The organism is Rhizobacter sp. Root1238 (assembly GCF_001425825.1).
GTDB lineage: Bacteria > Pseudomonadota > Gammaproteobacteria > Burkholderiales > Burkholderiaceae_C > Rhizobacter.
The window spans coordinates 1-111,423 of the sequence record NZ_LMDM01000008.1 but is presented as its reverse complement, the minus strand read 5'-3'; the positions used below and the strand labels follow the sequence as shown (position 1 = coordinate 111,423).

108 protein-coding genes, 3 tRNA genes, 1 pseudogene and 1 riboswitch (1 of these 113 only partly in view) are annotated in these 111,423 nt (G+C 69.1%); of the genes and pseudogenes, 52 read left to right on the top strand and 60 right to left on the bottom strand.

Features of this window, described 5'->3' with window-relative positions; genetic code table 11:
• Positions 1 to 1,215, top strand: partial view of an MFS transporter gene (locus tag ASC98_RS08375; protein ID WP_056806940.1) — the 3' portion only. Its footprint begins 84 nt before the window's first position; the window shows 1,215 of its 1,299 coding nt (coding positions 85-1,299); its start codon lies off the left edge, out of view; its stop codon occupies positions 1,213 to 1,215.
• Positions 1,216 to 1,220: 5 nt separating this feature from the next.
• On the top strand, positions 1,221 to 2,165 hold the full coding sequence (locus ASC98_RS08370) for a glycoside hydrolase family 16 protein (protein ID WP_056806937.1): 945 nt from the start codon (positions 1,221 to 1,223) through the stop codon (positions 2,163 to 2,165).
• Positions 2,166 to 2,288: 123 nt separating this feature from the next.
• Here ASC98_RS08370 and ASC98_RS08365 read toward each other — a convergent pair whose 3' ends face one another.
• Positions 2,289 to 3,029 (bottom strand): GntR family transcriptional regulator, encoded by a 741-nt coding sequence (locus ASC98_RS08365; RefSeq protein ID WP_047585611.1) that lies wholly within the window; start codon positions 3,027 to 3,029, stop codon positions 2,289 to 2,291.
• Between the two features lie 382 nt (positions 3,030 to 3,411).
• On the opposite strand from ASC98_RS08365, the gene ASC98_RS08360 reads away from it, so the two are divergent.
• From ASC98_RS08360 to ASC98_RS08335, 7 genes are all read left to right on the top strand, one after another.
• Positions 3,412 to 6,219, top strand: a complete 2,808-nt coding sequence (locus tag ASC98_RS08360) for a TonB-dependent receptor (protein WP_056806933.1) — start codon at positions 3,412 to 3,414, stop codon at positions 6,217 to 6,219.
• Positions 6,220 to 6,539: 320 nt separating this feature from the next.
• Complete coding sequence (locus ASC98_RS08355) at positions 6,540 to 6,902, top strand: hypothetical protein (protein ID WP_157597894.1); 363 nt, start codon at positions 6,540 to 6,542, stop codon at positions 6,900 to 6,902.
• 183 nt (positions 6,903 to 7,085) lie between these two features.
• Entirely contained in the window at positions 7,086 to 10,373 is a 3,288-nt protein-coding gene (locus ASC98_RS08350; RefSeq protein WP_056806927.1) for an FG-GAP-like repeat-containing protein, read from the top strand.
• Positions 10,374 to 10,464: 91 nt separating this feature from the next.
• Positions 10,465 to 14,460, top strand: a complete 3,996-nt coding sequence (locus ASC98_RS08345; protein WP_056806924.1) for an RHS repeat-associated core domain-containing protein — start codon at positions 10,465 to 10,467, stop codon at positions 14,458 to 14,460.
• On the top strand, positions 14,448 to 14,768 hold the full coding sequence (locus ASC98_RS30210) for a hypothetical protein (RefSeq protein ID WP_157597896.1): 321 nt from the start codon (positions 14,448 to 14,450) through the stop codon (positions 14,766 to 14,768). The genes ASC98_RS08345 and ASC98_RS30210 overlap by 13 nt, the downstream gene beginning before the upstream one ends.
• Before the next feature lie 341 nt (positions 14,769 to 15,109).
• Positions 15,110 to 17,425, top strand: a complete 2,316-nt coding sequence (locus ASC98_RS08340; protein ID WP_056807007.1) for a peptidase inhibitor family I36 protein — start codon at positions 15,110 to 15,112, stop codon at positions 17,423 to 17,425.
• Between the two features lie 191 nt (positions 17,426 to 17,616).
• Positions 17,617 to 19,992: an alkaline phosphatase family protein gene (locus ASC98_RS08335; protein WP_056806920.1), complete on the top strand. Its 2,376-nt coding sequence runs from the start codon at positions 17,617 to 17,619 to the stop codon at positions 19,990 to 19,992.
• A 25-nt stretch (positions 19,993 to 20,017) separates the two neighbouring features.
• Here ASC98_RS08335 and ASC98_RS08330 read toward each other — a convergent pair whose 3' ends face one another.
• On the bottom strand, positions 20,018 to 21,007 hold the full coding sequence (locus tag ASC98_RS08330) for a LysR family transcriptional regulator (RefSeq protein WP_056819852.1): 990 nt from the start codon (positions 21,005 to 21,007) through the stop codon (positions 20,018 to 20,020).
• A gap of 113 nt (positions 21,008 to 21,120) precedes the next feature.
• Between ASC98_RS08330 and ASC98_RS08325 the strand changes: the two genes are divergently transcribed.
• From ASC98_RS08325 to ASC98_RS08270, 12 genes are all read left to right on the top strand, one after another.
• Complete coding sequence (locus ASC98_RS08325; RefSeq protein ID WP_056806913.1) at positions 21,121 to 22,587, top strand: form I ribulose bisphosphate carboxylase large subunit; 1,467 nt, start codon at positions 21,121 to 21,123, stop codon at positions 22,585 to 22,587.
• A 115-nt stretch (positions 22,588 to 22,702) separates the two neighbouring features.
• Positions 22,703 to 23,137 (top strand): ribulose bisphosphate carboxylase small subunit, encoded by a 435-nt coding sequence (locus tag ASC98_RS08320; protein ID WP_056806911.1) that lies wholly within the window; start codon positions 22,703 to 22,705, stop codon positions 23,135 to 23,137.
• 49 nt (positions 23,138 to 23,186) lie between these two features.
• Positions 23,187 to 24,065 carry a CbbX protein gene (cbbX, locus tag ASC98_RS08315; RefSeq protein WP_235581210.1) on the top strand — a complete coding sequence of 293 codons (879 nt, stop codon included), beginning with the start codon at positions 23,187 to 23,189 and terminating at the stop codon, positions 24,063 to 24,065.
• A 246-nt stretch (positions 24,066 to 24,311) separates the two neighbouring features.
• A complete protein-coding gene (locus ASC98_RS08310) occupies positions 24,312 to 25,064 on the top strand; it encodes an HAD-IA family hydrolase (RefSeq protein ID WP_056806905.1) in 753 nt (250 codons plus the stop codon).
• Entirely contained in the window at positions 25,061 to 25,762 is a 702-nt protein-coding gene (gene rpe, locus ASC98_RS08305; RefSeq protein ID WP_056806902.1) for a ribulose-phosphate 3-epimerase, read from the top strand. The genes ASC98_RS08310 and rpe overlap by 4 nt, the downstream gene beginning before the upstream one ends.
• A complete protein-coding gene (locus tag ASC98_RS08300; RefSeq protein ID WP_056806899.1) occupies positions 25,762 to 26,433 on the top strand; it encodes an HAD family hydrolase in 672 nt (223 codons plus the stop codon). The genes rpe and ASC98_RS08300 overlap by 1 nt, the downstream gene beginning before the upstream one ends.
• A 14-nt stretch (positions 26,434 to 26,447) precedes the next feature.
• Positions 26,448 to 27,521 (top strand): class 1 fructose-bisphosphatase, encoded by a 1,074-nt coding sequence (locus tag ASC98_RS08295; protein WP_056806896.1) that lies wholly within the window; start codon positions 26,448 to 26,450, stop codon positions 27,519 to 27,521.
• 10 nt (positions 27,522 to 27,531) lie between these two features.
• Positions 27,532 to 28,410 carry a phosphoribulokinase gene (locus ASC98_RS08290; RefSeq protein WP_056806895.1) on the top strand — a complete coding sequence of 293 codons (879 nt, stop codon included), beginning with the start codon at positions 27,532 to 27,534 and terminating at the stop codon, positions 28,408 to 28,410.
• Positions 28,411 to 28,512: 102 nt separating this feature from the next.
• Entirely contained in the window at positions 28,513 to 29,439 is a 927-nt protein-coding gene (locus ASC98_RS08285) for an alpha/beta fold hydrolase (protein ID WP_056806892.1), read from the top strand.
• Positions 29,436 to 30,806, top strand: coding sequence for a HAMP domain-containing protein (locus tag ASC98_RS08280; protein WP_056806889.1), 1,371 nt, complete (start codon positions 29,436 to 29,438; stop codon positions 30,804 to 30,806). The genes ASC98_RS08285 and ASC98_RS08280 overlap by 4 nt, the downstream gene beginning before the upstream one ends.
• Positions 30,803 to 31,432 carry a response regulator transcription factor gene (locus tag ASC98_RS08275; protein WP_056806886.1) on the top strand — a complete coding sequence of 210 codons (630 nt, stop codon included), beginning with the start codon at positions 30,803 to 30,805 and terminating at the stop codon, positions 31,430 to 31,432. Before ASC98_RS08280 ends, ASC98_RS08275 begins: the two co-directional genes overlap by 4 nt.
• Positions 31,433 to 31,586: 154 nt before the next feature.
• Complete coding sequence (locus ASC98_RS08270) at positions 31,587 to 32,204, top strand: M48 family metalloprotease (RefSeq protein WP_082541860.1); 618 nt, start codon at positions 31,587 to 31,589, stop codon at positions 32,202 to 32,204.
• Between the two features lie 18 nt (positions 32,205 to 32,222).
• Here ASC98_RS08270 and ASC98_RS08265 read toward each other — a convergent pair whose 3' ends face one another.
• The 9 genes and pseudogenes from ASC98_RS08265 to ASC98_RS08225 all read right to left on the bottom strand — a co-directional run bounded on the left by ASC98_RS08265 (position 32,223) and on the right by ASC98_RS08225 (position 41,414).
• The gene (locus tag ASC98_RS08265) at positions 32,223 to 33,350 is read right to left on the bottom strand and encodes a methyl-accepting chemotaxis protein (RefSeq protein WP_056807005.1); all 1,128 of its coding nucleotides are present in this window, start codon (positions 33,348 to 33,350) and stop codon (positions 32,223 to 32,225) included.
• 35 nt (positions 33,351 to 33,385) lie between these two features.
• The gene (locus tag ASC98_RS08260; RefSeq protein WP_056806881.1) at positions 33,386 to 34,042 is read right to left on the bottom strand and encodes an HAD family phosphatase; all 657 of its coding nucleotides are present in this window, start codon (positions 34,040 to 34,042) and stop codon (positions 33,386 to 33,388) included.
• Between the two features lie 35 nt (positions 34,043 to 34,077).
• Positions 34,078 to 35,271, bottom strand: a pseudogene (pabB, locus tag ASC98_RS08255) (aminodeoxychorismate synthase component I); the annotation flags it as partial.
• A 4-nt stretch (positions 35,272 to 35,275) separates the two neighbouring features.
• A complete protein-coding gene (fae, locus tag ASC98_RS08250) occupies positions 35,276 to 35,809 on the bottom strand; it encodes a formaldehyde-activating enzyme (protein WP_056806877.1) in 534 nt (177 codons plus the stop codon).
• An 8-nt stretch (positions 35,810 to 35,817) separates the two neighbouring features.
• Positions 35,818 to 36,630: a formylmethanofuran dehydrogenase subunit C gene (locus tag ASC98_RS08245; RefSeq protein ID WP_056806875.1), complete on the bottom strand. Its 813-nt coding sequence runs from the start codon at positions 36,628 to 36,630 to the stop codon at positions 35,818 to 35,820.
• Positions 36,627 to 37,541: a formylmethanofuran--tetrahydromethanopterin N-formyltransferase gene (gene fhcD / locus ASC98_RS08240; protein WP_056806871.1), complete on the bottom strand. Its 915-nt coding sequence runs from the start codon at positions 37,539 to 37,541 to the stop codon at positions 36,627 to 36,629. The genes ASC98_RS08245 and fhcD overlap by 4 nt, the downstream gene beginning before the upstream one ends.
• The gene (locus tag ASC98_RS08235) at positions 37,538 to 39,220 is read right to left on the bottom strand and encodes a formylmethanofuran dehydrogenase subunit A (RefSeq protein WP_056806868.1); all 1,683 of its coding nucleotides are present in this window, start codon (positions 39,218 to 39,220) and stop codon (positions 37,538 to 37,540) included. The genes fhcD and ASC98_RS08235 overlap by 4 nt, the downstream gene beginning before the upstream one ends.
• Positions 39,217 to 40,482: a hypothetical protein gene (locus tag ASC98_RS08230; RefSeq protein ID WP_056806865.1), complete on the bottom strand. Its 1,266-nt coding sequence runs from the start codon at positions 40,480 to 40,482 to the stop codon at positions 39,217 to 39,219. The genes ASC98_RS08235 and ASC98_RS08230 overlap by 4 nt, the downstream gene beginning before the upstream one ends.
• Positions 40,483 to 40,712: 230 nt before the next feature.
• Positions 40,713 to 41,414: a HisA/HisF-related TIM barrel protein gene (locus ASC98_RS08225; protein WP_056807002.1), complete on the bottom strand. Its 702-nt coding sequence runs from the start codon at positions 41,412 to 41,414 to the stop codon at positions 40,713 to 40,715.
• Between the two features lie 22 nt (positions 41,415 to 41,436).
• On the opposite strand from ASC98_RS08225, the gene ASC98_RS08220 reads away from it, so the two are divergent.
• The 3 genes from ASC98_RS08220 to ASC98_RS08210 are packed head-to-tail and all read left to right on the top strand — an operon-like array spanning position 41,437 to position 44,100.
• Positions 41,437 to 42,426 (top strand): ATP-grasp domain-containing protein, encoded by a 990-nt coding sequence (locus ASC98_RS08220; protein ID WP_056806862.1) that lies wholly within the window; start codon positions 41,437 to 41,439, stop codon positions 42,424 to 42,426.
• Positions 42,419 to 43,492: a hydantoinase/oxoprolinase family protein gene (locus ASC98_RS08215; RefSeq protein WP_056806861.1), complete on the top strand. Its 1,074-nt coding sequence runs from the start codon at positions 42,419 to 42,421 to the stop codon at positions 43,490 to 43,492. The genes ASC98_RS08220 and ASC98_RS08215 overlap by 8 nt, the downstream gene beginning before the upstream one ends.
• Positions 43,492 to 44,100, top strand: coding sequence for an aspartate kinase (locus ASC98_RS08210; RefSeq protein WP_056806858.1), 609 nt, complete (start codon positions 43,492 to 43,494; stop codon positions 44,098 to 44,100). The genes ASC98_RS08215 and ASC98_RS08210 overlap by 1 nt, the downstream gene beginning before the upstream one ends.
• A 438-nt stretch (positions 44,101 to 44,538) precedes the next feature.
• On the opposite strand, the gene ASC98_RS30205 is transcribed toward ASC98_RS08210, so the two are convergent.
• The 7 genes from ASC98_RS30205 to ASC98_RS08175 all read right to left on the bottom strand — a co-directional run bounded on the left by ASC98_RS30205 (position 44,539) and on the right by ASC98_RS08175 (position 52,225).
• Entirely contained in the window at positions 44,539 to 44,907 is a 369-nt protein-coding gene (locus ASC98_RS30205; protein ID WP_157604878.1) for a hypothetical protein, read from the bottom strand.
• A 542-nt stretch (positions 44,908 to 45,449) separates the two neighbouring features.
• On the bottom strand, positions 45,450 to 46,685 hold the full coding sequence (locus tag ASC98_RS08200; RefSeq protein ID WP_157597898.1) for a hypothetical protein: 1,236 nt from the start codon (positions 46,683 to 46,685) through the stop codon (positions 45,450 to 45,452).
• A 199-nt stretch (positions 46,686 to 46,884) separates the two neighbouring features.
• Positions 46,885 to 47,577 (bottom strand): (5-formylfuran-3-yl)methyl phosphate synthase, encoded by a 693-nt coding sequence (locus ASC98_RS08195; RefSeq protein ID WP_056806849.1) that lies wholly within the window; start codon positions 47,575 to 47,577, stop codon positions 46,885 to 46,887.
• Entirely contained in the window at positions 47,577 to 48,155 is a 579-nt protein-coding gene (locus ASC98_RS08190) for a DUF447 domain-containing protein (protein WP_056819849.1), read from the bottom strand. Before ASC98_RS08190 ends, ASC98_RS08195 begins: the two co-directional genes overlap by 1 nt.
• Entirely contained in the window at positions 48,152 to 49,570 is a 1,419-nt protein-coding gene (locus ASC98_RS08185) for a DUF6513 domain-containing protein (RefSeq protein ID WP_056806843.1), read from the bottom strand. The genes ASC98_RS08190 and ASC98_RS08185 overlap by 4 nt, the downstream gene beginning before the upstream one ends.
• Positions 49,555 to 50,220 carry a flavoprotein gene (locus ASC98_RS08180; protein WP_082541863.1) on the bottom strand — a complete coding sequence of 222 codons (666 nt, stop codon included), beginning with the start codon at positions 50,218 to 50,220 and terminating at the stop codon, positions 49,555 to 49,557. Before ASC98_RS08180 ends, ASC98_RS08185 begins: the two co-directional genes overlap by 16 nt.
• Positions 50,153 to 52,225, bottom strand: a complete 2,073-nt coding sequence (locus tag ASC98_RS08175) for a sigma-54-dependent Fis family transcriptional regulator (protein WP_056819846.1) — start codon at positions 52,223 to 52,225, stop codon at positions 50,153 to 50,155. The genes ASC98_RS08180 and ASC98_RS08175 overlap by 68 nt, the downstream gene beginning before the upstream one ends.
• 163 nt (positions 52,226 to 52,388) lie before the next feature.
• On the opposite strand from ASC98_RS08175, the gene ASC98_RS08170 reads away from it, so the two are divergent.
• Complete coding sequence (locus ASC98_RS08170) at positions 52,389 to 52,871, top strand: dihydroneopterin aldolase (protein WP_056806837.1); 483 nt, start codon at positions 52,389 to 52,391, stop codon at positions 52,869 to 52,871.
• A 120-nt stretch (positions 52,872 to 52,991) separates the two neighbouring features.
• Here the strand turns inward: ASC98_RS08170 and fae (ASC98_RS08165) are convergent, their stop codons facing one another.
• The 8 genes from fae (ASC98_RS08165) to ASC98_RS08130 all read right to left on the bottom strand — a co-directional run bounded on the left by fae (ASC98_RS08165) (position 52,992) and on the right by ASC98_RS08130 (position 59,979).
• Positions 52,992 to 53,501, bottom strand: coding sequence for a formaldehyde-activating enzyme (gene fae, locus ASC98_RS08165; protein ID WP_056806833.1), 510 nt, complete (start codon positions 53,499 to 53,501; stop codon positions 52,992 to 52,994).
• 76 nt (positions 53,502 to 53,577) lie between these two features.
• The gene (locus tag ASC98_RS08160) at positions 53,578 to 54,468 is read right to left on the bottom strand and encodes a triphosphoribosyl-dephospho-CoA synthase (protein ID WP_056806830.1); all 891 of its coding nucleotides are present in this window, start codon (positions 54,466 to 54,468) and stop codon (positions 53,578 to 53,580) included.
• Positions 54,465 to 55,388 (bottom strand): RimK family alpha-L-glutamate ligase, encoded by a 924-nt coding sequence (locus ASC98_RS08155; RefSeq protein ID WP_056806827.1) that lies wholly within the window; start codon positions 55,386 to 55,388, stop codon positions 54,465 to 54,467. The genes ASC98_RS08160 and ASC98_RS08155 overlap by 4 nt, the downstream gene beginning before the upstream one ends.
• Entirely contained in the window at positions 55,388 to 56,365 is a 978-nt protein-coding gene (gene mch, locus ASC98_RS08150) for a methenyltetrahydromethanopterin cyclohydrolase (protein ID WP_056806824.1), read from the bottom strand. Before mch ends, ASC98_RS08155 begins: the two co-directional genes overlap by 1 nt.
• Positions 56,362 to 57,519: an ATP-grasp domain-containing protein gene (locus tag ASC98_RS08145; RefSeq protein WP_235581206.1), complete on the bottom strand. Its 1,158-nt coding sequence runs from the start codon at positions 57,517 to 57,519 to the stop codon at positions 56,362 to 56,364. The genes mch and ASC98_RS08145 overlap by 4 nt, the downstream gene beginning before the upstream one ends.
• Complete coding sequence (locus ASC98_RS08140; protein WP_056806822.1) at positions 57,516 to 58,439, bottom strand: NAD(P)-dependent methylenetetrahydromethanopterin dehydrogenase; 924 nt, start codon at positions 58,437 to 58,439, stop codon at positions 57,516 to 57,518. Before ASC98_RS08140 ends, ASC98_RS08145 begins: the two co-directional genes overlap by 4 nt.
• A gap of 30 nt (positions 58,440 to 58,469) precedes the next feature.
• Positions 58,470 to 59,465, bottom strand: a complete 996-nt coding sequence (locus tag ASC98_RS08135) for a beta-ribofuranosylaminobenzene 5'-phosphate synthase family protein (RefSeq protein WP_056806819.1) — start codon at positions 59,463 to 59,465, stop codon at positions 58,470 to 58,472.
• Between the two features lie 124 nt (positions 59,466 to 59,589).
• A complete protein-coding gene (locus ASC98_RS08130; protein ID WP_056806993.1) occupies positions 59,590 to 59,979 on the bottom strand; it encodes a 4a-hydroxytetrahydrobiopterin dehydratase in 390 nt (129 codons plus the stop codon).
• Between the two features lie 81 nt (positions 59,980 to 60,060).
• Between ASC98_RS08130 and ASC98_RS08125 the strand changes: the two genes are divergently transcribed.
• Entirely contained in the window at positions 60,061 to 60,801 is a 741-nt protein-coding gene (locus ASC98_RS08125; RefSeq protein ID WP_056806816.1) for a pentapeptide repeat-containing protein, read from the top strand.
• A 41-nt stretch (positions 60,802 to 60,842) separates the two neighbouring features.
• Here the strand turns inward: ASC98_RS08125 and ASC98_RS08120 are convergent, their stop codons facing one another.
• Positions 60,843 to 61,148: a hypothetical protein gene (locus ASC98_RS08120; protein WP_157597899.1), complete on the bottom strand. Its 306-nt coding sequence runs from the start codon at positions 61,146 to 61,148 to the stop codon at positions 60,843 to 60,845.
• Between the two features lie 107 nt (positions 61,149 to 61,255).
• Here ASC98_RS08120 and ASC98_RS08115 point away from each other — a divergent pair, with 107 nt between their 5' ends.
• Complete coding sequence (locus ASC98_RS08115) at positions 61,256 to 61,807, top strand: flavodoxin family protein (RefSeq protein ID WP_056806810.1); 552 nt, start codon at positions 61,256 to 61,258, stop codon at positions 61,805 to 61,807.
• Here the strand turns inward: ASC98_RS08115 and ASC98_RS08110 are convergent.
• From ASC98_RS08110 to ASC98_RS08085, 6 genes are read right to left on the bottom strand one after another with little or no spacing between them, the layout of a single operon-like run.
• Positions 61,753 to 62,799, bottom strand: a complete 1,047-nt coding sequence (locus ASC98_RS08110) for a VWA domain-containing protein (protein WP_056806808.1) — start codon at positions 62,797 to 62,799, stop codon at positions 61,753 to 61,755. The genes ASC98_RS08115 and ASC98_RS08110 overlap by 55 nt on opposite strands.
• Positions 62,796 to 63,338 (bottom strand): hypothetical protein, encoded by a 543-nt coding sequence (locus ASC98_RS08105; protein ID WP_056806805.1) that lies wholly within the window; start codon positions 63,336 to 63,338, stop codon positions 62,796 to 62,798. The genes ASC98_RS08110 and ASC98_RS08105 overlap by 4 nt, the downstream gene beginning before the upstream one ends.
• Positions 63,329 to 64,381 (bottom strand): vWA domain-containing protein, encoded by a 1,053-nt coding sequence (locus ASC98_RS08100; RefSeq protein ID WP_056806802.1) that lies wholly within the window; start codon positions 64,379 to 64,381, stop codon positions 63,329 to 63,331. The genes ASC98_RS08105 and ASC98_RS08100 overlap by 10 nt, the downstream gene beginning before the upstream one ends.
• On the bottom strand, positions 64,378 to 65,277 hold the full coding sequence (locus ASC98_RS08095) for a hypothetical protein (protein WP_056806799.1): 900 nt from the start codon (positions 65,275 to 65,277) through the stop codon (positions 64,378 to 64,380). Before ASC98_RS08095 ends, ASC98_RS08100 begins: the two co-directional genes overlap by 4 nt.
• Positions 65,270 to 66,118: a DUF58 domain-containing protein gene (locus ASC98_RS08090; RefSeq protein WP_056806796.1), complete on the bottom strand. Its 849-nt coding sequence runs from the start codon at positions 66,116 to 66,118 to the stop codon at positions 65,270 to 65,272. Before ASC98_RS08090 ends, ASC98_RS08095 begins: the two co-directional genes overlap by 8 nt.
• Before the next feature lie 4 nt (positions 66,119 to 66,122).
• Entirely contained in the window at positions 66,123 to 67,145 is a 1,023-nt protein-coding gene (locus ASC98_RS08085; RefSeq protein ID WP_056806793.1) for a MoxR family ATPase, read from the bottom strand.
• Positions 67,146 to 67,420: 275 nt separating this feature from the next.
• Between ASC98_RS08085 and pqqA the strand changes: the two genes are divergently transcribed.
• The 5 genes from pqqA (at position 67,421) to pqqE (ending at position 70,662) form a co-directional block, all read left to right on the top strand.
• Positions 67,421 to 67,495: a pyrroloquinoline quinone precursor peptide PqqA gene (gene pqqA / locus ASC98_RS29375; protein WP_073467587.1), complete on the top strand. Its 75-nt coding sequence runs from the start codon at positions 67,421 to 67,423 to the stop codon at positions 67,493 to 67,495.
• Between the two features lie 64 nt (positions 67,496 to 67,559).
• Complete coding sequence (gene pqqB / locus ASC98_RS08080) at positions 67,560 to 68,492, top strand: pyrroloquinoline quinone biosynthesis protein PqqB (protein WP_056806790.1); 933 nt, start codon at positions 67,560 to 67,562, stop codon at positions 68,490 to 68,492.
• 20 nt (positions 68,493 to 68,512) lie between these two features.
• Positions 68,513 to 69,253: a pyrroloquinoline-quinone synthase PqqC gene (pqqC, locus tag ASC98_RS08075; RefSeq protein WP_056806990.1), complete on the top strand. Its 741-nt coding sequence runs from the start codon at positions 68,513 to 68,515 to the stop codon at positions 69,251 to 69,253.
• The gene (gene pqqD / locus ASC98_RS08070) at positions 69,250 to 69,525 is read left to right on the top strand and encodes a pyrroloquinoline quinone biosynthesis peptide chaperone PqqD (protein WP_056806787.1); all 276 of its coding nucleotides are present in this window, start codon (positions 69,250 to 69,252) and stop codon (positions 69,523 to 69,525) included. The genes pqqC and pqqD overlap by 4 nt, the downstream gene beginning before the upstream one ends.
• A gap of 3 nt (positions 69,526 to 69,528) precedes the next feature.
• A complete protein-coding gene (pqqE, locus tag ASC98_RS08065; RefSeq protein ID WP_056806784.1) occupies positions 69,529 to 70,662 on the top strand; it encodes a pyrroloquinoline quinone biosynthesis protein PqqE in 1,134 nt (377 codons plus the stop codon).
• 9 nt (positions 70,663 to 70,671) lie between these two features.
• Here pqqE and ASC98_RS08060 read toward each other — a convergent pair whose 3' ends face one another.
• The 7 genes from ASC98_RS08060 to ASC98_RS08030 all read right to left on the bottom strand — a co-directional run bounded on the left by ASC98_RS08060 (position 70,672) and on the right by ASC98_RS08030 (position 76,432).
• Positions 70,672 to 71,214, bottom strand: coding sequence for an SRPBCC family protein (locus tag ASC98_RS08060; protein ID WP_056806781.1), 543 nt, complete (start codon positions 71,212 to 71,214; stop codon positions 70,672 to 70,674).
• A gap of 24 nt (positions 71,215 to 71,238) precedes the next feature.
• Positions 71,239 to 72,246: a YncE family protein gene (locus ASC98_RS08055; RefSeq protein ID WP_235581205.1), complete on the bottom strand. Its 1,008-nt coding sequence runs from the start codon at positions 72,244 to 72,246 to the stop codon at positions 71,239 to 71,241.
• Positions 72,222 to 72,584, bottom strand: a complete 363-nt coding sequence (locus ASC98_RS08050) for a hypothetical protein (protein ID WP_056806779.1) — start codon at positions 72,582 to 72,584, stop codon at positions 72,222 to 72,224. Before ASC98_RS08050 ends, ASC98_RS08055 begins: the two co-directional genes overlap by 25 nt.
• Complete coding sequence (locus ASC98_RS08045; protein WP_235581204.1) at positions 72,581 to 73,309, bottom strand: hypothetical protein; 729 nt, start codon at positions 73,307 to 73,309, stop codon at positions 72,581 to 72,583. Before ASC98_RS08045 ends, ASC98_RS08050 begins: the two co-directional genes overlap by 4 nt.
• Positions 73,306 to 74,199 carry a substrate-binding domain-containing protein gene (locus tag ASC98_RS08040; RefSeq protein ID WP_056806774.1) on the bottom strand — a complete coding sequence of 298 codons (894 nt, stop codon included), beginning with the start codon at positions 74,197 to 74,199 and terminating at the stop codon, positions 73,306 to 73,308. The genes ASC98_RS08045 and ASC98_RS08040 overlap by 4 nt, the downstream gene beginning before the upstream one ends.
• On the bottom strand, positions 74,196 to 74,579 hold the full coding sequence (locus ASC98_RS08035; RefSeq protein ID WP_056806770.1) for a cytochrome c: 384 nt from the start codon (positions 74,577 to 74,579) through the stop codon (positions 74,196 to 74,198). Before ASC98_RS08035 ends, ASC98_RS08040 begins: the two co-directional genes overlap by 4 nt.
• A 110-nt stretch (positions 74,580 to 74,689) precedes the next feature.
• A complete protein-coding gene (locus ASC98_RS08030; protein WP_369820441.1) occupies positions 74,690 to 76,432 on the bottom strand; it encodes a methanol/ethanol family PQQ-dependent dehydrogenase in 1,743 nt (580 codons plus the stop codon).
• Positions 76,433 to 76,925: 493 nt separating this feature from the next.
• On the opposite strand from ASC98_RS08030, the gene ASC98_RS08025 reads away from it, so the two are divergent.
• The 7 genes from ASC98_RS08025 (at position 76,926) to ASC98_RS07995 (ending at position 83,431) form a co-directional block, all read left to right on the top strand.
• The gene (locus ASC98_RS08025; RefSeq protein WP_056806763.1) at positions 76,926 to 77,639 is read left to right on the top strand and encodes an ABC transporter ATP-binding protein; all 714 of its coding nucleotides are present in this window, start codon (positions 76,926 to 76,928) and stop codon (positions 77,637 to 77,639) included.
• A 119-nt stretch (positions 77,640 to 77,758) separates the two neighbouring features.
• Positions 77,759 to 78,691, top strand: a complete 933-nt coding sequence (locus tag ASC98_RS08020; RefSeq protein ID WP_056806984.1) for a PQQ-dependent catabolism-associated beta-propeller protein — start codon at positions 77,759 to 77,761, stop codon at positions 78,689 to 78,691.
• Between the two features lie 38 nt (positions 78,692 to 78,729).
• Positions 78,730 to 79,869, top strand: coding sequence for an ABC transporter substrate-binding protein (locus ASC98_RS08015; RefSeq protein WP_056806979.1), 1,140 nt, complete (start codon positions 78,730 to 78,732; stop codon positions 79,867 to 79,869).
• Positions 79,870 to 79,982: 113 nt separating this feature from the next.
• Complete coding sequence (locus ASC98_RS08010; RefSeq protein ID WP_369820814.1) at positions 79,983 to 80,780, top strand: ABC transporter permease; 798 nt, start codon at positions 79,983 to 79,985, stop codon at positions 80,778 to 80,780.
• Positions 80,781 to 80,959: 179 nt separating this feature from the next.
• Positions 80,960 to 81,832 (top strand): tripartite tricarboxylate transporter substrate binding protein, encoded by an 873-nt coding sequence (locus tag ASC98_RS08005; RefSeq protein ID WP_369821159.1) that lies wholly within the window; start codon positions 80,960 to 80,962, stop codon positions 81,830 to 81,832.
• Positions 81,819 to 82,793, top strand: coding sequence for a sensor histidine kinase (locus tag ASC98_RS08000; protein ID WP_056806760.1), 975 nt, complete (start codon positions 81,819 to 81,821; stop codon positions 82,791 to 82,793). The genes ASC98_RS08005 and ASC98_RS08000 overlap by 14 nt, the downstream gene beginning before the upstream one ends.
• Entirely contained in the window at positions 82,790 to 83,431 is a 642-nt protein-coding gene (locus ASC98_RS07995; protein WP_056806757.1) for a response regulator transcription factor, read from the top strand. The genes ASC98_RS08000 and ASC98_RS07995 overlap by 4 nt, the downstream gene beginning before the upstream one ends.
• A gap of 10 nt (positions 83,432 to 83,441) precedes the next feature.
• Here ASC98_RS07995 and ASC98_RS30200 read toward each other — a convergent pair whose 3' ends face one another.
• The 4 genes from ASC98_RS30200 to ASC98_RS07985 form a co-directional block, all read right to left on the bottom strand.
• The gene (locus tag ASC98_RS30200) at positions 83,442 to 83,972 is read right to left on the bottom strand and encodes a hypothetical protein (RefSeq protein WP_157597900.1); all 531 of its coding nucleotides are present in this window, start codon (positions 83,970 to 83,972) and stop codon (positions 83,442 to 83,444) included.
• Positions 83,973 to 84,082: 110 nt separating this feature from the next.
• Positions 84,083 to 84,403, bottom strand: a complete 321-nt coding sequence (locus ASC98_RS07990; RefSeq protein ID WP_157597901.1) for a hypothetical protein — start codon at positions 84,401 to 84,403, stop codon at positions 84,083 to 84,085.
• The gene (locus tag ASC98_RS29370; RefSeq protein WP_082541871.1) at positions 84,400 to 85,017 is read right to left on the bottom strand and encodes a hypothetical protein; all 618 of its coding nucleotides are present in this window, start codon (positions 85,015 to 85,017) and stop codon (positions 84,400 to 84,402) included. Before ASC98_RS29370 ends, ASC98_RS07990 begins: the two co-directional genes overlap by 4 nt.
• Before the next feature lie 25 nt (positions 85,018 to 85,042).
• On the bottom strand, positions 85,043 to 86,056 hold the full coding sequence (locus tag ASC98_RS07985) for a transglutaminase family protein (protein ID WP_056806752.1): 1,014 nt from the start codon (positions 86,054 to 86,056) through the stop codon (positions 85,043 to 85,045).
• Between the two features lie 389 nt (positions 86,057 to 86,445).
• On the opposite strand from ASC98_RS07985, the gene ASC98_RS07980 reads away from it, so the two are divergent.
• Genes ASC98_RS07980 through gph form a run of 3 tightly spaced genes read left to right on the top strand, consistent with a single transcriptional unit; the run spans position 86,446 to position 89,963 of the window.
• Positions 86,446 to 88,776: a TonB-dependent receptor gene (locus ASC98_RS07980; protein ID WP_056806749.1), complete on the top strand. Its 2,331-nt coding sequence runs from the start codon at positions 86,446 to 86,448 to the stop codon at positions 88,774 to 88,776.
• A 46-nt stretch (positions 88,777 to 88,822) separates the two neighbouring features.
• Complete coding sequence (locus tag ASC98_RS29365; RefSeq protein ID WP_082541873.1) at positions 88,823 to 89,281, top strand: nuclear transport factor 2 family protein; 459 nt, start codon at positions 88,823 to 88,825, stop codon at positions 89,279 to 89,281.
• 7 nt (positions 89,282 to 89,288) lie between these two features.
• Positions 89,289 to 89,963, top strand: coding sequence for a phosphoglycolate phosphatase (gene gph / locus ASC98_RS07965; protein WP_056806745.1), 675 nt, complete (start codon positions 89,289 to 89,291; stop codon positions 89,961 to 89,963).
• A gap of 75 nt (positions 89,964 to 90,038) precedes the next feature.
• Here gph and ASC98_RS07960 read toward each other — a convergent pair whose 3' ends face one another.
• Complete coding sequence (locus ASC98_RS07960; RefSeq protein ID WP_235581202.1) at positions 90,039 to 90,671, bottom strand: chalcone isomerase family protein; 633 nt, start codon at positions 90,669 to 90,671, stop codon at positions 90,039 to 90,041.
• Positions 90,672 to 91,068: 397 nt separating this feature from the next.
• Between ASC98_RS07960 and trpE the strand changes: the two genes are divergently transcribed.
• On the top strand, positions 91,069 to 92,553 hold the full coding sequence (gene trpE, locus ASC98_RS07955; RefSeq protein ID WP_056806740.1) for an anthranilate synthase component I: 1,485 nt from the start codon (positions 91,069 to 91,071) through the stop codon (positions 92,551 to 92,553).
• A 1-nt stretch (position 92,554) separates the two neighbouring features.
• Here the strand turns inward: trpE and ASC98_RS07950 are convergent, their stop codons facing one another.
• The 14 genes from ASC98_RS07950 to ASC98_RS07885 form a co-directional block, all read right to left on the bottom strand.
• On the bottom strand, positions 92,555 to 92,896 hold the full coding sequence (locus ASC98_RS07950) for a ferredoxin (RefSeq protein WP_056806737.1): 342 nt from the start codon (positions 92,894 to 92,896) through the stop codon (positions 92,555 to 92,557).
• 262 nt (positions 92,897 to 93,158) lie between these two features.
• Positions 93,159 to 95,258 carry a TonB-dependent receptor gene (locus tag ASC98_RS07945; protein WP_082541874.1) on the bottom strand — a complete coding sequence of 700 codons (2,100 nt, stop codon included), beginning with the start codon at positions 95,256 to 95,258 and terminating at the stop codon, positions 93,159 to 93,161.
• 52 nt (positions 95,259 to 95,310) lie between these two features.
• Entirely contained in the window at positions 95,311 to 96,291 is a 981-nt protein-coding gene (gene cobJ / locus ASC98_RS07940) for a precorrin-3B C(17)-methyltransferase (protein WP_082541875.1), read from the bottom strand.
• Positions 96,288 to 97,088 (bottom strand): CbtA family protein, encoded by an 801-nt coding sequence (locus ASC98_RS07935; protein ID WP_056806962.1) that lies wholly within the window; start codon positions 97,086 to 97,088, stop codon positions 96,288 to 96,290. The genes cobJ and ASC98_RS07935 overlap by 4 nt, the downstream gene beginning before the upstream one ends.
• A 13-nt stretch (positions 97,089 to 97,101) precedes the next feature.
• Positions 97,102 to 97,290, bottom strand: coding sequence for a CbtB domain-containing protein (locus ASC98_RS07930; protein WP_056806734.1), 189 nt, complete (start codon positions 97,288 to 97,290; stop codon positions 97,102 to 97,104).
• Positions 97,291 to 97,330: 40 nt separating this feature from the next.
• The gene (locus ASC98_RS07925; protein WP_056806730.1) at positions 97,331 to 97,726 is read right to left on the bottom strand and encodes a cobalamin biosynthesis protein; all 396 of its coding nucleotides are present in this window, start codon (positions 97,724 to 97,726) and stop codon (positions 97,331 to 97,333) included.
• On the bottom strand, positions 97,723 to 98,469 hold the full coding sequence (locus ASC98_RS07920; protein ID WP_056806727.1) for a cobalamin biosynthesis central domain-containing protein: 747 nt from the start codon (positions 98,467 to 98,469) through the stop codon (positions 97,723 to 97,725). The genes ASC98_RS07925 and ASC98_RS07920 overlap by 4 nt, the downstream gene beginning before the upstream one ends.
• A gap of 14 nt (positions 98,470 to 98,483) precedes the next feature.
• Positions 98,484 to 99,302 (bottom strand): precorrin-2 C(20)-methyltransferase, encoded by an 819-nt coding sequence (cobI, locus tag ASC98_RS07915; protein ID WP_056806723.1) that lies wholly within the window; start codon positions 99,300 to 99,302, stop codon positions 98,484 to 98,486.
• Entirely contained in the window at positions 99,299 to 100,612 is a 1,314-nt protein-coding gene (locus ASC98_RS07910) for a bifunctional cobalt-precorrin-7 (C(5))-methyltransferase/cobalt-precorrin-6B (C(15))-methyltransferase (RefSeq protein ID WP_056806720.1), read from the bottom strand. The genes cobI and ASC98_RS07910 overlap by 4 nt, the downstream gene beginning before the upstream one ends.
• Positions 100,605 to 101,711 carry a cobalt-precorrin-5B (C(1))-methyltransferase gene (locus ASC98_RS07905; RefSeq protein ID WP_056806718.1) on the bottom strand — a complete coding sequence of 369 codons (1,107 nt, stop codon included), beginning with the start codon at positions 101,709 to 101,711 and terminating at the stop codon, positions 100,605 to 100,607. The genes ASC98_RS07910 and ASC98_RS07905 overlap by 8 nt, the downstream gene beginning before the upstream one ends.
• Positions 101,708 to 102,376, bottom strand: a complete 669-nt coding sequence (locus ASC98_RS07900) for a precorrin-8X methylmutase (protein WP_056806714.1) — start codon at positions 102,374 to 102,376, stop codon at positions 101,708 to 101,710. The genes ASC98_RS07905 and ASC98_RS07900 overlap by 4 nt, the downstream gene beginning before the upstream one ends.
• Positions 102,351 to 103,259, bottom strand: coding sequence for a sirohydrochlorin chelatase (locus ASC98_RS07895; protein WP_056806711.1), 909 nt, complete (start codon positions 103,257 to 103,259; stop codon positions 102,351 to 102,353). The genes ASC98_RS07900 and ASC98_RS07895 overlap by 26 nt, the downstream gene beginning before the upstream one ends.
• Positions 103,256 to 104,050 (bottom strand): precorrin-4 C(11)-methyltransferase, encoded by a 795-nt coding sequence (gene cobM / locus ASC98_RS07890; RefSeq protein WP_082541876.1) that lies wholly within the window; start codon positions 104,048 to 104,050, stop codon positions 103,256 to 103,258. The genes ASC98_RS07895 and cobM overlap by 4 nt, the downstream gene beginning before the upstream one ends.
• A gap of 5 nt (positions 104,051 to 104,055) precedes the next feature.
• The gene (locus ASC98_RS07885; RefSeq protein WP_056806705.1) at positions 104,056 to 105,360 is read right to left on the bottom strand and encodes a cobyrinate a,c-diamide synthase; all 1,305 of its coding nucleotides are present in this window, start codon (positions 105,358 to 105,360) and stop codon (positions 104,056 to 104,058) included.
• Between the two features lie 83 nt (positions 105,361 to 105,443).
• Positions 105,444 to 105,682: riboswitch (cobalamin riboswitch) on the bottom strand.
• Between the two features lie 238 nt (positions 105,683 to 105,920).
• Between ASC98_RS07885 and ASC98_RS07880 the strand changes: the two genes are divergently transcribed.
• The 5 genes from ASC98_RS07880 to ASC98_RS07860 are packed head-to-tail and all read left to right on the top strand — an operon-like array spanning position 105,921 to position 110,061.
• Positions 105,921 to 106,505 (top strand): aminodeoxychorismate/anthranilate synthase component II, encoded by a 585-nt coding sequence (locus tag ASC98_RS07880; protein WP_056806702.1) that lies wholly within the window; start codon positions 105,921 to 105,923, stop codon positions 106,503 to 106,505.
• Complete coding sequence (gene ltaE, locus ASC98_RS07875; RefSeq protein WP_056806699.1) at positions 106,502 to 107,512, top strand: low-specificity L-threonine aldolase; 1,011 nt, start codon at positions 106,502 to 106,504, stop codon at positions 107,510 to 107,512. The genes ASC98_RS07880 and ltaE overlap by 4 nt, the downstream gene beginning before the upstream one ends.
• Before the next feature lie 19 nt (positions 107,513 to 107,531).
• A complete protein-coding gene (gene trpD, locus ASC98_RS07870; protein ID WP_056806697.1) occupies positions 107,532 to 108,566 on the top strand; it encodes an anthranilate phosphoribosyltransferase in 1,035 nt (344 codons plus the stop codon).
• Positions 108,563 to 109,351: an indole-3-glycerol phosphate synthase TrpC gene (gene trpC, locus ASC98_RS07865; protein WP_056806693.1), complete on the top strand. Its 789-nt coding sequence runs from the start codon at positions 108,563 to 108,565 to the stop codon at positions 109,349 to 109,351. Before trpD ends, trpC begins: the two co-directional genes overlap by 4 nt.
• A complete protein-coding gene (locus ASC98_RS07860) occupies positions 109,348 to 110,061 on the top strand; it encodes a uracil-DNA glycosylase (protein ID WP_056806691.1) in 714 nt (237 codons plus the stop codon). Before trpC ends, ASC98_RS07860 begins: the two co-directional genes overlap by 4 nt.
• Before the next feature lie 18 nt (positions 110,062 to 110,079).
• Here the strand turns inward: ASC98_RS07860 and ASC98_RS07855 are convergent, their stop codons facing one another.
• Complete coding sequence (locus ASC98_RS07855; protein ID WP_056806688.1) at positions 110,080 to 110,691, bottom strand: outer membrane beta-barrel protein; 612 nt, start codon at positions 110,689 to 110,691, stop codon at positions 110,080 to 110,082.
• A 140-nt stretch (positions 110,692 to 110,831) separates the two neighbouring features.
• Between ASC98_RS07855 and ASC98_RS07850 the strand changes: the two genes are divergently transcribed.
• The 4 genes from ASC98_RS07850 to ASC98_RS07835 all read left to right on the top strand — a co-directional run.
• Positions 110,832 to 110,917: transfer RNA gene (locus tag ASC98_RS07850), tRNA-Tyr, on the top strand.
• A gap of 94 nt (positions 110,918 to 111,011) precedes the next feature.
• A tRNA-Gly gene (locus ASC98_RS07845) sits at positions 111,012 to 111,085 on the top strand.
• A gap of 82 nt (positions 111,086 to 111,167) precedes the next feature.
• Positions 111,168 to 111,242, top strand: a tRNA-Thr gene (locus ASC98_RS07840).
• Positions 111,243 to 111,297: 55 nt separating this feature from the next.
• Positions 111,298 to 111,423 (top strand): GTP-binding protein (locus ASC98_RS07835; RefSeq protein ID WP_235581207.1); only part of this gene is annotated, 126 nt, incomplete at its 3' end.

Genomic DNA, 111,423 nt, shown 5'->3' with positions numbered 1-111,423 from the left:
AATCTGATTGCCCAGCAGATGCTCATCAGCATGGAGGTGCCGAACGCGTTGATGACGCGTTGCCTCGGCGTGTTGAGCATTGCATGGGGCATCAAATGGTTGTGGAGTCCGTTCCTGGAGTTGGCGCCGAGCAAGAAGTCCATCGTCGTGACGTTCCAGCTGATCGGCTGCGGTGGGCTGGCGCTGGTGGCATTCGCTTTGCACCTTCCGATTTTCCTCGTGGTGTGCATCGCTGCACTTGGATTGGTGTCGCTTGCGTCTGCGACGCACGACATCGCGTCGGACGGCCTGTACATCGCGAGCCTGGACAAGAAACAGCAGGCCGCATACGCCGGCTGGCAGGGGGCCTTCTTCAACGTAGCCCGCTACATCTCTGCAGGCGGGCTGATGGTGCTTGCTGACGCGATGGAGAAATCGCAAGGCGTCGTGAGCGCGTGGAGCACCATCTTCGCGGTGCTGTCCGGTGCGATGCTCGTCATCGGCCTCTACAACGCGTGGGCGCTTCCCGGTACACGCAATGTCGTGTCCAGCGACAAGTCGACCGCCGACGTCGGGCGCACGCTGTGGCACGTGATCCAGGAGTTTTTGCGCAAACCCGGCGTCTGGCTGGCGATAGCGTTCATCATTCTGTTCAGGGCGAGCGAGGGTCAGGTGCAGACCATTGGTCCGATCTTCCTTCGTGCCGCGCGCGACGTAGGTGGTTTGGGCTTGTCGACAGGTGAGGTCGGCTGGGCCTACGGCACCGCCGGCACCATCGCGTTCATCGCCGGCAGCATCGTCGGCGGCTACTTCGCCGCGTGGCTGGGGCTGAAGCGCGCGATGGTGTGGCTGATCCTCGCGATGAACCTGCCGAGCGTCGCGTTCGTGTTCCTCAGCACCGCGATGCCGACCCACTTCGCCGTGATCGCCGCCGCGCTGAGCCTGGAGATGTTCGGCTACGGCTTTGGCTTCGTCGGTGTGATCCTGTACCTGATGCAGGTGGTGTCGGTGGGCCGCTACCAGACGGCGCACTACGCGATCGGCTCGGGCGTGATGGGGCTGGGCATGAGCCTGTTCCGCACCATCAGCGGCGACATCCAGGTGGCCCTCGGCTACCAGAACTTCTTCCTGTGGGGCCTCGCGTGCGCGGTGCCGGTGCTGATCCTCGCGCGCTTCGTGCCGTTGGAATCGAAGCCGGTCGAACCCGCGGCCCCGGCGCAGGTGGCCGAGGCCTGAATGCGATGACGACGCGCCGCCTGTCACTTGCATGCGTCATCGCCGGCTCGTTGCTGGCGCTGGCGGGCTGTGCCGTCGCGCCGGCTCCGGCATCGGACGCCGGCGTGTTCTTCGACGATTTCAGCCAGCCGAGCGTGGCCGCGCTCGCCGCCGGCGGCTGGACGGTGCGCGACCAGCGCGGCCACCCCGGCATCGAGGGTGCGGGCTGGGGCGCCGGTGCGTTGTCATTGGTCGACGACCCGGCGCAGCGCGGCAACCGCCTGCTGCGGCTGACCGCACGCACCGACGGCACACCGGCCGGCACGACGCAGGCCCAGCTGTGCCATGCGCGGAAATATCTCGAAGGCACCTACGCCGCGCGCATCCGCTTCAGCGACGCACCGGTGCGCGGGCCCGATGGCGACGTGCTGGTGCAGACCTTCTACACCGTGAGCCCGCTGCGTTTCGCCTACGACCCCCAGTACAGCGAGATCGACTGGGAGTACCTGCCGAACGGCGGCTGGGGCGATGCGCGCACGCGGCTCTATGGCGTGACCTGGCAGACGGTGCGCCTCGACCCATGGGATGCGTACAACCAGCCGCTGCAGCACGTCGACGCGCTCGGCGCGGCCGGTGGCGGCTGGCACGTGCTGATGATGCAGGTGGCCGGCGGCAAGAGCCGCTTCTTCCTCGATGGCCGCCAGCTCGACGAGCACGGCGGGCGCAACCACCCGGTGGTGCCGATGGCGATCGCCTTCAGCCAGTGGTTCGTGCCGGCGGGCCAGCTGGCCGGTGTCTCGGCACCGCGTGCGTATGAAGAGGACGTCGACTGGGTCTACCACGCCCGCAACCGCGTGATGACGCCCGCCGAGGTGGAGCAGGCGGTGCAGGCGTTGCGCCGCAGCGGGCAGACCGCCATCGACACCGTGCCGGCGGCCGAGCCGCCGCTCACCTCCACCTGCGACTTCTGAGGTCACGCCGTGCAGTACGCGCCCATTCACATGACCGCTTGCAGCACGAACCCTCGTAGCCCGGATGCCAATCCGGGTCGGTGCCGCCGAAACGCGACCCGGATTGGCATCCGGGCTACGTGCTCAGCCGGCGTTCAGCTCGGCGACGAAGTCGTACATGTCGCCGCGGTAGAAGCTCTGCGAGAGCTCGATCGCCCGGCCGTCGCGCAGGTAGCCGAGTCGCTCGACCAGCAAGCCCGCATCGCCGACGTTCGCCTCCAGCAGCCGCGCCTGTTCGGCATTCAGCAGCAGCGCCCGCAGCCGCTGCAGCGCGCGCACCGGGCGGTTGCCCTGCTGCTCGAGCGCCGCGTACAGCGAATCGCCGACCGCCTCGAGCGAGGGCAGGCAGCTCGCCACCACGGTCGCGATCTCGATCGCCATCGGCGCGTCGTCGGCATAGCGCAGCCGGTTGAAGCGGTAGACCTGCGCGCCGGGGCTCAGCGCGAGCTTCAACGCCTCTTCGGGGGTCACCGTGCCCTGCGAGCGCTTCAGCCACACGCTGTGCGGGCGGCTGCCGCGGGCGCGCATGTCCTCGGAGAACGAGGTCAGCTTCGCGAAGTTCTTCTCGACGCGCGACGACACGAAGTTGCCCGACCCCTGCCGGCGCACCAGCCAGCCTTCTTCGGCCAGCCCCTCGATCGCTCGGCGCACCGTGATGCGCGAGACCGCGAAATCCTCGGCGAGCTGGCGCTCGGAGGGCAGCGCGTCGTCGGGCCCCAGCACGCGGCGCTCGATGGCTTCGCGAACTGCACGCTGCAGCTGTTGGTACAGCGGCAGGCTGTGATTCGGGTCCAGCGGCTTCAGCACCTGGGCCAATGTGGTCATGCAAACCCCTTTTGTTTTGTCCGGCCGACAGGCCGGGTTGCGGCGATCTCTCAAGGGTAGATGTGGATCGACCATACCAATTCAATACAAGAGGTCCGAAAGGACCGCACGAATGACAGTTTGGGTGGCCGCCAGACCGCACTTTACATCAGTGGTTACCCCGCTGTTGCAGGCCTCGGACGCTATTGCAATCGTGTGAAATTGGTAGCATAGTGGCCTCTAGTGGTAGCTTACTGGTACTAGAACTGGCATCAAAAGCGTCACGGTTCTCGGGGGAAGGAGCTGCAGTCCACTTCCCAGGTGGTCTGCAGATGAGGTCCCAGGTTTCCTAACAGGCCGAATCAGTTTCGGCGGCCCATTAACCCAGGCAACAGAGGCAGACATGAAAGCTAAAAGGACTCCCATCGCATCGGCGGTCGCGCTTGCATTGATGAGCGCGATGACCGCGGCCCATGCACAGGACGCCGCGCCGGCCGCGGCCGCGGCCGCGTCGGCACCGCAGGCTGCCGAGGCCGCTTCGGCGCCCGCGGCGACCGAGAAGCCGGTCGAAGCGGCAGCCCCGGCAAAGGGAGCCCAGAACCTGGAGGCCGTGATCGTCACCGGCATCCGGGGCTCTCTGCAGCAATCGCTGAACAAGAAACGCAATGCCGATTCGGTGGTTGAAGTCATCACGGCAGAAGACATCGGCAAGATGCCCGACAAGAACGTCGCCGATTCGCTGCAGCGCATCCCGGGCGTCAACATCAGCTCGGCCGGTGCCGGCGAAGGTGGGTTCGACGAAGCCGACCGCGTGAGCCTGCGGGGCACCAACCCCAGCCTGACGCAGACGATGATCAATGGCCACATGGTCGGCTCCGGCGATTGGTTCGTGCTGAACCAGGTCGGCACGGTGGGTCGCAGCGTCAGCTATTCGCTGCTGCCGTCCGAACTGGTCGGTGCCGTCGTCGTGAACAAGAGCTCGCGCGCCGACCTGGTCGAAGGCGGCGTCGCCGGCACGGTCGACATCCAGACCCGCAAGCCGCTGGACTTCAAGAAGCAGCTGACGCTGGAAGCGACGGCTGGTGCGGTGTATGCCGACCTGCCGGAGAAGACCGATCCGCAGTTCAACGCGCTGTTCAACTGGAAGAACGAGGCCAACAACTTCGGCGTGCTCGTCCAGGGCTTCTCGGAGAAGCGCCACCTGCGTCGCGACGGGCAGGAAATGCTGGGCTACACCGCCATCGCACCGGGAAGCAAGATCGCGCTGTCGAATCCCGATCTTGCGGGTGTCCTGTACCCGAACGGCATCGGCTCGGCCCTGTTCGAGCAGGAGCGCAAGCGCGAAGGCGCGTTCATCGACCTGCAGATCAAGCCGACCAACGACCTGACGCTGGACCTGAGCGGCTTCCGTTCGAAGATGGAAGCCACCAACTACAACCGCAACTACCTGATCTTCCCGTCGAAGATCCTGGACGGCGGCAATGGCCAGGCGCCGGATCCCGGCTACGTGATCCGCAATGGCACGCTGGTGTCGGCCAACTTCACCAACATCGGTGTGCCCGGCCAGACGCCATCGCAAGACAAGCAATACGGCATCGTCGACCAGATCTACCGTCCGGGTGCGAATGCCGTCAGCGACTTCTACAACCTCGATGGCAAGTGGAACGTCAACGACAAGCTGACGCTGATGAGCAAGATCGGCACGTCCAAGGGCAAGGGCGAAACACCGAAGCAGGCGGTCTACGAGCAGGACATCCTGAACACCGGTGCCAGCTACACGCTGCATGGCATCGGCTCGCCGGCAGATGCCGCCTTGCCGGGGATCAATCAGGGCACCTTCAGCGTCCCGGGCCAGACGCGGCTCGACTGGGTCTTCGGCGCCAGCCCGGCTGCGACGAAGGACAAGGAGAACTGGGGCCAACTCGATGGGGAATACGCCCTGGAGGCCGGAACCGTCACCGGGCTGAAGTTCGGTGCGCGCTTTGCCGAGCACACGCGTGAGTCGACCTGGACTGCACAGGGGCCTTTGGGTGATGTTGCGACTCTGCCGCTCCCCGCCTGGAACGGCACCACCTATCCCGGCAACTTCGGCGGTGGCCTGGGTGGTGGCAACTTCCCGCATGCGCCGTGGCAACTCGATCCGGCGGCCCTCGAAGCCTGGGGCGATCAGTATTCGAACCGCGATCCTCTGGCGCGCCAGTACTGGCCGGGCGAGTTCTCGATGCGCGAGAAGAACACCGCGGCGTACCTGATGGCCAGCCTCGAAGGCAACCACTGGAGCGGCAACGTCGGCGTGCGCGTGGTGCGCACCAACGAGAACGTGACACAGAACGTCGCCATCACCGGAGTTGCAGATCCGACGACCGTTCCTGGAGCGATCACCACCTCGGCTTTCGGCCCGTTCTATCGCAAGGAGATCACGAACACCTACACGGACGTGCTGCCCAGCCTGAACCTGAAGTACGACCTGTCGAAGGACCTGGTGGCCCGCTTCGGCCTCGCCAAGACCATGGCGCGCCCCGACTACAGTGCGCTGGCAGGTTCGGTGAGCCTGGACGACACCACTCACAACGGCAGCGGTGGCAATCCGAACCTGGAGCCGATCCGCTCGACGAACGTCGATGTGGGCCTGGAGTGGTACTTCGCGCCGCGTTCGCTGTTGTCTGCCGGCCTGTTCTACATGGACCTGAACAACTACGTCAGCTACGGCAAGTCGCAGTTGCAGTACCTGAACATCAAGACGGGCGCGTACGAGACCTACAACGTTTCGTCGCCGACGAACAGCAGCGGCAAGGTGCAAGGCTTCGAACTCTCGTACCAGCAACCGATCGGCGCCGGCTTCGGCACCATCGCGAACTACACGTACGCCGATGCCGAGGAAACCGGTGGCGGGCCGCTGGTGGGTGCGTCCAAGAACACCTACAACCTGACCGGCTACTACGAGAACGACAGCTTCAGCGCCCGCGTGAACTACAGCTTCCGCTCGAAGTTCTACAACGGCCTGGACCGCAGCACGGCCCAGTACCAGGACGACACCGACAACGTGTCGGCGTCGATCGGCTACAAGATCAGCGACAACCTGACCATCACGCTGGACGGGATGAACCTGAACAACCCGAAGCTGAAGTACTACGCGAACAACCCGGACCAGCCGACCGCGTTCTACGTGAACGGCCGGCAGTACTACCTGTCGCTGCGACTGAAGATGTAATTGCAGAGGACGTCGAGAACAGCATCGGCCCCGCGAGGGGACCGGTGATGGGGATCAAGGGTGGGGCGGCGATGCCTCGCCCTTTTTTTATTTGTGCCTTCGTCGCGAGGACCAACCATTGAGTTGTTGACAGCGATGAGCCCGATGTCCAAATTGATGACAACGTGAACTCGGAATGTTTGCTGCAGGGTGGCGTGAAGCCGCTGACGATGCGAAGCGTTTGCCAAAAGGGGGGCGCGTGAGCTAATCTGCGCCGCGACCAAAAAGAACGAAATCCCACAACAAAGAGGGGTCGACCGAGTCGACCTGCGGAGGACATCATGATTTCAGCGCGGCTTGTTTCCCCGAACCGTCGACTTCACAAATTCCTTGGTTCAATCGCGCTGCTGCTCGCGGCAACGCTGAGCTCTCCGGTTGGAGCGTGGGATGGACTTGCGAGTGGCAAGGTGACATCCATCGACGTCACCGGCGGAAGCAACTACGGCTTTCGTGTCGTGCTCGACGGCGGGACGCAGATGTGTGCCGGCGGAACCACGTGGGCATTTCTGAACGAGACCGACAGCAACTACAAGACTTACGTGGCTGCGCTGATGGTGGCCAAGGTTCAAGGAACCAGCGTGAGGCTCTTCACGACGACCGAAGGGGGCTTCTGCCACATCGGGTACATCTCGATCGCGCAATAGGCCGCATCAGCAGCGCACGTTCCGGTGGCGCTGCCTTGAAGTACTCCGCTCACCCCGAGGCTCTGTCCGCCTCGTCCCATCTCCAATGCGCCCTTTGGCGCCACTCCCTTAGTGACAACCATGCGTCATCCAACTGTATGCGCGGTCCAGCGGGTACTCACGCGCATGTCGTGTGTTGCCCCCTTGTTCTTCGCCGCCGCGGCGGCGCAGTCGCAAGTGACCGTTTCCAACGGCGGTACCGCCAGCTACGAACACGCGATCGCGGTACCGCCGGGCATCGGGGGCTTGGCACCGCAGCTGGGCCTGTCGTACTCCAGCGGTGACCGGCACAACGGCGTTGTCGGCTATGGCTGGTCTCTGCGTGGCCCGTCCACCATCACCCGCTGCGCCGCGGTGCGCGCGACCGACGGTGTGCACGTCAGCGTCGGCTACACCGCCAACGACAAGTTGTGCCTGGACGGCGAACGCCTGATCCCGCTCGATGCATCGGGCAACGCGGTGGTGGGCGCCGGCAAGGGGGATGCCGCCGGCCTGTCGGCCGGCGGCTACCGCGAATACCGCACCGAGCGCGACAGCTACTCGCGCATCCGCGCCTATGGCATGGCCGATGGCACCAACGCTGCATCGGGGCCGGCGTGGTTCCGCGTCTGGACCAAGAGCGGCCGCATCGTCGACTACGGCAACAACCCGCAGAGCTCTGACGCCAACACCAACGCAACCATTGGTGCGTACTACCCACCCGGCCAGACGGTGCGCTATGCCGATCTGTGGGCCAGCTCGCGCATCGCCGACATCTTCGGCAACCACGTCGACTTCAAGTACGCGCAGCGCGATGTCACTGCCGGAACGCAAAGCTCAGCCTATGCAAAGGGACATGAGTGGTACCTGGCCGAGATCCAGTACAGCAACAACAAGGTGATCTTCAACTACACCGATCGCGTCGGCGGGCCATTGCAGGACATCAGCGAAGACCTCCGTGGAGGTGTCACCAAGCGCATCAGTGCTCAGCGGCTCGCGTCGATCACGACGTACACCAATGCGCCGAACACCGGCAGCCTCGGGGTGACAACCGGCGCCGTGGCGATCGCGACGACGCAGCTGGGCTATCAACCCGGGCCAGTGACCAAGCGCTCCCGCCTTGCCGGCATCTGGACCTGCGCCGGAGATGCCACCAGCACGAAGTGTCTGCCCTTAACTCAGTTCAGGTACTCGGCCGGTGGCAATGGCGAGTACCAGGCGGCAAATTTCAACCTTGCGTCGACGGTGATCTTCAACACGGGACGTTTCGACAGCCCGCTGGGCCAGCGCCTTCCCACCGGGATCTTCACCGCAGATTTCAACGGTGATGGCCGCACCGACATTCTCCATTGGGAGTCCTCCCCCGCGAACAACCGGCTGTACTTCAGCAACGGCGACGGCAGTTTTTCCGAGGCGCCGCTGTTCAACATCAAAGACAGGCGGTTGGCTGGCGGCGGCAGCGAATGCGTTCGGACCATTCTGCGGGATTTCGATGGCGACGGGCTCGTCGACGTGCTGGCGTATTCGGATGCCAGCGGGCAGCAGCCGGCCGCCTGCGGACCCGCCACTCCGTCGGTGCTTTACAAGAACCGCGGCGACGGCAGCTTCGACAAGCAATCGCTCGCGAATGTGAACCTGGCCATTCGCGAGGCCTTCGACAAGGAGTTCGTCGGCGGAACGATCTGGGGCGCCGGCGACATGTTCTACATCGTCGATGTCGACGGCGACGGGCAACTCGACTTCGTGACAGTACACCGCGATGCTCGCGACGTTGACCATCGGATGGACCCGCTGGTGGACAAGCCCTGCGACACCGTCTGCACGCGCGTGTTTCGCAACGAAGGCGCCAACGGGTTCCGCGAGATCCCGACCAACATCAGCCGGTTGTCGCTGTACCCGTCGAACCCGGCGCCAATGCGCGATCTGGTACTCGATGTGGACAATGACGGCCTGCCCGATCTCTTCGATGCGCGCCCCTGGTCCGGTCGCACGGAGGTGCTGCGCAGCCGCGGTGACGGCAACTTCGACCAGATCCTGGTGGCGCCCAGCGTCATCATGGACAGCTTGGCCATTCCGTTCGACTACAACGGCGATGGCCGCACCGACCTGCTGATGCAGGGCTATCAGTGGCCCTGGCTGATGGTGCTTGGCGACGTCGACAAGAAGCTCTCGACTGCGGCCATATCGTCCAATCCGACCAGTGAAGGCCGGCCGTTCATCGACATGCCTGCTCGCTTCGGCTCCGGCATGGTGCCGATGGACATGGACGGCGATGGCAGGCAGGACATCCTGATGCTCTACGTCAATGGGTCCTCGCGCACCGCGCTGTACCTGAGCATGGGCAACGGCAGCTTCGTCGAGTCGACCGACTTCAACCTGACCGATGTGCGCCTGCGTCCGCTGGACAACAGTTTTCTGCCGCTCGGCTCGTTCGTAATCGGCGACTTCACCGGCCGCGGCAATGCCGAATTCCTTCGGCTCACAGACTCCGGCAACACGCTGTACGTCAAGAAGGACCCGAGCCCGCCGGACCTGCTCATCGGCGTCACGAGCGACACCGGCGCCGCCACCAGCTTGACTTATGTGCCCTTGAGCAATCCTCAACTGCCGGGCGACCCGCTCGGACCGCGCTATGCCAGCGACCTGCGGACGGCGAACGCAGCCGCGCTGCCCAGGATCGACATCACGCCGTCGAGCTACGTCGTGGCTACGTTGCAGACCGACAACGGCGCGGGCGGCACTGTCAAATCCGAGTACAGCTACCAGGGCCTGAAGGCAGACACCACCGGCCGCGATGCGCTGGGCTTCCGCGTCGTGCGGCGTCAGACCGTTGCGCCCAACGGCGCGCCGCGCACCAGTGAAGTCGTCATTGCTCAAGACTTCCCCTACATCGGGTTGCCATTGAGCACGTCGGTCCACCGCAGTGCCTTGAACAGTGTGTCGTCCAGCAACCTGCTGTCCCGCACGACATCGGTCTACTGCGATCAGACCGCCGCCGCCGGCGCTGAAGCAGCAGCCATTGCAAGTGGTTTGCCTTGCACGTCGAGTCAGGTCATCAAGCGTCCATACACCCCACGGTCGCGCAGTACGGGCGTCGATCTTCAAGGTGTCGCGTTGCCGACGGTGATCGTTCAGACCGCCGTCAATCCCAATGGGGATCCGATGCAGACCACCACGACGACCAGTTTGACCAACAGTCCGTCCAATACGTACACGCAGATCGCCACCAACCAGTATTGGCCGGACAACACCGGTTGCGCCGACACGCAGACGTGCGCGTGGATCTTGAGTCGCGTCAAGCAGAACACCGAGCGTGCGACATCGCCTGGCTCGATCCTGCCAACGTCGGCGGGGACGGCGCAGGACGCGACCGCCACGGCGGGCACTTCGGCGAAGCCACCGGTGAGTCCCGCGCTGATCAGCCTCATCCTGCAGTTGCTGCTGGACGACTGATCGACCTGAACGCTTCGTCAAGAGGCATGCAGCAACACCAAAAAAATTGCCACCCGAAGGGTGGCGCGACATTTGCCCCGAGGGAAGCCCCGTGACCGGACTCACCCAGATCAAGACATCGGCCGCCACCCAGCTTGCCCGGCTCCTGCCGTTGGGGCTGGCGCTGGCCGCCTGCCTGCCCCACGCCATCGCGCAGACCCGATCGGACCTGCCTGGCAACCCCTTGGACTACACGCGCACCACGAGCGCGACCTACAACGCGAACGGAACCCTGCAAAGCTCCACGGTCGAGCCAGGCATCGCGCCGCTGTGCGTCACGACGAGCTATGTGCGCGATACGGTGATTGGCAACATCACCGATACGACAGTGGCGAATTGCCCAGGAGCGGGTGGGCGCGCCTTGTTCGCGACTCGCACTGCGAAGGCCGACTACGACGGCGGATCCCAGGGCATCACGACGAACGGGTCATTGACACCCAATGTGACCGTGACGGTCCCCGGCGGGCTCTTCGTCAGCAGCTCGCAGAACGCGCTGCTCCAGTACGACCAGCGCTTGTACGACCCGCGTTTCGGTGTGGCCACCGAGGTGAAGGACATCAACGGGCTGACGTCCAGTGTGATCGTCGACGACTTCGGTCGCACGATCAAGCGGAAGCTTCCTGACGGCACCAGCACGCTCACGTGGCATTGCATCACCGGCGCAGGGCTCGACACCAGCAGCAACACGGTGATTGCTGGCGTTGCCTGCCCCACACCGGCTGCCAATGAGCAGCCCTTGCTCGCCATTCGTTTCACGCACAGCGAAGCGCGGGATGCAAACGGCGCAAAGATGAGCGCCTTCACTCGCACCTACTACGACAAGCTGGGCCGCGCGATCCGCGCCTCGACAGAGAGCTTCGACGGCCCCAACCAGCCTGCCGGGCGCAGCGGCACAGTGATCGTTGCCGATACGGTGTACGACGCCAACGGCACGAAGGTGATGGAGACCCAGCCGTATTTCCTCGCGAGTGGCTCGGCGGCGACCGGCGGCAGCAACAGCGTCGGCGTGGTGCTGACCGTGGTGGATGAGCTGGGCCGCACGGCTGCCGTCTACACCGCCAACCCCAATGCGGCTGCATCGCAAGGCCGGAATTTCGGTGGCAGCGGTCCGGTGGGCTATGGCAGCTATGGCTATCTGCTGGCGTCGTCTACCACCTATGCTTACGACGGATTGGTCACGACCACCACCAACGACAAGGGCCAAGTGCGAACGGAGGAGAAGAGCGCACGTGGCGACGTCCTGCGTGTGACGGACTCCACCGGCGCTCAGATCGCCTACCTGCCAGATGCATTCGGCAACGTCGTGAAGACGCTGGACGCTTTGCAGAACAGCGTGGTCGTGCTGTATGACCTCAGGGGGCGGAAAGTGGAGTTGCGCGACCCGGACAAGGGCGTCATCAGCTACTGCTTCGATCCGCTCGGGCAACTCAAATCGCAGCAGAACTCGAAGATGCGTGGCAGCCACACAGCTGCAGCCTGTCCTGAAAGCAACGACAGCGGAATCACCGCCACGGCAATCGCCGGTTGGACGACGCTGGCCTACGACAAACTGGGCCGCCTGACGCAGCGCATCGAGCCCGAGTTCTCCAGCACCTGGAGCTACGACCGCTATGCCGGCGGTGCAGACTGCAACAAGGGAGCCGGCAAGCTGTGCGAGGTGGTGACGAGCAACGGAGTCGACAAGAAGGTCGCCTACGACAACCTGGGCCGTGAGCTGAGCAACCGCACCGACGTGAGTGGGGGTCCCAGCTTTGCCAGTGCCGTGAGCTTCGACGCCACTACCGGCAGGCTGTCGACCAAGACGTTCCCGACCGGGCTGCAGATTGGCTACAACTACAGCGTGCGTGGCTTCCTGCAAAGCTTGTCGCTGAAGACTGCGGCCACGGTGAACCCGTTGCCTGATGCACAGGGCCAGGTGGCCGCGAGCAGGAGCCTGCCGGCCAACACCGTGCTGTGGCAGGCCAACGTGGTGGATGCGCGCGGCAGCATCGAGCAGGACCGCCTGCTGAACAACGTCATCGGCGTCACCACGTACGAAGTGGCGACCGGCCACGTGCTCGCGGTGAATGCTGGCGTGGGCGGAGGCGGTGCCGTGTTGAGTCACCAGTATGTCTGGGACAGCGTCAACAACCTGAAGAGCCGCATCGACAACAACGGCGACGGCATGGGCGCAGCGGTGAGCGAGACCTTCGGCTACGACGGGCTGAACCGTCTGACGCAGTACACCGTGGCGGCGCCCGCGATCCCGCAACTGAGCCGCAGCGTGGACCTGAAATACAACGCGTTGGGCATGTTGTTGAGCAAGGGCGACGTGGGCAACTACGCCTACGGTCCGCAGGGCTCGAATGCGATGCAGCCGCATGCCCTGAAGACACTCAACAGTACAAGCTACGGCACCGACCTGAACGGCAACGTGACCGGTGCGAGCGGCGGCAAATACACGCAGCTCGCGTACACCAGCTTCGACAACGTCGATACCGCCACCGGTTCGGGCGCGCAATACAGCTGGCAGTACGACGAGATGCACGCGCGCATCCGCGAGACTCGTGTGTCCAGCGGCAACACGCGGGTGCTCTGGTATCTGCACCCGGACAACGTGGGTGGACTGGGTTTCGAAAGTGCGATCGACAGCAGCCCCGCGACGCAGAGCAACCGGCACTTCATCAGCGCGGGTGGCAAGGTGGTGGGTGTGCTGGTATCGACCGGCGCTACGCAGGCGTTGGCTGCCGGGCAGTTGGCGCCGACGAAGCTGGATTTCATCGGGTTGACCAAGGTCGAGTACTGGCACAAGGATCACTTGGGCAGCCTGAGCGCGACGACCGATCACCTTGGCAACGTGACGCAGCGCTACGCGTACGACCCCTTCGGCAAGCGACGCTACACGAACGGGCGGTACGACGAATTCGGCAACGTGGTGGTGGATTGGAATCCGGCAGTCAACTACGGCACCGCGCGTGGCTTCACTGGCCATGAGGAGCTGGACGACATTGGCCTCGTCAACATGAACGGGCGGCTGTACGACGACACCGCAGGCATGTTCATCCAGGCGGACTCGAATGTCACCAATCCGCTAAACCTGCAGAACTACAACCGCTACGGCTACGTGCTGAACAACCCGCTGAACGCGACGGACCCGAGCGGGTTTGACACGGACGGGAAGGAATACCGGCACGAAGGAGGCGATCCGCAGTGGGATGCAATAAGAGAGTTCCTGCGGGCGCTATCGGGCATTGCCAATGCATTCGGCGGGAGCAGTGGGGGCACCGCGAAATCCGATGGCAGCGGATCGGATGGGCGCTCGGGCGATACGACACCGCAGGACGGCGACAAGAAGGGCGGCGCCGCAGGTAATGGGAACAAGCCAGTCAGGGCACCCTTTGACCCGGATTGCGGACGGTCCAGTGCAAATGTTTGTGCGGTGATACCCGTTAGTGGAGAAGCGGCCGTGCGCGAGCAGGAACGCCGGGAGGCTCGCCAAAACGCGGCGGGCAGTAAGGGTGTTGACTGGGCAAAAAAGGCAGACGAAGCTGAGGCCATTGCCGCAGCATATGTGAGTGAGCATCCAATCTTGGAGGAGTTCACGCATCAGGGTGCAAATTCTATGGAGGCGGCAAAGGTGTATCGCCTTATGGCGGATATTGACAAGGGTGAGCTTTCCACTCAGTCAAAAGTTGCTATATTTCAAGCGGCTGCTACGATTTTTGCCGGAAAGCTTGGTAACGGGCTGTCGGCGAAAAATTTTCCCGCTGTGGGTAAGCAAGTCAGTCAGAAGCAGTACCGGCATGTCGAGGGCAGGCGGGAATATCGCGGGGGAGGGTATCTGGCTAGTAAAGAGGATGCTCAGGCCGTTCTTGATGCATATCATTCCGGTAATGCAACAGTACTCGGTCAGTCACAGCAAGGATTCCCAATTGTTCGGGTGGAATCTGTTTCCGGAACTAATGTGAACGCTAACAAGGGGATTTCGGGCGAGCCTACGAATGTTTTTATGATCAAAGGAACTGCCAGTCCCAGTGTTGTTCCAATGAAGCCTGATTGGATGCCATGATGAATAAAATATCCATAGATTTGTGGAATGAGGCTGTAATTAATTTAGTGGATGCCCTTTTGGGTGCCGTTTCTTCGAATTTTCGAATGGTCGTCCTGTCAGATGGGGGAAGTGATGGTTGGTTGTTGAAATTCCATCTCGAAGACGAAGATGAATTGGATCGAGAGGAGATTTCTGACGTCGGATCTGAGTTCGAAGTCCGCTATGGCTCGGCGGTTAAATATAAGATTGAAATTGTCATTGGAGCAGGGGATTTGCCTTGGGCAGAGGCGCCAAGCAGGGTTGTGTACAGAAGAAGGGAGAGCTGACCGGCTGAATGATGGATCTCTTCTGCTCTGTAGTCGCCCGTAGCCACTTACACCCCGCCACAACCCCGCACCGTTGTTTCGGGTTTCCCTCTATCGCCCAACACACGATCTGCCGTAATCTCACGCCTTGGAATCGGTTCCAAGTGGCCTGAAGAGCAACTACAGCCGTCAAATCCCGCCGCAAACATCCACCGCACCGGTTCCTCAGGCGGCGGGCGCAGCCTCTGCGCCCGTGAATTCCGCCAGCCCCGCCGGGCCGGCCTTTGACGGAGATCGACATGTTGACTTCAACAGGGATGCACCGCGTCCCCCGCCCGCGCGCGACCCGCGCCGGGGCGTGGGTGACGCTCTTCTTGTGGGCTTGCACCGCGCTGCTCGCGGCCATCGCCCTTCCGGCCCGCGCGGCCGACTACACCCAGGGCGTCGCCGTCTCGGGCAGCACCGCGACGATCTGGTTCAAGTCCAGCGTCAGCACGACCTGGGTCGACGCCCACTACACCGTCAACGGTGGCGGCCAGCTGAACGTGCGCATGACCTACTCCAGCGCCAACGCGCGCTGGGAGCAGGCCGTGGGCAGCGCGGCGCAGGGCACCGTGCTCGGCTACTCGTTCACCTACAACAACGGCAACCCGGCCTATGACACGCCGGCGTTCAGCTACACCGTCGGCGGCACCACCCCGCCGGTCGACCCGGTGCCCACCGGCATCGCCTGCTTCTACGAGAACGCCAACTACGCCGGCGCCGTGACCTGCGCCGATGCCGACAGCAGCTGGGTCGGCGGCACCTGGAACGACCGCTTCTCGTCGGTGAAGGTGCGCGCCGGCTACAAGGTGCAGCTCTTCAACGACATCAACTACGGTGGCGGCTCGGTCACGCTGACCGGCGACACGCCGAACCTCGGCACGGTCGGCTTCAACGACCTGGCCTCGTCGTTCAAGATCACGACCAACGGCACGACGCTGCCGACCTCGGACACGCCGGACTTCGGGCCGAACGTCTCGATCTTCGAGCCGTCGACGCCGATCGACACCATCCGCACCAAGGTCAACAGCGCGTTCGACTCGATGAACAAGAGCTCGACCGCCCAGTTCGGCGGCCAGCGCTTCACCTTCCTGTTCAAGCCGGGCACCTACAACGACCTGTGGATCAACCTCGGCTTCTACACGACGGTGGCCGGCCTCGGCCAGAACCCGGACGACGTGCGCTTCCAGAACGGCGCGCTCAATGTCGACAGCGGCTGGAACCTCGGCGACGAGAAGAACGCGACGCAGAACTTCTGGCGCTCCGCCGAGAACCTGTCGATCGTCCCGAACGGCGGCACCAACCGCTGGGCCGTCTCGCAGGCCGCACCGATGCGCCGCATCCACGTGCTGGGCAACATGACGCTCGGTCCGTCCAACATGGACGGCGGCCAGGGCTACGCCAGCGGCGGCTACATCGCCGACAGCAAGATCGACGGCCAGATCAGCTCCGGCTCGCAGCAGCAGTGGTACACGCGTGACAGCAACCTCGGCAGCTGGACCGGTGGCGTCTGGAACATGGTGTTCTCCGGCGTGCCGGGCGGCCCGGCCGCGACCACCTTCCCGTCGCCGGTCTACACCGTGCTGGGCACGACGCCGTTCTCGCGCGACAAGCCCTACCTGTACATCGACGGCGCCGGCAAGTACCGCGTGTTCGTGCCGTCGCTGCGCACCAATGCGTCCGGCGCGAGCTGGGCCAACGGCGCGACCGCGGGCACGTCGATCCCGATGAGCCAGTTCTACGTGGCCAAGCCGTCCGACAGCGCCGCGACGCTGAACCAGGCGCTGGCGCAGGGCCTGAACCTGTTCTTCACGCCGGGCACCTACCAGCTGAACGACACGATCCGCATCACGCGGGCCAACACCGTGGTGCTGGGCCTGGGCTTCCCGGCGCTGGTGCCGGTGGGCGGCGTGGTGCCGATGAGCGTGGCCGACGTCGACGGCGTCAAGGTCGCCGGCCTGCTGTTCGATGCCGGCACCGTGAACAGCCAATCGCTGCTGACGGTCGGCCCGACGGGCGCTGCGAACAACCACGCGGCCAACCCGATCAGCATCCACGACATCTTCTTCCGCATCGGCGGCGCGGTGTCGGGCAAGGCGACCAACAGCCTGATCGTCAACAGCCACAACACGATCATCGATCACATCTGGGCCTGGCGCGCTGACCACGGCATCGCCGCGACCGGCTGGGGCATCAACACCGCCGACACCGGCGTGGTCGTGAACGGCAACGACGTGCTGGCCACCGGCCTGTTCGTCGAGCACTACCAGAAGTACGAAGTGATCTGGAACGGCCAGAACGGCAAGACGATCTTCTTCCAGAACGAGTTCCCGTACGACCCGCCGAACCAGGGCACCTGGCGCAGCGACGCACTGGGCTACGCGGCCTACAAGGTGGCCGACTCGGTGACGACGCACGAGTTGTGGGGCGGCGGTGCGTACTGCTTCTTCAACATCAACCCGCAGATCCACGCCGGTCGCGGCTTCGAGGTTCCGGCCACGCCGGGCGTCAAGCTGCACAGCGTGATGACGGTCTCGCTCGGCGGCGTCGGCGTGATCGACCACGTGGTCAACAACACCGGCGGCCCGGCACAAGGCGTGTCGACGATCCCGGTGAACGTGATCAACTTCCCGTGATGCCCCGGCCCGGGTTCGCGCCCGGGCCGTGACCTGTTCCGACGACGGCCCGCCGCTGCAAAGCGCCGGGCCGTTCTTCATGGGGCCCTCCCCGCGGCGCCGGCATCGCTTCAGAACGTTTCAGCGAACGCCCATGGTCAGGCGGCCGAGGGGTTCGCAGAATTTTCACTCCTTCAACCGGGAGTGAAACCATGAACGTCGAGAGCACCTCTTCGCTGGGGAATCTTTACTGGTATCGCCACGATGGCTGGGAAGACGGCACCGAGCGCTGGACCGGCAGGAACCTGGTCGGCCAAGGCGGCTGGCAGGCGTACAAATCGGTCTTCGCGACCAGCGGCGGCATCCTCTACGCCATCGACTGGGACGGCAACCTGCACTGGTACCGCGACAACGGCTGGACCGACGGCACCGAGCGCTGGGAGCTGTCGCGCGTCGTGGGCCGCGGTGGCTGGGCCGGCTACCGCACCGTGTTCGCGACCAGCGACGGCATCCTGTATGCCGCGGACTTCGACGGCAACCTGTACTGGTATCGCCACGACGGCTGGCAGGACGGCAGCGAGCGCTGGAGCGAACGCAAGCTGGTGGGCCGTGGCGGCTGGGGCATGTACGCCAGCCTGTGCGCAACCAGCGACGGCGTGCTCTACGGCGTGACGCCGGACGGCGATCTCGAGTGGTATCGGCATGACGGCTGGCAGGACGGCAGCGAGCGGTGGACCGGCAAGCAACAGGTCGGCAACGGCGGCTGGGACCGATACGCCAGCGTGTTCGCCACCAGCGACGGCCGGCTGTACGGCACAACGCCGGACGGCAACCTCTATTGGTACCACCACGTGGGCTGGCGCGATGGCAGCGCGCGCTGGGCCGGCGGGAACCTGGTCGGCCGCGGCGGCTGGGACGGGTACGCCAACGTCTTCATGACGAGCGACGGCATCCTGTTCGGCGTCGACAACAACGTCGCGTCGCGCGTCAAGCACATCGTCTACCTGATGCTCGAGAACCGCTCCCTCGACAACGTGCTCGGCTGGCTCTATGCGGACGGCCAGCGCCCGGATCGGGTGATGGCGCCGCCCGACAACAACGCCCCGGACTTCAACGGCCTGCACCCCGAGACCTTCTACAACCTGGACCCGCAGGGCGTGCGGCACTGGGTCACGAAGGGAACGAAGAACACCTGGGTGCCGGAGTGCGACCCGAATGAAGACTACACGCACGTCACGAAGCAGCTGTTCGGACGGCACGAGAATCCGCCCCGCGGCGAACCTGCGGGCATGGGCGGGTTCTACAACGACTTCGTCGAGGACAGCTGGCGCTACGGGCACGAGCAGATCATGCAGACCTACACGCCCGCCGAGCTGCCGGTGCTGAACGGCGCGGCGCGTCACTATGCCGTCTCCGATGCGTACTTCGCCTCGGTGCCCACGCAGACCAACTGCAACCGCGCGTTCGCCGCCACCGGCAATTCGCTGGCGCCCAATCCGGATGCGGGCGGCGCGCTGCAGGCCTGGGTCGACAACAACATGTGGTTCGAAGGCACGAACTGGCTCTACTTCAACCAGCGCACGATGTTCAACGTGATGTCGGACGCCGGCATGAACTCGACCAACGACTGGATGGTGTTCGCCAGCGAGGCCTGGACCGTCATGAAAAAGTGGTGCTTCACGCGCGACATCCTGACCCAGCTGGGCGATTCGAAATTCGATCCGCACTTCGACATGCTCGATGCCTTCCTGGAGCGTGCCCGCAACGGCAAGCTGCCGACCGTGAGCTTCCTGGAGCCGTCCTGGGGTTATGGCTACACGCGCCACGGCATCGGCAAGCAAGGCACCGACTACCATCCGCCGGAAAACGTGGCGCCGGGCGAGGATTTCGTCGCAACCCTGCTGAACGCGCTGAGGTCGGGGCCGCAATGGAACGAGACGCTGCTGATCATCAACTTCGACGAACACGGCGGCACCTACGACCACGTGGCGCCGCCGTGGAAGGCGGCGGTGCCGTGGGGCGGGGAGTCGGCCACGCCGCCGCCGACGGCCAGCGAGCTCGGTTTCGGATTCGACCGGTTCGGCGTGCGCGTTCCGCTGATCCTGGTGTCGCCCTACATCGAGCCGAACACCGTGTTCCGCGCCCGCGCCGGCCAGCCGTTCGACCACACCTCGGTCATCGCGACCATCCTGAAGATGATGGGCATCCCGCGCAGCGAGTGGCAGCTCGGCAACCGGGTTGCCAACGCGCCGACCTTCGAGTCGGTGCTGACGCGCAGCGTGCCGCGCACCGACATGCCGCCGATCGAGCCGAGCGCCGCAGCGCAGGCGGCGGTCGCGGCCGGCCCGACGATCGATCCACCGCCGTCCGGCCTGCAGCTGGAGATCGCGTCGCGGCTGATCAGGCACTGCCTGTCGCTACAGGCCCAGGCGGCCTTGGAGTTCCAGCCGTCGACCGTGACGGCGGGCGTCGGGGTGAGGGATGACGCGTTCGCATCCCTGGGCCAGGTGAAGAAGGTCTCCGAGCTGGCCGCGCTGGTGGAGCGCGCCGTGCGCGAGTCGTCCCCGCCGAACGGAACGCCGGCCTGAGTCGCCGCCCGGCCCGCCAGGGCCGTCAGCGGCGGCGCGCGGGCACGGCAGCGGGGGGCGACGGCGGGGCGGCCGGCTTCCGCCGCTTGCGGCCCAGCGCGCGCATCTGCGCATCGATCAAGCCCTGGCCCTCGTCTTCGAGGAACTGCTTGAAGGCCGCGCTGACCCGCGGCAGGCGGCGCGTCGCGAGGTGCATCGCGTACCAGTCGCGCTGCAGCGGGTTGCCGGCCATCGGCAGCAGGTCCAGCAGGCCGGCCTCGAGCTCGAGCGCGCAGGTGTGCAGCGACAGGAAGGCCACGCCGAGGCCGGCCGCGCACATGTGCTTGATGGCTTCGTTGCTCGACAACTCGGAGTCGATGCGCAGCGGCACGCCGGCGTCCTTGTAGAGCCGCTCCAGCGTCGTGCGCGTGCCGGAGCCGCGCTCGCGTGCCAGCAGGTTGGCGTCGACCAGGTCGGCCAGCGTCGGCTTGCGCCGGGCCATCAGCGGATGCTTCGGCGACGCGAGGAAGGCCATCGGGTGCCGGGCGAACGCCACCGCGCTCGTCTTCAGCTCGGCGGGCGGCCGACCCATGATCGCGAGATCGACCTCCTGCGCCGCCAGCATGCGCACGATCTCGTCGCGGTTGCCGACCTGCAGCTTCACCTTCACGTCCGGGTGCTGCCCGGCAAAGGCCACCAGCAGCGGCGGCAGCAGGTACTCCGCGGTGGTGACGGCGCCGACGCGCAGCGTGCCCGAGAACAGGCCCTGCTGCGCCGCCATCTCGTCGCCGGCCTCGCGCCACAGGTCGAGGATGCGCGCCGCGTAGCCGGCCATCAGCTCGCCGGCCGCCGTCAGGCGCACGCCGCGGCCGGCCTTCTCCAGCAGCGGCGCACCGGCGGTCTCTTCCAGCAGCTTCAGCTGGATCGACACCGCCGGCTGCGTCAGGTGCAGCTCGCTCGCGGCACGCGACACGCTGCCCAGGCGCGACACGGCATGAAAGGCGGCGAGCTGGCGGAAGGTGGCGTTCTTGAGCATCAGTCGAAGCTTATGGGTTGACGAAAAGAATTCACTTTTTTGCATGCGTTGCGGTTTCTACAGTCGGTGCATCAGCAAGGGAACCAGCAAGAGAACCAGCAAGGAGAGTGCCCATGGGCCACATGAAAGATGCCACGCAGATCACCGACGCGAAGAAGCGCTATTCGGCCGGCGTGCTGAAGTACGCCCAGATGGGCTACTGGAACGCCGACTACGAGCCGAAGGCGACCGACATCCTGGCGCTGTTCCGCATCACGCCGCAAGACGGGGTGGACCCGATCGAGGCCGCCGCCGCGGTGGCCGGCGAGTCGAGCACCGCCACCTGGACGGTGGTCTGGACCGACCGGCTGACCGCCTGCGACATGTACCGCGCGAAGGCCTACCGCGTCGAGCCGGTGCCGAACAGCCCCGGCCAGTACTTCTGCCACGTGGCCTACGACATGAGCCTGTTCGAGGAAGGCTCGATCACCAACGTCGCCGCGTCGATCATCGGCAACGTGTTCAGCTTCAAGCCGCTGAAGGCCGCGCGGCTCGAGGACATGCAGTTCCCGGTCGCCTACGTGAAGACCTTCGCCGGCCCGCCGACCGGCATCGTGGTCGAGCGCGAGCGGCTCGACAAGTTCGGCCGGCCGCTGCTGGGCGCCACCACCAAGCCCAAGCTCGGGCTGTCGGGCCGCAACTACGGCCGCGTGGTCTACGAAGGCCTGCGCGGCGGGCTCGACTTCATGAAGGACGACGAGAACATCAACTCTCAGCCCTTCATGCACTGGCGCGACCGCTTCCTGTTCGTGATGGACGCCGTCAACAAGGCGAGTGCCGCCACCGGCGAGGTCAAGGGCAGCTACCTGAACGTGACCGCCGGCACGATGGAGGAGATGTACCGCCGCGCCGAGTTCGCGAAGTCGCTCGGCTCGGTGATCGTGATGATCGACCTGGTGGTGGGCTACACCGCGATCCAGTCGATGAGCCACTGGTGCCGGCAGAACGACATGATCCTGCACCTGCACCGCGCGGGCCACGGCACCTACACCCGCCAGAAGAACCACGGCGTCAGCTTCCGCGTGGTCGCGAAGTGGATGCGGCTGGCGGGCGTCGACCACATCCATGCCGGCACCGCGGTCGGCAAGCTCGAAGGCGACCCGATGACGGTGCAGGGCTACTACAACGTCTGCCGCGACACGCACACGGTGGTCGACCTGCCGCGCGGCATCTTCTTCGCGCAGGACTGGGGCGCGCTGAAGAAGGTGATGCCGGTCGCTTCCGGCGGCATCCACGCCGGCCAGATGCACCAGCTGCTCGACCTGTTCGGCGACGATGTGGTGCTGCAGTTCGGCGGCGGCACCATCGGCCACCCGCAGGGCATCCAGGCCGGCGCCACCGCCAACCGCGTTGCGCTCGAGGCGATGGTGCTGGCGCGCAATGAAGGCCGCGACATCCGCGAGGAAGGCCCCGACATCCTGGCCGAGGCGGCCCGCTGGTGCGGCCCGCTGCGCGCCGCGCTCGACACCTGGGGCGAGGTCAGCTTCAACTACACGCCGACCGACAGCTCCGACTACGTCCCGACCCTCGCGGTCGTTTGATGGGGCACCCGGCGTCACGGGTACGTGACACCACCCGCCGAGCGGGTGCTCGGCCGCCTTGGGGCGGCCCGGCGCCGGCCGAGCGCGTCTGACCAACCTCTGCGGAGCTAGCACCATGCGAATCACCCAAGGCACCTTCTCGTTCCTGCCCGACCTGAGCGATGCGCAGGTCGCCGCCCAGGTCGAGCACGCGCTGCGCCGGGGCTGGGCCATCGGCATCGAGACCACCGACGACCCGCACCCGCGCAACACCTTCTGGGAGATGTTCGGCAACCCGATGTTCGACGTGTCCGACGCGGCCGGCGTGATGCTGGAGCTGCGCCAGTGCCGCAAGACCTTCCCCGACCACTACATCCGCCTGACCGCGTTCGACTCGACGCACGGCACCGAATCGGTGGTGCTGTCCTTCATCGTCAACCGGCCGAAGCACGAGCCGGGCTTCCGCTTGATCCGCACCGAAGAGGCGGGACGAAGCTTGCGATACAGCATCGAAAGCTACGCCGTGCAGCGCTCGCCGGAAGGCGAACGGTACGGAATGCGCCAGGAGTGAGCGCCGCATGAACGAGGACCGCGACAGTCTGTGTCAGCCGCCGGGCGAGATGCCGGAGGCGTCGGCCGCGCGCGCGATGCTCGACCAGCTCGACGCCGAGCTGATCGGCCTCGCGCCGGTGAAGGGCCGCATCCGCGACATCGCCGCGCTGCTGCTGATCGACAAGCTGCGCGCCGAGCAGGGGCTGCAGTCGCAGCCGCCGTCGCTGCACATGTGCTTCACCGGCAACCCCGGCACCGGCAAGACCACCGTCGCGCTGCGCATGGCCGAGGTGCTGAAGCAGCTGGGCTATGTGCGCAAGGGCCACCTGGTGGCGGTGACGCGCGACGACCTGGTCGGCCAGTTCATCGGCCACACCGCGCCGAAGACGCGCGAGGTGCTGAAGAAGGCGATGGGCGGCGTGCTCTTCATCGACGAGGCCTACTACCTCTACAAGCCGGAGAACGAGCGCGACTACGGGCAGGAATCGATCGAGATCCTGCTGCAGGTGATGGAGAACCACCGCGACGACCTGGTGGTGATCCTCGCGGGCTACAAGGACCGCATGGACGGCTTCTTCTCGAGCAACCCCGGCATGGCCTCGCGCATCGCGCACCACATCGATTTCCCCGACTACAGCGAGGCCGAGCTGATGCTGATCGCGCGGCTGATGCTGACCCGCCTGAACTACCACTTCGACGCCGCCGCCGAGCCGGCCTTCGCGCGCTACCTGAGCCTGCGCCGGCAGCAGCCGCATTTCGCGAATGCGCGCTCGATCCGCAACGCGCTCGACCGCATCCGGCTGCGCCATGCGACGCGGCTCTTCACCGCCGACCTTCGCCTGACGCGCGAGCAGCTGTGCACGCTGCAGGCCGAGGACGTGCTCGCGAGCCGCGTGTTCGCCGGCCCGGGTCTAGGGCCTGTTAACACGACGGGAAGGCTCGCGTGACTCATCAAAAGGGCACCCGCAAGGCGCACGGCGCAGCCCAGGCTTGTTGCCTGGGCAAGCCGTGCAACGCCGCGGGTGCCCTTTTGATGAGATCACCCTTCGGGCCGGTGCCTGCCAAGGCGCTGGGCCGCGTTGCGCCGCTTGCCCGGGCACAAAGCCCGGGCCGCGCGTCGCGCCTTGCCCAGCGCCTTGGCAGACACCGGCGCGAGCCTTCCCGTAGTGTTAACAGGCCCTAGGAGCATCGCCATGAGCGTGGAAGCCCTGATCTTCGATGTCGACGGCACGCTGGCCGACACCGAGGAAGCGCACCGCATCGCGTTCAACGGCGCGTTCGACCAGCACCGCCTCGGCTGGACATGGACGCGCGCCGACTACCGGCAGCTGCTGGAGGTGGCCGGCGGCAAGGAGCGCATCGCGTCGTACATCGCGTCGCTGCCGCTGGGCCCGGGCGAGCGCCAGCGCCTGCTGGCCCTGGTGCCGCAACTGCATGCCGACAAGACGCGCCTGTACGGCGAGGTGGTGAACGCCGGCGGCGTGCCGCTGCGCGACGGCGTCGAGCGCCTGCTGAACGAGGCGCTGGAGCAGGGCTGCCACCTGGCCATCGCCAGCACCACGACGGCCGCCAACATCAACGCCCTGCTGAACGCCACGCTGGGCCCGCGCGGGCTCGACCTGTTCGCGGTGATCGCCTGCGGCGACCAGGTGCGCGCGAAGAAGCCGGCGCCCGACATCTACCGGCTGGCGCTCGACACGCTGGGCCTGCCGCCCGAGCAGGCGCTGGCGGTCGAGGACTCGGCGCACGGGCTGCGTGCCGCCACGGCGGCCGGCCTGTGGACGCTGGTGACGCCGACCTTCTGGACGCAGGACGGCGATTTCCGCGCGGCCGGCCTGCTGCTGCCGGACCTCGGCGACCTCGGCTTCGACGAGCTGGTCCGCATCGCCCGCCCGGCCCGGCCCGCGTCGCCCGTGCAGGCGCTCTACCGCGAGACCACCCGATGAACCCCGCCATCCGCATCGCCCCCAGCCTGTTGTCGGCCGATTTCGCGCGCCTCGGCGACGAGGTCCGCGCGGTCATCGACGCCGGGGCCGACCTGATCCATGTCGACGTGATGGACAACCACTACGTGCCCAACCTGACGATCGGCCCGATGGTGTGCCAGGCCATCGCGCCGCACTGCCGGCGCGGCGGCCAGCCGGTGCCGATCGACGTGCACCTGATGGTCAAGCCGGTCGACGCGCTGGTCCCGATGTTCGCGCAGGCCGGCGCGTCGATCATCTCGTTCCACCCGCAGGCGAGCGAACACGTCGACCGCACGATCCAGCTGATCCGCTCGTTCGGCGTGAAGGCCGGGCTGGCGCTGAACCCGGCGACGCCGCTGAACCTGCTGGACCACGTGCTCGACCAGCTCGACCTGGTGCTGCTGATGAGCGTCAACCCGGGCTTCGGCGGCCAGGCCTTCATCGAGGGCGTGCTGCCGAAGATCGAGGCGGCGCGACGGCGCATCGACGCGAGCGGGCGCGACATCTGGCTCGAGGTCGACGGCGGCATCAACGCGAAGAACATCGCGCGCGTGGTGGCCGCCGGCGCCGACACGCTGGTTGCCGGCTCGGCGGTGTTCAGCGGCGGCGACTACCCGAAGGCGATCGCCGCGTTGTGCGTCAACGCGCAGCGGCGCGACCTGGCCGAAAGCGCGTGATGCGGATCGCCGCCCTCTGCTTCGACCTCGACGGCACGCTGGTCGACAGCGCCGCCGGCGTCGCGCTCGCGCTCAACACCGCGCTGGCCGAGGACGGCTTGTCGCCCTTCGACCTGCCGACGGTGCGCGGCTGGATCGGCGACGGCCCCGACGCGCTGATCGTGCGGGCGCTCGACGCCAGCGGGCTGCACGACCTGCCGGCGCTCGCGGCCCGCCTGCGGCTGCGCTTCGACGCCGCCACGCTGGCCGCGCCGTCGGCGCAGGGCAACGCCTACCCCGGCATCGCCGCGCTGCTGGCACGGCTGGCCGGGCGCTACCCGATGGCGGTGGTGACGAACAAGCCGACGCCGCTGGCGCGCGCGGTGCTGGACGCCGCCGGGCTGCTGCAGCACGTCGCGCAGGTGCATGGCGCCGACACGGCGGCGCAGCGCAAGCCGTCGCCGCTGCTGATCCAGCAGGCGGCGCGCCGCTTCGGCATCTCGGCTGCCGGCGTGCTGATGGTCGGCGACGGCCCGGCCGACCTGGCGACCGCGAGCGCCGCCGGCAGCCCCGCCGCGTGGGCCGGCTGGGGCTACGGCCCGGCGCCGGTCGCGCCCGCCGGCGTGTGGCGGCTGGCCGCACCCGCCGACCTGCTCGCCCACCTGCCGGTGCGCACGCCGATTCATCAGTGACCAGGAGACCCGCCATGCTCACCGGAGGACGATCGACCCTGACCCAGTTCCTGATCGAGGAACGCCGCCACCATCCCGAGGCCACCGGTGACCTGAACGCGCTGATCACCGACCTGTCGCTCGCCTGCAAGACCATTGCGCGCAAGGTCGCGTACGGCGCGCTGGACGGTGTGCTCGGCAGCGCCGGCACCGGCAACGTGCAGGGCGAGGAGCAGAAGACGCTCGACGTGCTCGGCAACGCGCTGTTCCTGCGCGCCACCGAATGGGGCGGCCACACGGCCGGCATGGTGTCCGAGGAACTCGAGGCGCCGTACACGCTGCCGCCGGAGCACCCGCGCGGCAAGTACCTGCTGCTGTTCGACCCGCTCGACGGCTCGTCGAACATCGACGTCAACGTCGCGGTCGGCAGCATCTTCTCGGTGCTGCGTGCCGTCACGCCGGGGCAGGACCCGCAGCCGCAGGATTTCCTGCAGCCGGGCACGCAGCAGGTCTGCGCCGGCTATGCGATCTACGGCCCGTCGACCATGCTGGTGCTGACGCTGGGCCGCGGCACGCATGCGTTCACGCTCGACCCGCTGCTCGGCGAATGGGTGCTGAGCCACCCCGGCCTGCGCATCCCCGAGAAGACCTGCGAGTTCGCGATCAATGCGTCGAACAGCCGCTTCTGGGAGCCGGCCGTCAAGCGCTACGTCGACGAATGCCTGGCCGGCCAGACCGGCACGCGCGGCGCCGACTTCAACATGCGCTGGATCGCCTCGCTGGTGGCCGAGACGCACCGCATCCTGATGCGCGGCGGCGTGTTCCTGTACCCGCGCGACAGCAAGGACCCGTCGCGCGCCGGCCGGCTGCGGCTGCTGTACGAGGCGAATCCGATCTCGTTCCTGATCGAGCAGGCCGGCGGCGGCGCGAGCACCGGTCGTTCGCGGCTGATGGAGGTGAAGCCGGAAGCGCTGCACCAGCGCATCGGCTTCGTGTTCGGATCGCGCCACGAGGTGGCCCGCATCGAGACGTACCACCGCGACGAACCGGCCGCGAACTACGACTCGCCCTTGTTCGGCAAGCGCGGCCTGTTCGCGGCCACCGCCTGAAGGAAGCGCCATGTCCGCCAGGCACCCCATCATCGCGATCACCGGCTCGTCCGGCGCCGGCACCACCTCGGTCACGAAGACCTTCGAGAACATCTTCCGCCGCGAGGGCGTGGCGGCCGCCATCGTCGAGGGCGACAGCTTCCACCGCTACGACCGCGAGGCGATGAAGGCGGCGATGGCCGAGGCCGAGCAGAACCACCAGCCGCACTTCAGCCACTTCGGCGACGACGCGAACCTGTTCGCCGAGCTGCAGGAGCTGTTCCGCAGCTACGCCGAGACCGGCAGCGGGCACAGCCGCAAGTACCTGCACAACGACGAGGAGGCCGCGCCGTACAAGCAGCGGCCCGGCACCTTCACCGCGTGGGAGCCGCTGCCGCCGAGCAGCCTGCTGTTCTACGAGGGCCTGCATGGCGGCGTGACGACCGACAAGGTCGACGTGGCGCGTTTTGCCGACCTGCTGATCGGCGTGGTGCCGGTGATCAACCTGGAGTGGATCCAGAAGATCCACCGCGACCGCAGCACGCGCGGCTACTCGACCGAGGCGGTGACCGGCGTGATCCTGCGCCGCATGCACGAGTACGTGGAATACATCTGCCCGCAGTTCACGCGCACCCACATCAACTTCCAGCGCGTGCCGGTGGTCGACACCTCGGACCCGTTCATCGCGCGCACCATCCCGACGGCCGATGAAAGCCTGGTGGTGATCCGCTTCGCCAACCCGCGCGGCATCGATTTTCCGTACCTGCTGTCGATGCTGCACGACTCGTTCATGTCGCGCGCCAACACGCTGGTGGTGCCGGGTGGGAAGATGGAGCTGGCGATGCAGCTGATCTTCACGCCGATGATCATGCGGCTGGTGGCGCAGCAGAAGAACCTGCTGGCGGCGTGAACCCCCCGTTCGCCCTGACCCTGTCGAAGGGCCTGCTCACATCGAACCGGGGCTTCGACGAGCTCGGCCCGAACGGGGATCTCCGTTTACGATCCCCCCGCCATGCTCTACGCCGAAACCGCACCGTACCGCGTGCACGCGCTGCACGTGTCGGGTGGCCACGTGTTGCATGTCGAGGAAAGCGGTCACCCGGATGGCATCGCGGCGGTGGTGCTGCACGGCGGCCCGGGCTCCGGCAGCTCGCCGCTGCTGCGCCGCTTCTTGGACCCGGCGCGCTTCCGCATCGTCAGCCCCGACCAGCGCGGCGCCGGCCGGAGCCAGCCGCGCGGCAGCATCGTCGACAACACCACCGACCACCTGGTCGCCGACCTGGAAACGGTGCGCGAGGCGCTCGGCATCGACCGCTGGCTGGTGGTCGGCGGCTCGTGGGGCGCGACGCTCGCGCTGGCCTATGCAGCGGCGCATTTCGGCGCGGTGACGGGGCTGCTGCTGCGCGCCACCTTTCTCGCGCGCGAGCAGGACATCGCCGGCTTCTTCCAGCCCCGCGATGGCGAGCATGCCGAGGCGTGGACGCAGTTCGCCGCCGTGGCACCGGCCGACCAGCGCCACGCGTTGCTGCCCTTCCTGGCGCGCGGCCTGGCGGCCGATGCCGACACGGCGCGCCGCCTGGCGCTTGCGTGGTGGCGCTGGGAAAGCACGCTGGCGACGGGCACCCTGGCGCAGCCCGAGCCGTCGGGCGCCGCGCTCGACGCGCAGGTCGACCGCTACCGCGTGCAGAGCCACTACCTGCTGCACCGCTGCTGGCTCGATGCGCCGCCGCTGCTCGACCGCTGCGATCGCCTGCCCGTCGTGCCGACGCTGCTGCTGCACGGCACCGAAGACCGCATCTGCCGCCCCGAGGCGTCGGTCGCGGTGCACGGGCGCCTGCCGCACGGCCGCTTGCGCCTCGTCGAAGGCGCGGGCCACGACCCCACCCATCCGGCGATGGCGCAGGCGATGGTCGAGACGTTGGACGGGTGGTCCTCATGAGCTTGAGACTCAAGATCCACCTGATCGTCGGGCTGCTGACGCTGCTGTTCCTGGTCGTGATGCTCGGCCTGCAGCTGCGCAGCATGCGCGAGTCGGTCAACGAGGAGGTGGTGGCGGCCAACCGCGTCGCGTCGCAGTTCATGAACCGCACGGTGTGGCGCTATGCGGCGCAGGGCACGCCGGCGGTGCTCGGCTTCCTGCAGGGCATGGGCCGCGTGCGGTCGAACGACATCACGCTGCTCGACAAGCAGGGCACGGTGCTCTACACCTCGCCGAGCTCGCCGTACAAGCCGGGCCGCGATGCGCCCGACTGGTTCGATGCGCTGGTCGCGCCGCCGCCGGCGGTGCAGTCGCTCGAGCTGCCCGACGGCCGGCTGACGGTGCAGGCGAACGCGTCGCGCGCGGTGCTCGACGCGTGGGACGAGGCCATCGTGCTGGTGTTCGGCGCGGTCGTGACGCTGGTGGTGCTGAACGGGCTGGTGTACTGGCTCGTTGGCCACACGGTGCGCCCGTTCGGCCGCATCGTCGCGGCGCTGAACCAGCTGGAGGCCGGCCGCTTCGACGTCGTGCTGCCGCCCTTGCCGGGCGCCGAGGCCGGCACCATCGGCAAGGCCTTCAACCGCATGGTCGGCATGCTGCAGGGCCACATCGAGACCGAACGCCGCGCGGTGCGCGCCGAGCTGCAGCTGTCCGAAAGCCGCGAGCTGACGCGCTGGGTCGACCACCAGATCGAGCAGGAGCGCCACCTGATCGCACGCGAGCTGCACGACGAACTGGGCCAGTCGGTGACGGCGATGCGCAGCATGGCGCTGTCGATCGCGCAACGCATGCGCGCGCTCGACCCGCAGGCCGAGCAGGCGGCGCGCCTGATCGCCGAAGAAGCCTCGCGCCTGTACGACGCGATGCACGGCATCATCCCGCGGCTGACGCCGCTGGTGCTCGACACCTTCGGCCTGGCCGATGCGCTGGCCGACCTGGCCGAGCGCACGCGGCGCAGCCACCCCGGCGCACGGATCGAACTGCAGGCCGACCTGGCCGGCGTGCCGCTCGGCAGCGAAGCGGCGCTCGCGCTGTACCGCGCCGCGCAGGAGGGCCTGACCAATGCGCTGCGCCATGGCCAGGCGCAGCGGGTCGACGTGCGGCTGCAGGCGTTGGCCGACGGCGTCCTGCTCGAACTCGTCGACGACGGCGCCGGTCTGGCCGCCGACTGGGCCGACAAGAAGGGCCACCACGGCCTGCGCTGGCTGGCCGAGCGCGTGCAAGGCCTGGGCGGCAGCTTCGAGCTGCTGCCGCATTCCCCCCGCGGCGTGCGCCTGGCGGTGCGCCTGCCGGGGCCTGTTCCCCGAACCGAGGCGGTCCCCGAATGATCCGAGTGATGCTCGTCGACGACCACGCGCTGGTGCGCATGGGCTTCCGCATGCTGCTGGCCGATGCCGGCATCGACGTGGTGGCCGAGGCCGACACCGGCGAACAGGCCTGCGCCGACTACCCGAAGCTGAAGCCGGACGTGGTGGTGATGGACTTGTCGATGCCCGGCATGGGCGGCCTGGAGGCGGTGCGGCGCCTGCTGGCGCAGGACCCGAAGGCGCGCGTGCTGGCGCTGTCGGCGCATGAGGACACCGCGCACCCCCGGCGGGTGATGCAGGCCGGCGCGCTGGGTTACCTGACCAAGCGCGGCGCGCCCGAGGCGCTGATCGCCGCCGTCAGCGCGGTGGCGGCGCACCGGCCTTATGTCGATCCGCAGACCGCCCAGGTCCTGGCGCTGGCCCAGGTGAAGGGCGATGCGAACCCGGCCGAGATGCTGAGCGAGCGAGAGTTCTCGGTCTTCATCCAGCTGGCGCGGGGCCTCGGCGTGGCGCAGATCGCCGCCAACCTGAACCTGTCGCCCAGCACCGTCGGCACGCACCTGTACCACGTGAAGCAGAAGCTGGGCGCGAGCAACCAGTCGGAGCTGACGCTGGTGGCGCTGCACTGGGGCCTGATCCAGGCCTGATCGCGGCCCCTGCCGGCGCCGAAGGCACCGCGTTTGCCCGTGCATTCCGGCACGGCGCCCCCCGGTTCGCGGTGAATGCTCGGGTAAACCCTTGAATCGGGCCCGGTTCTTGCGCCGTAATCGGGCACGAGGTTCTGCGCAGGAGCGACACGGCATGCGTTGGTGGTGGTTGATCGCAATGGCACTGGCGGCGGGCGTCGCGCGTGGCGAAGAAGACATCGCGCAGGTGCTGGCGCGTTCGCAGGCCGCGCAACTGGAGCGGCTCGCGCCGGCACCGGTCGAGAGCGAGCGGGCGCAGAAGGTGCGCGACAGCTTCGACAGTCTGGTGCGCACGCTGGGGCTGGAGGGGGCCGCCGAATTGCGCGTGGTGCGCGGCGCCACCGTGGCCGAAACGCTGCGCGGCCGGGTGGTGATCGCGCACGAGGCGATGGGCGACTGGCCGGAAGAAGGGCGCATGTTCGTGCTGGCGCACGAATTGGGTCACGTCGCGCTGGCGCATTGGGCGCAGATGGGCGAGATGTACCAGAAATGGGTGCCCGGCAGCGTCACGGCCGACCAGACCGATCCGATTGCCGCGCGGCTCGGGCGCGAGGCCTCGGCGCTGGCCTACCAGCAGGAGTACGAGGCCGATGCGTTTGCATTGCGCACGCTGGAGGGCCTCGGGGTGCAGCGCGACGCGGTGTTCTCGGCCCTCATGCGCATGGGCGCGAGCCGGGACACCGCCACCCACCCCGGCACGAAGCGGCGCCTGGCCGCATTGCGCGCCCAGTAGCCCGGGTACGACGGGTCGTCATTCCACCCTGAACGAGCTCATCGCTTCGGTGAGCCGGCCTGACTGACCCTTCAGCGACAGCGCCGACGCCGCCAGCTGCTCGACCAGCGCGGCGTTCTGCTGCGTCATCGTGTCGAGCTGCGACACCGCCTGCTGCATGCGGCCGATGTCGCCGCCCTGCGATTCGCCGGCCTGCGCGATGCCGGCGATCAGGCTTGCCACCTGGCCCACGCTGTCGACGATCTCGCGCATCGTGCGGCCGGCGTCCGCCACCAGCTGCGACCCGGCGGTGACCTTCGCGCTCGAATCGCCGATCAGCGCCTTGATCTCGCGCGCCGCGGTCGAGCTGCGCTGCGCGAGGCTGCGCACCTCCTCGGCCACCACCGCGAAGCCCCGGCCCTGCTCGCCGGCGCGCGCCGCCTCCACCGCCGCATTCAACGCGAGGATGTTGGTCTGGTACGCGATGCTGTCGATCACGCCGATGATCTCGGCGATCTTGCCGGCGCTGGTGTTGATCTCGTCCATGCGCACGATCACGTCCTGCATGGTCTGCGCGCCGCGCGCCGCGATCTCGCTGGACCCGGTGACCACGCTGCGCGCATCGCGCGTGCTGTTCGAATTGCTGCTCACCGTGGCGGCCAGCTGCGCCATCGAGCTGACGGTCTGCTGCAGCGCGCTCGCCTGCTGCTCGGTGCGGTTCGACAGGTCGGTGTTGCCGCTGGCGATCTCGTCCGATGCGGTGTTGACGCTCTCCACCGTCTGCCGCACGTCCATCACCATCGTGCGCAGCTTCTTGCGCATGCCGTTCAGCTCGGCGCGCAGCCACGAGATCTCGTCCTTGCCCGACGACGTGATCCTGGTCTCGAGGTCGCCGCCGGCGATGCGGATCACGCACTGCACCGTCGACTCGACCGACTCCTTGATGCTGCCTCGGATCAGCCAGCCGGCCAGCAGCGCGACGCCGCAGCCGGCCACGGCGCACAGCATGAACCACCACGCGGCCGCCTCGGCATCGAGCTTCGCGCCCGCGGCGAGCTGCTGAATCGTCCAGGCGGCGGCGCCGCCCAGCAGCAGCACGATCACGCCCATCGCGACGAAGCCGATCATCACCCGCCTGACCAGGCTGACCTGTCGAATCCATTCCATGTCTGTCTCCTTGTTGTTGTGCGGGACGCCCGCGGTCACGGGCCCTGGTCGAGCACCGGCCAGCCGGCCCGCAGCGCATGCGCGCGCAGCACCGGCTCCGGCCTCACGGCCACCGGGTGCGAGACCGCCTGCAGCAGCGGCAGGTCGCTCGCAGCGTCGGAATAGAACCAGGATTGCTCGAACGCCCCCAGGCCGCCGGGCCGCGGCAGCCAGGCCAGCACGCGGCTCAGCTTGTGCTCGCGGTGGCAGGGCTCGCCGTCGATCTCGCCGGTCAGGACGCCATCGCGCCACTCGCCTTCGGTCGCCAGCACCTGCGGGATGCCGAACAGCCGCGCGAACGGCTCGGCGATGAAGCGGGTGGTCGCGGTGACGACGGCGCACCGGTCGCCGGCCTCGCGGTGGCGCGCCACCAGCGCCTGCATGTCGCGCGGGATCTGCGGCGCCATCGCGAGCTCGAACTCGCCGCTCCACGCGTCGATCTGCGCGCGCGCAAACGCCGACAGCGGCGCCACCGTGGCCCGGTGCATCGCGCGGATGTCCAACGTTCCCGCGACGTACTGCTGGCAGCAGGCGAGGTAGGCCGCGGGCGCCTCGGGCGGCAGCACGCCGCGCTGCGCGAGGAAGCGCGTCCATGCCATGCCGCTGTCGAACGGGATCAGCGTGTGGTCGAGGTCGAACAGCGCGAGCTTCATCGCGCGCTGTGTTCCAGGGGCCGCAGCGGCTGGGGCAGCCCGGTCAGGAAGCGCGCCTTCAGCAGGCATTCCTCGAACTCGTCGTCGGCGCGGCTGTCGAGCACGATGCCGGCGCCGATGCCCAGCCGTGCCGGCCGCAGCCCACCGGCTTCGGCGCCGAGCGTCAGCGTGCGGATGGCGACGCTGAGGCAGAAATCGCCGAGGCGCGCATCGCCCTGCGGCGCCCCGAGCCAGCCGATCGCGCCGCAGTACAGGCCGCGCGGCGTGGTCTCCAGGGCTGCGATCAGCTCCATCGTGTGGTGCTTCGGCGCGCCGGTGATCGAGCCGCACGGGAACACCGCGCGCAGCAGCTCGGGGAAGCCGACCTCGGGCCGCAGGCGCGCCTGGATGGTCGAGGTCATCTGGAACAGCGTCGCATACGGCTCGATCGCGAACAGCGACGGCACCGTCACCGAGCCGGTCTGCGCGACGCGGCCCAGGTCGTTGCGCAGCAGGTCGACGATCATCAGGTTCTCGGCCCGGTTCTTGATGTCGAGCTGCAGCAGCCGCGCGGTCTCGCTGTCGCTCTCCGGCGCGGCGATGCGCGGGGCGGTGCCCTTCATCGGCCGCGCGGTCAGCAGCCCGGCGTCGTGGCGCAGGAACAGCTCGGGCGAGCGCGACAGCACGTGCGTCGTGCCGCGCCCGTCGTCGGGCAGCGCGATCAGCGCGCCGAAGGCCACCGGCTGCCGCGCGCGCAAGCGGCGGTACAGGTCGACCGGCGAGCCGTGGGCCTCGCCATGCAGCCGGTACGTGTAGTTGACCTGGTAGGTCTCGCCGCGGCGGATCGCTTCGTGGATGCGGGCGATCGCGCGCGTGAAGCCCGGCCGGTCGACGCTCGGCCGCAGGTTCGTCACGCCGCAGTCCGCATCCCCGCCGCGCGAGGCCAGCCAGGCCTCCACCTCGTCGCTCGACAGGCGCGCGAGGTCGCGGAACATCAGCACCCGCAGCGACGACGCATCGTCCGGCCGCAGCGTCGCATGCCCCGCCTTCAGCAGCTTCGCGCCCCATTCGTAGTCGGCCAGCAGCACCGCATGCAGCCCGGCGCGCAGGTCGGTGTCGACCGCCTCCCACATGGCCTCGAGCCGTGACGGATCGACACAGCGGTGCTCGCGCTCGTAGCCGGTGCAGAGCCGGCTGATCGGATTGCCGCGCGTCGCGTGGCAGTCGTCGAGCAGCGCGAAGCAACTCATTCCCCTAACTCCAGTCGTCCATGTCGTGCTTGATCTTGTGGCGGTTGGCGATCAGCTCGTCGACCGACGGCTCGTTGTTCAACGCACGCCGCAGCGCGAGCTTCGTCGCCTCGTGGTTGGTGCGGTACATGTCCTTCTTGTCGAGGTTCGGGTCCTTCGCGCAGCGCGGGTCGATCCACACCAGGCTGATGATGCACAGCTCGTTGGCGATGTCCTTCGGGATCGTGCCGTCGATCAGGCAGTCGACGATCGCATCGGCGGTGGCGCTTTGCACGACGCCGCCATACAGGTCGATGTTGGCGAAGTCCTTCAGCGTGACCTTCGGGACGATGATGGTCGCGGGCCGCACCAGCTGGTTGCAGGCGCGGATCGCGAACATCGCGGTGTGGCCCTTGCTCTGCGCCATCATGTTCGCGAAGGCCTGGCCGACCGGGCCGTCGGTGCGGCCGATCAGGATCTCGGGCATCGCGTCGGTGAACTGGCCTTCGCGTGCGAACACCGTCGCCTCGCCGGCGTGGAAGAGATAGGTCTTGCTCATGGTCTGCCTCAGGTTGCCAGGATCAGTTCGCCGCGGCCGTCGGAGGCGAGGTCGCCGAGGTGCCGCGTGATGGCGCGCGACGGCAAGGTTTCGAAGGGGCCGCCATGGCGCGCGAGGTCGCGGGCCAGCAGTTGCCAGAACACCAGCGCGTCAGCGACCGCGGGCACGAAGGTCGGCGCGATCTGCGGTGCGGTCGTCGCGAACACCAGGCTGCCGCGCCGCATGCCGTAGCCCACATGCGCGCCGGCCCGCCCGCCGATGCCGATGGTGCCGGCGACCATGCGCGACGCGAGGAAGTCGCCGGCGTCGCCGAACACCAGCGCGGTGCCGCGCCGCATGCGGTCGCCGAAGCGCTGGCCGGCGTTGCCGGTGACGACCAGCGTGCCGCCGCGCATGCCGTCCATGCTGCCGGGCAACGTGCTGGCCGCGAAGTCGCCGGCATCGCCATCAATCGTGAGTTGCCCGCCCGCCATCTCGCAACCCGCCAGCAGGCCGACCGCGCCGTTCACGCGCAGCTCGCCGCCGGTCATGCAGCCGCCGGTGTAATGCCCGGCCGGGCCGTCGACGATGAGGCGGCCGCCCGCCATCTGCCAGCCGACGCGGTCGAAGCGCGACAGGTCGCCGACGAAGCGCAGCGTGCCGTCGTCGCCGTCGGGCTCGACCTTGAAGAACTCCGCCAGCGGCACCAGCGCCCGCCCATGCCCGACAGGCACCTGCTCGACCTGCGCCACCGACCGCCCCGCCAGCGCCGCCGGCAGCACGCCGCGCAGGTCCACGCGCACCGCAGGCGCGTGCTTCAGGCTCAGGCGAAACCCGCTCATGCCGCGGCCGGCGCAGCAAGCAGCTTGCGCAGGTGGAAGTGGAAGGGGCCGAGCTTGCCGCCGTAGTTGCCGGCCGAGATGCGCAGCAGCCCGCCGGCCGCACCGATCGCGATGCCGGCCTGCATGCCGGCGCGCATCGCCGCGCCGACGTCGGCCTCGGTCAGGCCGTCGATCACGATCTCCATCACGCAGCGCGTCTGCGGCGTGATCTCGCTGCGCGCCGCGAGGCCGTGCAGCCCGGGGCAGAACGCATCGTTGGTCGAAGCGCCGAGCGTGGCGTACTTGCTGCCGACCTTCGAGCCCGAGCGCACCACGCCGCCCGGGAACGGCATGATCACGTTCGGCAGCGCCTTCATCGCGGCCACCGCGGCCTCGGCCACCGCGAGCGCCGCGTCGGTGTCGGTGCACATCAGCAGCAGGTTGCCGCCGCCGACGCACTTGACCACCGCCGTCGTCTCCTGCGCGACGAACTCGCCGTCCATCACCGGCACGCGCCAGTAGCGCACGCCGTTGATCACCTTCGAGATCTGCCAGCCGTCGCCGAAGAAGCGCAGGTTCTTGCCGAGCGCGATCGCCTCGCCGTCGGCGATGCCGGCGAACACGGCCGTGGTCGGGCAGGTCAGCACGCACTGGCCGACCCGCCGCTCCACCTGCTTCGCGAGCTCCTTGCCCGACATCGAGAAGATCAGCACGCTGACGCCGGGCCGGCCATCGGGCGTCTCGGCGGACCCCAGTTCGCGCTCGATGCCGGCCTCGCAGCCGCAGGCGATCACCGAGGTCGCGAAACCGGTGGCCGATACCGCGGCATTCAGCGCCCAGCTCAGGTTGTGCGCGGTGATGACCAGCCGTGTGGCCTTCATCGGAAAGGCCTCGGCAAAGCTGTCGTCGATGGCGACGCCATTCTCGATCATGGTGTCGTCTCGAAGCAGGCGGCCGGCAGCAGCCGACCACCGTTGCAGCAGGTGCACAGCTCGTCGCGATCGATCGCCACCGCATCGAAGTTCACCGACCCGTGCGACGCCAGGTGCTGCCGCAGGTAGCGCTCGATGCCGCGGTCGTACTCGGGCTCGACGAAATGCGTGCCGCCTGTCGGCACCGCGGTGATGCGGCCGGCGTGCGCGACCAGCGTGCCGTCCTTGTAGACGCGCTCCGGCGTGCTGAACATCGCCTCGCGGTCGGCGTTGTCGCGGTACACCGCGATGTCGGCCGCCGCGCCGATACCCAGCTGGCCGCGGTCCCGCAAGCCCAGCAGCCGGGCCGGGCCGGCGCGCGTCATGATCGCGATCTCGTGCAGGCTCAGCTCGCGCGTGATCGAGCCGAGCGCGCTGTGCGCCGCCACGTCCGGGTGGATCTTCGCCAGCTGCTCGTTGCGGAAACTCTTGTCCATCAGCAGCCGGATCAGGTGCGGGTAGCTGGTGAACGGCCCGCCGTTCGGATGGTCGGTGGTCAGCGCGACGCGCCACGGGTCGTCGACGAGCAGGAAGATCTCCAGCCCGATCGCCCATTGCAGCGCGTTGACATAGCTCTGCTCGCGGTAGCGGAACGGCACCACGCCGCAGCCGGCATCGCATTCGATGTCGGCGCCGATCCACTTGCGCGGGCTCGCGAGCCCCGACTGCGCATGCTGGCGCATCGTGTCGCCCGACGCGGTGACGGTCTGCCCGAACATGATCTGGCCGACGTCGATGCTGACGTTCGGGTTGGCGTTCACCGCCTCTGCCAGCTGCGCCGCAGCCGACGAGAACTTCTTCGCGCCCTCGGTGCCGTAGGCGTGGAACTGCACGTGCGTCAGGTGCGCCGGCAGGCCTTCGAGCGCGGCGATGGTGGCCAGCGTCGACTCGATGTTGCCGGCCACCCCCAGGTTGCTGCCATGGATGTGCAGCGGGTGCGGCACGCCGAGTTCGCGCAGCGCGCGCGCCAGCGTGTGCACCACCTGACGCGGCGTGACCTGCCAGTGCACGTGGTTCTCGTCGACGTTCAGCTTGCGCTGGTTGAACTTGAAGGCCGAGATGCCGGCCGGGTTCACCACCTTCACGCCGAGCGCCTTGGTGGCATGGATGGTCCACGCCGTGTAGTCGCGGATGCGCTCGAAATCCTGGCCCTCGGCCAGCATCTGCAGGAACAGCTCGTCGTTGCCGAGCATCACGTAGGCGCCGTGGTCGAGGATCGGCGTGTCGCCCATCTCCATGTGCGTGTGGCGCGCGTTCGACGGCATCATCGCCGGCTCGAAGGCCGCCGTGTAGCCCATCTCGACGTAGCGGTAGCCGGTGGCCAGCGTGCCCGGCGTGCAACCGCCGCACGAGGCCAGCTCCAGCGGATTGGTCGGCAACGCGAACGGCTCGGCACCGCGGCGCTGCATCTCCGGCAGCAGCAGCCGCGACAGGTTGACCTTGCCGCCGCCGATGTGGGTGTGCATGTCGATGCCGCCGGCCATCACGACGCAGCCACTCGCATCGACCTCGTCGTCGACTGCTTCGTGGGGCGTGAGCGCGGCGATGCGGCCGTCGCGCACGACGACATCGCGCACGACCGGCGCGCGGTCGTTCGCCGGATCGATGACCAGGCCGCCGCGCAGGCGCAGGCTGCTCATGCCAAGGCCCCCGCGATGCGGTCGACCACGCTCGCGAGCGTCGGCAGGCCGTCGTCGTGCACCGCGAACAGCGGCAGCATCACCGAGCCGTCGGCGCGGAACAGGTGCCCCGGCGAGCCGATGCCCGGCGTCGACACCGGGATGAACACCGACGCGGTCGACGTGGCCAGGTCGGGGTGGCCGAGCACGACGGTCGGCAGCGTGGTTGAGGGCGGCGTCACCTCGGGATCGAAGCTGGAGACCCACAGCAGGCTGTCGACCGCACGCTCGTCCAGCAGGCGCTGTGCGTCGAAGCACAGCGGCTCGTGTTCGAGGCCCAGCGGTCCGGCGCGCGAGCGCAGCGGCAGGCCCGACAGCCAGGTGAACACCTGGTTCACCGTGCCGGCGCCGTTGCCGCCACCCAGCCACAGTGCCGCGGCGCGCGTGCGCTGGTTCAGCGTGTTGACGACGCGGTGCAGGCCCTCGACGATCAGCGCGCCCTGCGGCGGCAGCCGGCGGGCCTCGCCGACGATCACCGCATAACGCGCCTGCTGCAGTTGCGTGGCCAGCGACTGCAGCGCGGCGGGCGCGTCACGCACCGCACGGCCGGCCACCAGCGCCGACAACAGCGCGACGGTCGCGAACAGGTCGCCGTGCAGCGGGACCGATGCCACCGTGACGCCCGGCCGCGTACGCAGGCCGGCCAGCACTGCGTCGTCGGCCGTGCTGCCGCCGAGCACCACCACCTGCCGCTGCGGCACCAGCGCTTCGCCGACGCCGCAGCGCTCGAAGAACTCCGGTGCCTGGTCGACCGGCGTGCCGCCGACGCACAGCAGCAGGTCGGCGCGCGTGCGCACCTCGCCCAGCGTCGTGAAGAAGCTGCCGCGGTCCTGCGTCGCGCGCAGTGTCGTCATCAGCGCCGCACCTTCGGCTGCGTCGCTGATCGCTCCTGTCCGGCAGGCCAGTCGGTACAGCGCGCGGGCGCCCGACACATCGGTGCCGAGGCCGCCGAACAGCGGTTGCCGGCTGGCGGCGAGCACGCGGGCGGCGACCGCGACGGCCTGGTCAAGGGAGCAGTCCTGTCCGTCCACACGCGGCGAGGCCGTCGACGGCCGAGCGGTGAAGCGCGTCAGCGCACGCCGGGCGCAAGCGCAGCCGGGCCCCGACAGCGTCAGCGCGCCCGACGCGTCGACCTGCACGGCGGAGGTGTCGCACAGCAGCAGGCAGAACGGGCAGGTCCAACGCGTGGCGCCGGCGCGCGAGGGCACGGGGGTGTCGGTCATTGCCTGCTTCAACGCAAGCGATGTGCCACGAGGCAACACCGCGCAAACCCCTATCCGGCAGCTGCTGCGCCGGCCGGAACCGAGACACTGTGTCGCGTTTCTGGCCGATCGAGGCGGCTGTGGCCGCCCGTGTGGCGCGGCTTGCGCTTGGCACGAAACGTGATGTGTCGTCTCGTCATGAACGCCACTGCTTCATTCGCACCAGCTGCGACGGTCCTTGACAAACCCCCTCAGGTCGACATCCGCGGCAGCTTCCTGTCGTGCAAGGCGCTGGCCACCAGCCAGGCGCTCGCACCGGAGGCCTGCGCGAGCGCCAGGTCGGCCTCGCTGCCGATGCCGCCGGCGCCGATCAGCTGCGTGTGCGGTGCGCGGGTCGCGACCTCGCGCAGCGTGTCGACATCGGGCCCGGTGCCGGCACCGACGCGCTCCAGCGTCATCACGATCACGCGCGACGGCCACAGCGCCGGCGAGTCCCAGCAGCCGGCGCTGTCGAGGCGCTGGCCGTCGCGGCGGTCGAGCGACAGGATGCCGCGGCCGGGCGGCGTGAAGCAGGCCGCGAGCGCCGCGCGCGAGCGCAGCGATTCGCTGCCGAACACCGGCACCAGGCGTTGCGCCAACGGCCCGAGCGCTGCACCCAGCGCCTGGGCTTGCGACACGTCGGCGAAGCCGGCGTCCAGCCACAGCTCGAGGTCCGGCAGGGCTTCGAGCAGTTGCCGCACGACGGCGACGTGGCCCCCACCGCCTTGCAAGGCATCGAGGTCGGCGATGTACAGCTGCCGTGCCGCCACGTGGTCGCACAGGATGCGCGCGACGGTCAGCGGATCGCTGCTGGCGCACAGTGCCGAGACGATCGGCCGGTAGTGCTGCCGGTCGCCGCGCAGCGCTCGCACCACCTGGCCTTGCAGCAGGTCGATCACGGGAATGACGGTCATGTTGAACGGATCGGGAGCATCGATGAAACGCGTCTTCGTGTACGAGTATCTCAGCGGCGGCGGGATCATTCCGTCGGCCGGCGACGAATCGGTCAATGACGAGGCGGCCGCGGCCGCGCTGCTGCCGCTGGGCCTGTCGATGCGCGATGCGCTGGCGCAGGACCTGCTGCAGGTCGACGGCGTGTCGCTGTCGGTCGCCGCCAGCGCGCGTGCGCCACGCGTGCCGGGCAATGCCGAGCCGGTGCGGCTGCGCGCCGGCGAATCGGCCTTCGATTTCGTCGCGCGGCAGGCCGCCTTGCACGACGTGGCCTGGGTCGTTGCGCCCGAGACCGGCGGCCTGCTGGCGCAGATGCAGCAGGTGGTCGGGCCGGCGCGCTGGCTGGGGTGCTCGGCAGCGGCCATCGCGGTGGCCTCGGGCAAGCGCGCGACGCTGCTGCGGCTGGCCGGGCAGGGGCTCGCGACGCCGCTCGCGTTCGAGCACGTGCCGGAGGTGGAGCGCTGGGTCGTCAAGCCGGACGACGGCGCGGGCGGTGTCGCGACCCGCGTGCACCGGTCGCAGGAAGACGCGCTGGCCGACTGGGACCGGCGCTCGACGGCCGGCAGCCCGATGGCGATCGAGCCGTGGGTCGACGGCGAACCGCTCAGCGTGTCGATGCTGTGCACCGCCGGGCGCACCGAGCTGCTCAGCGTCAACCGGCAGCGCATCACCGTGGACGGCGCGGGCGCGTTGTCGTTCGACGGTGTCGACGTCAACGCGATCGCGGTGGGCGGCGAGCGCGGGCCGGTGCTGTCGCGGCTGGCGAAGCAGGTGGCCAAGGGCATCCCCGGCCTGCGCGGCTTCGTCGGCATCGACCTGGTGTGGCACCCGCGCTGCGGACCGGTGGTGATCGAGGTGAACCCGCGCGTGACGTGCGCGTATGTGGGGCTGTCGGCCGCGCTGGGCCGCAACCTGGCTGCCGAGCTGCTGCAGGACCATGCCGCCGGTCACGACGCGGAGGGCCGCGATGGCTGAGGCCACCGTGATCGGCTGGGACATCGGCGGCGCGCACGTCAAGGCCTGCCTGCTGCAGCGAGGCCGCGTGATCGACGTGGCGCAATGGGCCTGTCCGCTGTGGCAGGGCATCGAGCACCTGGAGCGCGCGCTGCAGTCGGCCCGCGAACGCTGGCCCACGGCCGCGCGGGCGCGGCATGCGGTGACGATGACCGGCGAGATGGTCGACCTGTTCGAACACCGCGAAGAAGGCGTGCAGCGCATTGCCGCGCTGCTGTGCGATGCGTGGCCCGAAGCGCCGCCGCTGCAGTTCTTCGCCGGTGACCGCGGCTGGTGCGGCCGCGAGCGCGTGGCCGGCGAGTGGGCGCACATTGCGTCGGCCAACTGGCTGGCGACCGCGATGCATGCGGCGCGCGAGCTGGGCGACGGCGTGCTGGTCGACATCGGCAGCACCACCACCGACGTGATCGCGTTCAAGGGCGGCCGGGTCGTCACGCAGGCGCGCAGCGACGTGCAGCGGCTGGCCACCGGCGAGCTGGTTTACCAGGGCGTGGTGCGCACGCCGCTGTGCGGGCTGGCGCGGCAGATTCCGTGGCGCGGCCAGCAGCTCAACGTGATGAACGAGTACTTCGCGACGGTGGCCGACGTGTACCGGCTGACCGGCGAGCTGGATGCGGCGCACGACCTGTACCCGAGCGCCGACAACGCGCCGAAGGATGCGGCTGCCACGCGCAAGCGGCTGGCCCGCATGATCGGCATGGACGCGCGCGATGCGAGCGATGCCGAATGGCTGGTGTTTGCGCAGGACTGGCGTGCCGCGCAGGTGGCCGAGCTGGGTGCGCAATTGCACCGCGTGATGGCGATGCACGGGCTGTCGGCTGATGCCGTCGTCGTGAGTGCGGGCTGCGGCGACTTCCTGGTGCCGGACGTGCTGGCCAGCGCGCACGGTGCCGCGTGCGCCTGCCGCTCGTACGGCGCCGACCTGGCCCGCATCGGCCCCGGCGCCGCACCCGGCGTGGCCGGCTGGGCGCAGGTGTGCGCGCCCAGCGTGGCGGTGGCGATGCTGCTCGACATGGAGCTGCGCTGATGTGGATCGTCAAGCTCGGCGGCAGCCTGTGCGCGGACCCGGTGCTGCCGCAGTGGCTCGACCTGCTGGCGCAGCTCGGGGGCGGGCGGGTGACGCTGGTGTGCGGCGGCGGCACCTTTGCTGACGAGGTGCGGCGGCTGCAGTCGCACTGGCAGTTTCACGACCTGGCCGCGCACAACATGGCGGTGCTCGCGATGGCGCAGACGGCGTACCAGCTGAATGCGCTGAACCCCGCGCTGCAATTGGCGACCAGCCGCGGCGACATCCGGCGGGTGCTGCACAAGGGGCAGACGGCGCTGTGGCTGCCGTTCGAACTGCAGCGCGAGCACGCCGACGGGCACACCAACTGGGAGGTCACGTCGGACAGCATCGCGCTGGATCTGGCGCGGCGACTGAATGCCGAGCGGCTGGTGGTGGTGAAGTCGTGCCGGGTCGATGGGGCATCGAGCCTCGCGCAGTTGAGCGAAGACGGCATCGTCGATCAGCGCTTCGCGTCGCTCGCGGATGGGGCGTCGTTTCCGATCGAGATCATCCACAAGGATGATCTGGAGGGGATGCGGGCGTTGTTGTTTGGAGAGAATCCGGTGCTGGGCGCGCGGGGGTTCTAGTGGTCCGTCGTGGCGGTTGAGCCGGAAGAAGAACGGGGCGCTCTGTTCCGCCTTTTCATGCTGCGCTTGACCACCGTCGCCAAACATCCAAGCAAAGCGCCCAAGGCGCACAGGTAGGCGAACAAGACAAGTTGGACAGTGTCGCGAGGGAAATGGAGGGTGCGCTCCGCAATGACTGTACTGAGGGGAAACGCAAGAGCCCCGAACACCAGACCAATTCCGCCGCCGGCGTAGATTCTTGGGTGGATGTCGAGATCGAGGCCCATGAGGTACGAGAAGGCCGGGAATGCGATTCCCCCAGCAATTCCAAGCGCAACACTGGAATAGATGAATCCGGCCATTCCGTGTGGGCTTGTCGCCCCGACCAAGAACCCACTTGCCGTAGCCAGGCCGGCCCACGTCAAGAATACGGCGAGAGTCTCGACAGTATTTGTCATGCTACTCGTAGACGATCTTGATCTCAGCCCACTCATCCCTTCTCAAGAAGACATCTTTTCCCGATGGTGGCGCCTTGATCTTCAGGTTTTTACCGCTCCATTGGACGGTAACGTTCACCTCACCCTGCAACACATAAACTTTGTCCCCCCACTTTCCGTCCGTACCGCTGGCATCGTTTGATTTTTTCAGAAAGACAATGTTTGAGAATGCCGTCGTGGCTCCGCAGTCACGACGAATCGTGTTCGCGACAATATTTCCATCCGCAGATGTGGTTGCGCTCACCAACGTATCCGCGCAATCGCTGCCATCAAAGATCGGCGAGCAGGCTGTCAAGATTGAAAGAAGCATTGCCAGAAGGGCGCGCATCATCGATACCCCATGCATTGGCAAAAATTCATGCCGCCATTGATTTGATCTTGGTCATTGGGATCACTCTTCGTGTAGTGCCCATTTCAGGTCCGTAGTAGCGAGCGTAGTTGCTCCGAAGCTCACTCTGTGCATCCGCGTATTGCCCCGGCGATTCTGGCGGTGGTGGCACGCCTTGGGCCCGGCAGTGGAGGTAGACGAGTGCAACACCAAGCAGCGCTGCTACGGAAATGAAATGGGTGTTCCCGCGCCGACGCGCGTGTGCAGTGCTTTGCATGGATTCTTCCCTGAGATCTGTTCGTCAATGGCTGTGCAAGTGAGCGCGCAGCCTCGCCGACTTCTCACCGCAATGGGAGCGTACAAATGACCAGGGGTGAAGCCTTTGCAGATACCGGCATCTGCTAAAGAGATCGATGTCGCGCTTGAAACTTGACAGACGTTGGGTCGAGAACCATGGGGCGATCAGGGCATCAGGACCCTGGCCGATCTCGCTCCCGTGGGTCGGGTCTGCGAGCCGGGCCAGGACGCCATCTCGATCCCTCTCTTCAATAGTCGTCGTCGTCCGGATGGTAGGGCCGTGAATACGCCGGCGCCTCATGCGACGGATACGACCCCATCCGGCCCGGCGAGGAGGAGTACGTCGGCACGATGCGGGTGTTGCGGTACTGGCGCGGCGCGATGACAGCCTCGGTCGCGTAGCGGCCGTCGGCCATGTCGCCGTGGGTGTCGCGGTGCGACAGGCGGCGGTCGCCATTCGGGTCGCCCTGCGACGACTGCTGGCCCCAGGCGATATCGCGTCCCGGGGTGAAGTGCTGGGGATGCTGCACATAGACGGCGCCGACGGCAGCCATGCCGCGCTCGCCGGGATAGCGCGGCGTCTCGTAGCGCGGCGGCTGCGGCTCGCCCGATTGGGTGGCGCTGTCGGCCCAGTCCTCGGCGTAGCCGGATTGGCGCGAGACATAGAAGCCGTTGCCGCGTTCGAGCCCGCTGTTGGAGCCACCATGGCCGCGGCGTGGACCCTGCCGGACGAGCGAGTTCATCCCCTCCTGGTTGGTGCCGTGGTAACCCATGGGCTGGAAGCCGCGCCGCCGCAGGTCGTCGGTGCGCTGCTGGATCTCGGCCTGCGACGGTGCGCGGCCGGTCAGCGCGTTGCCCGAGTAGGCCGAGCCGTTGGAGTCGTCGCTTTCGTAGCCCGACGGCTCGTCCCTGAGCCTCAGGCCGGAACTCGGATGGGTGGTGCGCGGGCGCGGCGGGGACGAACTGTAGCTGCGCAGCGGGTTGCCGCGGCTGTCGCACGGCGTGCCGTCGCGCAGCGTGTAGCGCGTGCCGCCCTTCAGCCCGTAATCCTCCGGCCGCACGGCGACCTTGTCGTCGCCGCTGCCCATGATGCGCAGGCTCGCCACGGCCTTGTGCGTCTCGTGGTTGGTGACGATGAATTCGCCGGAGTTCAACTCGACGCCCGTCAGGTGGACGCGCTCGCCCGTTTTCGGATCGACGAAATGGGGTGTCGCATACGGCTCGCCATTGGGCTGCGACGGCTTCTGGCCACTGCCGGGCTGGTAGGTCACGGCACTCGAGAGCTCGAACTTGCTGTTGGTGGGGCCGCGTTTGCTGGGCGGCGTGCTGGACGCGCGCGAGGTGCGCGTCTGCAGCGCTCCAAGCGTGCCCTCTGTCGATCGCGAGCGCGCGCCGGTAGGGGCGTTCGACGCGGGGCTGTCCTGGCGTGGCGCTTCAGAGGTGGCGGAGGCAGCGCGAACTCCGTTGTTCTGGTTGACTTTCATGGCAATGGCTTCCTGTGTTGGGAGGGCGGCGACGGCGGGTTGCAGCCCGTTCCGACGTGTCTCCAGTGTGGAAGCGGGCCGGCCCTGGCCGGCGACGGAAAAGCGAAGCGGAGGATCGCCCAGCGCGACGCGGCAGCAGTGCGCCCTGCCGTTCCGGCCCGACCGACAGGCGCCGGGCTGTCGCCGCGAACGCCGCCGTTCAGTGGTGTGCCACGGGAGCCCGGCCCAGCAGGCCCGCCAACCCGCGCACCTTCTGCGCATCGAGCGCCGAAGCCCGGTCACCCGCGCACACCGCGCTGCGGAACCCCGCGAAGTCCGGCGCCAGCGCTCGCAGCGCCGGCAGGTCCGGCAGGCGCAAGGCCCCTGCCAGCCCGACCAGCTTGCCGGCCCGGCGCACTGTCGCGACGAAGCGCCGCAGGTCCGGCGCGGCCACGCAGTCGAACAAGCTGCCGGCCCGCTTGTCCGCGGTGTCGGCCATCAGCGCGGGAAAACCCAGCCTGCAGGCCTGCGCGACCAACGCCTCGTCGAGCCCATGGTCGGCGATGAACACCGGCACCACCGCGTGCCGGCGGCCGGCCAGCAGGTCGAGCACCACCGCAGCGTCGGGCGAGCGCTCGATGCCGACCTTCACGTAGTCGACCGCACACGCGCCCACCGCGTCGACCCGCGCGGCGATCCGCGCCGCGTCGCGCATCGGCACATCGCCGATGGTCGCGCTGATCGGCAGCGCGATGCCGCGCTCGCGCAGCGCCTGCACGATGGCGCGGACCGTCGGGACCGGCAGCCCGCCCAACGCCCCGTCGCGCGGCTCCTTCAGGTCGATGAAATCGACCCCGCCGTCGGCCGCGAGCAGGGCCTCGGCCGGGCTTCGAACGCTGACCAGCAACCGCATCACCGCGCCTCCTTCAGGCCCGCGCGATGCCGCGCCACCGCGCTGCGCAACCATCCCCAGGCTTCGCGCTCCGGCTCGCCGGCCGTCTTGTCGATCGCAATCTGCAAGTACGCCATCTCGCTGTCGACCTTCTCCGCCGCCAGCATGTGCAGCCGGCTCACCAGCACCGCCCCTTCGATCACCGCCGCCTGCGCGCGGTTGAATCCGATGAAAGGCGCATGCGTCACCTCGTGCACCCTCGCCATCAGCAGCACCGGTCGCTGCGCGTCGTCGCGCCGCTCGGCCAGCCTCAACTCCACATGCCCGAGCGCGCTCGCGAGCCGCTGGCCGAGGATCGTGTCGGCCGCCACCAGCGGCCACACCTTGCGCCCCGTCACGCAGCCGGCAAACACTCGCGTGTCCGTCAGCAGGTTCAGCACCGCATGCCCGGTGGCGACGATGTTGTCGTGCGTCGCCGAAGGCTTGAACGGCATCAGCACCACCTGCCCGCCTTGGTAGCGCGCGCCCATCGGTGCCACATGCGGCACGCCCTCCGCCGACACCGTCGTCACCACCGTCTCGTAGATCACGTCGTTCATCGGTCGCTTCCGTTGCGTGCCTTGCCGGTGGCCATCGTCGTGCCCGGCGCGCACCAGCCGTTCAGGTCCTGCGCGCCCGTCTCAACCGCCGCGCCCCAGTCGAGCGGCTGGTCCTGCACGTAGCGCTTGCCCAGCTTCCACGCGATCTCGGCGTGGGCCAGTTCCACGCCCATGTAAAACGCATGCGCCGCATCGTTCTCCAGCTTCAGCTGCGGCCACAGCTCGAACGCGCCTTGCCCCAGCCGCAGCCCGTCGCGGTTGTAGACGTGCAGCCCCAGCGGCGAGACCTGCACGCGGAAGTTGGGGTCGCGCACCTGCGCTGCCGTCTCGGCAATCTCCTGCGGCGTGTCGGGAAACGGGTGCTTCGCATGCACCGTCATCAACGCATCGCTGATGCCCTTCGGCAAGCTGCCGTGGCTCGCCGCCGCATGCATGATGCGGCGCGCCCAGTCGGCCTCGCGCACCGCGCGGCGCGCATGCTGGCTGACCTGCGTGGTCAGCACCGCGGCCACATCCAGTTCAGCCGCGATGCCGAACAGCAGTGCATTGATGCCGCTGGTGTCGGCCTCGGTCAGCTCGGTCACGTTGCCGATGCCCATCATGATCGGCGCGTCCGGAAAGCGCTCGCGCAGCCGGTGGTAGCGAACGATCGAGGCCGTCAGCCCGAACGGGATCGGGTCGAGGATCGAATCGGCGAAGTACGGCTTGCCGCTCGCCTGCATCCGCTCCACGGCCGCGTGCAGCGAGGCTTCGTCGGCCGGCGTGCGCGGGATCAGCACCGGCATCGCGTCGACCTCGTCGGCCACCCACAGCGTGTCCAGCGTCAGGCTCAGCAGGTAGTCGGCACCGGCCCGGCCGCCGCGCAGCAGCTCCTGCGCATCGTTCGAATCGACGCTCACCGAGAAGCCTTCGGCCTTCAGCGCCCGCACGCTGTCGGCCAGGTGGTCGAATCGTGTCGCCGGCAGGCTGCCGAGGTCGATCACGTCGGCACCATCGGCACGCAACCCGCGCGCACGCTCGACGATCGCGTCGACCGACAACTTCGGCGCGTCGACGATCTCGGCAAAGATCGCGACCTCGTACTCGCTCAGGTCCATCGGCTTCGCGGCCCGGTTGAAGAAGCGCGGCAGGTCCTTCAGCTCCTCCGGCCCGCGCTGCACCGGGATGCCGTAGTGCTGCGTCAGCGCCCCCAGGTCGCCGCGGCAGCGCCCCGGCACGAGGATGCGGTCGGCCTGCACCGGGCCCGGCACGCGGCGCGCGATCATCTCGGCCGTCATCAGCGCGGCCACCTGCAGCCCGAGGTCGCGCACCTCCCAGGTGAAGGGCGCCGCGTCGATGCCGCCCAGCACCCGCTCCAGCGCGGGCCGGGCCAGGTGGCCGGTCAGGAAGACGATGTGTTCTACGGACTGGTCCATGCGAGAGCGAGCTCCTTCAGGCGCGCGTCGAGCGCGGCCTCCAGTTCGGCGGGGGAGCACACCACATGGCAGAAGTCGATGGCACGAAGGCGGTCCACGTTGTCGAGTTCGATGCGCCGCGGCCGCAGCGTCACCCAGTCGTGCGGCGACTTCGTCACCACCACCGGTTCGGTGTCGCATGCAAACACGATGCCCGGAATGCCGAGCTTGCCGGCCTGCGCGAACATGTTGGTCGGCAGCGTGTCGCTGAAGCCGAACGCGCACTTCGCCACCGTGTTGCTGGTGGCCGGCGCCAGCACCACCGTGTGGTACACGTCGTCGTACAGCATGCCCACCGGCACGCCGCTCGCGGTCTTGTCCCTGAAGATCCTGAAGCGCTGCTTCAGCTCGTCCAGCGGCATCTTGTAGATCGACAGCACCTCTTCGCCGGCGGCCGACAGGAACAGGTCGCAGCCCGGCAGCCGCGCGGCCAGTGCGATCGATTCGTCCAGGCCGTGGCCCGAGCCGGTGATGCACCACGCAAAGCGCGAGCGCGGTGGCGCGTCGACAGGCGCCGCATCGTCATCGTCGTGCGGCAGCGCATCACTCGGGATGCGAGATCTCGATGTGGAGCTTGTGGAGTTTGCGGTAAAGGGTGTTGCGGCTGACATCGAGCACCTTGGCGACATTGCTCACGTTCCAGCGGTGCTGCTCCAGCATCTGCAGCAGCACCTGCCGTTCGTTCGCCTGGATCGGGTTCAGTTTGAAAGGCGGTGGCGGGTGGTCGGCGCTCGCATGCGCAGGCGGGCCCGCCGGTGGCACGGCAGGCATCGTCGTCACGTGCGACGTCAATGCGAGCGGCGCGGTGCTCACGGCCGCCTGCATGGTGGGTGCCACCGCGGCGCTGTCCTGCAGCGACGGCAGGTGCGCGCTGGCGATGGTGTCGCCGTCGGCCAGCGCCGCCGCGGTGCGCAGCACATGGCGCAGCTGGCGGATGTTGCCGGGCCAGGCGTAGTCCATCAGCATGCGTTCGGCCTCGGCGCTCAGCGTGCTGCCGCGGCCGCCTTCGGCTTCGAGCACGCCGCGGATCAGCTCGCGCCGGTCGCTGCGCTCGCGCAGCGCCGGCAGCAGCAGCTCGATGCCCGCCAGCCGGTAGTACAGGTCCTCGCGGAAGCGGCCTTCGCGCACCAGCTCCGGCAGGCGCTGGTGGCTGGCGCTGATCAGCTGGAAGTCCACCGCATGCGTCTCCTCGGTGCCCAGCGGCGTCACCTGGCGCTCGTCGAGCACGCGCAGCAACCGGGCCTGCAGGTCGAGCGGCATGTCGGCGATCTCGTCGAGGAACAGCGTGCCGCCGTCGGCCTGCAAAATCTTGCCGCGCCGGCCGGTGCGCTGCGCGCCGGTGAAGGCGCCGGCGCGGTAGCCGAACAGCTCCGATTCGATCAGCGTCTCCGGCAGGCTCGCGCAGTTGATCGCGACGAACGCGCCGCCGGCATGCGGGCTGGCCTCGTGCACCGCGCGCGCGAACACCTCCTTGCCGGCGCCGGTCTCGCCGCACAGCAGCACCGGCGTCTGGCGCGCGATCACGCGTCGCGCGGTCTCGAAGTGGGCCGCCAGCCGCGCGTCCTTGAAGGTCGGCGGCTGGGCCGCGGGGCGTGCCTGCGCGCTGCGCGGCGCGAGGCGCGGCACGGTCGTCGCGGGCAGCGTGCCGGCGATCGATGGCGTCGCGGGCGATGGCAGGTCCGATTCGGTCGCCGGCCGCCGCGCGACCGCGAAGAAGCGCAGCGCCGCATTCGCGCGGAAGGTCACGATCGGGTGGAACGACGACTGCGTGCTGCGCCTCAGCATGTCTTCGAGCGAGGTCTGGAACAGGTCCTCGATGTGGCGCGAGCGGATCTCGTCGACCGACTGCAGCCCGAGCTGGAACAGCGCGCTGCGGTTGGCCGCGAGGATGCGTCCGTCGTCGCCGACCGCGAGCTTGCCCTCGTGCAGCGTGTAGACGAACTCCGGCCGGCTGTGGAAGTGCAACGGGTGCGCATTGCGGAAGCGCCGGTCGATCAGCCGGTTCTCGATCATCCGCGCCGTCATGCCCAGCAGCACCAGCAGGTGCTGCTGCATCATGCTGGAGCGGCTGCTGACGTCGAGTACCGCGGCGATGTGGCCCGACGGGTCGAACACCGGCACCGCCGAGCAAGTGAGCTGCGTGAAGTGCGTGAAGAAGTGGTCTTCGCGGCGCACCGAGATCGGCGCCGCGGCCGCCAGGCAGGTGCCCATGCCGTTGGTGCCGGCCTCGGTCTCGCTCCACATGCCGCCGGGGCGCAGCCCGAGCGGCCCCATCTCGGCGGCGAACTCGGTGGAGCTGACCATGTGCACGATCACGCCGTCGATGTCGGTCAGCACCACCGCCGAATCGGCATCGGCGAGCTGCTGGTACAGCGTGGTCATCTCGTAGCGCGCGCAGTCGATCACGTCGGCCTGGCGCTCGCGCCGTTCCTCGAGCGCGGCGCGGCTGATCACGGCCGGCTCGCGCGCCTTGTCGGGGTGCAGCCGATATTCGTTGAGGCAGCGGCTCCACGACTGCGTCACCACGTCGCTCGCCGATTCGTGCACGCCGCTGCGCACCACGTCCATCACATGTTCGGCGTGGCGATCGTCGCCTGTTCGCAAGACCAGCGTCATGTGTTCCCCCAAGGACCGCAGGATCCTGATTCTGGTGCGATGGCGGGTCCTGCCTACCCGGTGAAACGAGGGGGCCTTCGCGTGGCCTGGTTATTGCGATCGGCCCGTGCGGCAGGCCGCGCAAGAGCCTGCTGTCCCATTCTTGAACACTCCTGGAGACCCGATGACCCACGCCAGCCGCAGCCCGAACCCCGCGCAAGACGCGCCGCTCCCGCTCGACCTGATCTTCATCGAAGGCCTCACCGGCGAAACGGTCATCGGCATCCACGAGTCGGAGTTCCATGCGCCGCAGCCGCTGGTGATCGACGTGCATGCCGGCGTGCCGCGGGCCCGTGCCTGCGACACCGACCGCATCGGCGACACCATCGACTACAGCGTGGTGCGCGAACGCCTGCTGCGCCTGCTGGCCGAGCACCGGCTGAAGCTGCTGGAGGCGCTGGCCGAGACCATCGCCGACATCCTGCTCGGCGAGTTCGGCGCGAGCTGGGTCCGCGTGAAGGTCGTCAAGCCGCACAAGTTCGCCGACGTGGCGTCCGTTGGCGTTCAGATCGAACGCGTCGCGGGCCCGTCGACGACGATCGGCCGCTCGGCGACCGTCGTGCAACTGCTGGGATCGGGGCTGGTGCCAGGTGAGGGCTCTCGCTGAGCACCCTGTTCGCATCACCCTCCGTTCGCACTGAGCTTGTCGAAGTGCCTGTTCGCAGGGAGCCCGGCTTCGACAGGCTCAGCCCGAACGGGGAGGTGCTCAGCCCGAACGGAGTGTTGCTCACGCCGCCGCGAACGGGTGCGCGCTCGACCCCTTCTTCTGGACCACTTCCTGGGCCGTCGGCGAGCCGGCCACCGCGCGCTTGATCGACTCCTTGACCGCGCGGTAGTTGTAGTCCTGGATCTTCTTGTCGTCCTCGGCCAGCCAGTGGATGAAGACGCCGACGCAGATGAACAGGTTGTCGGCTTCCGCCATCGGGATGGTGCCGTCCTCGACACAGTCCGCCACCGCCATCGCGACGCCGCGCTGCGCCGGCCCGAACATCTGCACCGCCTGCTTCGCGCCCTTGATGGTGACCTTGTTGAACATCACCGTCGCCGGCTTGGTCAGCAGGTTCGGCGCCACCACGGCAAGCAGCGACGTGAAGCCGTCCTTGTTGTTGGTCAGTGCGTTGGCGAATGCGCTCTCGGCGGGGCTGCCACGCGGTCCGATGAGCAGGTCGATGTGGGCAACTTCATTGCCGTCACCGACGAGCGACTCACCGACCATCATGCGATCGATCTTGGCCATGGCTGTGTCATCTCCTGTTTGCGTTTTCCGGGGACGTTCCCGACACTGGCAACGCGCCAATGTTCCACGGCTGTTATCACGTTCCGTGCCATCGCGACGCGAGGCCGGCGATCATCAGCGTGACCACCGTCAAATCTGCGCTGGTACCGGGGTTGATGCCCCGCGCCTTCAGCGATTCGTCCCACGCCGCCCAGGCCGGCTCGTCGTCGACGCCCTCGGCCCCGCGCCACGCATGCGCCGCGGCCATGACAGTCTGTGCCACCGCGTCGCCGTGTTTGCGAACAATGTGTGAATCGGCAAAGCTGCCCAGCAGCGCGATGTAGAGGCGCTGCACCGCGGCCGTGGTGCCGGCATCCGGAGCGCCGCAGCCGGCCCCCGACGGACATGCAAAGCCCGGACCCAGCGCCGGCAGCGCGACGCCGAAGACATCGGCATAGCCGTCGCGGTACTGCCGCGCGATCAGGTCGTGCCCGGCCGACAAGGCCATCGCGGCGCGCAGGTCGATGCTCGGTGCCGCACGCACGTCTTCGGCCGGTGCGTCGCCGAGGCCGCCCGGGTTCGCGCGGGCGATCGCGCGGTAGGCGTGTTCGGCATCGGCGAGGCCCAGGCCGGCGAGCACTTCGCCGATGGCCTGCTGCAGCGCCGCGGGCGTCGCCGCCTCGGGCCGCCGCTCCACCGCCACCGCGACCGGCGCGCACAGCAGCAGGATGCCGAGGTTGGTGTTGCAGTGCGCCGCCGACCAGCTGGCCGCCACCGCGGCCTCGATGCGCTCGCCGACGCCCGCGCCCGGCGCGAACAGCGGCCCGGCGGCGGCAGTCGCGCTGTCGGTGAACAGCGCCGCCTGCATGCGGTGGCCGCTGGACTGCAGGCTGACGTTGCCTGGCTTGCGCACCGCCACGTCGAGCGTGCAGGCGCACAGGAAGGCGGCCTTCGCCTGCGCCACGGCGGCCGGCAGCGCGCGGTTCACGCCGCGTCGCCGAGCGTGCGCTGCAGTGCGCACCGGCGGTCGAGCAGGTCGTCGACGATGGCCCGCGCGATGTTGAAGCCGGTCACGCGCTGCAGCCCCTGCCAGGCCGCGACGCCGTTGACCTCGATCACCTGCGTGCCCTGCGCCGACGGGATCAGGTCGACGCCGGCGTAGTCCATGTCGAGCGCTGCCGCCGCCTGCTCGGCCAGTTGCGCGAGGGCCGGCGTCAGCTCGGCCGGTTCGCAGCGCGCGCCCTGCGCGACGTTGTGGATCCAGTGCGTGCTGACGCGGCGCATCGCGGCGATCGCATGGCCGCCGACCACCAGCACGCGCCAGTCGAAGCCCGGCACGGCGGTCGCCGGCACGAAGCGCTGCAGGTAGGCGAGCGAGCCGAAGCCGCGGTCGAGCGCCGGCAGCGCATGGTGCACGCCGTCGACCTCGCCGACCAGCTGCAGCCCCTTGCCCTGCGAGCCGAACAGCGGCTTCAGCACCAGCGCATGCCCGGCCGCGCCTTCGCGCATCGCGATGCGCCGGGCCTGCGCCTGCGATTCGGTGGCCCAGGTGGGCGGCGTCGGCACGCCGGCCGCGTGCAGCAGCAGGCTGGTCATCGACTTGTCGACGCTGCGCTCGATCGCCCGCGCATCGTTGTAGACCGGCACGCCGAGCTCGCGCAGCGCATGCAGCACGCCGAGCCGCTTGGTGACCTGCTCGAAGCTGCCGCCGGCCAGCCCGCGCACCAGCACCGCATCGGGCAGCGCGCGGCCGTGACCCGGCAGCGCGAGGCCGTGCCAGGCGAGCGTGGTGTCGATGTGGCAGTCGGCCAGGTCGATGCAGCGCCCGACCGCGCCGCGCGCGCGCAACGCGGCCTGCAGCTGCCGGGTGTGCCAGCCGACCTCGTCGGTCATGATCGCGACCCGCATCACAGCACCTGCAGCCACAGCTGCCGCAGCAGCGCCATGTTCAGCGACCCGCTGTGCCAGGTGCTGCCGCTGTCGAGGTTGCTGATCCACACCTCGGCCGGTGCGAAGAGGCCGGGGTCGATCTTGTAGAAGTCGTAGCCGGCCTCCTTGAAGAGGTCGGCGAACGAGCGGCCATGGTCGCGCGAGCGGGTCGACGGCAGCTGCTCCGCGAGCGCGCGCGCGGCCGCGTCGTCGCCGCGCACCGTCAGGTGCACCTGGCCGCCGTACAGGATCGCGTCGTTCGTGCGGCCCATCGCCTGCGCGCCGTCGGGCGTCGGCGACGGCAGCGGCGCGCTCGCCACGCCCTCGATGACGTGCTCGAGCGCAAAGCCCAGCGTGTGCGCCTTGTGCAGGGCCGTCTCCAGCACGCGCGCGACGATCTGCGTCGTGCCGGCGAGGCTGGTGGTCGGCGTCAGCACGATCGTCAGCCCGGCGGGCTGCAGCGCGCAGTCGTGCAGCAGCTTGTCGACGATCACGGTCGGCGGCGGGCGGTCGACCTCCATCACCAGCACGCCGCAGTCGGCGCGGTCGCGGTAGCCGAGTTCGGCGAACAGGTCTTCCTTGCCGGCCAGCGCGCGCGCCGGGCCCGAGCCCAGCGAGAAGAACTTCTTGCCGCCGGTCTCTTCCTTCGTCGCCGCGAGGCTCCAGCCGGCGTACTGGCTGCCCAGGCAGGCCAGCACCGGCTGCGAGCTGCGAACCTCGACCCAGGTCGGCCAGCCATGCCGCTCGCCGGCCTGCAGGCGGACCTGCCCCAGCCCGCCCATGCAGATCTCGCCGATCAGCAGGCCGGCGGCGATGCTGCCGCGCGCCTCGATGCCGGCGTCGACGAGGCAGGTGCCGCGCTCGTCGCGGCGCACCGCGACCTGCAGCGCGCCGGCCTCGGCGATCAGGCGCTCGACCAGCGGACGCGCGCGCGTGTTGACGCTGAGCTCGGTCATGACGGTGTCTCCAGGGTGTCGAGCAAGGCCTCGCGGGCCTGGTGCAATGCGGCGCGCACGGCGTCGGCGGTGGCACCGCTCGCGGCCAGGCTGCACAGCGGGTCGCCGGCCGCGAAGCGCGTGCCGGCGTTGGGGCGGTCGTGCGTGTCGGGCCGGGCCGCGAGGCGCCGTGCCAGCGCGGCATCGACCTGGCCGTCGTGGCGCGCGAACACGATCTCGGTACCGTCGACCCGCTCGCGCTTCACCGGCGGCGCCGGCAGCACGCCGTGCAGGCAGGCCTGCACATGCGCCGCCATCACGCCATCGCCGTACAGCGCCAGGCTGGCGGGCGGGCGCGGGTTGACCTCGAGCACGGCGATCTCGTCGCCGTCGCGCAGGAAGTCGAGGCTGCACAGGCCGCGCAGCTCGAAGGCGCCGGTCAGTGCGCGCACGGCGGCCTGCACGCGCGACGCGGCGATGGTGCCCAGCGCCACCGGTCCGACGACGCCGCAGAACACGAACGGCCGCGTGCCGAAGCGGCGCACCGTCTGCTCGTTGAAGCCGAGGATCACCGCCTGCCGGCCATTCGCGACGAAGGTGGCCGACATCGGCACGCCCGGCGCCTGCTGCTGCAGGTAGTGGTGCGCCGGCAGCTCGGCCAGCTGCTCCGGTGTCGCCGGGCGCACCTGCCAGCCGCCGCAGCCGAGCGCGTCCTTCACCAGCCAGCGGGCGCCATCGTCGGGCAGCGTGCGGGCGAGGGCGCCGAGCCGCACCGGCGGATGGTGGATGCCGTGCGACGCGAGGACGTCGAAGAAAAGCGCCGGGTCGCGCACGCGGCACACCGCCGATACCGCGGTGCCGATCAGCGGCAGCAGCTGCGCGCCTTCGGCCAGCAGGCGCGGCCGGCCTTCGAAGCCGCTGCCGGCGATCCAGCCGCGCACGTCGCCGCGGTGCGCGAGGTCGCGCAGTGCGGCGAGCGTCAGCGCGTCGTCGATCTCGAGCGAGGCGGGTTCGCCGAGGCCGATCCACTGCGACGCCGCGGCGCGGGTGTCGGCATCGCCGAACAGGTCGAGCGCGACCACCTCGAAGCCGTCGCGCACCGCGGCCTCGGCCATCAGGCGGGCGGACAGCGCGGCCACGGCGATCACGCCCTTCACGTCGCGTGCGGCGCTCACGCGGCCGTGCCGGCCGCACGCTCCGCGAGGAACGCACGCGCGGTCGCGAATGCCTCCGGAAAGCCGAGCACCAGCGCCTTCTTGTCGGACTCGCGCATCTGCACCAGCAGCCGGTGCTGCGTCTGGTACTTCACGTTGCCGATCGCGAGCGCGCCGATGCCGACCGCCGCGCTGCCGGCCAGCGGCTTGCCGTCGTCCATCACGCCGACACCGGCGATGCCTTCCGGCGGCACCGCGTTGACATCGGCGGCCACCTTGAGCCGCGGCGCGTGCTGCAGGTCGTCGGCCGACACCACCTGCACGCCGGCCGCGGCGCAGGCCAGCACCACGTCGGCCTCGGCGAGCGATGCCCGCACCGTCGCGGTGTCGGCGCCCGACACCCCGTGCAGCGTGACGCCGAAGCGCGTCGCGGTGTCGTGCGCGGCCGATTCGGCGGCGGCCGCACCGCTGCGGCTGGACAGCGACACCAGCGCCCCGGCCTGCGCCGCGAGCACGCCGGCGATGCGGCCCACCGGGCCCAGCCCGCCGAGCACCACCACGCGCATGCCGGTGAGGCCGTGGCCCTGGTGCTTCTGCAGCGCGGCCTCGGTGCAGGCGACCATCGCCGCGGCCGTGGTGTACGCGCCGCTCGGGTCGGCCATCACCGACACGACGAAGGGCTTGACCATCGATGCCTTCGCGCGCTCGAGCATGTCGGTCGCGAGGATGGCGTTGCGGCCACCGATGAACAGGCCGGTGCGTGCGACGCCCTTCGGGCCGCGCGAGAAGATCGCGTCCTGCGTCAGCGCGGCGATGCCGTCGAGGTCGACCTCGCAGTACGGCGCGATCACCTGGTAGCCGGCGTCGGCGGCCATGTTGACGTCGAACGGGCTGGCCTGCCGGCCGGGGGTGAACAGGTGGAGGATGTAGGGGCGTTCCATCGCGGCTCCCGGGGTCTGTGGCGTCAAGGGTCAGTGGGGTTCGCAGGCGTGCTCGCCGAGCAGCGCGCCGCGGTTGAGCCCGGCGACGATGCCGAGCGTCAGGCCGGGTTCGAGTGCCCGCGCCCGCAGCGCCTGCACCGCTGCGTCGGCACTCGCCTGCGACGGCAGGATCGCGAACCCGGTCGGCCCCCACGAGCTCTGGCCGATGGCCGCGCCGTCGATGGCCTGCACGGTGCGACCCACCGCGGCGCTGGTGTACGCGCCGCCCTGTGCCGGCGCGAAGTGCGCGCCGAGCAGTTGCTGCACGCGGTTGATGCCGGCCGCGAACAGCGCGAACTCGCCGCTCGCCGCGCCGGGCAGCACGCGCATCAGCACCTGGTGGCAGATGTCGGCGGACAGCGCCTGCGGCAACGGCGGGAGCGTCGCGATGGCCTGCTTCTCCTGCGGGCCCGACAGGCCGCGGTGGCGCTCGTCCTGGACCACGATCACGCGCCAGGCGGCCGGGAACGCGATGCGCGACAGCAGCGGTGCCGGCAGGCCGTCCGGGCCCGGCCCGCCGTCGAGCAGCAGGCCGCCCTGGTCGAAGCCGGCGATGCCGATGCCGGAGCGCAGCCCGCGTGCGAGCCAGTGGGCAAGCGTTGCGCTGCCGATCGCGAGGCCGTGCCAGTGCGCGAACACCCGGCCGATGGCCAGCGCGAGCTGCGTGCCCGAGCCGAAGCCGGCATGCGGCGGCAGCACGCGCGTGAGCTGCAGGCGCAGCGGCGCGCGCAGCCCGGTGTGCTCGCGCAGCAGGTGCAGGAAGCGCGCGGCGCGTTCGACCTCGGCCTGCGCGGCGGGGTCGACGATGACGATGTCGTCGGTCGATGCGGCGCTCAATGCAAGCTCGGTCGCGAAGCCGTCGATGACCAGGCCGAGGCTGCCGAAGTGGCGGCCCAGCGTGCCGGCCGGATCGAGGAACCCGAGGTGCAATCGGCCCGGCGCGCGAAGCGTCAGCAGGCGGTGGGGATCGGCGGCGGAGACAGGCATCGCAGCCTCGGTAAGCAAGCGCCGTTCCGCTCGGGTTTACCCAGGGAAACGGGCTGCGCCGGCGCGTGCGCGGTGTCGGGAATCCCGCGCCTGTCCCGGGCGGGTGACACAGTGTCCTGCGCGTTCAGTCGTACTTGATGTACTTGAAGCGCGGATCGTCCGGCGTGCCTTCCAGCGCCGAGCCCTCGACCACGCCCGGTTGCCACATCACGACCTCTTCGATCTTCGCGGCGAGCGCGAAGTCCTTGTCGGTGATGCCCTTGGCCGCGTGGTTCATCAGCTTCACCGTGACGAAGGCGAACGAGACCGTGAGGTCCGGGTGGTGCCAGGCCGCTTCGGCGAGGTGGCCGACGGTGTTCACCACCATCAGCGTGCCTTTCCATCCACCGGTCTTGTACTTGCGGCGGATCCAGCCGTCTTCGAGGAACCACTTCGGCAGCTCGGCCTTCAGGCGAGCCTCGACCTCGTCCACCGTGTAGGTCTCATCGGGGGTCTTCTTGCGCCATTGCGACATGTCGGTCTCCTCGGCAGGGTTGACGGCCTTGATCTTTTGCGCGGCACCGCACAGCATCATCGCTCCGCAGGAGCAAGCACCATGCGCAGAAGGGTCTGGAACATCGGCATCGCGTCGGCCCTGCTCGGCCTCGGCCGCGCCCGGGCGGCGGGCGAGCGCCTGACGGCCGAACAGGTGCGCGAGCGCCTGGCGCAGGGCCCGGCCGACCTGTCGGGCCACGACCTGTCCGACCTCGACCTGAGCCGCATCGACTTCCGCCGGGCGCGGCTCGCCGGGGCCAGCCTGTTCGCATCGAAGCTGGTGCTGAGCCGCTTCGATGGTGCCGACCTGACGCGCGTCAACCTGAACGGCGCGTGGCTGATGGGCACCGACTTCGGCGGCGCGACGCTGGTCGGCAGCAGCCTGCTCAGCGTGGTGGTGCTGGGCGGCGAGGTGAAGGCGCCGCCGAATTTCGCGGGCGCTGACCTGAGCGGGGCGCGCATCATCGCGGACTTTCCGGGGGCCAACCTGCGCCGCGCGAAGCTGGTGAAGGCGAACCTCGGCGTCAACATCAAGAACCAGGGCATGGGGCAGATGCGCACCGACCTGTCGGGCGCCGACCTGAGCGACGCCGACCTCGACGGGGCGGACCTGAACCGCTCGCTGATGTCGTTCGCGAAGCTGGTCAACGCCAACCTGCGCGGCGTGAACTTCTTCAACGCGAAGCTGGCCGGGGCCGACCTGCGCGGCGCCGATGTCACCGGCGCGGATTTCACCGATGCGGTGCTGGACGGCGTCATCCTGACCGATGTGAAAGGCCGCGCGAGCGCGAAAGGCCTGTAGCCCGGATGCCAATCCGGGATCGCGCGGGCACGGCCGGCGCGTCAGCCCTTGCGCTTCACCGCCGCGGGCTTCGACCCCGCAGCCAGCCGCGTGGCTTCTTCATCCACCGGCAGCAGCGAGGTCAGCGTGCCCGGCGGCAGATGGCGCAGCTGCGTGGCATCGAGCTTGCCGATGAACTTCCAGCCGGTCGGCAGCTTGATGAACGCGAACGCGGTCGGCGGATCGACGAAGACGTCGTAGTCGTTCACGACGACCGCCTCGACGGCCTGGGCCTCGGCCGGCGCGGCGATCAGGGCACCCAGCAGCAATGCAAGGCAGGACAGGGGAAGGGCAAAGGGGCGGGACATCGAGAACTCCAGGGGCATGTCGGGTGGAAGGGAAGTGTGGATGCGGCGTGCTTCAAGCCGACTTCATGGAACACTGCGTGCGTTTCATTCGTTGCCGTCAACAGCCCATGTCTCACCATCTCTTCATTGTCGCCTCCACCCGCGAGCCGGGCCACGTCGGCAACACCGAATGGCTCGCCCGGCGCGCCGCCGAGGGCCTGCCTGCCGGCGCCACGCAGACCTGGCTGCACCTCGCGCAGATGCCGGTCCCGCCCTTCACCGACCAGCGCCACACCGTCGGCACCTACCCCTGGCCCGAAGGCCACCTGCGCACGCTGCTCGACGCGACGATGGACTGCACCGACCTGGTCCTCGTCGCCCCCGTCTACTGGTACAGCTTCCCGAGTTCGCTGAAGACCTACCTCGACCACTGGAGCGCCTGGATGCGCATCGACGGCCTGCCGTTCAAGGCCGAGATGGCGAAGAAGCGCCTGCACCTGGTCACCACCAGCGGCAACCGCGCGAAGGCGCAGCCGATGATCGATTCCACCCGACTCTGTGCCGAGTTCCTCGCAATGCCGATGGCCGGCGTGCTGTGGGGCAAGGGCGGCCCGCCCGATGCGGTTCAGTCCGATGCCGAGGCGGTTGCCGCGGCCGCAGCCTTCTTGCGCAGCGCCTGACGCAGCCGCAGCGCTGTCGGCCATGCGCTGCGCGCCCACATCGGCGCCAACAGCAGCACGAAGGCCAGCGCCGCCAGCGCGACCCGCCCGTCGGCACGCGCCACCACCGGCTTCGCGAGCGCCGGCGACGTCAACGCCTGCGACAGGCCTTGCGCCGTCTGCAGCCGGTGGAAGACCAGGCCGCGCTCGCTCGCGAGCAGCCGCAGGTAGCCTTCGCGCAAGGCCGACAGGTGCTCGGTCCCCGGTGTCGCGCCGAGCCCTGCCGCCGCCGGGCCTGCGCCGTCGTCGGACAGCGTCTCGCCGCTGACGCTCGCGCCGCGCCCCTGGCGCCGCAGGTCGGTCTGCATCACCTCGTCGGCGCGCCAGACGCCGAGCGGCCGCCCGAGCGGATCGGTCTTCGGGATCGGCGACGCCAGCAGCTCGCCGACACCGACCAGCAGCCCGGGCACCTCGCCCGGCTTGTCGTCGAACGACGGCCGGTACTGCGGGTTCAGCGGCGGCGCCTCCTGCCCGTCGGTGATGAACACCAGCGACGGCTTGCCGGGCAGCTCGCGCGCGATGCCGAGGCCGCTGTGCAGCCCCTTGGCCACCTCGCTGTTGCCCGACCAGGCCATGCGGCCGTCGATGCGCGCCAGCGTCGCACGCAGCTCGCCCAGGTTCGCGCACACCTCGACCGGCGCCAGCAGCAGGAACGAGCGGTACTCGGTGAACACCGCCCAGCCGACCTTGGAGCCGCACGGCAGGTCCAGCAGGCCCTGGCGCAGCGCGTCCTTCGCGAACGCGAGGCGCGACGCCGGCTTGCCGGCCAGCACCTGGTCGGTCACGTTCATGCTCTGCGTGATGTCGAGCACCACCACATGCTCGAACAGCCGGCGCTCGATGCGCAGGCTCGGGTTCAGGAAGGTGGCGGCGAGTGCGACGGCGGCCAGCGCCAGCAGCCCGCTGTCGCGCCGGCCGCGCCACGACGCGCGCAGCCACGCGAGGGGCCTCATGGCAGGCCCGGCGAGTAGCCGCGCATCGTCGTGACGGCACGCTCGGCATCGCGCCGGCCGTCGGCCGGTTCGGCCAGCGAGTCGTCCGGATCGGGCAGCAGGCGCTGCGCGCGCTCGAGGTTGTAGCGGGCATCCCACTGCCCGGGGTCGTTGCGCAGCACCTCGCGGTAGCCCTCCTTGGCCAGCTCCAGCAGCGGGATCGCGAGCCCGGGTTGCGGCGTGGCGCGCACCGCGATGGCCTGGCGCATCAGCAGGTTCGCGCTGTTGTAGCGCGCCGCCTGGCCGAGCGGCGTGTCGCCTTGCAGCACGCGGTAGCGTTTCAACGCCTCCTCGCCCGCGCCGCTGGCGGCCTGCGCGTGGGCGAGCGCGAACTGCAGTTCGGCGGGCGGGTGGTCGAGCGCCACCGGCGGGTCGGCGGCGATGGCGTGGTTCCAGCGCTGCAGCCGCCACAGGTGCAGGCCGTCGGCCAGCAGCGCGACCGCGGCGACGACGAGCACCCCCAGCACGGTCCGCGTGCGCCGCCGCGTGATCACGCCCATCGCCGGATCTCCAGCCGCTGCGCGCCCCACAGCAGCAGCACGCACAGCAGCGCCAGCGCATGGCCCCAGGGCGACAGGTCGCGCCGCGGCACGGTGTCGAGGTAGGTGATCGGCAGGTTCTCCAGCCGGTTCACGTCGTCGATGGCGGCCTGCAAGGCCTGGTCGTTGTCGGCCTCGTAGGCGCGGTACGGCGTGCCGAGCGACTGGAAGAAGCGGTGCAGCTGGTGCTCGGGCACGGTGTCGGCCGCGCCGAGCGGATCGTCGGCGCCGGCGGTCAACCCGGGGCTGTTGGCCGAGCGCAGGTAGAACCAGTTGATCGCGGTGCGCTGCTTGCGCGCGGCGAATGCGATGCGCTCCTGCGTCGCCGGGTCGAGGTGGTCGCCGCCGTCGGACACCAGCATCACGATGCGCGAGCCGGTGTAGGGCCGGTCGTCGAAGAACGACAGCGCCTCCAGCAGCGCGAGGCCGATGTTGGTTTCCGACAGCCCGCGCCCGATCTCGCCGGCGGCGATCGCGGCCTGCACCACGTCGTTCTTCTGGGTGAACTCGAGCACCCGCATCGGCAGCGTGCTGAACACCACCATGCCGAAGCGGTCGTCGGGCCGGCCGGCCGCGAACTCCGACAGCAGCCGGCGCGCGACCTTGCCCTTCGCATCGCGCGAGCGGCCGGGCGACAGGCTCATGTAGTAGTCGAGCGCCTCGGGGCCGGTGCCGCGCGGCTTGACCGTGCCGGCCGCGAGGCGGGCACCGGAGAAGCCCTGGTCCATGCTGCGGCTGCGGTCGAGCACGACGACGATCTCGGCGCCCTGGCCGACGCGCTCCACCGTGTACTCCGGCCGGTACGGCCCGGCCATCGCGAACACCAGCAGCGCGAGCGCGAGCACCGCGGCGCCCTTCAGCAGGCGGTGGAGGGCATCGGACGCGCGGTCGCGCGGCATCAGCGCGACCCAGGCGTTGCGCACCGGCTGCCCGGCACGCGCCCACCACGGCCACAGCGCCAGCGGCAGCAGGGCCAGCAGCCACGGCGTGTCGAAATGGATCATGCGGCACCCCGCTCGGCATCGCGGCATTTGCGGCAGAACTCGCGCAGCCAGCGGCCGTCGTTCGCCGCGGGCGGCGCGTCGGCAAAGAACTCGCGGCGCGACTGATCGAAGAACATCAGCAGCTCGTCGCGCAGCCCGGCGTAGCGCGGCTGCGCGGCGACGAAGCGGTCGACGCCGTGCGCGAACACCACCTCGCCGGCCGTGCGGTTGAGCGCCTCGTGCACGCGCTGGAAGGCGGCGCGCCGGTCGGCCGCCGGGCTGTCCGCCGGCAGGTCGTCCAGCTGCCGCCAGGCGCTCGCGAACGGCCGCCGGCGCCGCGACCACCACGGCAGCGCGAGGTACACCTGCGCGAGCCAGCCGAGGCACGCCAGCAGCACCACGCCATACGCCACCAGGCGGCGCTGCGCGGGGCGGGTGTCGATCGGCGGCGGCGGCAGGTCAGGCCGCAGCTCGCCCAGGCCGTCGCGCGGCGAGACCTCCAGCGGCACCAGCGGCGACACCGTCACCGGCCAGGCGTCGACGCGCAACGACTGCTCGCGCCCGTCGCCGTGGAAGCCGAGCGAGAGCGGCGCGATCTCCAGCGTGCGCACGTCGGTCGGCGCGAGGAACACCTGGTACCGAAGCTGCAGCGTCAGGCGGGTGCCGCCGGGTTCGGCGTCGCGGCGCTGCGACACCTGTTGCAGCTCGATCGCCTTGCCGCGCGCGCCGGGGCGCGGCAGCGAGGCTGGGTCGAGCGCGAAGCCGTCGGGGATGTGGACGACGAGCTGGCGCTCGACGAGATCGCCGACGTGGTAGCCGAACGCGCGCGGCTCGACGGTGCCGGCGCGCAGCGTGCCGGCGGCCGGTGCCGGGCCGCAGCAGGCGATCAGCGCGAGCGCGGCGAGGCGGTCACGCATGGAAGTGCCGCGTCACCGCGTCGGCATCGAAGGCGCCTTCGATGAACAGGGGGCTCAGGCGCTGTGCGCGGAACGCCTGCAGCAGCGCGTCGTGGCGCCGGGCCTGCTGCACGCGCCACCGCTCGCGCAGCGCGGCGCGCCACCACACGAGGCGCTGGCGGCCGGTCTCGGGGTCGAGCACCTGGGCCAGGCCGCGCGCGGCGCTGAGGCTGAACTCCTGCGGGTCCCACAGCACCACCGGTACCAGGTCGTGGTGGGCGAGGCTCGCGAGCACCGCCTGCACCTCGTCGAGCGGCCAATGGAAGTCCGACAGCAGGAACACCAGCGAGCGGCGCTGCGGCAGGTGGCGGTGGGCCAGCTGCAGGCCGTGCGCCGAACGGCCGGTGGGCTGCAGGTCGCGCAGCGTGCGGGTCAGCTCGCCGGCCGCGGCGCGCGAGCGGCCCTGCGGCAGCAGCAGGTCGGTGCGCACCTGCTCGTCGCAGGCGACGAAGCCGAAGCTGTCTCCGGTGCGCCAGGCCGACCACGCGAGGCTGTCGACGAAATCGGCCAGCACCTGGAGCCGGGCCTGTGCACCGGCGAAGCCCATCGACGCCGACAGGTCGGCGACCACCGCGACGGGGATCGATTTGCGCTGGCTGTAGACGCGCACCGACCACTGGCCGAACGGATCGCGCAGGCTCGCATGCAGGTCGAGCCGGCGCGGGTCGGGCGCGTCGAGCAGCGAGGCATGGCCGCGGAACTCGAAGCCGCTGTCGCCACGCCGGCTGCGGTGGTGGCCGGGGAAGTGGCCGAGCGCCGCATTGCCGATGCGGTAGTGGATCTCGGGAGTGGCTTGCAGCATGCTGCTACGGCGCCGCGACGCCGGCGAGGATCCCGCGCATCAGCGGCCCCGAGATCTCCTGCCGCCGCATCTCGTGCACCGGCTGGTAGCACAGCCGGTGCGCGATGGTCTCGACGAACACCGCCTGCACGTCCTCCGGCGTGACGAAGCCGCGCCCGTCCAGCCAGGCCGCGACGCGCGCGGCCCGCAGCAAATAGCTCATGCCGCGCGGGCTCGCCCCGGCCAGCATCAGCTGCGCGGTGTCGAGCCCCGACACCTTGACGCCGTACTCCGCCGGCGCCGCCGTCGCGCGCCACAGCCCGAGCGCGTAGTCCTGCAGCGCCTGCGACGCCTGCACGCTGCGCTGGATCGCCTCGGCCACCTCGTTCAGCGCCTGGTGGTTCAGCATCGCCGCCGGCAGCTCCTCCACCAACCGGTCGGTGTCGTGGTAGCGCGGGTTGAACATCAGCTCGCGCCGGTCCGCATCGCTGGCCGGCGCGTCGATCGTGACCTCCAGCATGAAGCGGTCGCGCGCGGCCGACGAGATCTCGAAGGTCTCTTCGCGCTCGACCCGGTTGCGGTCGGCGAACACGATCAGGTGCGGGAAGCGGAACTCGCGGTTGAACGCCGACACGCTGCGCTCGGCCATCACGCGCAGCAGCAGCGAATGCACCTGCGGCCGCGCCCGGTTGATCTCGTTGAAGAAGAAGATCGCCAGGTTGTCGCCATGGCGGATCAGCGGCCCTGGCTCCACCGCGGGCCGGCCTTCGGCGCTGATGTAGGTGTAGTACACGAGGTCGTTGGGCATCAGGTCGATCGTGCCTTCGGTGCGCGCGAACGGGCCGCCCAGCACCTGCGCGAACGCACGCAGCAGCGTCGTCTTGCCGACCCCCACGTCGCCCTGCAGCAGCACGTGGCCGCGCGCGAACACCGCCAGGTTGACGAGCCGGATCACGCGGGCCTGCCCGATCACCGCCTTGCCGACTTCGGCCTCCAGCGCCAGCGCGCGTTCGCGCCAATCCGTCAGCAGCGCATCGTTGCGGTCCATGCCGTTCCTCTCCAAGGGGGTTCGACGCGGGACACTCTGCGTCAGCCCTGCAACGGACTGGGCTGAAGGCCTGCGCCCGGGGCTGGGAAGCAAGAGGCAAGCCTGCGAGTTGTCAGTTGGAGAGCCCCCGCCGCGGCGATTCATGAAAATCGCCAGTTCGCATTCATGATCACCCGACTGGGCCGACGGCCCGCATCGCGCCACCATGCAGGACGGGACCCAGAGGCCCCCGCAGTTGCCGACCGGCACTGTGAGTCAACGAAAGGAGAGTCTTCATGGTTTGGCAAACACCGACTGCCACGGATTTCCGCTTCGGCTTCGAAATCACGATGTACGTCACGGCCCGCTGATCGCGGCGCTTCGTTCTCGCCGGCACCCTGGCAACCCTGGGGTGCCGGCTCCAACACCTCCCTCATGCGCATCACCGTTCTGGGCTCGGCGGCAGGCGGCGGTTTCCCGCAGTGGAACTGCAACTGCGCCAACTGCGCCGGCGTGCGCTCGGGCCGCGTGCGCGCAAAGGCCCGCACGCAGTCGTCGATCTTCGTGCGGCCCGGTGTCGCAACGGATGACATGGCCGACGGCGTGCTCTTCAACGCCTCGCCCGACATCCTCGAGCAGATCCGCAGCCACCCGGCGTTGCAGCCGGCGCGCGCGCTGCGCGACACCGCGATCGCCGGCGTCGTGCTGATGGACGGCCAGATCGACCATGCCACCGGCCTCTTCATGCTGCGCGAACGCGGCTCGCCGCTGCCGCTGTGGTGCACCGATCCGGTCGAGGAAGACCTGACGCAGGGCAACCCGGTGTTGCGCGTGCTGTCGCACTTCTGCGGCGTGCAGCGCCAGCGCATCGCGCTCGACGGCACGCCGTTCAGCGTGCCCGGCGTGGCCGGCCTCGCGTTCAAGGCGATGCCGCTGAGCAGCAAGGCCGCGCCGTATTCGCCGCACCGCGAGGCGCCGGTGCCGGGCGACAACATCGGCATGACGCTGGTCGACACGGCGCGTCGCAGCTCGGTGTTCTATGCGCCGGGGCTGGGTGCGATCACGCCGCCGGTGTTCGACGCGATGGCGAGCGCCGACGTCGTGATGGTCGACGGCACCTTCTGGACCGACGACGAGATGAAGACGCTCGGATTGAGCAGGAAATCGGCGCGCGACATCGGCCACCTGCCGCAGTCGGGCGCGGGCGGCATGCTCGAGTGGCTGGGCCGGCTGCCGGCCGGCACGCGGCGCCTGCTGATCCACATCAACAACACCAACCCGATCCTCGACGAGGACTCGGCCGAGCGTGCGCACCTGCAGCGCGCCGGCATCGAGGTCTGCGAGGACGGCATGACGATCGAGGTCTGACCATGACGCTGCGCGCCGACATGCTGAAGGAAGGCCGTCACCCCGCCGACGATGGCCCGCCGGCGTGGACCCGCGCCGAGTTCGAGGCGCAGCTGCGCGAGCGCGGCAAGTCGTACCACATCCACCATCCGTTCAACGTGATGCTGAACACCGGCAAGGCGACGCCCGAGCAGGTGCGCGGCTGGGTGGCGAACCGCTTCTACTACCAGATCGCGATTCCGATCAAGGACGCGGCGGTGCTGTCGAACTGCCCCGATGCCGCGGTGCGCCGCGGCTGGGTGCAGCGCATCCTCGACCACGACGGCTTCGAGCTCGGCGGCGTGAAGGATGCCGGCGGCATCGAGGCCTGGCTGCGGCTCGCGCAGGCCGTCGGGCTGGGCCGCGACGAGGTGCAGGACCTGCGCCACGTGACGCCGGCGGTGCGCTTCGCGGTCGATGCGTATGTCGATTTCGCGCGCCGCGCGCCGTGGCAGGAGGCGGTGTGCTCGTCGCTGACCGAACTGTTCGCGCCCGAGATCCACAAGCAGCGCCTCGCGACCTGGCCGCAGCACTACGGCTGGATCGAACCCGAAGGCCTCAGCTACTTCCGCAACCGCCTGAGCCAGGCGCGGCGCGATGTCGAGCAGGGCTTGTCGATCACGCTGGACCACTTCACGACGCGGCCGCTGCAGGAGCGCGCGCTGGAGGTGCTGCAGTTCAAGCTCGACATCCTGTGGGCGATGAACGATGCGATGGCGACGCGCTACGGTGTCTCGGCATGAATGCATTGACGACCGAGACCCTGCCGCGTGTCGGCCCCGGCTTCCGGCTGCAATGGGAGCCGGTGCAGGACTGCCATGTGCTGCTCTACCCCGAGGGCATGGTCAAGCTGAACGGCAGCGCCGGCGAGATCATGAAGCGCTGCGACGGCGAGCGCAGCGTCGCCGCGATCGTCGAGGACCTGGAGCAGGCGTTCTCGGCGCAAGGGCTGGAGCCGGACGTGCTGGGCTTCATCGAGCTGGCCGCGAAGCAGCGCTGGCTGGCCTGGGACTGAACGATGGCCGCGCAGATCGGTCCTCCGCTGTGGCTGCTCGCCGAGCTGACCTATCGCTGTCCCTTGCACTGCGTGTTTTGCTACAACCCGGTCGATTTCGCGCGCCAGGAAGACGAGCTCGGTACCGAGGACTGGCTGCGCGTGCTGCGCCAGGGCCGCGAACTGGGCGCGGTGCAGTGCGGGCTGTCGGGCGGCGAGCCGCTGCTGCGCGACGACCTGGAGGTGATCGTCGCCGAGGCGCACCGGCTGGGCTACTACACCAACCTGCTGACCTCCGGCGTCGGCCTCACCGAGGCCCGCGCCGCGGCGCTGAAGCAAGCCGGGCTCGACCACGTGCAGCTGTCGTTCCAGGACTCCACGCGCGAGATGAACGACTTCCTGTCGCACACCAAGACCTTCGGGCTGAAGAACAAGGTGGCGCAGATCATCAAGGCCAACGGCTGGCCGATGGTGATGAACGTGGTGATCCACCGGATGAACATCGACCACATCGACCGCATCATCGGCATGGCCGCGGAGCTCGGCGCCGAGTACCTGGAGCTCGCCAACACGCAGTACTACTCGTGGGCCTTCCTGAACCGCGACCAGCTGCTGCCGACGCACGAGCAGCTGCGCCGTGCCGAGGCGGTGACCGACGAATGGCGTGAACGCCTGGGCGACAGCATGCGGCTGTTCTTCGTGGCACCCGACTACCACGAGGGCAAGGCGAAGAAGTGCGTCAACGGCTGGGGCAGCATGTTCCTCACGGTGGCGCCCGACGGCACCGCGCTGCCCTGCCACACCGCGAAGATGCTGCCCGGGCTGAGCTTCCCGAACGTGCGCGAGCACAGCGTGCGCGACATCTGGTTCGATTCCGAAGGCTTCAACCGCTACCGCGGCACCGGTTGGATGAAGGAGCCGTGCGCCAGTTGCGACCAACGCGAGGTGGACCTCGGCGGCTGCCGCTGCCAGGCGTACCTGATCGCGCACGACCCGGCGATGGCCGACCCGGTATGCAGCAAGAGCCCGCACCACGCGCTGGTGCAGGCGGCGGTCGAGCGTGCGGCCTCGGCGCCGGCCGGCCCGGCGGTGGTCGAGCACCCGCTGGTGTTCCGCGACCCCGCGAACTCGCGGCGCCTCAGCGCCAAGCCGGCCTGAGCACGCGCTCTACTTCGCTTCCGCCAGCTTCTTCAGGTTCGCCAGCCCGCTCTGGTACACGCCGGTGATGGCCTTGAGCGCGGCCTCGTCGTTGCGGTCCGGCGGCGGGTCGTTCTGCGGGTAGCCGCGGTAGAACGCACCGCGCCATTCGACGACCGACTGGTTGCCGCTCGCGGTGACGGTGATCGCCGAGGTGTAGTTCGTCACCGGCAGCGCGCCGCCGTCCTTCGCGCGGTAGCTGTACTTCATCGCCGCGTCGTCGTAGCCCTCCAGCGTCTCGGTCAGCTCGCCGCCGCCGTGCAGCTTCAGCGAGCGCACCGAGCCCACCGTGTTGCCCTGCGAGGCCGGGCTCTCGGCGATGGCTGGGTGCCAGTCCTTCAGCGCGTCGAAGTTCCTGATGCGGCCCCACACCGCGGCGGCCGGCGCATCGATGGTGATCTTCTCGACCACCTTCTGCCGCGTCGGGCCGTGGCCTTCGCCGGGGGGCACGACGCCGAGCATCGTGATCGCGGCCAGTGGCGCGAGCCAGCCGCCGGGCAGTTTCATGGGCATGACATCCTCCTTCGTGATGTGGGATCAGGGCGGTGCGGGCGCGCCGATGAAGGCGCCGAAGCCGCGGCTGTTCTTGCCGGTCGCGATGCGGCGCAACGGCTGACCGCTGGCGGCGTCGAGCACGCTGACGTCGTCGTCCATCCAGTTGACGACGTAGACCTGGTCGCCGTGCGCCGCGACGCCTTCGGGGTAGCCGAAGCCGGTGAGCGTGCGCAGGACCGCCAGCGAATTCGCGTCGACCACGCTGACGCTGTCGTCATGCTGGTTGGTCACGTAGAGCAGCGCGCCGCCGAGCGCGAGCGCGGCACCGTACGGCGCCTTGCCGACCTTCACGGTGGCGATCACGTGCGGCGCCGCGGGGTCGCGCACGTCGATCACCGACACATCGTCGCTCTGCACGTTCAGCGCGTAGAGCCGCTCGCGCGGCGCGTCGACCAGCAGCGCGAACGGATGGCTGCCGACCTTCACGCGCGACAGCACGCGGCGCTCGCGCAGGCCGACCACGGCCACGCTGTCGTCGTCGCGCTCGGCAACGAACACCACCTGGTTGCCGGCGTGGGCGGCGACGCCGGCCGGTGCGCGACCGACCTCGATGCGGGCCAGCGGCGCCTGCTGCGGGCCGCTGCCGGCGGTGTCGAACACCAGCAGCCGGTTGGCGAACCAGTCGGCGGCGAACACCCGGCTGCCGTCGGCCGACGCATCGATGCCGACCGGACCGTCGCCGGCCGCCAGCGTGCCGACGACACGCTGCTCGCGCATGTCGATCACCGAGATGTCGCGGCTGTCGGGGTTGGAGACGAACACCTTGCCGGCGCGCGATGCCGCGACCACGCCGGCCGGCGAGCGGCCCACCGCCACGGTGCGCACCACCTGCTGCGACGCGAGGTCGATCACCGACACGTCGTGGCTGCCCTGGTTGGTGATCCAGGCGAACGGCGCCGCAAGCGCACCGGCCGCGAGCGCCGGCAGCAGCGCCGCCAGGCACGCGACACGGCGCAGGGCCGCGGCTACTTGCTGTCGTTGATGAAGCACGCCTTGTGGACCTTGGTCTCCAGCTCGCGGTAGCGCTTGATCTGCGGCTTGACGGATTCGTTGTCGCGCAGCGCGCCGCCGCGCTCGCCGCCGATCGACATCGCGTTGACCACCGTGGTCATGCCGACGTAGTCGTCGAACGGCACCTCGCTGGCCATCGCGTCGACCGCGCAGGAGCACTTGTTGATCATCTCGAAGTGCGGGCCGGGGTGCGTGCGCATGCACTCCTGCACGTAGATCACGCGCTCGGCGGTCGGGAAGTCGTTCGCCGCCGCGGCGGCCGGGAGCAGCAGCCACGGCAGCGCGAGCGCGCACAGCAATCGATGCGAAGGGTTCATGGTGGTGTTCTCGGGAGAGGATCGGCGCCGTCGATCAGCAGGTCTTCGGTGAGCAGCGGCGGTGTTCCGGCCTCGGCCCCCGCGGCGGCCGCGACGTGCGTGCGGATGCCGAGCACGCCGCCCGGCACCGCGTCCGACAGCAGGAAGCGGTACTCCTTGCCGGCCAGCTTCTCGTAGCGGTAGCGGTTCGGGTCGTCGAGGTAGGGCCTGAACGACACCTCGCGGCCGGCGACCGGCTTGCCCTGGTAGACGAACGAGGCCGGCGCCACCGTCGCGCCCTGGTACACCGCCATCCGGATGCGCTTGCGGAAGTAGTTCTCCGGGCCCTGCGTCAGCCGGCGCATCTCGCGGATGTCGTGCTCCAGGAAGTACAGGATCACCGGGTTGGCTTTCGCGTTGTCGATGTCGGGCAGCGGCAGCCGGCGCGGGCCGGTCAGGAACTCGCCGGTCGAGGTGCAGCAGCTGCCGTCGGGCTGCCGACGGAACGCCAGCACCACGGTGTCGTCGAAGCCGGCCTCCAGGCTGCCGGCCTTGTGGAAGCTGTAGCGCAGCGTCGACGGCGGCCGCAGGTTCGCGAGCTGGTCGGCCATGAAGATCGCCTGCTCGGCGGGCGAGAAGTCCTGTGCCGCGAAGCCGCCGGCCGGCAGCATGACCGCCAGCGCGACCTGCCATGCATGCAACCGCATGATCCAGCGACCGCCGAAGGCGCTTCGGGGGTGGGTCACTTCATTGCCGGCTTGTCTTTGCCCGGCTCCTTGTATGCGAAGGACTCGTCGACCAGCGGCACGCCGTAGTCCTTCAGGATCGCCTGGATCGCCGCCTGCTGCGAATCGATCAGGCCTTCGATCTTCTGCTTCCACTCGCGCTCGCCGTAGCGCACGCCCATCGCCATCTCGTAGTCGAAGCGCACGCCGGGTTCCGACTTCAGCGGCACCACCGTCAGCCGCGGCGACTTGACGCGCTGCGCGAAGTAGCCGGCGATCGGGCCCCACACGATGGCCGCATCGATCTTGCCGGCCGCGAGGTCCTTCTCGATGATCTCGCCCGGGTACTGCTGCGGGTCGGCGTTCATGATCGGGTACGGCACGCCACGGTCGACCAGGCGGTGCAGGTTCAGCCAGTCGGACGCCGGCGAGCGGTCGTAGACGCCGATGCGCAGCTTGCCCAGGCGCGCCGGATCGAGCTTCAGGAAGTCGTCGCCCGTCTTCACCTGGTCGAGCCCCTGCCCCTGCGGGAACACCAGCGCATAGGTCGAGCGGTAGTAGGGCTTGGTCACCGACACCTGGTCGTAGCCGACCGGCACGCCCATCACGATGTCGCACGGGTAGTCCTGCCCCGGCAGCTTGTAGCGCAGCGTGTTGCGGATGAACGCGAGGCGCTGCGGGAACGAGTAGTACTGCACCGGCAGCCCGAGCGCCTTGCCGAACACCTCGGCGATGCGGTTCTCGATGCCGGCGCCCTCGACGTTCGAGAACGGCAGGTTGTTCGGGTCCTGGCACACCCGCAGCGCCTGGCGCGCCGGCGGCTTGTCGGCGTCCTGCGCGGTGACCGGCAGGCACGCCGCTGCGCCGGCCAGCGCAAGCGCCAGCGTGAAGATGCTGCGGGTGTTGTTCATTTGTTGGGTTCGACCTTGGCGCGCGTGATCGCGCCGTCCGAACGGCCTTTCAGGTACGCGTACAGGTCGTTGATGTGTTCCTTGACCTGCGGGCTTTCGGCGAAGCTCGGCATGCCCTTGGGCAGCCGGCCTTCGGTGACGGTCTTGACGAACTCGTCCTGGCTCAGCGTCTTCAGGCTGTTGATCAGCGAGGGCCCGACCAGGCCTTCCTGGTTGGCGCCGTGGCAGCGGTCGCAGGCGGCCGCGCGCCAGGTGCGAAAGCCCTCCATCGTCTTCGCGTCGACCTTGTAGCCGTCGACCACGGTGTAGGGTTTGTCGTCGGCCAGCGCGCTGACGGCAAGGCACGCGGCCACGGCAAGGAGAGACTGCTTCAATTTCATTGAACCATCCACCATCAAGGGGGCGGGACGGCATCCCCCGGGGTGCCGTCCCTGTGCCCAGGTTGTCTCGATTCTTCTTCTTGCTTCTCGTCGGAGTCGCCGGACGCCGTTCAGTTCGGCAGGGCAAACACCGTCAACGAACCGCCGAGCTCGGTGTACTGGGCCAGTTCCTTGTAGCCACCGACGGCGCCCAGGCCGTCCTGGTCCTTCTCGAGGCCCGCGGCCATGCCGATGCCGGCCCAGCCGCCGATGCCTGAGAACACGCCGATGTACTGCTTGCCCTTGTGCTCATAGCTGAACACGTTGCCGATGATCCCGGACGGCGTCTTGAACTTGAAGAGCTCCTTGTTGATGTCCTTCTTGTCGACGCACTTCAGGTAGCCCTCCAGCGTGCCGTAGCAGCTGAGGCCGCCGGCGGTGTTCAGCGCGCCGCTCCAGACCGAGAACTTCTCGGCATGGCTCTGCACGATCTTGCCGGTGCCGGCGTTCCAGGTGATGTAGTTGCCCATGCCGCCGTGGCTGCCCGGGGCCGGGAACATCGACAGCGTCGCGCCGACGTACGGCTGGCCGGCGGTGTACTCCACCTTGAACGGCTCGTAGTCCATGCACACGTGGTTGGTCGGCACGTAGAACAGCTTGGTCTCCGGGTCGAACGCGGCCGGCTGCTGGTCCTTGCTGCCCAGCGCCGCCGGGCAGATGCCCTTGGTGTTGACGTCCGCGCCGTTCTGCGCCGTCGAGTACTTCGCGACCACCTGCGGGCGCCCGGTCTTCATGTCGACGTGGGTGGCCCAGTTGACCTGCGGGTCGTACTTCTCGGCGACCAGCAGCGCGCCGGTCACGCGGTCCATCGTGTAGCCGAAGCCGTTGCGGTCGAAGTGCACCAGCGCCTTGGTCGGCTTGCCCTTGACGTCGATGTCGGCCAGGATCATCTCGTTGATGCCGTCGAAATCCCATTCGTCGTACGGCGTCATCTGGTAGACCCACTTCGCCATGCCGGTGTCGACGTCGCGCGCGAAGATCGTCATCGACCACTTGTTGTCGCCCGGCCGCTGCGACGGGTTCCACGTCGACGGGTTGCCGGTGCCGTAGTACATCAGGTTCAGCGCCTTGTCGTAGCTGTACCAGCCCCAGGTGGTGCCGCCGCCGGTCTTCCACTGGTCGCCCTTCCAGGTCTTGGTCGACGAGTCCTTGCCGACCGGCGCCATCGCGCCGTTGGTCCAGGTCATCGTCTTGTCGGGGTCGATCAGCATGTCGGCGTCGGGGCCGACGCTGTAGCCCTTCCAGGCCGGCTTGCCGTCCTTCAGGTTGTAGGCCGCGATGAAGCCGCGCACGCCCCACTCGCCACCGCTGATGCCGGTGATGACCTTGTCCTTGAAGATGTGCGGCGCGTTGGTGTTCACGGCACCGAGCTTCGGGTCGCCGTTCTTCACGCTCCAGACGACCTTGCCGGTCTTCGCGTCGAGCGCGACCAGCACGCTGTCGGCCTGCTGCAGCACGATCTTGCCTTCGGCATACGCCAGGCCGCGGTTCACCGTGTCGCAGCACATCTGCGGGATCACGGCCGGGTCCTGCTTCGGCTCGTACTTCCAGAGGATCTTCTGGCTGTCGAGGTCGATCGCGAACACCTTGTTCGGGAACGGCGAGTGCAGGTACATCGTGCCGTCGATCACCAGCGGCGAGCCTTCATGGCCGCGCAGCACGCCGGTGGAGAAGGTCCACGCGACCTGCAGCTTGCCGACGTTGCCGGTGTTGATCTGGTTGAGCTTGGTGTAGCGCTGGTTGTACATGTCGCCAGCCTGCATCGCCCAGTTCTTGGAGTTGGCGATGTTCTTCTCGACGTCCGCATTGGCCATCGCCAATGGCGGCAGCGCCAGCAACACCATGCCCAGATGGCGCCAGACGCGCCATGTCGACAGACCGGAATTTCGCATCGAAGTCTCCTGTTTTATGAAGTGACCAGAGTCCGGTCGCGAAGCACTGTTTCCAGATCCACCCGAGATCCACCACACCCAGCGACCCACAGAACTCGGCGGGTGCAGAACCGCAAGTTCTGCGCCCATGCGTGGCCGCGGGATTGCCCGAAGAGGGAAAACCCAGGTTTCGCTCCAGCCCTGTGACGCCGGTGTTCCGGAAATGAAATGCCGCTGACACCTTGCGCCGAATTCGTGGCAACCACGTTCGGCACAGAGTGTTTCAGTGCCGCGCAACGGGCGTGACGCGGAGGGGTCGGCGCCCGTGCGCGCCATGGCGTGGCGCCGCATTGCGCGGCATTGCACTGCAGCATCGGCGCAGGCCCGTGTATTGCTGTGCTCGTGGTTCATGAGCTTCGCCACGCCCCCTTCGACGATGCTGCGGACCACCGGCCTGACCAAGCGCTATGGCGAGCGCGCGGCGCTGCGCGGGTTGTCGCTGCAGCTGGTGGCGGGCCAGTTCGTCGCGTTGCTCGGCCCCAACGGCGCCGGCAAGTCGACCTTGTTCCAGCTGCTGACCGGGCTGTTCGCGGCCGACGAGGGCGAGGTCGAGGTCGCCGGCCATTCGCTGCGCCGCGCGGCGGCGTCGGCGCTGCGCCAGATCGGCGTGGTGTTCCAGCAGATCTCGCTCGACCTCGACCTCAGCATCCGGCGCAACCTGCTGTTCCAGGCCGACCTGCACGGCCTGCCGCGCCGGCTGGCGCGCGAGCGCATCGATGCCGGCTGCGCGCGGCTGGGGCTGGGCGGCGAGCTCGACCGCAAGGTGCGCGAGCTGTCGGGCGGCAACCGCCGAAAGGTCGAGCTGGTGCGCGCCGGGCTGCACCATCCGGCGGTGATGCTGATGGACGAAGCCACCGTCGGGCTGGATCCGAAATCTCGCCAGGACCTGCTGGCCGCGTTGCGCAGCGATGTGCAGGAGCGCGGCGTCTGCGTGCTGTGGGCGACCCACTGGGTCGAGGAGGCGCTGGCCGCCGACCGCGTGCTGGTGCTGCACCAGGGCGCGCTGCTGGCCGACGGCTCGCCGGCCGAGGTGACCGCAGCGCTCGGCCAACCCACGCTGGAGGCGGGCTTCATCGCCCGCACGGCCTGATGACCTCCCCACACGCTCCCGTTCGCCCTGGGCAGGGCCATCGACAAGCTCGGTCCCACCCTTCGACAAGCTCAGGGCGAACGGGATTTGTTTGCCGCCTCGTCGGCACCGCCTGGGCGCTGATCGCCTGCTGCACCGCCGCATCGGCGCAGGGCACCGCCTACGTGTCGAGCGAGAAGGACGATGCGCTGACGATGATCGACCTCGCGACGCTCGCGGTGAAGGGCACCGTGCCGACCTGCAAGCGCGGCCGGCACATCCAGGTCACGCCCGACCGCAAGATCATGGTGGCCTGCACCGATGCGAACGCGGCCGACGTGATCGACCCGGCCACCGGCAAATCGCTGCGCCGGGTGCCGCTCGGCGACGAGCCCGAGGCCTTCGACCTGTCGCCCGACGGCAAGACGATCTACGTGTCGAACGAAGACGCCGCCGAGGCCAGCTTCATCGACGCCGCGAGCGGCAAGACGCTGCAGTCGATCAAGGTCGGCCAGGAGCCCGAGGGCGTGAAGGTCAGCGCCGACGGCAGGACGCTGTACATCACGTCCGAGGTCGCGAGCCTGATCCACGTGATCGACGTCGCGAGCGCGAAGATCACCCACAACGTGAAGGTCGGCAAGCGGCCGCGCCGCATGGCGCTGACGCCGGACGGCAAGGAGCTGTGGGTCACCAACGAGCTCGGCGCCAGCATCAGCATCATCGCGACGGCCAGCCATGCCGTCACCGACACCATCAAGCTCGAGGTGAAGGGCGCGCGCGCGACCGACATCACGCCGGTCGGCATCCTGATGTCGCGCGACGGCAAGCGGGCCTTCGTCGCGCTCGGCAAGGCCAACCACGTGGCCTTCATCGACGTCGCCAGCCGCAAGACGACGCAACTGGTGCTGGTCGGCAAGCGGGCGTGGAACGTCGCGCTCGACAAGGCCGAGGCGCGGCTGTTCGTCGTCAACGGGCTGAGCGACGACGTGACGGTGGTCGACGTGGCCGGCGGCAAGGCGATCAAGAGCATCCCGGTCGGCCGCGTGCCGTACGGCGTGGCGATCCTCGAATGACACGCGGTGTCGCGGGCCGCTGGGCGAGCTGGACGGTGATGTCGATGTGCTGTGCCGCCACCGCCTCGACCGCGGGCGCCGCGACGCTGAAGGCCACGCTGATCGTGCCGGCCGACGATGCACGACTGGAACGCACGCGGCTGGAGCGCGCCTACCTCGGCCACGCCGGCGGCCCGGTGACCGACGGGCTGCAGGTGGCGCTGGACGAAGGCAGGTTCGAGCTCGAAGCCGCCGGCGCGGCGGTGGCCTTGAGCGTCGCGACCGCGGCGACGCCCGATGCGGCGCGCGCCGCCGCGCAGGCCGCCGAGAAGGCCGGCGCGGCCATCGTGCTGACCGACCTGGGCAGCGACGCCACGCTGGCGGTGGCCGATGCGGTGAAGCTGCCGGTGCTGAACCTCGGCGACAGCGCCGACCGGCTGCGCCAGCAGGACTGCCGCGCGCGGCTGTTCCACCTGATCCCGAGCGAGCGCATGCGCGCCGACGCGCTGGCGCAGACGCTGGTGTCCCGCAAGTGGACCAGGCTGCTGCTGCTGATCGGCAGCAGCCCGCAGGACCAGGTTCGCGCGGCCACCGCGCAGGCCTCGATCAAGCGCTACGGTCTGCAGGTGGTCGCCAGCAAGCCCTACAAGCTGTCGGCCGACCCGCGCGAGCGCGATCTCGCGAACCCGCTGCTGCTGACCGCCGGGGCTGCGTACGACGCGGTGTGGGTGGTCGACAGCGACGGTGAGTTCGCGCGCAGCCTGCCCTACCGCACCGTGCTGCCGCGGCCGGTGGTCGGCGATGCCGGTCTGGTCGCGCTCGCCTGGCATGCGCAGTTCGAGCGCTACGGCGCGCCGCAGGTGTCGCGCCGGTTCGCGAAGGCCGCGAAGCGGCCGATGACCGACCACGACTGGGCGGCGTGGATGGGCGGCAAGGCCTTGATCGCGATCGCGGCGGCCGAGCCGAAGGGGCCGAACGCCGCGTGGGCCAAGGCGCTGGCCGCGACACCGGTCGATGGCTCCAAGGGCGGCAGCCTGAGCTTCCGACCGTGGGACGGGCAACTGCGGCAGTCGATGCTGCTGACCGACGGCCAGGGCGTGATCGCGCAGGCGCCGATCGAAGGACTGCTGCACCCGACCGAGGTGCTCGATACGTTGGGCGCCGATGCCCCGGAGAAGCTATGCAAAGCGACACGCTAGCGAAGGCTGTCGAGGCGGACGGCGGGCCGAGCGCCGGGCCGCCCCAAGCCGGCCCGCATCCCCTCGGGGGATCGCCGGACGTACCCGTTCGGCGAGGGGTCGTCATCCATGCGTTGCAGGCGTTGCAGGCCATCGTCGTGCGCGAGCTGTTCAAGTTCTCGCAGCAGACCGGCCGGCTGATTTCAGCCCTGGTGCGCCCGCTGCTGTGGCTCGCGGTGTTTGCCGCCGGTTTCCGCAACGTGTTCGGCGTCGCGATCGTCGAGCCGTACGACACCTACATCCCGTACGACGTCTACATCGCGCCCGGCCTGGTCGGCATGGTGCTGCTGTTCAACGGCATGCAGTCGTCGCTGGCGATGGTCTACGACCGCGAGATGGGGCTGATGCGGCTGCTGCTGACCGCGCCGCTGCCGCGCTCGTGGCTGCTGTTCAGCAAGCTGTGCGCGACCGCGCTGCTCTCGGTGCTGCAGGCGCTGGCCTTCGTGGTGGTGGCGATGCTGCTCGGCACCGAGCTGCCGCTGTTCTCGTGGGCGGGGCTGCATGCGCTGCTCGCGCTGGTGTGCGGCGCGCTGATGCTGGGCGCGCTCGGGCTGCTGCTGTCGGTGCACATCAAGCAGCTGGAGAACTTCGCCGGCACGATGAACTTCGTGATCTTCCCGATGTACTTCCTGTCGACGGCGCTCTATCCGCTGTGGAAGCTGCAGGAGTCGGGCGCCGAGTGGGTGTACCAGGCGGCGCGCTTCAACCCGTTCACGCACGCGGTGGAGTGGATCCGCTTCGCGCTGTACGGCAAGGACCCGGGCATCGCGCCGTGGGTCGTGCTGGGTTGCCTGGTCGTGTTCTTCGCCGTGGCCTGCTGGGGCTACGACCCGCAACGTGGCTTCGGCGGCCTCGCCAAGCGCGGATCATGACCACCCCTCGTCCCGCGGGTACGCGAGCCGATCCCCCGGGGGGATCCGGGCCGGCTTGGGAGCGGCCCGGCGCTCGGCCCGGTGCGCCGATCACCAGACGCGGATTTGTCGGTGCCGCCGCCGCACTCGGCGCCTGGCCGCTGGCGCGCGCGCAAACGCCGTACCCGTCCCGCCCGATCGTGATGTGGATCCCGTGGCCGGCCGGCGGCGCGACCGACATGTCACTGCGCCTGCTGGCCGAGCTGGCCGCGCACCACCTCGGCCAGCCGGTCGTCACCGAGAACCGCGGCGGCGCCGGCGGCACGCTGGCGATGCCGGTGCTGCAGCAGGCCGAGCCCGACGGCTACACGATCGCGCAGCTGCCGCAGCCGATCTTCCGGGCGGTGCACACGCAGAAGGTGCTGTGGGATCCGATCCGCGACGTGACGCCGATCATCCAGGTCTCCGGCGTCACCTTCGGCGTGCTGGTCGGCGCCAGCAGCAAGCTGCGCAAGCTCGACGACCTGTTCGCCTATGCGCGCAAGAACCCGGGCCGGCTGACCATCGCAACCAACGGCGTCGGCACCACGCCGCACGTGGTGCTCGAGGAGCTGTTCACCGCGCGCGGCCTGAAGTACATCCACGTGCCGTACAAGGGAACGTCGGAGCAGATGATCGCCATCGATTCGGGGCAGGTGATGGTCGGCGTCAACTCGACCGGCTTCGGGCCTTTCGTCGATTCGGGCCGGCTGCGCCTGCTCGCCACCTTTGCCGCGCAGCGGTCGAAGCGCTGGCCGCAGGTGCCGACCTTGCGTGAGCTCGGCTTCGACATCGTCGCGATGTCGCCCTACGGGCTGGGCGGGCCGCGCGGCCTGCCTGCCGACATCGTCAAGGTGCTGCACGACGCGTTCAAGGCCGCGATGTTCGACCCGCTGTTCGCGCAGGAGCTGGCCCGATACGACCAGGAGATCGACTACCTGGGCACGGCGGAGTACGCCGAGGTGTGCCGCCAGCAGTTCATCAAGGAGGGGCTCATCGTCGAACGCATGGGCCTGTCACGTGGCGGCAGCTGAGGCACGCCTGCGGCGTTGGCGCCCGCTGGGCGACGTCGGCCTGGTGCTGCTCGCCACGCTGGCGAGCTACGGCCTCGCGTCGTTCTTCGAACTGAGCGAACGCGTGCAGCGCTGGGCCCTGCCGCACGAGCACTGGCAGGCCGACGAGCTGCCCTTCAGCCTGACGGTGCTGGCCGGCGGCCTGGCCTGGTACGCGCTGCGCCGCGCGCACGATGCGCGCGCGCAGCTCGCGCTGCGCGAGCAGGCCGAGGCGCAGGCGCGCGAGCTGCTGATGCACAACCGCGAGCTGGCGCGCCAGCTGATCGCTGTGCAGGAGAGCGAGCGCCTGGCGCTGTCGCGCGAACTGCACGACGAGCTGGGGCAGGGCTGTGCCGCGGTGCGTGCCGAGACGGCCTTCGTTCGCCTGTGCGGTGCGGCCGATCGCAGCGCCACGCTGGCGGCGGTGGAGCGGGCCGACCGCGCGGCGCAGCAGCTGTACCAGGCGGTGCGCGGCATGCTGCGCCGGCTGCGTCCGGCCAACCTCGACGAGCTGGGGCTGATCGCCGCTCTGCAGGAGCTGTGCGAGTCGTGGGAAGAGCGCAGCGGCGTGGCCTGCATCTTTCACCACGAGGCTTTCGAGCACGGTTTCGGCGATGCGGTCGACATCGCGCTGTACCGCGTGGTGCAGGAGGCGCTGACCAACGTGATGCGGCACGCGCAGGCCAGCGCGGTGCATGTGAAGCTGGTCCGCAGCGCACAGGGCGAGCTGCAGCTGAGCGTCGAGGACGACGGCCGGGGCATGGACCTGGCCGCGGCGACGCGCGGCCTCGGGCTGCTGGGTGCCGCCGAGCGTGCCGCGGCGCTGGGCGGCGAGCTGGAGGTGCGCGCGTCGCCGGGTGCCGGCGTGCAACTGGTGCTGCGTGTGCCGATGCCCGCGACTGCGCTTGCGGACGCTGCGCCGCCGCACCGGGAGTTAGCGTGATCCGCGTGCTGCTGGCCGACGACCACCCGGTGGTGCGCAGCGGCTACCTGCGCCTGCTCGACCAGGCGGGCGACATCCAGGTGATCGCCGAAGCCGGTGACGCCGATGCGGCGTATGCGGCGTTCATCGCGCACCGGCCCGACGTGCTGGTCACCGACCTCGCGATGCCGGGCGGCGGCGGGCTGGAGTTGCTGCGCCGCGTGCTGCTGCGCGACGCGCAGGCGCGGCTGCTGGTGTTCAGCATGCACGACGCGCCGGTGCTGGTGCGGCGCGCGCTGCAGGCCGGCGCGCTCGGGTTCCTGACCAAGGCGAGTGCGCCGGAGTGCCTGGTCGACGCGGTGCGCGAGCTGCAGGCGGGGCGCCGCTACCTGGGGCCCGAGCTGTCGCCCGGCTTGCTCGAACGCGACCCGCACGACGAGGCCGACCGGCTGGCCGAGTTGAGCGCGCGCGAGTTCGAGGTGTTCCGGCTGCTCGCGCAAGGCCATTCGGCCGGCGCCTGCGCCGAGATGCTGAAGCTCAGCCCGAAGACGGTGGCCAACCTGCAGACGGCGATCAAGGACAAGCTCGGCGTGGCGACGTCGGCGGCGTTGGTGCACTTGGCGATACGGAACCAGGTGATCAGCACGGCGGGTGTGTAGTCCGCGTGCATTACCGATCGAACGATTCCTTCTGAGCCCGGTAGGTCGTCTCCTCGAGCACGCCCTCGGGGGCCAAGTTGCTCGCGAGCCAGCGTTTGAGGACGCGATCCCGATCGAACACGATGGTTGCAACAAATCCGTCCGCTCCGTCCCCTCCGCGAAGGACCAGGTGGAAGGAATTTCCCTTCGGAACCAGCTTGGCAGTTCGAACGTTGCCGAGACCACGGAATGACGATCGCGGAACGACGAGTGGTCGACCATTCACGGCAATCTCGAGGCTCGTGACGAGGCTGCACGAGCTGCCCTGTGTTGCACACTCTCGCTCGACCAATGCCGAAACGTCGGCGGATCCTTTCACTCCCGACATCACAGTCGTGGTCACCATCGCGCATACCGATTGTTTAGCGCGAATGCCCCCAACGATGGTCTGTCCGTCCGCCGGCACATGCACCGTGCGGTCATCAATTGCGAACGCGGCGCCTGCCAGTGACAGCCCGGAAACCAGACCGGAGAGCGAGCGTTTGTCGAGCCAAATGCGCATGACAAGATCATCCCGATGGTGTCGCCGAGATCGGAGACTTGCTCAGCGTTGCCTTGGCGCGAACAGGTATCCCTGCCACTCCGCACGTGCACCCGCTCAGCGGTAGTGCGTCAGAACAGGTCGTGCGTGTACCACCCTGTCCCCAGCCAACAGACGATGAATGCCATGAGCGAAAACTTCCGCGCCTGAATTCGAACGGCCCCGAGCAGCAGCCAAGGGAGCAGCAAGATGCTTTGTAGAGCGAACAGGAAGTAGCTCATGTGCGTGAACAGCGAGAGCGCGGGACCGAAGAGCGCATAGAAGTATTGCGTCGGCGATCCCGCCGGTACGCCTTGCCGCACAAAGAAGAAGGCGAAGCCTGCAAACGCGACAAGCACCGAATACAGGCCAATCGACGTCAACACCCTCTGGCGGAGGGTCACGTTCATCATCGTGGGCATTGGTCTTTGCAGTCCTTTTGGTGTCTGCGGATGAGTTCGACGGCGGCCCTTATCGCTCCATCGCGCTCACTTTTCGAGGGGTACGCATCGGCGTAGGCGTGACTCACCGAGGGCACACCTCCGCTCCACGGTTGGAAGCCAGCATGCCCTCGCGCATAGGAGTCCTGAATCGCGTGCATCGCGCGAGCCAGCCCTTCGCACGTACAGGTTTTCCATTGCCTATCAACGAACTCGTTGAAGTCGCGGCTGGCCGAATCGACGGTTGCGTTCCGGTTGGTGCCATCACGCATCGCGTGCCAATGGGCATTGGCAGGAGCCTGACTTCCGGTGAACCAATCCGCATTGGCCACGGCCGCAGGCAGGTTCGGGCAAGGGCTGCCTGCAATCGCAATCGCAGCGGTCGTGATTTCGTTGTGCGTACTGGACGTGAACAGCCCTGTCGGGTCCGTGTACATCGTTGGGGCACCCAGCGCATAGGTGTAGGTGCTGGGTCCGCCATTCAATCCAATCGGATCGGATTGGGTGTAGTTCGCAGCCGCGCTTTCGTGCAGAGAGGTCAGAGCCAGCATGATCACCAAAGGTGTGAGATCAATTCGATCGAGCATCTTCGTTTCTCCGGATTGATTTTGTCTACAAAGGCTTCTTGGCATCGTCGACCCGCCTGAGATAGGTGGATTCGGCTTCCGGATCCATGGGGCGCCATCCGAGCGCCCGTGCGCGTTGCTCCCATTCCATGACCTGTCGACTCAGTTCCCGGTACTTGAGCCGCTCCTTCAAGGGCATCCGTGGATCGGGACTGTTGTAGTCGAGCATGTAGGAGACCTCGGCCATCCAGCCGTAGGCGGCTGCGAGATGCAGCATGCCGTTGACGTGCTTCGGCGCATGAGCCAACAGGAGCAGGGCCAGGTCCACGCGAGGTTGCAGGACGCCGTTCGCTGCATAGAACTCAAGCAACGTGTCGACCATCTCGACGGCCGCTTCCTTCTTTGAAAGCGGCCGCATGTAGATGCCGGTTCTCAGCGACAGGTCGGTCATCACATACAGCTGCCGCATCCAGACGTCGCGAGCGAATCCACCGCCGCTTGTCGCCTCGATGTTGTAGAGCTGACCGCCCTCGTCGCGGTATTTGACGAAGATGTGCCTGGGCACTGTCGCCAGCGTCACATCCAACCCGATCCTTTGACCGAGGACGACGAACAAGCTGGGCATCGAAACGCAATTGCCCTTGCGGCTGTCGAGGTAGCTGGACAGAAGCTTGTTGCGAAGGTTCTTTCCGAGAGGGTCTTCGAGGTCGTACCGGAAGGGCCGGTTGTCGTTCCAAGGGCCCGCCATGTACAGATACTTCCTCAGGGCCTCCACTTTCACCCGGCTGTTCGCCATGAGGGGCAACGTTGCGTTGATCTCCGTTGCCATGCGGTCGAGCCGCTTGAGGTTGCCGGGGACGTCGATGCTCGGATCGATCATGCGTTGCAGCGTGAGAATGAATTCGCCGAGGTCAAGCTCCTCGTCTGGTTTCTCGAGCGCTGCCGTGATCGATTGCAAGTGCGCCGTGAATGCCACAGGCTTCGGCAGGGGAGCGTCCTGGGCGAAGGCGGCCGCGCAGCTGAGCAGCAGCGCAGCAATACAGGGTGAGAGGATCTTCATGATCTTTCCGCAGACTGAATACACGCGCGCCAGCCGGGCGCACGCCATGAACCTCGCCGTGCACTGACTCGAGTCAGTTGCACCGCAAGCGCTGGAACATCGTGGATGTCGGGCGCAAAGGACTTGCGCTGACGGGCTGTGCCGACCGTGTGGTGAGCATGCCGCTGAGGCTGCGCCCCGTGAGGCGCTGAAGTGGCTGCAATCTATCCGCAGCACGGCGCCCGCGTCAACACCAGTCCCACGGGACAGGCGGCCCCTGGTGTTAACGAGCAGCGCGGCCGGGAATATTTCCCTGTGCCCTGCGCAGCCCGCTTGTTAGCGTGGCATCACCACCACCCCCAGACGACTCCCGCAACTCCGAGACAAGGACAAACCACCGGAGACCAGACATGCAGTATTCCCGTCGGCCCAGCCGACAACACCACCCGCTTGCGAATGCATCGCTGCTGGCGCTCGTGGCGTTCGTGCCCGCCGTCCACGCGCAATCAGCTCCGGCCGGCGACCCTTCGCCGCCGGTCGTCGAGCTGCCGGAGGTCGAGATCGTGCTGACCACGCCGGTGCCCGGCACCGGCGTGCCGAAGGACCAGATCCCGTCCAACGTGCAGACCGCCACCGACCGGCGGCTGCGCCAGTTGCAGAGCCTGAACCTGCCGGAGTTCATGCGAACGCAGCTGCCCAGCGTCAACGTCAACGAGCTGCAGGGCAACCCGTACCAGATGGACGTCAACTACCGCGGCTTCACCGCCAGCCCGCTGCTCGGCACACCGCAGGGCCTGTCGGTGTTCCTCGACGGCGTACGCGTCAACGAGCCCTTCGGCGATGTCGTCAACTGGGACCTGCTGCCGCGCGCCGCGCTGGCCAGCATCACGCTGCTGCCGGGCTCGAACCCGCTGTTCGGGCTGAACACGCTGGGCGGCGCGCTGTCGCTGCAGACCAAGAGCGGCGACACCCACCCCGGCACCGAGGTCGAGGTCGAGGGCGGCTCGTTCGGCCGCATCAGCACCGAGCTGACGCACGGCCGCAAGCTCGGCGAGACGGGCCACCTGTTCATGGCCTTCGGTGCGCTCAATGAAGACGGCTGGCGCGATGAGTCGCCGTCGCGGGTGCGGCAGCTGTTCGTCAAGGGCGGGCAGCGCAGCAGCAGCTTCTCGTGGGACCTGAGCCTCGGCCATGCCGACAACCAGCTGGTCGGCAACGGCGGCCTGCCCGAATCGATGCTGGCGCAGCGCCGCGAGCAGGTCTACACCCGGCCCGACCTGACCGACAACGAGGCGACGCTGTTGACCTTCAACACCACGGCCAAGCTGGCCCCGCAGTGGGAGATGGCCGCGACGGCGTATGCGCGCCGCAACCGCGCATCGACGCTGAACGGCGACCTGAACGACGACTACGACCCGCCCGCCGTCGAGGAAACCGGTGTCGAGAACCGCACCCGCACGCGCACCGACAGCGAAGGCCTGGCGGTGCAGGCGACCTGGAATGCCCGGCCGCACCGCCTGACCTTCGGGTTGTCGCACGACCGCTCGCGCCACCATTTCATGCAGAGCGAGGCCGAGGGCGAGCTCGATGCAAGCCGCGCGGTGATCCCGACCGAAGACGCCGAGGTCAACGCGCAGATCTCTGGCCGCAGCCGCACGAGCAGCGCCTACTTCAGCGACCTGTTCGCGTTGCGGCCGAACCTGCAGCTCACCGTCTCGGGCCGCTACAACGACACCCGCGTCGGCACCGTCGACGAAGGTCGTGCCGACCTCGGCCTGTCGACCAACCTCGATGCGGCGGACCGCTACCGCAAGTTCAACCCGGCGATCGGTGCGACCTGGCAGGTGACGCCAGGCTTCACCGCCTATGGCAGCTGGAGCCAGGGCAACCGCGCGCCGAGCCCGATCGAGCTCGGCTGCTCGGACCCGGCCAACGCCTGCGTGCTGCCGAATGCGCTGCAGTCGGATCCGCCGCTGAAGCAGGTGGTGTCGCGCACGCTGGAGGCCGGCGTGCGCGGCACGCTGGCACAGGGGCTGCGCTGGAATGCGTCGGTGTTCCGCACCGTCAACCAGGACGACCTGCTGTTCATCAGCAACGGGCTGTCGGCCGGCTACTTCAGCAACGTCGGGCGGACCGTGCGCCAGGGACTGGAGCTCGGCCTCTCGCAGCAGGCCGGCGCGCTGAGCTGGGCACTGTCGTACAGCTGGCTGCGCGCCACCTTCGATTCGTCGGCCTGCCTGGTCTCCGAAGCCAACAGCAGCGCCGAGACCAGCGCCGACTGCACCGGCGACGACGAGATCGAGGTGCGCAAGGGCAACCGCCTGCCCGGCCTGCCGAGCCACACGCTGAAGCTCAGCCTGGACCTGCAGGCCACGCCGGGCTGGCGCGTCGGCGGGCAGCTTCGCGCGCAATCGAAGCAGTACGTGCGCGGCAACGAGAACAACGCCCAGCAGCCGGACGGCATCGACTTCTTGGGCAGCGGCCGCACCGCCGGCTTCGCGGTGCTCGACCTGACGGCCGGCTGGACCTTCCGGCCGGGCTGGGAGCTGTTCGGCAAGCTGTCGAACGTGTTCGATCGCAAGTATTCAACCGGCGGATTGCTCGGCACCAATGCGTTCGATGCGAACGGCGCGGTGCAGGCGCCGGCGGACTGGAAGCACGAGCAATTCGTTGCGCCGGGCGCGCCGCGGGCCGGCTGGATCGGGCTGCGGGTGTCGTTCGGGGGTGGGGGGCCGCCATGAAGCATAGTCACGCGAGTCTGTCGCACGCACCCAACGGGACCTCCAATTGACACGCACCGCCAGTGAGACCGTCAGAGAACTCGTTGACCGCGTCACCCGACTCAGGAATGGTGACGCGACTCAGATCGACGATCTGGCGAACTTGTACGCCGTCGACGCCCACGTCACCCATCCCTTTCATCCGGAGCATGCAGGCTCGGCGACCGTCGGTCGAGAAGCCCTGCGAGCGCATTTTGCAAAGCTGCCGCAAGCGGGCGTGTCGGTCTCGTCCAGCGTTGCTGACTGGACGCTGCACACGACGGCCGATCCGGACCTTGTCATTGCCGAGTTCCGCTACGAGGGCCGCATCGATCAACGGCCGTTGAGTACGCGTTGCATCTTCGTCGTCCGCGTGGTCGACGGCCTGATCGTGGAGTCCCGGGACTACATTGACCACCTGGCTTCTGCGCGAGCGTACGGCGTGCTGCCCGAGGTTCTCACGCGAATGAGTGCCGCGCAGGAGTGAACGGCTGGTGAACTCCCTCCACTCGAACCACCCGGCCTGGCGCGCCGCGCTGATCGACCTCGACGGCACGATGGTCGACACGCTCGGCGACTTCGTCGTTGCGCTGAACGCGATGCTCGGTGAGCTCGCCTTGCCGCCGATCGGTCGCGACTTCATCGCCCACACGGTCGGCAAGGGCTCGGAGCACCTGATCCGCTGCACGCTGATGGAAGTGGACGGCGCGGACGACCGCTACGAAGAGGCCTGGGCCAGCTACCAGCGGCACTACCGGCGCGTCAACGGCGAGCAGGCCGAGGTGTTCCCCGGCGTGGTCGACGGGCTGCTGCGCCTGCAGCGCGCCGGCGTGCCGCTGGCCTGCCTGACGAACAAGCCGACGGCCTTCGCGCAGGCGCTGCTCGAGAAGAAGCAGCTGGCCGGCTTCTTCCGTCACGTGTTCGGCGGCGATGCGTTCGCGCAGAAGAAGCCGCACCCGCTGCCGCTGCTCGAATCGTGCAGGGCGCTCGGCGTGCCGCCGTCACAGGTGCTGATGGTCGGCGACTCGGCCAACGACGCACAGGCGGCCCGCGCGGCGGGCTGCCCGGTGATCCTGGTGACCTACGGCTACAACCACGGCGAGCCGGTGCGGGAGGTCGACGCCGATGGCTTCATCGACCGCCTGGATCAACTGCGGATCGAAGCCTAGGGCCGAGCGCCGGGCCGCCCCAAGCCGGCCCGCATCCCCTCGGGGGATCGGTCGACGTACCCGTCGACCGAGGGGTCAATTGTTCCCGGCACCGGCGCCATTGCCGGTGGCGGTCTTGCCCAGCAGCGCGTCCTTCAGCGTCGAATCGGCGGGCGAATGGCCCAGCCAGATCTTCAGCAGCGACGAATAGAACTCGGGTTCCTTGATCGGGTCGTTGGCCGGCTTGCCGTTGACGACGATCACCGTGCCCTGGCCCGGCAGCCAGTCGACGTAGAACGAATCGCCAGCCACCAGCTTCTTCTTCGCCGAGAACACCTCGCTGAGTTTCAGCGTGCCGCTGATCGACTTCATGAAGTCGTCGCGCGTCGTGTTCTGTTCCATGCCGCGGGTGAAGAGCTTGCCGAGTTCGTTCGCGTCGATGTCGCGCAGCATCGTGATGTGCATGCGGCGCGGGCCCGGCGTCGCGAGCACCGCTTCGGGCGTCGTCGCCTTCGCAGTCAGGTACAGGCCGGCGGTGTAGACCTTGAAGATCGCCTTGTAGCGGATGCCGGCGCCGTTCAGCACCAGCTTCGTGTTGGCCACCTGCACGGTGGGCTCGTAGCGCACGCCGGCCAGTTCGACGGCCGGGGGCTGGGTCTGGGCTTGCGCCGCAAGCGGTGCCGCGAAGGCAGTGGCCGTCGCGGCCAGCAGGAAGATTCGACGAATCACGGCAGTCTCCATCTCGTTGTGATCAGGGCCCGAAGCCCCAGTATGGAGCCCTCCAGGCAACGCGAGAGTGTCTGACAGTGACAAGCGCCGGTCCATTCATGATTTCACGGACGACCGATCGCTTCCCGGGATGGAATGTCAAGCCTGCTACACTTTTTCCATGTTCATCGCACGCAAGCAAACCAAAGGGTCGAACGACCGGGGAGCCTGGCCCTGGCGGGCCTGATCCACGCAAGGTTTGCTTGCCGTGGGCCCCGGGCTGCTTCCAGTCCCCGCCCTCCGGCTCCATCGGCCGCCGCGCTCGCCGCACACTGCGCGCGCCGCGCGCCACCCCGAAGAATGCAGTCACCAGGCCGGCCCCCCGGGCGCCGCGCCGGGCCGTGGAGGGCCCTCGAACGTGATCACCGAACTTGAATTCAAGAGCCTCGCCGCGCAGGGCTTCAACCGCATCCCGCTGATCGCCGAAGCGTTTGCCGACCTCGAAACCCCGCTGTCGCTCTACCTGAAGCTCGCCTATGGCACCGGCAGCGGCAAGCACAGCTTCCTGCTCGAATCGGTGGTCGGCGGCGAACGCTTCGGCCGCTATTCGTTCATCGGGCTGCCGGCGCGCACGCAGTTGCGCGCCACCGGCTTTCGCACCGAGGTCGTCACCGACGGCCAGGTCGTCGAGACGCACGACGGCAACCCGCTCGACTTCATCGCCGCCTACCAGAAGCGCTTCAAGGTCGCGCTGCGCCCCGGGCTGCCGCGCTTCTGCGGTGGGCTGGCCGGCTATTTCGGCTACGACGCGGTGCGCTTCATCGAGCCCAAGCTCGCGAAGACCGAATTGCCCGGCGGGCTCGACACGCCCGACATCCTGCTGCTGCAATGCGAGGAACTGGCGGTCATCGACAACCTGTCGGGCCGGCTCTACCTGATCGTCTACGCCGACCCCGGCCAGCCGGAGGCCTTCTTCAAGGCCAAGCGGCGCCTGGCAGAACTGGGCGACAAGCTGAAGTACAGCGTCACCGCCCCGCCAGTGCGCCGCGGCACCTCGCACGCGGTGGAGCGCGAGTTCGCGAAAGACGACTACCTCGCCGCGGTGCTGAAGGCCAAGGAGTACATCGCGGCCGGCGACATGATGCAGGTGCAGGTCGGCCAGCGGCTGAAGAAGCGCTACACCGAATCGCCGCTGAGCCTGTACCGCGCGCTGCGTTCGCTGAACCCGTCGCCGTACATGTACTTCTACGACATGGGCGATTTCCAGATCGTCGGCGCGTCGCCCGAGATCCTGGTGCGCCAGGAGACCACGCCCGAGGGCGAGAAGGTCACGATCCGCCCGCTGGCCGGCACCCGTCCGCGCGGCGCGACGCCGGCACAGGACAAGGCGCTCGAGGCCGAGCTGAGCGCCGACCCGAAGGAGCGCGCCGAGCACGTGATGCTGATCGACCTGGCGCGCAACGACATCGGTCGCATCGCGAAGACCGGCACCGTGAAGGTCACCGAGGCCTTCACGGTCGAGCGCTACTCGCACGTGATGCACATCGTCAGCAACGTCGAGGGCCTGCTGAAGGACGGCATGACCAGCCTCGACGTGCTGCGCGCCACGTTCCCGGCCGGCACGCTGACCGGCGCGCCGAAGGTGCGGGCGATGGAGATCATCGACGAGCTCGAACCGGTCAAGCGCGGCATCTACGGCGGCGCCTGCGGCTACCTCAGCTTCGCCGGCGACATGGACGTCGCGATCGCGATCCGCACCGGCATCGTCAAGGACAACACGCTGTACGTGCAGGCGGCGGCCGGCGTGGTGGCCGATTCGGTGCCCGAGCTCGAATGGAAGGAAACCGAGGCCAAGGCGCGCGCGCTGATCCGCGCGGCCGAGCTGGTGGAAGAAGGCTTCTGAATCAGCCGGTCGGGCCCTGGTGGAACACCAGGTCTTCGACCGGTTTTCCACCCACCAGGTGCTGCTCGATGATGCGGTCCATGTTGGCCGGTGTCACGTCGTAGTACCAGGTGCCGTCGGGCTGCACGCACATCACCGGGCCGCCCTTGCAGGCGGCGAAGCAGCTGACGCGGCTGCGCTTCACGCGCAACTCACCCTCGTGCAGGCCGGCGGCCTTGAACTTGTCGCCGAGGCTGTCGAACAGCGCCTGCGATTCGCCCTGCTGCGTGCAGCGCGGGCCGGTGCAGATCAGCAGGTGGCGGCGGTACTCGCCGATCTTCGGCTTGATCACTTCGTCGGTCATCGGGAACTCTCCTGGATCGGTGTGTTGCGTGCTGTGGCGCGTCGCGGGCAGGCGGTGGCAGGCGCCGAGGGCTCATGCTGGGGCGGTCGGCCCTGGCGGGCCGACTCCACGAAGAAGATCGGCTCCGGCGCCTGCCACCGCCTGCCGCGAGGAGGCGTTGACTTGTGTTCGGAAAATAAATCGCACGACCCAACCCCGTTCGGGCTGAGCCTGTCGAAGCCCTGCCCGAACAGTGCCGAATCCGTCGACGCGCGACCCATCGTCAGAACGTGGCCCGCATCGAGACGCGCAGCGTGCGCGGCTCCATCGGGTGCACCAGCCGCCCGTCGATGCCGGCGCCACCGTTGCATGCCAGGCCATCGGTCTTCGAGCAGGCGGCACCCCAGTACTCGATGTCGTAGGCCTCGCGGTCGAACAGGTTCAGCACGTCCAGCGTGAACTGCAGTGACGCGCTGGCGCGCCAGCCGGCCTTCAGGTTCGCGGTCCACAGCGACGCCGAGCGCTGCGTGCCGGTCTCTTCCAGTGCGTAGCTGCCGATGTAGCGCCAGCGCAGCCCGCCGAACCACGCGCCGTGGTCGTCGGCCGCCAGCGCGAACGAGGCCGAGCGCGGGATCGCGTTCGGCACGTGGGTACCGCTGTCGGGTTCCTCTTCCTGCTCGAAGCGCGCCCGCGACCATGCCACGTCGGCATCGAGCAGCAGCCAGCGGTTGAGCTGCCAGTCGTTCGACCACTCGACGCCGGTGCGCTTCGACGCGCCCTTGGGCTCGGTCACGCCGGCATCGCCGACGAACACCAGTTCGGAGGCGAGCTTCACCTGCCACAGCGACAAGCTGGTGTTCCAGCCCGGGAGCGGTACCGCGCGCAGGCCGATCTCGCGGCCGGTCGCGCGCACCAGCGCCGGCACCGGGGCGACGGCGGCGGTCACGCCGCGCACGTCGTTGCTGTGGAAGCCGCGGCCCCAGTTCGCATACAGCTCGGTGCGCATCGTGTCGCCGAACGGCCCGAAGGCCAGCCCGAGTTTTGGGCTGACCTGATGGGCGCGCGCGCTGCCGCCGTTCTGGACGTTGTCGTCGCCGCCGGTCGGCGTCACGTTCGCGCGCACCGTGTCCACGCGCAGGCCCAGGTCGCTGCGCAGCCACGGCTGCCATTGCGTGCGGGCCTCGGTGTAGAGGCCGAGCAGCGTCTCGCGCACGCGGTCTTCGCGCAGCGTGCCGGTCCGCTCGCGGTTCACCGTGTCGTAGAGACCCAGCGTGCCGATGCGGTCGTGGCGCAATTGCGCGCCCAGCGTCAGCTCGGTCTCGCAATCGGCCGGCGCGATCGCCCAGTGGCGCGCCACCTGGCCGCCCCAGACGGTGCGCTCGTCGGCCTGCTCGTGCTGGTCGCCCTGCGGGCCGTTGATGTAGCCGGACGGGTTGGAGAACAGATTCAGGCCGTAGTCGATCACATAGGCGCTGGCCTGCGTGCGCGTGCTGCCATCGCTGCCGGCCCAGTCGCCGGACAGGCTGTGGCGGTGCGTGCGCCCGCCGTCGCCGGGCACCAGCTCGCCGTAGCGGTCGATCTCGCCGGACGCGATCGCGCGCTCGGGCACGTGCTCGGTGGCGGTCCACTGTGCGTGGTAGGCCATCGCGGTCAGCGCATAGCCGTCGCGCGCGGTGCCTTCCGACAGCCGCAGCACGCCATTGACCTTGCGCAGCCGCTCGGGCTGCTGCCAGGGGCCGTCGTTGGTCGCGGCCTCGAAGGCGGCCAGCAGCGTCGGGCCGCTGTCCTGTTCGGTGCCGAGCCGTCGGCTGCCGGCAGCCAGCACGCGGCGGAAGTCGTGCGCGCCGACGCTCAGGTCGACCATCGGTGCCGGCAGCACGCGCTGGTACTCGATGCGCGCCGAGCCAGTGGTCGCGAAGTCGCCGTCTTCTGCCGCGTAGACGCCCTTGCGGTAGCGCATCGCGCCGATCAGCTCGGGGATCAGGAAGTTGAGGTCCATGTAGCCCTGGCCGTGCGCATGGCTCGCCATGTTGACCGGCATGCCGTTGACGAAGCTCGCGAAGTCGCTGCCGTGGTCGAGGTTGAAGCCGCGCAGGAAATACTGGTTGGCCTTGCCGTCGCCGCTGTGCTGCGTGACGGTCATGCCGGGCACCGTCTCCAGCACCTCGGCCGGGCGCAGCAGCGGCCGGTTCGCGAGCTGCTGCGCGCTGACCTTGCCTTCGGTGGCCGAATCGGCGACGCCGATCAGGTCCTGGCCGCGGCCGACGATGGTCACGCCGGGCAGCGCAGCGGCCAGCTCCGCGGCCGCGGCCGGGACAGGGGTGAAGAAGTTCATCGCCAGGGCCGTGGCGGCCAGGGCGGGGGGCCGCTTGCGCTGTTGCATCGTTGAAAGACTCGTCGCCGCGCGGGGGCCATCGTTCGCCCCCGCGCGGGTCTCAGCCCTCTCCCTCGTCGTTCGTCGTCGTGTCGGTGGCAGCCTGCTCGACCGGCTCGGCCAGCGTGGCCGCCAAGTAGTCGGCCGGCAGCCCGTGCAGCCGCGCCAGGTCGGCCACGGTGTGGCCCGCGGCGAGCTGCGCCTGCAGCGTGTCGAGCCAGCCCAGCAGGCCGGTGCTCAGCGAGCGGCCGGCGCGTTCGCCGTCGCGCGTCTCGCCGCCCTGCTCGATGTCGTACTTGTTCGCATAGCCGCGCGGCGTGACCATCAGCCCGTCGCGCACGAAGGTGTGGCTGTTGCCGATCAGCACCGTGCTCAGCATGCCGATCTCGCTGTCGGCCATCGTGTCGAGCGTGGTGAATTCGATGCGCTCGCGGCGCCGGTAGGCGCTCTTGACGACGGCCACCGGCGTGTCGGGCCGGCGGTGCCGCAGGAACAGCCGCTGCGCCTCGACGATCTGCCGCGTGCGGCGGCCGCTCTTCGGGTTGTAGAGCGCGACGACGAAGTCGGCCTGCGCGGCCGCATCGAGCCGGCGCGCGATCACCGGCCACGGCGTCAGCAGGTCGCTCAGCGAGATCGAGCAGAAGTCGTGCGTCAGCGGCGCACCGACGCGGGCGGCGCAGGCGTTGATCGCCGATGCGCCGGGCACCACCTCGACCTGCACCTCGTCGGCCGGTGTCCAGCCGGCCTGGAACAGCACCTCGTAGGTCGGCCCGGCCATGCCGTAGACGCCGGCATCGCCCGACGAGATCAGCGCGACCTTCTTGCCGGCGCGCGCCGCATCGAGCGCGCTGACGGCCCGGTCGAGCTCCTCGGTCATGCCCTTGCGCACGACCTCCTTGCCGTCGAGCAGGTCGGCGACCAGCTTGATGTAGGTGACGTAGCCGACGACGACATCGGCCTCGGCGATCGCCTCGCGGGCGCGCTGCGTCATGTGCTCGACGGCGCCGGGGCCGATGCCGACCAGCGTGATCTTGCCGCTCATGCCAGGCTCCTGGTCGGCAGTGCCGCAGCGCTGGACGGGTGATCGAGCAAGGGCGCGAGCCACCGCTTGAACACCGGCGCGGCGACGACGCCCATCGACAACCAGAACACGGACGCCGACACATGCGTCGCCAGCACGAAGTCGCGGCCCAGCACCTGCAGCCGCTGGTGCGCCTCGCCGCCGAACGCGCCGAGCGGGTCGCCGATCAGTTGCGGTGCGCCGATCACGAACGGCAGCGCGAGCCACGCCGCGGCAGCCGCCCAGCGCCACGGCTTGCGGCCGAACGCGACCAGCGCGCAGGCCGACAGCGCACTGCCGGCCGCGAGCAGCCACCACAGCTGGCGCAGCCGCAGGTCGGCGGCTTCCATGCCCGGCACCTCGGCCGGCAGCCCGAGCGAAGGCCACAGGTGCAGGCTCAGCCAGCCGGTCGCGGCGACCGCCGCGGCGATCTGCCACGTGCCTGCCGACAGCCCGCGCTTCCACGCCCATGCGCCCATCGCCGCGAACACCAGCAGCGCGAGCGCGAACCCATTCAGCAGGTTGGCGACCCAGGTCCAGGCGCTGCGCTCGATGCCGTCGGCCGGCGTCCAGTCGACGTCGTGGTGGTGCGCATGGCCGGCTTCCTCGGGCGCGTGGGGATGGTCGTCGAGGGCGGCCTGCACGGGCGCCTTCTGCACCTCGAACGCCTCGGCCGCGAGGATGATCGGCACCGCCTGCCAGCGTTGCACGATCCATTGCAGGCTGCCCACCGCCAAGGCGACGAGCAGCGCACACCACACCAGGCGTCGGAACAGCATCATCGGCTCCCGGTCAGTGGCACGGACGGCCGGTGGCATGGCGCACGTCGTGCGCCGCGTTGTGCGCGAGCGGGCTCTCGGCGAACGCGACGCCGTACAGCACGACCATGCCGAGCAGCGCGGCGGACGCCAGCTGGCGAATCACGCCGCGCGAGGCGGCGACGGGCAGGGCGATCGAAGGTTGCAGGGTTTGCGGGTTCATGGGTTTTCCTTGGGTTGACGTGATGACAGCGAAATGGGAGTCAGCGGCAGCGGGCGACCGAGACGGTGGCGTGGCGACCGTCGTCGCCACGCAGGATGTGTTTCTCGACCAGCAGCGAACTGGCCGGCGCCGCACCGGCGGCCAGCAGCGCGGCCGCCTCGCTGACCGATGGCGTGCCGGTGTAGCGCCGCACCGTCTCCGACGGATTCGGCACCGGCACCTCGGCCAGTTCGCTGGCGTCGTAGAAGTGCAGCGACCAGCCGCGCAGCGACGCCAGGTCGAGCAGCCCGCGCTCGTCGGCCTTCAGCGTGATGCTGGCCACCGCCGCGACATCGGCGAGTGCCGCGCCGGCCAGCGCCAGCGCCTCGCCGACCGCGCGCGACAGCGTCTCGACCGGCGTGCCGCGGTCGCAGCCGAGCCCGAGCGCGACCCTCATGCGGCCACCTCGTCGACCGGCGGGCGATAGACGACCAGGCGCTCGTTCAGCTGCTGCCACAGCGCATCGTCGATCGCGCGCCGTGTGACCCACAGCACCGCCTTGAAGCGCGCCAGGTCGACGTCCTCGAAGCGCTCGAAGCGGTGGATGCTGGCCGGCAGCGGGGTCGGCCGCGTCCACCAGTGCGGGCTGCCGGCTTCCTGCACGAAGGCGATCGGCTCGCCGTTGACCACGTGGGCCGAGACGCGGGTGATGTTGAGCTTCGGCGCCTCGACCTTCCAGCCGAGTTCGCGCCCGAGGATGTCGACCGGGATGGTCTTGCCGACGTCGGAGGCGGTGGTCAGCACCGGCGTCGCGCCGAGCAGTGCGGCCACCTGCTCCGCGCAGGCATTGGCACCGCCGACGTGGCCCGACAGCACCGGGATCACGAACTGGCCGGCATCGTCGACGACGGTGATGCCGGGGTCCTCGTCCTTCGATTTCAGGTGCGGCGCGATCAGCCGCACGACGGCGCCGAGCGACACGAAGAAGATCAGCTGGTCGTAGGCCGCGAACAGCGGGCCGATCTCGTCGCGCAGCGCGGCGGTGTAGGCGCGCAGTGGGTTCGCGAGGCCGGCGAAGGTGGCGGCGAATTTCTCGGCGCAGACGATGTGCGCGTGCGGCAGTTGCGCAGCCAGTTGCGCGGCCTGCGTGGCGCCGTGCTTCGTGATGGCAACGATGGCAATGCGAGGTGTGGTGTTCATGCGTAGCCCGGATGTCAATCCGGGTCGTCTGGGTTGATGGCGGCGGCCGATCCCGGATTGGCATCCGGGCTACGTTTCTTCAGGCATCCGCGGATGCGCTCGCCGCGGATGCGCAATGGGCTGTGCACCAGCATCAGCGACAGGTAGCTGACCTTCTGGCCGCGCAGCGACAGCATCTCGGCGCCGCGCAGCACGCGTTCGTCGGGCGCGCCGCAGCGTTCGATGAAGGTCGCGCCGTCCAGCAGCGCGCGCTGCTGCAGCCAGTCGAGGAGGTCCTCGATCAGCGGCTTGACCTTCATCAGCACCAGCGTGTCGAACTCCGGCAGCAGGCGGTCGAGCGCGCTGACGCCATAGGCCGCGGGCACCACCGCGATGGTGTCGTCCTGCTCGCCGAGCGGGCGGCCGAGCGTCGCCGCGGCGGCATTGAAGGCATTCACACCGGCGAGGGTGTCGACCGCGATGCGCTCGTCGCGCGCCTTCACGGTGCGCGCCAGGTGGCCGAAGGTCGCATAGGTGCTGGAGTCGCCCTCGACCAGGAACAGCACGTCGCGGCCGGCCTGCAGCATCGGCAGCACGGTGTCGGCGGCGCGGTGCCAGCTGCGCAGCAGCTTCTCCTCGTCGTGCGTCATCGGGAACAGCAGCGGCAGGTGCTCGGCCGGTGGCGCGAGTTCGCTGCGCGTGACGATGTCGAACGCGTAGCTCGGCGTCTTCGTGCTGCGCGTCGGGTAGGTCCACACGGTGTCGCGGCGCTCCAGCTGGGCCCAGGCGGCGCGCGTGATCAATCCCGGATCGCCCGGACCCAGGCTCACGCCGATCAATCGACCGAACGTCATGGGGCCGCCTTTCGCGCGCAGACGATCCACACCGGGTTCTCGGCCGCCATCCGGTGCATGTGCAGGATCGGCTTGCTGCGCGAGGCCTGCAGCATCACGACGTCCCACTCCGCGCCGAGTCCGGCGAGCGTGCTGGTGGCCGTGCCCAGGTTCTCGATCGTCACGAAGTTCATCACCAGCTGGCCGCCCGGGCGCAGCCGGCGCAGGCACAGCGCGATCAGCTCGGCCAGTTCGCCGCCCGATCCGCCGATGAACACCGCATCCGGATCGGCCCAGCCGTCCAGCCCCTGCGGCGCCTTGCCCTGCACCAGCGTGTGGTTGCCAACGCCCAGCGCCGCGCGGTTGCGGCCGGCGATCGCGACGTCGTCGTCGTTCTTCTCGATCGCGTACACGTGGCCGGCCGGGCACAGCCGCGCCGCCTCCAGGCCGACCGCGCCCGAACCGGCGCCGATGTCCCAGACGATGCTGTCTTCGCGCAACTGCATGCGCGCCAGCGAGACGGCGCGCACCTCCAGCTTGGTGATCAGCCCCTTGTCGGGATGGCGCTGCTCGTAGCTCGCGTCCGGCAGGCCGAAGCGCACCGGCCGGGCCAGCGCCGACTGGCGCCACAGCAGCACGACGTTCGGGTCGGCGAAGCGGGCCTGTGCCGCGTCGGCGATCGACACCCCGGTGACGATGCGCTCGTCGGGCTGCAGCAGCCGCTCGGCGACCGCGATCTGGAAGTCGTCGGCCAGGCCCTCGGCCAGCATCATCCGCGCGATGCGGTCGGGCGTGTTATCGGGGCTGGTCAGCACCGCGAGCCGCGCATGGCGGCGCAGCGATTGCGCCAGCGCGTACAGCCCATGCGACGGCTCGGCGCCGGGGCCGGGCCATTCGCCGGCGTCCTTCGCGTGGATGCTCTCGATCTTCAGGTCCTGCCAGACCAACCCGACGCGCGCGCAGGCGAGCTGGATGGTCGACAGGTTGGGCAGCACCTCGATCGCGTCCAGGCACAGCTGCATGCCGAGGTAGCCGGCGATGCCGTGGCACAGCGGGTCGCCGGTGGCCAGCACCACGCAGCGCCTGCCGGCGGCCTGCGCCTGGCGGATGTCTTCGGCCACAGCCGCCAGGCCGCCGATCGCGCGGCGCTCGGCCTCGGGCTGGATGCGCGATTCGAGCAGCGCCAGCGTGCGCTTCGCGCCGATCACCAGGTCGGCCTCGGCCAGTGCCTGCAGGGCCGGCGCGCCCAGGCTCGCGGCACCGTCGTCGAGCACGCCGACGATGCGGCAGCGCGGCGGGCGCAGGTGGGAAGCGTCTGTCGAATCATTCATGTGAAGTCGCCTCAGCGAGTTTCTTGCCGTCGAAATCGCAGACCAGCACGTCGAGCCGGAAGCGGTTCGGGTAGCGACCCATCACCGTGCTGACCACCTGGCGCGCCAGCGCGGTGTGGAAGGCATCGATCAGCCCCAGTACCGCCATGCGCTCGGCCGCGAAGCGCGCGGTCTCGGCCGCGGCGATGGCCGCGCATTCGTCGGGCGGTGCGCCGATGCTGGCGGCGATCGCGGCCAGCAGGTCGGTGTCGACCTCGGCCCGGTTTGCGTGCGTGATGGTTTCGCCCTGCGCGATCTTGGTCAGCTTGCCGACCATGCCGCCGATCACGACGCGCTTCAGCTTCGCCTTCACCGCGGTGTCGAGCGCATAGCGGAGGAAGTCACCCATCTGCACGAAGCAGGGCTCGGGCAGGCCGGGCAGTTCGGCCATCGCGAACTTCTCGGTCCGCCCGCCGGTGGTCAGCACGACGGTGTCGCTGCCGGTGGTGGCCGCGACCTCGACGCCCTGCACCACGCTCGCGCGGTAGGCGGCCGTGCTGTAGGGCTTCACGATGCCGGTGGTGCCGAGGATCGAGATGCCGCCGAGGATGCCGAGCCGCGCATTCAGCGTCTTCTTCGCCATCTCGAGGCCCTGCGGCACCGAGATCGTGACCTGCAGGCCGTCGCTCGCGAGCAGCGCGGTGCCGACCTCGCGCACGTTGTCCTCGATGTTGCGGCGCGGCACCGGGTTGATCGCCGGCCCGCCGACCGCGAGGCCGAGCCCGGCCATCGTCACGGTGCCGACGCCGAAGCCGCCGAGCAGCACCACCTCGCCGGCCGCGCCGGGCAGGCGCAGCACGTCGGCGGTCAGGTGCGCCTTGTCGGTGCAGTCGGGGTCGTCGCCGGCGTCCTTGATCACCATCGCATGCGCACTGCGGCCGTCGCACAGGCCGTCGTTGACGTCGAAGCGCACCCGCTGGCCGTTCGGCAGCAGCGCCTCGACCGTCGGCGGCACCGTGCCGTCCAGCAGCCCCAGGACCGCCGCGCGCGCGGCCGCAGCCGAACACGCACCGGTCGTGAAACCGGTGCGGGTGCCGCGCTTGACGGTCTTCTCCATCATGACGGGGTGGCCTCCGCGAGGCTGAGCAGCGCGTGGATGGCCGCGACGACGAGCGTCGAGCCGCCCTTGCGGCCGCGGATCACGATCCATGGCACCTCGTCGACCTGCGACATCAGCTCCTTCGACTCGGCCGCCGACACGAAACCGACCGGCATGCCGACGACCAGCGCCGGGCGCGCGCCTTCTTCATGGATCAGCCGCACCAGCTCGATCAGCGCGGTCGGTGCGTTGCCGATGCCGACGATCGCGCCGTCGAGCAGCCCGAGCCGGTGCGCCTTGCGCATCGCCTGCACCGCGCGCGTCGTGTCGTCGGCCTTGGCCTGCGCGATCACGTCCGCATCGGCGATGAACTGGTGCGTGCGCATGCCGAAGTGCGCGAGGCGCGGTGCCGACAGGCCGACACAGATCATCTCGACATCGGCGACCACGCGCGAACGGCCCGACAGGATCGCGTGGATGCCGGCCGTCACCGCGCGCGGGTGGAAGGCGGTCAGCCCGTTGAAGTCGAAGTCGGCGTTCGCGTGGATCATGCGGCGCACGATCGGCCACTGGTGCGGCGGGTAGGCGTGCGGACCGACCTCGCGGTCGATCACCGCGAAGCTGTCGTGCTCGATCGCGCGGCCGGCGCGGGTGAGCTGTTCAGTGACCGTGTTCGGCGTGGTCATGGGCGTGGGCGTGGTCGTGGGGATGCGCGTGTTCGTGCGCGTGCTCGTGTGCAGCGTGGTGCGCGTGATCGTGACCGTGGTGATGGGCCTCCCACTGCGCGGCTTCCTCGCTCACGGGCACCGCGGCCAGCGCGCCGTGCATCAGCGCGTCGACGCGGCCGGCCAGCAGCTGCGCGATCTCCGGCTCGAAGCCGAAATGCGTGCCGCTTGCGAAGCGCACCTGCGGGTACTGGGCGCGCAGGTGCTCGACCTGTCGGCCGATGCGCTGGATCAGCGTGCCGGTGAACAGGTAGTAGGGCAGCACGATCACCTGCCGCATGCCCAGCTGCACCTGGCGTTGCACCACGCGCTCGAGCCGCGGCCACGCGATGCCGGTGAAGGCGAGGTCGACCAGCTCGTGGTCGCCGTCCTCGAACAGCCAGCGCGCCATCCGCGCCATCTCGCCGTTGGCCTCGCGGTTCGACGAGCCGCGGCCGAGCAGCACGACGCCGGTGCCGGTCGGGTCGGGCATGTCGAGCGCGTGCATGCACTGCTTCAGCTGGCGGCGCAGCACGTCCAGCACCGGCTCGCAGACACCCAGGTGCGGCGCGTAGTCGAAGCGCACGCCGGCATGGCGCTGCCGGGCGCGCGCGATGTGCGACGGGATCTCGACGTTGACGTGGCCGGCGGCGTTCAGGATCAGCGGCACGACGATCACGCGTTCGGCGCCCGTCGCGGCGCGGTCCAGGCCTTCTTCCACCTCGATCTCGGCGAACTCGATGAAGCACAGCTCGGTGCGCCACTGCGGATGGCGGGCGCGCCACAGCTGCGTGAAGCGCTCGATCTCGTCGTTGCCGCTCTTCTCGCGCGAGCCGTGGCCGACCAGCAGGATGGTGTCGTTCATGTCGTGGTCGTCCCTCGTCTGAACCGGTGGGTGAATGCGGCGTCGTACAGCTTCGACTTCGTGAGCTCGGGCCAGCCGCGCGCGCCCAGCGCCGGGCTCGCGATGACCATCGCCTGGCTGACGATGCCGGCCTCCCGGCATTGCTGCTTGATGGTGGCCAGCGTGCCCCGCACGATGCGTTCTTCGCCGGGCCAGCTGGCCTTGTGCACCACCAGCATCGGCGCGTCTTCGGCCCAGCCGGCTTCGCGCAGCCCGGCTTCGATCCTGTGCAGCAGCGTGATCGACAGGAAGATGCACAACGTGCAGCGGTGCGCCGCCAGCTCGGCCAGCGATTCGCCGGGCGGCATCGGCGTGCGGCCTTCGACCCTTGTGAAGATCACCGTCTGCGTGACCTCGGGCAGCGTGAAGCTCTCGACCGCCGCGGCGGCCGATGCCATCGCCGACGACACGCCGGGCACCACCGCGATCGGGATGCCGGCCGCGTCGAGCGGCTGCACCAGCTCGATCAGCGTGCCGTACAGCGCCGGGTCGCCGGTCTGCAGCCGCACGACGGTGTCGCAGCGCGCGGCCTGCGCCGTCAGCCACGCGACCATCTGCTCGTGCGTCATGTCCTTGCTGTCGGCGACCACGCAGCCGGGCGGCGCCCAGCGGGTGGCCGCCTCGTTGACCAGCGAGCCGGCGAACAGGATCGCGCCGGCGCGCTCGATCAGCCCGCGGCCCTTGACGGTGATCAGCTCGGGGTCGCCGGGGCCGGCACCGACGAACCAGACGCGGCCGGATGTCGTGTTCATGGCGCTCATCGCGTGAACAGGCGTGCGACGGCCTGCGGGTTGGACGGGAAGTAGGCGTGGAAGTACGAGGCCGTCAGCCGGCCGCTGCGGTACACCGCCTCGCCGCGCCGGCCGGCACGCATCGGCTGCGTGGTGCACAGCGGCGTCAGCGGCGATTCGAGCCGCGAGTAGTGGAAGCTGTGGCCGCGCAGCGTGCCTTCGGGCAGCGCGGCCTCGTGCAGGCCGATGCTGGCCAGCCGTGTCTGCATCGCCGCATGGCCCGGCAGCAGCCCGGCCATCGCGGCGCGGCGGCCCTGCACGTCGGTCAGCGCCTGCAGCAGCAGCAACAGCCCGCCGCATTCCGCCAGCATCGGCGTGCCGGCCGCATGGTGGTCGCGCAGCGCCTGGTGCATGAAGCGGTTGGCGGCCAGCGCATCGAGGTGCAGTTCGGGGTAGCCGCCGGGCAGCCAGATCGCGTCGCACGGCGGCGGCGCGGTGTCGTGCAGCGGCGAGAAGAACGCGAGGTTGGCGCCCATCGCCTGCAGCAGCGCGAGGTTGGCGGTGTAGAGGAACGAGAACGCGGTGTCGCGCGCGATGGCGATGCGCACGCCGTGCAGCAGCGGTTCGATGGGCGCCGCACTGCCGGGTTCGAAGCTGACCGCAGGCGGCAGTTCGCCGGCATCGGGGCCGAGCGCATCGGCGGCGCGGTCGAGGCGGGCGTCGAGGTCGTCGAGTTCGCTCGCCTGCACCAGGCCGAGGTGGCGTTCCGGCAGCGCGATCTGCTCGTCGCGCGGCAGCGCACCCCACCAGCGCAGCGACGCGGGCAGGCTTTCGCGCAGCAGGCTCGCGTGGCTGTCGCCGGCGACGCGGTTGGCCAGCACGCCGGCCATCGACAGGCCGTCGCGGTAGCTGGCGAGGCCGAGCGCGATCGCGCCGAAGGTCTGCGCCATCGCGCTGCCGTCGATCACCGTCAGCACCGGCAGGCCGAAGCGCAGCGCGAGCTCGGCGGTCGACGGCGTGCCGTCGTGCAGCCCCATCACGCCTTCGACGAGGACCAGGTCGGCCTGCTGCGCGGCCTCGTGCAGCAGCGCGCGGCAGTGCGCCTCGCCGCCCATCCACAGGTCGAGCTGCTGCACCGGCGCGCCGCTGGCGCGGGCGAGGATCATCGGGTCGAGGAAATCGGGGCCGGCCTTGAAGACCCGCACGCGGCGGCCGCGCCGGGCGTGCAGGCGCGCCAGCGCGGCGGTGACGCTGGTCTTGCCCTGGCCCGACGCGGGCGCGGACACCAGCAGGGCAGGGCAGCGCACGGGGCGCAGCTCGGGGACTTCCATCGAATGGACAACTCGCAACAGACCGGCCGTCGCCCTGCTTCCCCGCAGGGTTTCGTGAACAGGCATGCGCTGCGTTGCCGCGGGCGCGCACCCACTGGGTTGGCCGGTCTCCGGGCTGGCGGACATCTTCCGTGCACCCTTCCCATCGGCACGGGGCCGACAGTGGGTGATTCGCACGGGAGCGCTCTCCGGGGAGGGCGTCCGCTTACCGTTGCGGGGGCAGCTCAGGTTGGATCCGCCCCGACAGGGCTCGTCTTCCTGATTCCCGTTTCACTGCCGCAGCCGGACGGCCGCGGCGAGCACCAACGTGGGCGGCATGATAGCCCGCCGGCTTCCCCGATCCCCATTGCGCAGCCATAATGCGGCCCCATGGTCTCCACGCGTTCATTCACAGCGACGCTCCGCGGTTGGCGTTGGCGCAAGCCAACGACCTGAACCCACCTCATGGCGCGCCCGCGCGGGCGCCGCAGTCTTCCGCCGCGCCCCTGCCTGTGCCCACGCGATCCACCGCCGTCGGCCGGCACCCGCCCCGAACCCACTGATTCCAGAGGCCTGAGCACATGCTGCTGATGATCGACAACTACGACTCCTTCACCTTCAACCTGGTGCAGTACTTCGCCGAGCTCGGCGAGGACGTGCGGGTGTTCCGCAACGACGAGATCACGCTCGACGGCATCCGCGAACTGAAGCCCGACCAGCTGGTGCTGTCGCCCGGGCCGTGCTCGCCGGCTGAGGCCGGCATCTGCGTCGACGCGATCCGCGAGTTCACCGGCAAGATGCCGATCCTCGGCGTGTGCCTCGGCCACCAGGCGATCGGCGCCGCGCTGGGCGGCCACATCATCCGCGCGAAGACGCAGATGCACGGCAAGACCGACGTCATCACCACCGACAAGCGCGGTGTCTACACCGAACTGCCGCAGCAGTTCACCGTGATCCGCTACCACTCGCTGGTGATCGAGCGCGACACGCTGCCGGCCGAGCTGGAGATCACGTCGACCTCGCAGGACGACGAGATCATGGGCGTGCGCCACACCGCGCTGGCCGGCACGAAGACGCCGCTCGAAGGCGTGCAGTTCCACCCCGAATCCATCCTCACCGAACACGGGCACGCGATGCTGAAGAACTTCCTGGAGTTGCGCGCATGAACGTGGTCGATCTGCGCAGCGACACCATCACCCGGCCGACAGCGGCCATGCGGGAGGCGATGGCGAAGGCCGAGGTCGGCGACGACGTCTTCGGCGACGACCCGACCGTCAACGCGCTGCAGGAGCGCATCGCCGCGCTGCTCGGCAAGGAGGCCGCGCTGTTCGTGCCGACCGGCACGCAGAGCAACCTGGTCGGCATGATGACCCACTGCGGCCGCGGCGACGAATACATCGTCGGCCAGATGGCCCACACCTATCGCTGGGAAGGCGGCGGTGCCGCGGTGCTCGGCAGCGTGCAGCCGCAGCCGCTGGAGCACCAGCCCGACGGCACGCTGGCGCTCGCCGACATCGACGCCGCGATCAAGCCCGACGATGCGCACTTCGCGCGTTCGCGCCTGCTGTGCCTCGAGAACACGCTCGGCGGCAAGGTGCTGCCGCAGGCCTACCTGGCCGAGGCGACCGGCCTCGCGCGCCGGCGCGGCCTCGCGACCCACCTCGATGGTGCGCGGCTCTTCAACGCCGCGGTGAAGCAGGGCATCGCCGCGCGCGAGATCGCGGCGCATTTCGACAGCGTGTCGGTCTGCTTCTCGAAGGGCCTGGGCGCGCCGGTCGGCTCGGCGCTGGTCGGCTCGAAGGCCTTCATCCACGGCGCGCACCGCTGGCGCAAGATGCTCGGCGGCGGCATGCGCCAGTCCGGCGTGCTGGCCGCCGCGGTGCTGCACGCGCTCGACCACCACGTCGAGCGCCTGGCGGATGACCATGCGCTCGCGCAGCGGCTGGCCGCCGGCCTGGCCGACGTGCCCGGCGTGACGGTCGAGCCGCCGCAGACCAACATCGTGTTCGTCGACGTGCAGGGCCCGAAGGCCGCCGGCCTGATCGACCACCTGAAGTCGCGCGGCGTGCTGGCCACCGGCCTGTACCGGCTGCGCTTCGTGACCCACCTCGATGTCGACGCCGCCGGCGTCGACCGCGCGATCGCCGCGGTGCGCGAGCACATGTCTTCCTGAGGCCTTGACGAGTCGAACCATGTCCATCAGCAACACCGAAGCCCTGGCCCGCGTCATCGACCACCGCGAGATCTTCCACGACGAGATGCTGACGCTGATGCGCCGCATCATGAGCGGCGAGATGTCGCCGGTGATGATCGCCGCGCTGTCGATGGGACTGCGCGTCAAGAAGGAAACCATCGGCGAGATCGCCGCCGCCGCGCAGGTGATGCGCGAGTTCGCGACGCCGGTGGTGGTGGCCGACACGACCCACCTGGTCGACCTGTGCGGCACCGGCGGCGACGCGGCGCACACCTTCAACATCTCGACCGCGGCGATGTTCGTCGCGGCCGCGGCGGGCGCGCGGATCGCGAAGCACGGCGGGCGCAGCGTGTCGTCCAGTTCCGGCAGCGCCGACGTGCTGGAGGCCTTCGGCGCCAACGTCAACCTGAATGCCGCGCAGGTGGCTCAATGCCTGCAGGAAAGCGGCATCGGCTTCATGTTCGCGCCCAACCACCATGCGTCGATGAAGCATGCCGGGCCGGTGCGCAAGGAGCTCGGCGTGCGCACGATCTTCAACATCCTCGGTCCGCTGACCAACCCCGCCGGCGCCCCGAACCAGCTGATGGGCGTGTTCCACGCCGACCTGGTCGGCATCCAGGTGCGCGTGCTGCAGCGCCTCGGCTCGGAGCACGTGATGGTGGTCTACGGCATGAACGGCATGGACGAGATCTCGCTGTCGGGCGAGACGCTGGTCGGCGAGCTGAAGAACGGCGAGGTGCGCGAGTACGTCGTGCACCCGAGCGACTTCGGCATGCCGGTCTACGACACCCGCGTGCTGAAGGTCGCCGACAAGGCCGAGTCGGTGCAGTGCATCCAGCGTGCGTTCGCCAACGAAGACGGGCCGGTGCGCGACATCGTGCTGCTGAACGCCGGCGCGGCGCTGTACTGCGCGAACGTCGCGTCGTCGGTCAGCGAGGGCGTGCGGATGGCGCGCGAGGCGGTGGCCTCGGGCAAGGCGCTGGCCAAGCTGAGCCAGTTCGTCGCGGTGACCAACCAGTTCAAGACGGCATGAGCGACATCCTGAACAAGATCAACGCGGTCAAGCGCGACGAGATCGCGGCGGCCCGCAAGCTGCGCGACGAAGCCTCGGTGCGGCGCGACGCCGAATCGCTGGGCGGGCTGCGCGACTTCACGAAGGCCTTGCGCGACAAGATCGCCGCCGGCTCGGCCGCGGTGATCGCCGAGGTCAAGAAGGCGAGCCCGAGCAAGGGCGTGCTGCGCGAGCACTTCGTGCCGGCCGAGATCGCCGCGAGCTACCAGAAGCACGGCGCGGCCTGCCTCAGCGTGCTGACCGACCGGCCCTTCTTCCAGGGCTCGGTCGAGTACCTGCAGGCGGCCCGCGCGGCCTGCGCGTTGCCGGTGCTGCGCAAGGACTTCATGGTCGACAGCTACCAGGTGTTCGAGGCCCGCGCGATGGGAGCCGACTGCATCCTGCTGATCGCCGCCAGCCTCGACGACGCGCAGATGGCCGACCTCGAAGCCCAGGCGCTGGCGCTCGGCATGGCGGTGCTGGTCGAGGTGCATGACGGCGCGGAGCTGGACCGTGCGCTGCGCCTGAAGACGCCGCTGGTCGGCATCAACAACCGCAACCTGCGGACCTTCGAGGTCACGCTCGACACCACGATCGGCTTGCTGAAGCAGGTGCCCGGCGACCGGCTGCTGGTGACCGAGAGCGGCATCCTCGCGCGTGCCGACGTGCAGCGCATGCGCGACGCGAACGTGCATGCCTTCCTGGTCGGCGAGGCCTTCATGCGGGCGCCGGATCCGGGCGTGGCGCTGGCCGAGCTGTTCCGGTGAGTTCGGCGTCGCTGACGACGCCGCTGGCGCAGGTGCTCGATGCCGCGCCGGCCGGCTGGCGCGAGGTGCTGCTGCCGTGGCGCGCCTCGGCCGCGGGGCAGGGCCTGGTCGAGTTCGTCGACCGGCGGGTGGCCGAGGGGGCGGTGGTCTACCCGCCCGAGCCGCTGCGCGCGCTCGAATTGACGTCGCTGCCCGATGTGCGCGTGCTGATCCTCGGGCAGGACCCGTACCACGGCCCGGGGCAGGCGCACGGACTCGCGTTCTCGGTGCCGGCCGGTGTCGCGCTGCCGCCGAGCCTGCGCAACATCTTCAAGGAACTGGTGCGCGACCTCGGGGTGGCACCGGCGACCGGCGACCTGTCCGGCTGGGCCGCCCAGGGCGTGCTGCTGCTGAACACGACGCTGACCGTCGAGCAGGCTTCGCCGGCGAGCCACGCCCGCCATGGCTGGGAGCCGCTGACCGAGCGCATCGTCGCGGCTGTCGCGGGGCGGCGGCGGCCCTGCGTCTACCTGCTGTGGGGCGCGCATGCGCAGCAGTTCGCTGCCTTGATCCGCGACACCGGCGGACCCGATGCGCTGGTGCTGGCGTCGAACCATCCGTCGCCGCTGTCGGCGCGCCGCCCGCCGGTGCCCTTCATCGGCAACGGGCACTTCGGTGCCGCGCAGCGGCACCTGCAGGCGCACGGCGACCCGATCGACTGGAGCCGGTGAGGCTCCAGCGGCCCGGCCTCAGTTGAAGTAGTAGCTGACGTAGAAGCCGACGTGGCTGCCGTCGTATTCCGGCGCGGTCGAGTAGCCCTTTAGCGTGAACTTCTCGTGCACCGCGCGCAGCTTCAGCGCGATCGCGCGCGTCATGAAGTACTCGCCTTCGATCACGGCGCCGGTCGACGAGTCGAATTCGACATTGCCGACGTCGAGCGCGCCGCTGGACGAGAACTTCGCGTTCTGCGACCAGCGCAGCCCGCCGCCGATGCGCCATTGATCGTTCAGGTCCCAGTGGCCCAGCACCTCGACCGGGTAGCGGTCGAAGGTCTTGCGGCCATCGTCGCCGTGGCGCGTCTCGCCGCGGACCGTCTGGAAGTGGTAGCCGACGCTGATCTGCGCCGAGAACGGGCTGTCGAAATGCACGTCGACGCCGGCCTTCACGTCGATCAGGCCGCCGGCGCGGATCGTCGTGCTGTAGCCGTCCTCGAACTCGACCGAATCGAGCTTGTCGCCGCCCCAGGTCAGGCCGAGGCCGACGAACGGGCGCAGCTGCACGCCGGGGCCGCCGGTGTCGGATTGCGCCTGGGCCGAGGCCGACAGCGCGAGCACCGCGGCGGCCAGGATGATCTTCTTCATGGGGTCTCTCCTCCGTGTCACCCGCGAAAATGCTGGGGCGGGCGCGATTATCCCGGCCCCGGGTGACCGTCGCGAGGCCGTTTTTTGCGGCGTTGGTTTGTCAGAGGCCTCAACTCGATGTATAGTCCCGAGTTCGCCGCGGAGGGGTGCCCGAGTGGCTAAAGGGGGCAGACTGTAAATCTGTTGGCTTACGCCTACGCTGGTTCGAATCCAGCCTCCTCCACCACGGCGAAACATATTTTTGTAGTTGCTAGACGTTGCAAGACCGTTCCGGTGCAGGCCTCGATGAGGGGTTTGGCCGGGGCGGGTGGGGCTCCCGGGCGGGAGTAGTTCAATGGTAGAACCCTAGCCTTCCAAGCTAATGACGCGGGTTCGATTCCCGTCTCCCGCTCCAGAACGTCGTTGCAAGAGAGGTGTCGTCAGAGGCTTGACTGCCAGAGGTTGTCAGCCCTGTGTCGACGAGGCACAAGAGACCTGCCCATGTGGCTCAGTGGTAGAGCACTCCCTTGGTAAGGGAGAGGTCGCGCGTTCGATCCGCGCCATGGGCACCAGTTTTCTCGGTACTGTTTTCAGCACTGTCAATCTCGACCGCTAGGAGCGCGAAAAATGGCAAAAGGCAAATTCGAGCGGACCAAGCCGCACGTGAACGTTGGCACGATTGGTCACGTGGACCATGGGAAGACGACGCTGACGGCGGCGATCACGACGGTGCTGTCGGCAAAGTTCGGTGGC

Excerpts from the sequence above, each read along its gene's own strand:
- ASC98_RS08095 (WP_056806799.1), bottom strand. The coding sequence starts at position 65,277 with ATGCGTGACCGCCTCGCCGCGCTCGCGCTGATCGCCTGCTGCGGCCCG.
- ASC98_RS08330 (WP_056819852.1), bottom strand. The coding sequence starts at position 21,007 with ATGCTCAAGAACGCCACCTTCCGCCAGCTCGCCGCCTTTCATGCCGTG.
- ASC98_RS07880 (WP_056806702.1), top strand. The coding sequence starts at position 105,921 with ATGCTGCTGATGATCGACAACTACGACTCCTTCACCTTCAACCTGGTG.
- fae (WP_056806833.1), bottom strand. The coding sequence starts at position 53,501 with ATGGCCAAGATCGATCGCATGATGGTCGGTGAGTCGCTCGTCGGTGAC.
- pqqD (WP_056806787.1), top strand. The coding sequence starts at position 69,250 with ATGAATGCATTGACGACCGAGACCCTGCCGCGTGTCGGCCCCGGCTTC.
- ASC98_RS08230 (WP_056806865.1), bottom strand. The coding sequence starts at position 40,482 with ATGACCGACACCCCCGTGCCCTCGCGCGCCGGCGCCACGCGTTGGACC.
- ASC98_RS08295 (WP_056806896.1), top strand. The coding sequence starts at position 26,448 with ATGCTCACCGGAGGACGATCGACCCTGACCCAGTTCCTGATCGAGGAA.
- ASC98_RS08035 (WP_056806770.1), bottom strand. The coding sequence starts at position 74,579 with ATGAAATTGAAGCAGTCTCTCCTTGCCGTGGCCGCGTGCCTTGCCGTC.
- ASC98_RS07990 (WP_157597901.1), bottom strand. The coding sequence starts at position 84,403 with ATGATGAACGTGACCCTCCGCCAGAGGGTGTTGACGTCGATTGGCCTG.
- ASC98_RS08125 (WP_056806816.1), top strand. The coding sequence starts at position 60,061 with ATGCGCAGAAGGGTCTGGAACATCGGCATCGCGTCGGCCCTGCTCGGC.
- ASC98_RS08225 (WP_056807002.1), bottom strand. The coding sequence starts at position 41,414 with ATGACCGTCATTCCCGTGATCGACCTGCTGCAAGGCCAGGTGGTGCGA.
- ASC98_RS07950 (WP_056806737.1), bottom strand. The coding sequence starts at position 92,896 with ATGACCGACGAAGTGATCAAGCCGAAGATCGGCGAGTACCGCCGCCAC.
- cbbX (WP_235581210.1), top strand. The coding sequence starts at position 23,187 with ATGCCGGAGGCGTCGGCCGCGCGCGCGATGCTCGACCAGCTCGACGCC.
- ASC98_RS08370 (WP_056806937.1), top strand. The coding sequence starts at position 1,221 with ATGACGACGCGCCGCCTGTCACTTGCATGCGTCATCGCCGGCTCGTTG.
- ASC98_RS08030 (WP_369820441.1), bottom strand. The coding sequence starts at position 76,432 with ATGGCCAATGCGGACGTCGAGAAGAACATCGCCAACTCCAAGAACTGG.
- pqqC (WP_056806990.1), top strand. The coding sequence starts at position 68,513 with ATGCTGAAGGAAGGCCGTCACCCCGCCGACGATGGCCCGCCGGCGTGG.
- ASC98_RS08335 (WP_056806920.1), top strand. The coding sequence starts at position 17,617 with ATGAACGTCGAGAGCACCTCTTCGCTGGGGAATCTTTACTGGTATCGC.
- ASC98_RS07980 (WP_056806749.1), top strand. The coding sequence starts at position 86,446 with ATGCAGTATTCCCGTCGGCCCAGCCGACAACACCACCCGCTTGCGAAT.
- ASC98_RS08195 (WP_056806849.1), bottom strand. The coding sequence starts at position 47,577 with ATGCGGTTGCTGGTCAGCGTTCGAAGCCCGGCCGAGGCCCTGCTCGCG.
- ASC98_RS08260 (WP_056806881.1), bottom strand. The coding sequence starts at position 34,042 with ATGAAGCTCGCGCTGTTCGACCTCGACCACACGCTGATCCCGTTCGAC.
- ASC98_RS07920 (WP_056806727.1), bottom strand. The coding sequence starts at position 98,469 with ATGAACACCACACCTCGCATTGCCATCGTTGCCATCACGAAGCACGGC.
- ASC98_RS08180 (WP_082541863.1), bottom strand. The coding sequence starts at position 50,220 with ATGTCAGCCGCAACACCCTTTACCGCAAACTCCACAAGCTCCACATCG.
- ASC98_RS08040 (WP_056806774.1), bottom strand. The coding sequence starts at position 74,199 with ATGAACAACACCCGCAGCATCTTCACGCTGGCGCTTGCGCTGGCCGGC.
- ASC98_RS08355 (WP_157597894.1), top strand. The coding sequence starts at position 6,540 with ATGATTTCAGCGCGGCTTGTTTCCCCGAACCGTCGACTTCACAAATTC.
- ASC98_RS08060 (WP_056806781.1), bottom strand. The coding sequence starts at position 71,214 with ATGCCCATGAAACTGCCCGGCGGCTGGCTCGCGCCACTGGCCGCGATC.
- cobI (WP_056806723.1), bottom strand. The coding sequence starts at position 99,302 with ATGACGTTCGGTCGATTGATCGGCGTGAGCCTGGGTCCGGGCGATCCG.
- ASC98_RS08265 (WP_056807005.1), bottom strand. The coding sequence starts at position 33,350 with ATGGAATGGATTCGACAGGTCAGCCTGGTCAGGCGGGTGATGATCGGC.
- ASC98_RS08235 (WP_056806868.1), bottom strand. The coding sequence starts at position 39,220 with ATGAGCAGCCTGCGCCTGCGCGGCGGCCTGGTCATCGATCCGGCGAAC.
- cobJ (WP_082541875.1), bottom strand. The coding sequence starts at position 96,291 with ATGAGCGGCAAGATCACGCTGGTCGGCATCGGCCCCGGCGCCGTCGAG.
- fhcD (WP_056806871.1), bottom strand. The coding sequence starts at position 37,541 with ATGATCGAGAATGGCGTCGCCATCGACGACAGCTTTGCCGAGGCCTTT.
- ASC98_RS08120 (WP_157597899.1), bottom strand. The coding sequence starts at position 61,148 with ATGTCCCGCCCCTTTGCCCTTCCCCTGTCCTGCCTTGCATTGCTGCTG.
- ASC98_RS08275 (WP_056806886.1), top strand. The coding sequence starts at position 30,803 with ATGATCCGAGTGATGCTCGTCGACGACCACGCGCTGGTGCGCATGGGC.
- ASC98_RS08110 (WP_056806808.1), bottom strand. The coding sequence starts at position 62,799 with ATGAGGCCCCTCGCGTGGCTGCGCGCGTCGTGGCGCGGCCGGCGCGAC.
- ASC98_RS30205 (WP_157604878.1), bottom strand. The coding sequence starts at position 44,907 with ATGATGCGCGCCCTTCTGGCAATGCTTCTTTCAATCTTGACAGCCTGC.
- trpC (WP_056806693.1), top strand. The coding sequence starts at position 108,563 with ATGAGCGACATCCTGAACAAGATCAACGCGGTCAAGCGCGACGAGATC.
- ASC98_RS08185 (WP_056806843.1), bottom strand. The coding sequence starts at position 49,570 with ATGGACCAGTCCGTAGAACACATCGTCTTCCTGACCGGCCACCTGGCC.
- ASC98_RS08025 (WP_056806763.1), top strand. The coding sequence starts at position 76,926 with ATGCTGCGGACCACCGGCCTGACCAAGCGCTATGGCGAGCGCGCGGCG.
- ASC98_RS08360 (WP_056806933.1), top strand. The coding sequence starts at position 3,412 with ATGAAAGCTAAAAGGACTCCCATCGCATCGGCGGTCGCGCTTGCATTG.
- ASC98_RS29370 (WP_082541871.1), bottom strand. The coding sequence starts at position 85,017 with ATGCTCGATCGAATTGATCTCACACCTTTGGTGATCATGCTGGCTCTG.
- cobM (WP_082541876.1), bottom strand. The coding sequence starts at position 104,050 with ATGAACACGACATCCGGCCGCGTCTGGTTCGTCGGTGCCGGCCCCGGC.
- ASC98_RS07935 (WP_056806962.1), bottom strand. The coding sequence starts at position 97,088 with ATGCTGTTCCGACGCCTGGTGTGGTGTGCGCTGCTCGTCGCCTTGGCG.
- ASC98_RS08170 (WP_056806837.1), top strand. The coding sequence starts at position 52,389 with ATGACCCACGCCAGCCGCAGCCCGAACCCCGCGCAAGACGCGCCGCTC.
- ASC98_RS08245 (WP_056806875.1), bottom strand. The coding sequence starts at position 36,630 with ATGAGCGGGTTTCGCCTGAGCCTGAAGCACGCGCCTGCGGTGCGCGTG.
- ASC98_RS08190 (WP_056819849.1), bottom strand. The coding sequence starts at position 48,155 with ATGAACGACGTGATCTACGAGACGGTGGTGACGACGGTGTCGGCGGAG.
- ASC98_RS07900 (WP_056806714.1), bottom strand. The coding sequence starts at position 102,376 with ATGACCACGCCGAACACGGTCACTGAACAGCTCACCCGCGCCGGCCGC.
- ASC98_RS08365 (WP_047585611.1), bottom strand. The coding sequence starts at position 3,029 with ATGACCACATTGGCCCAGGTGCTGAAGCCGCTGGACCCGAATCACAGC.
- ASC98_RS08155 (WP_056806827.1), bottom strand. The coding sequence starts at position 55,388 with ATGCGGGTCGCGATCATGACCGACGAGGTCGGCTGGCACACCCGGCAG.
- ASC98_RS08280 (WP_056806889.1), top strand. The coding sequence starts at position 29,436 with ATGAGCTTGAGACTCAAGATCCACCTGATCGTCGGGCTGCTGACGCTG.
- ASC98_RS30200 (WP_157597900.1), bottom strand. The coding sequence starts at position 83,972 with ATGCGCATTTGGCTCGACAAACGCTCGCTCTCCGGTCTGGTTTCCGGG.
- ASC98_RS08105 (WP_056806805.1), bottom strand. The coding sequence starts at position 63,338 with ATGGGCGTGATCACGCGGCGGCGCACGCGGACCGTGCTGGGGGTGCTC.
- pqqE (WP_056806784.1), top strand. The coding sequence starts at position 69,529 with ATGGCCGCGCAGATCGGTCCTCCGCTGTGGCTGCTCGCCGAGCTGACC.
- ASC98_RS07885 (WP_056806705.1), bottom strand. The coding sequence starts at position 105,360 with ATGGAAGTCCCCGAGCTGCGCCCCGTGCGCTGCCCTGCCCTGCTGGTG.
- ASC98_RS08085 (WP_056806793.1), bottom strand. The coding sequence starts at position 67,145 with ATGGACCGCAACGATGCGCTGCTGACGGATTGGCGCGAACGCGCGCTG.
- ASC98_RS07905 (WP_056806718.1), bottom strand. The coding sequence starts at position 101,711 with ATGATGGAGAAGACCGTCAAGCGCGGCACCCGCACCGGTTTCACGACC.
- ASC98_RS07945 (WP_082541874.1), bottom strand. The coding sequence starts at position 95,258 with ATGCAACAGCGCAAGCGGCCCCCCGCCCTGGCCGCCACGGCCCTGGCG.
- ASC98_RS07930 (WP_056806734.1), bottom strand. The coding sequence starts at position 97,290 with ATGAACCCGCAAACCCTGCAACCTTCGATCGCCCTGCCCGTCGCCGCC.
- ASC98_RS08130 (WP_056806993.1), bottom strand. The coding sequence starts at position 59,979 with ATGTCGCAATGGCGCAAGAAGACCCCCGATGAGACCTACACGGTGGAC.
- ASC98_RS08270 (WP_082541860.1), top strand. The coding sequence starts at position 31,587 with ATGCGTTGGTGGTGGTTGATCGCAATGGCACTGGCGGCGGGCGTCGCG.
- ASC98_RS08200 (WP_157597898.1), bottom strand. The coding sequence starts at position 46,685 with ATGAAAGTCAACCAGAACAACGGAGTTCGCGCTGCCTCCGCCACCTCT.
- ASC98_RS07910 (WP_056806720.1), bottom strand. The coding sequence starts at position 100,612 with ATGAATGATTCGACAGACGCTTCCCACCTGCGCCCGCCGCGCTGCCGC.
- ASC98_RS07895 (WP_056806711.1), bottom strand. The coding sequence starts at position 103,259 with ATGAACGACACCATCCTGCTGGTCGGCCACGGCTCGCGCGAGAAGAGC.
- ASC98_RS08325 (WP_056806913.1), top strand. The coding sequence starts at position 21,121 with ATGGGCCACATGAAAGATGCCACGCAGATCACCGACGCGAAGAAGCGC.
- ASC98_RS08320 (WP_056806911.1), top strand. The coding sequence starts at position 22,703 with ATGCGAATCACCCAAGGCACCTTCTCGTTCCTGCCCGACCTGAGCGAT.
- ASC98_RS08215 (WP_056806861.1), top strand. The coding sequence starts at position 42,419 with ATGGCTGAGGCCACCGTGATCGGCTGGGACATCGGCGGCGCGCACGTC.
- ASC98_RS08300 (WP_056806899.1), top strand. The coding sequence starts at position 25,762 with ATGCGGATCGCCGCCCTCTGCTTCGACCTCGACGGCACGCTGGTCGAC.
- ASC98_RS08100 (WP_056806802.1), bottom strand. The coding sequence starts at position 64,381 with ATGATCCATTTCGACACGCCGTGGCTGCTGGCCCTGCTGCCGCTGGCG.
- rpe (WP_056806902.1), top strand. The coding sequence starts at position 25,061 with ATGAACCCCGCCATCCGCATCGCCCCCAGCCTGTTGTCGGCCGATTTC.
- ASC98_RS08115 (WP_056806810.1), top strand. The coding sequence starts at position 61,256 with ATGTCTCACCATCTCTTCATTGTCGCCTCCACCCGCGAGCCGGGCCAC.
- trpD (WP_056806697.1), top strand. The coding sequence starts at position 107,532 with ATGTCCATCAGCAACACCGAAGCCCTGGCCCGCGTCATCGACCACCGC.
- ASC98_RS08310 (WP_056806905.1), top strand. The coding sequence starts at position 24,312 with ATGAGCGTGGAAGCCCTGATCTTCGATGTCGACGGCACGCTGGCCGAC.
- ASC98_RS07985 (WP_056806752.1), bottom strand. The coding sequence starts at position 86,056 with ATGAAGATCCTCTCACCCTGTATTGCTGCGCTGCTGCTCAGCTGCGCG.
- ASC98_RS08050 (WP_056806779.1), bottom strand. The coding sequence starts at position 72,584 with ATGAACCCTTCGCATCGATTGCTGTGCGCGCTCGCGCTGCCGTGGCTG.
- ASC98_RS08090 (WP_056806796.1), bottom strand. The coding sequence starts at position 66,118 with ATGCTGCAAGCCACTCCCGAGATCCACTACCGCATCGGCAATGCGGCG.
- ASC98_RS08015 (WP_056806979.1), top strand. The coding sequence starts at position 78,730 with ATGTCGATGTGCTGTGCCGCCACCGCCTCGACCGCGGGCGCCGCGACG.
- ASC98_RS08290 (WP_056806895.1), top strand. The coding sequence starts at position 27,532 with ATGTCCGCCAGGCACCCCATCATCGCGATCACCGGCTCGTCCGGCGCC.
- mch (WP_056806824.1), bottom strand. The coding sequence starts at position 56,365 with ATGACCGAGCTCAGCGTCAACACGCGCGCGCGTCCGCTGGTCGAGCGC.
- ASC98_RS08175 (WP_056819846.1), bottom strand. The coding sequence starts at position 52,225 with ATGACGCTGGTCTTGCGAACAGGCGACGATCGCCACGCCGAACATGTG.
- pqqB (WP_056806790.1), top strand. The coding sequence starts at position 67,560 with ATGCGCATCACCGTTCTGGGCTCGGCGGCAGGCGGCGGTTTCCCGCAG.
- ASC98_RS08220 (WP_056806862.1), top strand. The coding sequence starts at position 41,437 with ATGAAACGCGTCTTCGTGTACGAGTATCTCAGCGGCGGCGGGATCATT.
- ltaE (WP_056806699.1), top strand. The coding sequence starts at position 106,502 with ATGAACGTGGTCGATCTGCGCAGCGACACCATCACCCGGCCGACAGCG.
- ASC98_RS08285 (WP_056806892.1), top strand. The coding sequence starts at position 28,513 with ATGCTCTACGCCGAAACCGCACCGTACCGCGTGCACGCGCTGCACGTG.
- ASC98_RS07855 (WP_056806688.1), bottom strand. The coding sequence starts at position 110,691 with ATGAAGAAGATCATCCTGGCCGCCGCGGTGCTCGCGCTGTCGGCCTCG.
- ASC98_RS08140 (WP_056806822.1), bottom strand. The coding sequence starts at position 58,439 with ATGGAACGCCCCTACATCCTCCACCTGTTCACCCCCGGCCGGCAGGCC.
- fae (WP_056806877.1), bottom strand. The coding sequence starts at position 35,809 with ATGAGCAAGACCTATCTCTTCCACGCCGGCGAGGCGACGGTGTTCGCA.
- ASC98_RS08135 (WP_056806819.1), bottom strand. The coding sequence starts at position 59,465 with ATGCCTGTCTCCGCCGCCGATCCCCACCGCCTGCTGACGCTTCGCGCG.
- ASC98_RS08210 (WP_056806858.1), top strand. The coding sequence starts at position 43,492 with ATGTGGATCGTCAAGCTCGGCGGCAGCCTGTGCGCGGACCCGGTGCTG.
- ASC98_RS07925 (WP_056806730.1), bottom strand. The coding sequence starts at position 97,726 with ATGAGGGTCGCGCTCGGGCTCGGCTGCGACCGCGGCACGCCGGTCGAG.